The 115,343-nt window shown below is 36.8% G+C and carries 98 protein-coding genes and 1 tRNA gene (2 of these 99 running past the window's edge); 59 read left to right on the top strand and 40 right to left on the bottom strand.

Translation table 11 applies throughout. The features are described 5' to 3' along the window. Positions 1 to 1,018, top strand: the 3' portion of a protein-coding gene (locus tag ACSHWW_RS00515; RefSeq protein WP_435680445.1) for an Ig-like domain-containing protein. It extends 581 nt beyond the left edge of the window; 1,018 of the gene's 1,599 nt are visible here — the last part of the coding sequence; the start codon falls outside the window, past its left edge; the stop codon is at positions 1,016 to 1,018. Positions 1,019 to 1,098: 80 nt separating this feature from the next. On the opposite strand, the gene ACSHWW_RS00520 is transcribed toward ACSHWW_RS00515, so the two are convergent. From ACSHWW_RS00520 to ACSHWW_RS00530, 3 genes are all read right to left on the bottom strand, one after another. Beyond that, positions 1,099 to 5,229: a T9SS type A sorting domain-containing protein gene (locus ACSHWW_RS00520; RefSeq protein WP_435680446.1), complete on the bottom strand. Its 4,131-nt coding sequence runs from the start codon at positions 5,227 to 5,229 to the stop codon at positions 1,099 to 1,101. A gap of 142 nt (positions 5,230 to 5,371) precedes the next feature. Then, a complete protein-coding gene (locus tag ACSHWW_RS00525) occupies positions 5,372 to 6,154 on the bottom strand; it encodes a nitrilase family protein (RefSeq protein WP_435680447.1) in 783 nt (260 codons plus the stop codon). A gap of 53 nt (positions 6,155 to 6,207) precedes the next feature. Further along, positions 6,208 to 7,344: a methionine aminotransferase gene (locus ACSHWW_RS00530; protein ID WP_435680448.1), complete on the bottom strand. Its 1,137-nt coding sequence runs from the start codon at positions 7,342 to 7,344 to the stop codon at positions 6,208 to 6,210. A gap of 343 nt (positions 7,345 to 7,687) precedes the next feature. Between ACSHWW_RS00530 and ACSHWW_RS00535 the strand changes: the two genes are divergently transcribed. After that, positions 7,688 to 8,698 carry a fasciclin domain-containing protein gene (locus ACSHWW_RS00535; RefSeq protein ID WP_435680449.1) on the top strand — a complete coding sequence of 337 codons (1,011 nt, stop codon included), beginning with the start codon at positions 7,688 to 7,690 and terminating at the stop codon, positions 8,696 to 8,698. Between the two features lie 119 nt (positions 8,699 to 8,817). Here the strand turns inward: ACSHWW_RS00535 and ACSHWW_RS00540 are convergent, their stop codons facing one another. Genes ACSHWW_RS00540 through ACSHWW_RS00550 form a run of 3 tightly spaced genes read right to left on the bottom strand, consistent with a single transcriptional unit; the run spans position 8,818 to position 12,286 of the window. Then, on the bottom strand, positions 8,818 to 9,558 hold the full coding sequence (locus ACSHWW_RS00540) for a succinate dehydrogenase/fumarate reductase iron-sulfur subunit (RefSeq protein ID WP_435680450.1): 741 nt from the start codon (positions 9,556 to 9,558) through the stop codon (positions 8,818 to 8,820). A gap of 55 nt (positions 9,559 to 9,613) precedes the next feature. After that, complete coding sequence (locus ACSHWW_RS00545) at positions 9,614 to 11,617, bottom strand: fumarate reductase/succinate dehydrogenase flavoprotein subunit (RefSeq protein ID WP_435680451.1); 2,004 nt, start codon at positions 11,615 to 11,617, stop codon at positions 9,614 to 9,616. Positions 11,618 to 11,623: 6 nt separating this feature from the next. Beyond that, positions 11,624 to 12,286 (bottom strand): succinate dehydrogenase cytochrome b subunit, encoded by a 663-nt coding sequence (locus ACSHWW_RS00550; RefSeq protein WP_435680452.1) that lies wholly within the window; start codon positions 12,284 to 12,286, stop codon positions 11,624 to 11,626. A 268-nt stretch (positions 12,287 to 12,554) separates the two neighbouring features. Here ACSHWW_RS00550 and ACSHWW_RS00555 point away from each other — a divergent pair, with 268 nt between their 5' ends. After that, entirely contained in the window at positions 12,555 to 13,319 is a 765-nt protein-coding gene (locus ACSHWW_RS00555) for a hypothetical protein (RefSeq protein ID WP_435680453.1), read from the top strand. On the opposite strand, the gene ACSHWW_RS00560 is transcribed toward ACSHWW_RS00555, so the two are convergent. Further along, the gene (locus ACSHWW_RS00560) at positions 13,316 to 13,909 is read right to left on the bottom strand and encodes a phosphopantetheine-binding protein (RefSeq protein ID WP_435680454.1); all 594 of its coding nucleotides are present in this window, start codon (positions 13,907 to 13,909) and stop codon (positions 13,316 to 13,318) included. The two genes, ACSHWW_RS00555 and ACSHWW_RS00560, sit on opposite strands and share 4 nt — an antisense overlap. Positions 13,910 to 13,919: 10 nt before the next feature. Continuing rightward, positions 13,920 to 16,805, bottom strand: a complete 2,886-nt coding sequence (locus ACSHWW_RS00565) for a VPS10 domain-containing protein (protein WP_435680455.1) — start codon at positions 16,803 to 16,805, stop codon at positions 13,920 to 13,922. A gap of 690 nt (positions 16,806 to 17,495) precedes the next feature. On the opposite strand from ACSHWW_RS00565, the gene ACSHWW_RS00570 reads away from it, so the two are divergent. From ACSHWW_RS00570 to ACSHWW_RS00585, 4 genes are all read left to right on the top strand, one after another. Continuing rightward, positions 17,496 to 18,305 carry a DUF6503 family protein gene (locus ACSHWW_RS00570; protein WP_435680456.1) on the top strand — a complete coding sequence of 270 codons (810 nt, stop codon included), beginning with the start codon at positions 17,496 to 17,498 and terminating at the stop codon, positions 18,303 to 18,305. Between the two features lie 281 nt (positions 18,306 to 18,586). Continuing rightward, positions 18,587 to 19,879, top strand: a complete 1,293-nt coding sequence (locus ACSHWW_RS00575; protein ID WP_435680457.1) for an aminopeptidase P family protein — start codon at positions 18,587 to 18,589, stop codon at positions 19,877 to 19,879. A 334-nt stretch (positions 19,880 to 20,213) separates the two neighbouring features. After that, a complete protein-coding gene (locus tag ACSHWW_RS00580; protein ID WP_435680458.1) occupies positions 20,214 to 24,383 on the top strand; it encodes a T9SS type A sorting domain-containing protein in 4,170 nt (1,389 codons plus the stop codon). A 120-nt stretch (positions 24,384 to 24,503) separates the two neighbouring features. After that, positions 24,504 to 24,860, top strand: coding sequence for a hypothetical protein (locus ACSHWW_RS00585; protein WP_435680459.1), 357 nt, complete (start codon positions 24,504 to 24,506; stop codon positions 24,858 to 24,860). Here ACSHWW_RS00585 and ACSHWW_RS00590 read toward each other — a convergent pair whose 3' ends face one another. The 6 genes from ACSHWW_RS00590 to ACSHWW_RS00615 all read right to left on the bottom strand — a co-directional run bounded on the left by ACSHWW_RS00590 (position 24,861) and on the right by ACSHWW_RS00615 (position 29,461). Continuing rightward, positions 24,861 to 25,373, bottom strand: coding sequence for a DinB family protein (locus tag ACSHWW_RS00590; protein WP_435680460.1), 513 nt, complete (start codon positions 25,371 to 25,373; stop codon positions 24,861 to 24,863). Between the two features lie 5 nt (positions 25,374 to 25,378). Beyond that, positions 25,379 to 26,479, bottom strand: a complete 1,101-nt coding sequence (locus ACSHWW_RS00595) for a CNNM domain-containing protein (protein WP_435680461.1) — start codon at positions 26,477 to 26,479, stop codon at positions 25,379 to 25,381. Between the two features lie 32 nt (positions 26,480 to 26,511). Beyond that, entirely contained in the window at positions 26,512 to 27,486 is a 975-nt protein-coding gene (gene hemB, locus ACSHWW_RS00600) for a porphobilinogen synthase (RefSeq protein ID WP_435680462.1), read from the bottom strand. A gap of 1 nt (position 27,487) precedes the next feature. Next, positions 27,488 to 27,874 (bottom strand): hypothetical protein, encoded by a 387-nt coding sequence (locus tag ACSHWW_RS00605; protein WP_435680463.1) that lies wholly within the window; start codon positions 27,872 to 27,874, stop codon positions 27,488 to 27,490. Positions 27,875 to 28,075: 201 nt separating this feature from the next. Next, the gene (locus ACSHWW_RS00610; RefSeq protein WP_435680464.1) at positions 28,076 to 28,492 is read right to left on the bottom strand and encodes an endonuclease domain-containing protein; all 417 of its coding nucleotides are present in this window, start codon (positions 28,490 to 28,492) and stop codon (positions 28,076 to 28,078) included. Between the two features lie 216 nt (positions 28,493 to 28,708). After that, positions 28,709 to 29,461 (bottom strand): SDR family NAD(P)-dependent oxidoreductase, encoded by a 753-nt coding sequence (locus tag ACSHWW_RS00615; protein ID WP_435680465.1) that lies wholly within the window; start codon positions 29,459 to 29,461, stop codon positions 28,709 to 28,711. A gap of 253 nt (positions 29,462 to 29,714) precedes the next feature. Between ACSHWW_RS00615 and ACSHWW_RS00620 the strand changes: the two genes are divergently transcribed. The 10 genes from ACSHWW_RS00620 (at position 29,715) to ACSHWW_RS00665 (ending at position 42,576) form a co-directional block, all read left to right on the top strand. Continuing rightward, on the top strand, positions 29,715 to 30,719 hold the full coding sequence (locus tag ACSHWW_RS00620) for an AAA family ATPase (protein WP_435680466.1): 1,005 nt from the start codon (positions 29,715 to 29,717) through the stop codon (positions 30,717 to 30,719). A gap of 151 nt (positions 30,720 to 30,870) precedes the next feature. Continuing rightward, positions 30,871 to 31,734: a DUF58 domain-containing protein gene (locus ACSHWW_RS00625; protein WP_435680467.1), complete on the top strand. Its 864-nt coding sequence runs from the start codon at positions 30,871 to 30,873 to the stop codon at positions 31,732 to 31,734. Further along, a complete protein-coding gene (locus tag ACSHWW_RS00630) occupies positions 31,731 to 33,359 on the top strand; it encodes a hypothetical protein (RefSeq protein WP_435680468.1) in 1,629 nt (542 codons plus the stop codon). The genes ACSHWW_RS00625 and ACSHWW_RS00630 overlap by 4 nt, the downstream gene beginning before the upstream one ends. Then, positions 33,356 to 34,369 carry a vWA domain-containing protein gene (locus tag ACSHWW_RS00635; protein WP_435680469.1) on the top strand — a complete coding sequence of 338 codons (1,014 nt, stop codon included), beginning with the start codon at positions 33,356 to 33,358 and terminating at the stop codon, positions 34,367 to 34,369. Before ACSHWW_RS00630 ends, ACSHWW_RS00635 begins: the two co-directional genes overlap by 4 nt. A 199-nt stretch (positions 34,370 to 34,568) precedes the next feature. Further along, on the top strand, positions 34,569 to 35,600 hold the full coding sequence (locus ACSHWW_RS00640) for a VWA domain-containing protein (protein WP_435680470.1): 1,032 nt from the start codon (positions 34,569 to 34,571) through the stop codon (positions 35,598 to 35,600). Next, positions 35,593 to 36,432 (top strand): tetratricopeptide repeat protein, encoded by an 840-nt coding sequence (locus ACSHWW_RS00645; protein WP_435680471.1) that lies wholly within the window; start codon positions 35,593 to 35,595, stop codon positions 36,430 to 36,432. Before ACSHWW_RS00640 ends, ACSHWW_RS00645 begins: the two co-directional genes overlap by 8 nt. A gap of 1 nt (position 36,433) precedes the next feature. Then, positions 36,434 to 38,206, top strand: a complete 1,773-nt coding sequence (locus tag ACSHWW_RS00650; RefSeq protein WP_435680472.1) for a BatD family protein — start codon at positions 36,434 to 36,436, stop codon at positions 38,204 to 38,206. Between the two features lie 2 nt (positions 38,207 to 38,208). After that, on the top strand, positions 38,209 to 38,967 hold the full coding sequence (locus ACSHWW_RS00655; RefSeq protein ID WP_435680473.1) for a tetratricopeptide repeat protein: 759 nt from the start codon (positions 38,209 to 38,211) through the stop codon (positions 38,965 to 38,967). Positions 38,968 to 39,105: 138 nt separating this feature from the next. Continuing rightward, positions 39,106 to 40,713, top strand: coding sequence for a SulP family inorganic anion transporter (locus ACSHWW_RS00660; RefSeq protein WP_435680474.1), 1,608 nt, complete (start codon positions 39,106 to 39,108; stop codon positions 40,711 to 40,713). Positions 40,714 to 40,716: 3 nt separating this feature from the next. Further along, complete coding sequence (locus ACSHWW_RS00665; protein WP_435680475.1) at positions 40,717 to 42,576, top strand: SulP family inorganic anion transporter; 1,860 nt, start codon at positions 40,717 to 40,719, stop codon at positions 42,574 to 42,576. 3 nt (positions 42,577 to 42,579) lie between these two features. Here the strand turns inward: ACSHWW_RS00665 and ACSHWW_RS00670 are convergent, their stop codons facing one another. From ACSHWW_RS00670 to hemA, 3 genes are all read right to left on the bottom strand, one after another. Next, the gene (locus ACSHWW_RS00670; protein WP_435680476.1) at positions 42,580 to 43,140 is read right to left on the bottom strand and encodes a CvpA family protein; all 561 of its coding nucleotides are present in this window, start codon (positions 43,138 to 43,140) and stop codon (positions 42,580 to 42,582) included. Between the two features lie 63 nt (positions 43,141 to 43,203). After that, a complete protein-coding gene (gene hemC, locus ACSHWW_RS00675; protein WP_435680477.1) occupies positions 43,204 to 44,157 on the bottom strand; it encodes a hydroxymethylbilane synthase in 954 nt (317 codons plus the stop codon). A 2-nt stretch (positions 44,158 to 44,159) separates the two neighbouring features. Further along, complete coding sequence (gene hemA, locus ACSHWW_RS00680; protein WP_435680478.1) at positions 44,160 to 45,416, bottom strand: glutamyl-tRNA reductase; 1,257 nt, start codon at positions 45,414 to 45,416, stop codon at positions 44,160 to 44,162. 188 nt (positions 45,417 to 45,604) lie between these two features. Here hemA and ACSHWW_RS00685 point away from each other — a divergent pair, with 188 nt between their 5' ends. Next, positions 45,605 to 46,480 carry a helix-turn-helix transcriptional regulator gene (locus ACSHWW_RS00685; RefSeq protein ID WP_435680479.1) on the top strand — a complete coding sequence of 292 codons (876 nt, stop codon included), beginning with the start codon at positions 45,605 to 45,607 and terminating at the stop codon, positions 46,478 to 46,480. Positions 46,481 to 46,834: 354 nt separating this feature from the next. Next, complete coding sequence (locus ACSHWW_RS00690) at positions 46,835 to 47,479, top strand: hypothetical protein (protein ID WP_435680480.1); 645 nt, start codon at positions 46,835 to 46,837, stop codon at positions 47,477 to 47,479. A gap of 304 nt (positions 47,480 to 47,783) precedes the next feature. Here ACSHWW_RS00690 and ACSHWW_RS00695 read toward each other — a convergent pair whose 3' ends face one another. Continuing rightward, complete coding sequence (locus ACSHWW_RS00695; RefSeq protein WP_435680481.1) at positions 47,784 to 48,326, bottom strand: hypothetical protein; 543 nt, start codon at positions 48,324 to 48,326, stop codon at positions 47,784 to 47,786. An 84-nt stretch (positions 48,327 to 48,410) separates the two neighbouring features. Next, positions 48,411 to 49,682, bottom strand: a complete 1,272-nt coding sequence (locus tag ACSHWW_RS00700) for a cystathionine gamma-synthase family protein (protein WP_435680482.1) — start codon at positions 49,680 to 49,682, stop codon at positions 48,411 to 48,413. 181 nt (positions 49,683 to 49,863) lie between these two features. On the opposite strand from ACSHWW_RS00700, the gene ACSHWW_RS00705 reads away from it, so the two are divergent. Beyond that, positions 49,864 to 50,292: a hypothetical protein gene (locus tag ACSHWW_RS00705; protein ID WP_435680483.1), complete on the top strand. Its 429-nt coding sequence runs from the start codon at positions 49,864 to 49,866 to the stop codon at positions 50,290 to 50,292. Position 50,293: 1 nt separating this feature from the next. Here the strand turns inward: ACSHWW_RS00705 and ACSHWW_RS00710 are convergent, their stop codons facing one another. Beyond that, a complete protein-coding gene (locus tag ACSHWW_RS00710) occupies positions 50,294 to 51,217 on the bottom strand; it encodes a histone deacetylase family protein (protein ID WP_435680484.1) in 924 nt (307 codons plus the stop codon). Between the two features lie 126 nt (positions 51,218 to 51,343). On the opposite strand from ACSHWW_RS00710, the gene ACSHWW_RS00715 reads away from it, so the two are divergent. After that, on the top strand, positions 51,344 to 51,760 hold the full coding sequence (locus ACSHWW_RS00715) for a hypothetical protein (protein ID WP_435680485.1): 417 nt from the start codon (positions 51,344 to 51,346) through the stop codon (positions 51,758 to 51,760). Positions 51,761 to 51,811: 51 nt separating this feature from the next. Here ACSHWW_RS00715 and ACSHWW_RS00720 read toward each other — a convergent pair whose 3' ends face one another. Continuing rightward, entirely contained in the window at positions 51,812 to 52,402 is a 591-nt protein-coding gene (locus ACSHWW_RS00720; protein ID WP_435680486.1) for a TetR/AcrR family transcriptional regulator, read from the bottom strand. Positions 52,403 to 52,472: 70 nt separating this feature from the next. Beyond that, entirely contained in the window at positions 52,473 to 53,819 is a 1,347-nt protein-coding gene (locus ACSHWW_RS00725; RefSeq protein ID WP_435680487.1) for a cytochrome-c peroxidase, read from the bottom strand. Between the two features lie 71 nt (positions 53,820 to 53,890). On the opposite strand from ACSHWW_RS00725, the gene ACSHWW_RS00730 reads away from it, so the two are divergent. Further along, positions 53,891 to 54,634: an alpha/beta fold hydrolase gene (locus tag ACSHWW_RS00730; protein WP_435680488.1), complete on the top strand. Its 744-nt coding sequence runs from the start codon at positions 53,891 to 53,893 to the stop codon at positions 54,632 to 54,634. Positions 54,635 to 54,726: 92 nt separating this feature from the next. Beyond that, positions 54,727 to 54,966: a hypothetical protein gene (locus tag ACSHWW_RS00735; RefSeq protein ID WP_435680489.1), complete on the top strand. Its 240-nt coding sequence runs from the start codon at positions 54,727 to 54,729 to the stop codon at positions 54,964 to 54,966. Here ACSHWW_RS00735 and thiL read toward each other — a convergent pair. After that, entirely contained in the window at positions 54,963 to 56,006 is a 1,044-nt protein-coding gene (thiL, locus tag ACSHWW_RS00740; protein WP_435680490.1) for a thiamine-phosphate kinase, read from the bottom strand. The genes ACSHWW_RS00735 and thiL overlap by 4 nt on opposite strands. Positions 56,007 to 56,194: 188 nt before the next feature. On the opposite strand from thiL, the gene ACSHWW_RS00745 reads away from it, so the two are divergent. The 12 genes from ACSHWW_RS00745 to ACSHWW_RS00800 all read left to right on the top strand — a co-directional run bounded on the left by ACSHWW_RS00745 (position 56,195) and on the right by ACSHWW_RS00800 (position 65,207). Beyond that, positions 56,195 to 56,524 (top strand): HesB/IscA family protein, encoded by a 330-nt coding sequence (locus ACSHWW_RS00745; RefSeq protein WP_435680491.1) that lies wholly within the window; start codon positions 56,195 to 56,197, stop codon positions 56,522 to 56,524. Between the two features lie 38 nt (positions 56,525 to 56,562). Beyond that, the gene (locus ACSHWW_RS00750; RefSeq protein WP_435680492.1) at positions 56,563 to 56,952 is read left to right on the top strand and encodes a four helix bundle protein; all 390 of its coding nucleotides are present in this window, start codon (positions 56,563 to 56,565) and stop codon (positions 56,950 to 56,952) included. Positions 56,953 to 57,013: 61 nt separating this feature from the next. Further along, on the top strand, positions 57,014 to 58,462 hold the full coding sequence (sufB, locus tag ACSHWW_RS00755) for a Fe-S cluster assembly protein SufB (protein WP_435680493.1): 1,449 nt from the start codon (positions 57,014 to 57,016) through the stop codon (positions 58,460 to 58,462). A gap of 22 nt (positions 58,463 to 58,484) precedes the next feature. Continuing rightward, complete coding sequence (locus tag ACSHWW_RS00760) at positions 58,485 to 58,883, top strand: component of SufBCD complex (protein WP_435680494.1); 399 nt, start codon at positions 58,485 to 58,487, stop codon at positions 58,881 to 58,883. A 28-nt stretch (positions 58,884 to 58,911) separates the two neighbouring features. Beyond that, positions 58,912 to 59,664: a Fe-S cluster assembly ATPase SufC gene (gene sufC, locus ACSHWW_RS00765; protein ID WP_435680495.1), complete on the top strand. Its 753-nt coding sequence runs from the start codon at positions 58,912 to 58,914 to the stop codon at positions 59,662 to 59,664. 77 nt (positions 59,665 to 59,741) lie between these two features. Next, positions 59,742 to 61,055 carry a Fe-S cluster assembly protein SufD gene (gene sufD, locus ACSHWW_RS00770; RefSeq protein ID WP_435680496.1) on the top strand — a complete coding sequence of 438 codons (1,314 nt, stop codon included), beginning with the start codon at positions 59,742 to 59,744 and terminating at the stop codon, positions 61,053 to 61,055. A gap of 232 nt (positions 61,056 to 61,287) precedes the next feature. Continuing rightward, a complete protein-coding gene (locus ACSHWW_RS00775; protein WP_435680497.1) occupies positions 61,288 to 62,502 on the top strand; it encodes an aminotransferase class V-fold PLP-dependent enzyme in 1,215 nt (404 codons plus the stop codon). A 41-nt stretch (positions 62,503 to 62,543) separates the two neighbouring features. After that, positions 62,544 to 62,936 (top strand): META domain-containing protein, encoded by a 393-nt coding sequence (locus ACSHWW_RS00780; RefSeq protein WP_435680498.1) that lies wholly within the window; start codon positions 62,544 to 62,546, stop codon positions 62,934 to 62,936. Continuing rightward, the gene (locus tag ACSHWW_RS00785; protein ID WP_435680499.1) at positions 62,936 to 63,361 is read left to right on the top strand and encodes a SufE family protein; all 426 of its coding nucleotides are present in this window, start codon (positions 62,936 to 62,938) and stop codon (positions 63,359 to 63,361) included. The genes ACSHWW_RS00780 and ACSHWW_RS00785 overlap by 1 nt, the downstream gene beginning before the upstream one ends. 2 nt (positions 63,362 to 63,363) lie before the next feature. Continuing rightward, the gene (locus tag ACSHWW_RS00790; protein ID WP_435680500.1) at positions 63,364 to 63,684 is read left to right on the top strand and encodes an iron-sulfur cluster assembly protein; all 321 of its coding nucleotides are present in this window, start codon (positions 63,364 to 63,366) and stop codon (positions 63,682 to 63,684) included. Between the two features lie 3 nt (positions 63,685 to 63,687). Beyond that, the gene (locus ACSHWW_RS00795) at positions 63,688 to 64,197 is read left to right on the top strand and encodes a DUF2480 family protein (RefSeq protein WP_435680501.1); all 510 of its coding nucleotides are present in this window, start codon (positions 63,688 to 63,690) and stop codon (positions 64,195 to 64,197) included. Between the two features lie 89 nt (positions 64,198 to 64,286). After that, complete coding sequence (locus ACSHWW_RS00800) at positions 64,287 to 65,207, top strand: DUF3078 domain-containing protein (RefSeq protein ID WP_435680502.1); 921 nt, start codon at positions 64,287 to 64,289, stop codon at positions 65,205 to 65,207. Between the two features lie 82 nt (positions 65,208 to 65,289). Here the strand turns inward: ACSHWW_RS00800 and hflX are convergent, their stop codons facing one another. Further along, on the bottom strand, positions 65,290 to 66,528 hold the full coding sequence (gene hflX, locus ACSHWW_RS00805) for a GTPase HflX (protein ID WP_435680503.1): 1,239 nt from the start codon (positions 66,526 to 66,528) through the stop codon (positions 65,290 to 65,292). Between the two features lie 147 nt (positions 66,529 to 66,675). On the opposite strand from hflX, the gene ACSHWW_RS00810 reads away from it, so the two are divergent. From ACSHWW_RS00810 to ACSHWW_RS00825, 4 genes are all read left to right on the top strand, one after another. Further along, positions 66,676 to 67,665: an endonuclease/exonuclease/phosphatase gene (locus tag ACSHWW_RS00810; protein ID WP_435680504.1), complete on the top strand. Its 990-nt coding sequence runs from the start codon at positions 66,676 to 66,678 to the stop codon at positions 67,663 to 67,665. Positions 67,666 to 67,956: 291 nt separating this feature from the next. Continuing rightward, entirely contained in the window at positions 67,957 to 68,883 is a 927-nt protein-coding gene (locus ACSHWW_RS00815; protein ID WP_435680505.1) for a PorP/SprF family type IX secretion system membrane protein, read from the top strand. A 23-nt stretch (positions 68,884 to 68,906) separates the two neighbouring features. Then, positions 68,907 to 70,784: an OmpA family protein gene (locus ACSHWW_RS00820; protein ID WP_435680506.1), complete on the top strand. Its 1,878-nt coding sequence runs from the start codon at positions 68,907 to 68,909 to the stop codon at positions 70,782 to 70,784. Positions 70,785 to 71,035: 251 nt separating this feature from the next. Further along, positions 71,036 to 71,581 (top strand): hypothetical protein, encoded by a 546-nt coding sequence (locus tag ACSHWW_RS00825; protein ID WP_435680507.1) that lies wholly within the window; start codon positions 71,036 to 71,038, stop codon positions 71,579 to 71,581. 133 nt (positions 71,582 to 71,714) lie between these two features. Here ACSHWW_RS00825 and ACSHWW_RS00830 read toward each other — a convergent pair whose 3' ends face one another. Beyond that, a complete protein-coding gene (locus ACSHWW_RS00830) occupies positions 71,715 to 73,139 on the bottom strand; it encodes a DUF5689 domain-containing protein (RefSeq protein ID WP_435680508.1) in 1,425 nt (474 codons plus the stop codon). A gap of 32 nt (positions 73,140 to 73,171) precedes the next feature. After that, a complete protein-coding gene (locus tag ACSHWW_RS00835) occupies positions 73,172 to 76,009 on the bottom strand; it encodes a carboxypeptidase-like regulatory domain-containing protein (RefSeq protein WP_435680509.1) in 2,838 nt (945 codons plus the stop codon). 126 nt (positions 76,010 to 76,135) lie between these two features. On the opposite strand from ACSHWW_RS00835, the gene ACSHWW_RS00840 reads away from it, so the two are divergent. After that, positions 76,136 to 77,206, top strand: a complete 1,071-nt coding sequence (locus tag ACSHWW_RS00840) for an endonuclease/exonuclease/phosphatase family protein (protein ID WP_435680510.1) — start codon at positions 76,136 to 76,138, stop codon at positions 77,204 to 77,206. Positions 77,207 to 77,265: 59 nt separating this feature from the next. On the opposite strand, the gene ACSHWW_RS00845 is transcribed toward ACSHWW_RS00840, so the two are convergent. Both ACSHWW_RS00845 and ACSHWW_RS00850 read right to left on the bottom strand, forming a co-directional pair. Continuing rightward, positions 77,266 to 77,628: a YraN family protein gene (locus ACSHWW_RS00845; RefSeq protein ID WP_435680511.1), complete on the bottom strand. Its 363-nt coding sequence runs from the start codon at positions 77,626 to 77,628 to the stop codon at positions 77,266 to 77,268. A 2-nt stretch (positions 77,629 to 77,630) separates the two neighbouring features. Beyond that, complete coding sequence (locus ACSHWW_RS00850; protein ID WP_435680512.1) at positions 77,631 to 78,545, bottom strand: S66 peptidase family protein; 915 nt, start codon at positions 78,543 to 78,545, stop codon at positions 77,631 to 77,633. Between the two features lie 120 nt (positions 78,546 to 78,665). Here ACSHWW_RS00850 and ACSHWW_RS00855 point away from each other — a divergent pair, with 120 nt between their 5' ends. The 4 genes from ACSHWW_RS00855 (at position 78,666) to ACSHWW_RS00870 (ending at position 85,500) form a co-directional block, all read left to right on the top strand. Then, positions 78,666 to 80,120: a DUF1800 domain-containing protein gene (locus ACSHWW_RS00855; RefSeq protein ID WP_435680513.1), complete on the top strand. Its 1,455-nt coding sequence runs from the start codon at positions 78,666 to 78,668 to the stop codon at positions 80,118 to 80,120. Positions 80,121 to 80,128: 8 nt separating this feature from the next. Continuing rightward, on the top strand, positions 80,129 to 81,733 hold the full coding sequence (locus ACSHWW_RS00860) for a DUF1501 domain-containing protein (RefSeq protein WP_435680514.1): 1,605 nt from the start codon (positions 80,129 to 80,131) through the stop codon (positions 81,731 to 81,733). A gap of 143 nt (positions 81,734 to 81,876) precedes the next feature. Further along, a complete protein-coding gene (gene metG, locus ACSHWW_RS00865; RefSeq protein WP_435680515.1) occupies positions 81,877 to 83,940 on the top strand; it encodes a methionine--tRNA ligase in 2,064 nt (687 codons plus the stop codon). Positions 83,941 to 84,069: 129 nt separating this feature from the next. After that, positions 84,070 to 85,500: a hypothetical protein gene (locus ACSHWW_RS00870; RefSeq protein ID WP_435680516.1), complete on the top strand. Its 1,431-nt coding sequence runs from the start codon at positions 84,070 to 84,072 to the stop codon at positions 85,498 to 85,500. Here the strand turns inward: ACSHWW_RS00870 and ACSHWW_RS00875 are convergent, their stop codons facing one another. Continuing rightward, entirely contained in the window at positions 85,501 to 86,376 is an 876-nt protein-coding gene (locus ACSHWW_RS00875) for a pirin family protein (RefSeq protein WP_435680517.1), read from the bottom strand. It abuts the gene before it with no gap. Between the two features lie 143 nt (positions 86,377 to 86,519). Beyond that, positions 86,520 to 87,620: a TolB family protein gene (locus ACSHWW_RS00880; RefSeq protein ID WP_435680518.1), complete on the bottom strand. Its 1,101-nt coding sequence runs from the start codon at positions 87,618 to 87,620 to the stop codon at positions 86,520 to 86,522. A gap of 36 nt (positions 87,621 to 87,656) precedes the next feature. Here ACSHWW_RS00880 and ACSHWW_RS00885 point away from each other — a divergent pair, with 36 nt between their 5' ends. Continuing rightward, on the top strand, positions 87,657 to 88,898 hold the full coding sequence (locus tag ACSHWW_RS00885) for a M28 family peptidase (RefSeq protein ID WP_435680519.1): 1,242 nt from the start codon (positions 87,657 to 87,659) through the stop codon (positions 88,896 to 88,898). A gap of 510 nt (positions 88,899 to 89,408) precedes the next feature. After that, entirely contained in the window at positions 89,409 to 91,622 is a 2,214-nt protein-coding gene (locus ACSHWW_RS00890; RefSeq protein ID WP_435680520.1) for a TonB-dependent receptor, read from the top strand. A 105-nt stretch (positions 91,623 to 91,727) separates the two neighbouring features. Here ACSHWW_RS00890 and ACSHWW_RS00895 read toward each other — a convergent pair whose 3' ends face one another. Continuing rightward, a complete protein-coding gene (locus tag ACSHWW_RS00895; RefSeq protein WP_435680521.1) occupies positions 91,728 to 92,156 on the bottom strand; it encodes a Rieske (2Fe-2S) protein in 429 nt (142 codons plus the stop codon). Between the two features lie 223 nt (positions 92,157 to 92,379). On the opposite strand from ACSHWW_RS00895, the gene greA reads away from it, so the two are divergent. The 7 genes from greA to ACSHWW_RS00930 all read left to right on the top strand — a co-directional run bounded on the left by greA (position 92,380) and on the right by ACSHWW_RS00930 (position 99,050). After that, complete coding sequence (gene greA, locus ACSHWW_RS00900) at positions 92,380 to 92,856, top strand: transcription elongation factor GreA (protein WP_435680522.1); 477 nt, start codon at positions 92,380 to 92,382, stop codon at positions 92,854 to 92,856. 380 nt (positions 92,857 to 93,236) lie between these two features. Then, complete coding sequence (locus tag ACSHWW_RS00905) at positions 93,237 to 93,629, top strand: HIT family protein (RefSeq protein WP_435680523.1); 393 nt, start codon at positions 93,237 to 93,239, stop codon at positions 93,627 to 93,629. Between the two features lie 356 nt (positions 93,630 to 93,985). Then, on the top strand, positions 93,986 to 94,396 hold the full coding sequence (locus ACSHWW_RS00910; protein WP_435680524.1) for a BrxA/BrxB family bacilliredoxin: 411 nt from the start codon (positions 93,986 to 93,988) through the stop codon (positions 94,394 to 94,396). 146 nt (positions 94,397 to 94,542) lie between these two features. After that, complete coding sequence (locus ACSHWW_RS00915) at positions 94,543 to 95,292, top strand: lysophospholipid acyltransferase family protein (RefSeq protein ID WP_435680525.1); 750 nt, start codon at positions 94,543 to 94,545, stop codon at positions 95,290 to 95,292. A 101-nt stretch (positions 95,293 to 95,393) separates the two neighbouring features. Next, positions 95,394 to 96,398, top strand: coding sequence for an acyl-ACP desaturase (locus ACSHWW_RS00920; protein ID WP_435680526.1), 1,005 nt, complete (start codon positions 95,394 to 95,396; stop codon positions 96,396 to 96,398). Positions 96,399 to 96,715: 317 nt separating this feature from the next. Further along, on the top strand, positions 96,716 to 98,173 hold the full coding sequence (locus tag ACSHWW_RS00925) for an ATP-binding protein (protein ID WP_435680527.1): 1,458 nt from the start codon (positions 96,716 to 96,718) through the stop codon (positions 98,171 to 98,173). A 103-nt stretch (positions 98,174 to 98,276) separates the two neighbouring features. Continuing rightward, positions 98,277 to 99,050 (top strand): enoyl-CoA hydratase/isomerase family protein, encoded by a 774-nt coding sequence (locus tag ACSHWW_RS00930; protein ID WP_435680832.1) that lies wholly within the window; start codon positions 98,277 to 98,279, stop codon positions 99,048 to 99,050. A 50-nt stretch (positions 99,051 to 99,100) separates the two neighbouring features. On the opposite strand, the gene ACSHWW_RS00935 is transcribed toward ACSHWW_RS00930, so the two are convergent. The 8 genes from ACSHWW_RS00935 to ACSHWW_RS00970 form a co-directional block, all read right to left on the bottom strand. Then, complete coding sequence (locus ACSHWW_RS00935; protein ID WP_435680528.1) at positions 99,101 to 100,258, bottom strand: metal ABC transporter permease; 1,158 nt, start codon at positions 100,256 to 100,258, stop codon at positions 99,101 to 99,103. Beyond that, positions 100,255 to 101,367 (bottom strand): metal ABC transporter permease, encoded by a 1,113-nt coding sequence (locus tag ACSHWW_RS00940; RefSeq protein ID WP_435680529.1) that lies wholly within the window; start codon positions 101,365 to 101,367, stop codon positions 100,255 to 100,257. Before ACSHWW_RS00940 ends, ACSHWW_RS00935 begins: the two co-directional genes overlap by 4 nt. A gap of 126 nt (positions 101,368 to 101,493) precedes the next feature. After that, on the bottom strand, positions 101,494 to 102,231 hold the full coding sequence (locus ACSHWW_RS00945) for a metal ABC transporter ATP-binding protein (protein WP_435680530.1): 738 nt from the start codon (positions 102,229 to 102,231) through the stop codon (positions 101,494 to 101,496). Beyond that, positions 102,231 to 103,139, bottom strand: coding sequence for a metal ABC transporter solute-binding protein, Zn/Mn family (locus tag ACSHWW_RS00950; RefSeq protein ID WP_435680531.1), 909 nt, complete (start codon positions 103,137 to 103,139; stop codon positions 102,231 to 102,233). Before ACSHWW_RS00950 ends, ACSHWW_RS00945 begins: the two co-directional genes overlap by 1 nt. A 51-nt stretch (positions 103,140 to 103,190) precedes the next feature. Beyond that, positions 103,191 to 103,982 (bottom strand): transporter, encoded by a 792-nt coding sequence (locus ACSHWW_RS00955; RefSeq protein WP_435680532.1) that lies wholly within the window; start codon positions 103,980 to 103,982, stop codon positions 103,191 to 103,193. After that, positions 103,979 to 104,635 (bottom strand): metal-dependent transcriptional regulator, encoded by a 657-nt coding sequence (locus ACSHWW_RS00960; RefSeq protein ID WP_435680533.1) that lies wholly within the window; start codon positions 104,633 to 104,635, stop codon positions 103,979 to 103,981. Before ACSHWW_RS00960 ends, ACSHWW_RS00955 begins: the two co-directional genes overlap by 4 nt. Before the next feature lie 367 nt (positions 104,636 to 105,002). Continuing rightward, a complete protein-coding gene (locus ACSHWW_RS00965; RefSeq protein ID WP_435680534.1) occupies positions 105,003 to 105,716 on the bottom strand; it encodes a TerB family tellurite resistance protein in 714 nt (237 codons plus the stop codon). A 139-nt stretch (positions 105,717 to 105,855) separates the two neighbouring features. Further along, the gene (locus ACSHWW_RS00970) at positions 105,856 to 106,533 is read right to left on the bottom strand and encodes an SCO family protein (RefSeq protein ID WP_435680535.1); all 678 of its coding nucleotides are present in this window, start codon (positions 106,531 to 106,533) and stop codon (positions 105,856 to 105,858) included. Positions 106,534 to 106,620: 87 nt separating this feature from the next. Here ACSHWW_RS00970 and ACSHWW_RS00975 point away from each other — a divergent pair, with 87 nt between their 5' ends. From ACSHWW_RS00975 to ACSHWW_RS00985, 3 genes are all read left to right on the top strand, one after another. Beyond that, positions 106,621 to 108,588, top strand: a complete 1,968-nt coding sequence (locus tag ACSHWW_RS00975; RefSeq protein WP_435680536.1) for a M1 family aminopeptidase — start codon at positions 106,621 to 106,623, stop codon at positions 108,586 to 108,588. Between the two features lie 67 nt (positions 108,589 to 108,655). Beyond that, the gene (rseP, locus tag ACSHWW_RS00980; protein ID WP_435680537.1) at positions 108,656 to 109,993 is read left to right on the top strand and encodes an RIP metalloprotease RseP; all 1,338 of its coding nucleotides are present in this window, start codon (positions 108,656 to 108,658) and stop codon (positions 109,991 to 109,993) included. Between the two features lie 111 nt (positions 109,994 to 110,104). After that, positions 110,105 to 110,178 (top strand) — tRNA-Asn (locus ACSHWW_RS00985). A gap of 116 nt (positions 110,179 to 110,294) precedes the next feature. On the opposite strand, the gene ACSHWW_RS00990 is transcribed toward ACSHWW_RS00985, so the two are convergent. Continuing rightward, complete coding sequence (locus ACSHWW_RS00990; RefSeq protein ID WP_435680538.1) at positions 110,295 to 111,050, bottom strand: universal stress protein; 756 nt, start codon at positions 111,048 to 111,050, stop codon at positions 110,295 to 110,297. Positions 111,051 to 111,302: 252 nt separating this feature from the next. Here ACSHWW_RS00990 and ricT point away from each other — a divergent pair, with 252 nt between their 5' ends. The 3 genes in view from ricT to ACSHWW_RS01005 are tightly spaced (each overlapping or abutting the next) and all read left to right on the top strand, a layout consistent with a single transcriptional unit that may run on beyond the window. Continuing rightward, positions 111,303 to 112,649 carry a regulatory iron-sulfur-containing complex subunit RicT gene (gene ricT / locus ACSHWW_RS00995; protein ID WP_435680539.1) on the top strand — a complete coding sequence of 449 codons (1,347 nt, stop codon included), beginning with the start codon at positions 111,303 to 111,305 and terminating at the stop codon, positions 112,647 to 112,649. Beyond that, entirely contained in the window at positions 112,649 to 113,146 is a 498-nt protein-coding gene (locus ACSHWW_RS01000; RefSeq protein WP_435680540.1) for a gliding motility lipoprotein GldH, read from the top strand. Before ricT ends, ACSHWW_RS01000 begins: the two co-directional genes overlap by 1 nt. Then, positions 113,133 to 115,343: the 5' portion of a transglycosylase domain-containing protein gene (locus ACSHWW_RS01005; protein ID WP_435680541.1), read on the top strand. The gene runs 126 nt beyond the window's last position; only the first 2,211 of its 2,337 coding nucleotides appear in the window; it begins with the start codon at positions 113,133 to 113,135; its stop codon lies off the right edge, out of view. The genes ACSHWW_RS01000 and ACSHWW_RS01005 overlap by 14 nt, the downstream gene beginning before the upstream one ends.

Raw genomic sequence — 115,343 nt, forward strand, 5'->3', positions numbered from 1 at the left:
TACCATGCAAAATCTTGCTGCTGGCGAGTACCGCATGGTGGGAATTAAGGAGCAAAACAGTGATTTAAAATATAATCCTGTTAATGATAAAATAGGTTTTGTCTCTGAGCCTGTTACTGTTCCTAGTGATGAGGTTTATGAATTAAAGATGTTTAAAGCATCACTTGATAATGGGATCAAAAAAGTCACTCACGAAGGGAAAAGCAAGTTTTTCATAGGTTACACCGGTCATCTAGACTCACTTAACGTAACAGCTGAAGATAAGGACCTATTCACTAAAACTAGAATTACAAAATTTGAGAAGAAGGACACGCTGCAGTTTTGGTTCCAACCAGTTGTAGAAAGAGATACTGTAATTCTTACTATGAATTATAAAGATTTTACAGACCAGAAAAAAGTAGCTTTAAAAGACCGTTATGCAGACAGCCTGCAGCTTAAAAAGCAAGGCGATGTTTCTCTTGCAGAACCTCTAGTTTTAACTGCGACGACTCCTATAGATTCTTATGACCTTTCTAAAATGAAAGTTATCGATAAGGATTCTACAGCGCTTGAATTTGATGCACAATTAGATCTACTTAAAAACGAATTAACCATAGATTTCCCTCGTAGCGAAAGTCAACGTTACATTCTAGAAATGCTGCCTGGAGCGATTACAGACTTTTACGGTAAAACAATGGATACCATTGCTTTTACTGGCACCACCAGAACAGCTTCAGACTACGGGAACATGGAAATCACATTAACTGGTGGCAGCAACTGGCCTGCGATTGTTCAAATTGTTAAAGAGGATTTAACAGTTGTTGCTCAACAAACGGTTACAGAAAATGGTGTTTACTCTTTTAACTATTTAGATCCAGGAAGTTATCTCTTGCGTGCTATTTATGATACTAATAGGAACGGTAGATATGATGCTGGAAATTTCTTGAAAGGAATCCAGCCTGAGAAAGTTGCTTATCTGTCGGCTCTAATTCCGTTACAGGCAAATTGGGATGTGAAAGAATCGTTTAAGCTAGAGTAGTAATTATTATGAACTCAAAAAAAATCGGCATGTTTCTTTAAAAGAAACATGCCGATTTTTATTAAAGAATAGGAAATGGATTATTGAATGATCCATTTCATGCTTTGAGATTGACCTTCTATATTAACCTTTATAATATAAGTTCCGGTTTTTAATGCTGCTGTAGGATTTAATTCTAGACTTGATGAAGAAGTCTGCTGACTTGTCACATCGATTTTTTGTCCTATTAAATTATAGACTTCAATCACAGGTTCACCTATAATAGGCCTTGAGAATCGAATACTAACATTTGAATTACCTGATGTAGGATTAGGATATAATGCAACATCATTATTTACAAAATGATCTACAGAAAGAGTTGTGTTAAAAATGATTTTAAACCTGTTAGTATCAACGCTAGCGATATTACTTGTAGTTGTAAAGTCATGTATGAATGTTGAGTTTACAGGAACAGTAGTCATAGAATTATCAAAATTATCGAGAAGATACATGCTCAAATTTGAATTCATGTTTTCGGTCTTAATTTTAAACGAGTAAGTACTACCTGAGTTTATTCTTAGCATGTGCAGTAATAACTCATCATTATCTACTGGTTCTGGTAAAGCATTTATAGCAAGGAGTTGGTTACTTGTAGTGTTCCATGCTAGATTTTCTCCTGGCGATTGTAATTTATTAGAATCATAAGCGTCATTTTGATAGCTAAATTGATTTCCAAAAATTGCTGTAGTCCCATCTATAGAATTATTTGAACTTGATGAGTTTACATCATTTAATTCTACGGTCAGTTTAGGTAATGAGCTCGTGCTAAAAACGGTCACATAATTATCTGCTTTATCACTTTCTTTAAAAGTGATAGCACCAGCAGTTCCTAATGTGCTATTATGTACAAAAAGAGCTTGACCGGTTTGAATAAATTCACTCACGTTTGAGGACGGATTATCGTTAGTAATTCCATTGTAAGCTACGTATCTTCCACTTTCGGATGCAGTTCCCATATTAGGGTCCCAAACGTAATAGGTGTTTGTTAAACCTGTTCTAGTAACTGTATTCCAGTTTACCGGACTGATATATGGATTCCCTATAAAACTAAATCCTCCAGTTTCTGGATTAGTGGTATTGTTCATAGGTGGAGAACTGCTAGTATCAAATGTAATATCTCCAGTAACCATAGTTCCTGTCGCAGGTAAAACAACGGCAGTGTTCATATTTGCTAGTGCAGGTTGCGTAAGATCAAGGGTACGATCACCTCGTATCATAATACGATATCCTTGTCCAGCATTTAATCTAGTAGTGTTTGTACTTTCAATTGCGTCCCAACCACTTCCAGTTGTTTGTTCATTATTAAATAGAAACATAGATGGGTTCCCTGAACCACTTGTGTCAAAACCATTTGCTCCAGTTAGAGATCCTGTAATTTGTGTTCCTTGTTGCCAGTTGTCTGCAATAAAATCAGTTGTATTTACAGATGGCGTGAGCATTCTAAAAGCTCTTTTTCCTAATGGAATAAATCGCTCTACCGTAACTTTTCCTTCTCCTGTAAGTGCTCCATTGAAAGTGTCAAACTGAGCAGTTCCAGAAGCATCACTTTTAAAGACGATAGTTCCACTATTCACTAAGTTTCCATTTACTTGAAGTTTATTTGATGCATCGATGGTAAGCGTTTTACCTTCATTTATAATAATATCATTTACAAGTAGATCGCTAGACATAGTTAAATCATCATCTATAAGTACATTATCTGTAATTAGACTTGGACCAGTCGTATTGCTCCAAGCTTGATCTCTCCAAGTAATAGGTTGAGGCAAATCAGTTAGTGTTAATCTAATAATCTCATTAGATCCTTCAGTAACTTGCTGTAAAGTGTAATTACTTGTGAAGTTTTTAAAACGTATTCTTTCAAATAATTCGGTGGCACTCACTGGTGTAATATTAGAGGCAATGATGAGATCAAAAACTTCATAACCTGCAGGAGTATATTCAAAATCAATTAAGATATCTCCATCTAGAGTTATATCAAATCCTTCTGCTTCAGTTTGTGTATAATCAAAACTTGCTTTGATTTCTACTACATGTAACGAATTAGGTTGAAAAACTTTATGCTGGTTTAACAAACTCGCACCATATCTTATACGATCATATGGAGTATCATCATTGCCATCGCCATTTGAGTCTCTTTGGTAGTCTGTTTCAGTGTCTTCAAGCCAAGTTTGGTAATCCTCAGGCATTACTAACTCATATAAACCGTCATACTGATCTAATCCATTACCACGATCCAGCACCATGTCTGTTACTCCTTTACTAGCTTTCCATGCAGAGTTTAATGTAAAATAGTAAGCAGTACGGTTTTTTGAAAACTCAAGATCTGATAAGCCGTAAGTACCAGCATCAGTAAAAACAGTCTCATTGTTAGGAACACCATCTTCTATTCCAGGAATATTATCTAGAAGAGTTTGAGTGTTTTTAAGATGATCATTTTCCCACTGGTCGTCTTCTATACTAATTCCATAGTTTGCTGCTCTATTTGCTAGCTCGGTTAAAACGGAACTTGGCACACCTACGTTAGTAAGACCTGATGGAGCAAGGTTAAAGTTTCCTAGCTCTGGGTTTTTAAATAAGGTCGTGCTTAGTAGCGTTCCTGCTCCTGCTGGAACTACACCACCTATACCGCTGTAATTGTTTGAAGCGCTGTATCCTGGACTCACAGCTGCATCACCTAGTTCATAACTATCTTTGCTAGGATTTACTTCCACAGCATTATTCATGGCTGTAAAATTGAGGTATTCAGCATCTGTACCGAAAAAGCCATTTGCTGTGTCTGTGATACCATCACCATGACTATCCTTACTATATAGAGAGTTGTTTAGAACTTCCAGATTATTAGTTGGCTTGATACGTATTCCATCTATCTTGAAAAATGCAACTACATTATTTTGAATTCTAGCTTTCATTATTACATCATGATCAGGTGTTTCATCAATTAAAACTGATTTACCTTCATCAAGTGTCCAATTCATAAATCCTTTTGATGGAACCCAAGAATAAATACGTTGATGCACATTAAAAATCATGTTACCATTAATGTCCCATCTGTATTTATTAGGATCGTCTGGATCTGCAAAACTACCATCACCTTGCTGCCTCATTATACCATGACCACCACTTAAAGAGGTTTTTGCTATGTTGTAAATAACGTTACCCTTAACGGTCACATATCTTCCGTTTTCAATATTTATTGCTTTTTGATAAAAATCATGAATCACATTATTCGTGATGAAAATATCTTCTGCCTCCTCAATTTGAAATCCTATTCCACCACCAGATAATGCAAAATCAAAAGTTTGTGGTTCCCAAACATATTTAGACAAGATCTCATAATGTTCTACCGTATTAGATTGTCCATCAAGTTCAAACCCTTTGATTTCAATGTTTTTAGCGTTTTCTGCAAAATGAAAATTTCTAAAATTCTTCATTTTTAAAGTCACCTTTTCACCTGGTTCTGGAGATACAGTAATCTTATTTGTAGCCTGAGAGTTGATGTAAATACTATTATCAATAGTGTACGTCCCAGCCTTTACATAAACAGTAGAGATATTACTTATAGCAGCAATGTTAATCGCATAAGCAATAGACTCTAATGGATTATTAGAATCTCCTATTGCTCCGTCAGATCCGTTTGCTGGATCCACATAGAGTAAAGTTGCACCAGCATAAGGATTTGCTATAAAAGATATTTCTTGAATTTCTATAGTCTCACCAGCGGCATTAAAATTACTTCCACCACTTGAGCTATCATCTATTTTAAACTGAATACGTATAGAATCTACTGTGTTAGTCCAATTTGCGTCAGACATATCTACAAGATAGGTCACAAAATCAGCCGTGCCCGTGTTAATTGTAACCGGAACATACTGAGCGGTTCCAGTTAGATTACCTATTCTCATTAATGTAGGACCATTTGCACTAACCTTCATTACTATTCTTGCAAAGGTTTTTGTGCTTGCATCTACATTTGATACGTCATTTTGTATTCTAGGATTATTTCCTGATGTAGTTGTAAAAATTACACTGTTAGCTGTGTAGGTGTCATTTAGACGAAGTGTAGACCACCCATTGAGACCAGAGCCAGAATTATCAAAATTCCAAGAACCGTTTTGTGCAAAAAGAATAAACGAACTAAAAAAAATAAAAAAAGATAAATACCTAACCTTCATAGCTATAACATTAAAAAATAGAGAGCAAAGATATGGCAATAAACAACTCGTTAGTGTTAAATAAACAATCAGAATCAGAGTTAAACCTGTTAAAAGTCAGATAACATCGCTCAAACCGCGTTCTAAATCTGTTTTTAGTTAACTATGACAACTTAAAGTCATCTCTATCACCTAAGAATTGCAGTTTTTCTCTCAATAAGTTAATATGAGATTTTTTTAATTGGACTGTTTTAATGTTTTGATTTTCCCAAGGATGGTCTTCTATCATTTCCTCTCCTAGCAAATCATAAGCTTGAGAATGTCCATTATATTCCATACCGTTTCCATCTAATCCTGTACGATTTACACCGATTGTATAACACATATTCTCAATTGCTCGTGCTTTTAATAACGCGTCCCATGCATTAATGCGTGGTACAGGCCAGTTAGCCACATATAAAAGCACATCGTATTCTTGAGTATTGCGAGAAAAAACAGGAAATCTCAAGTCATAACATATTTGCAAGTTGAATTTCCAGCCCAGGTATTCTGAAATTATAGGTTTTTCACCTTTATGATAAACCTCATGTTCTTTGGCAAGTGTGAAAGTGTGTCTTTTATCATAAAAATCATAAGTACGGTCTGGCCTTACAAAAAAACCACGATTTACAAATCGCTCACCATCTCTAAACATCACACTACCGTAAATTGCAAATTTTCCTTTTTTTGCATGTTTCATGAGGTATTCTATAATTTGCTCAGAGCTTGCATGTTGCTGAGCGTTCATGGAGAAACCTGTGGTAAACATTTCTGGTAAAACTACTAAGTCAGTTACTCCATACAGTTGTTCTAGCTTGCGCGAAAACTGCTCCAAATTTGCTTTAGGAGTTTCCCACGCGAGATGCGTTTGAATGAGACTTACTTTGATGTTTTCTTGAGGCTGCATTAATAATGTTTTATTGGTTAAAAATACTTCTTAAGTATTTCAATTCAAAGGATTTATAGGCTATTTAAAATTTGAGCAGCCTTAATAATTTCATGATCTTCTTTTGCAAAACAGAACCTAAGCATCTTAGGATCAGTTCCATTCATGAAAACCGAGATCGGAATACTAGCAATTTTATGCTCGATGGTAAGTGTTCGCGCATAATCAACATCTGCTTCATTTGATAAGGCAGAGTAGTTGAGTAATTGAAAGTAAGAACCTTGTGTAGGTTTAAAACTGAATTTACTGTCCTGTATAGAATGAAGAAATAAATCTCTCTTTTTCTGATAGAAAGATCCTAGTGATAAGTATCGCTGCTCTTCTTGAATGTATTGAGCAATTGCAACTTGCGCGGGATGATTTATGCAAAACACAAGATATTGATGGATTTTATAAAATTCCTCCATCATTGCTTTGGGCGCAAGACAATATCCTATTTTCCATCCTGTAATGTGAAAAGTCTTGCCAAAACTGCCTGTAATAAAACTACGTTCTTTTAAACCTGGATATCTAGAGGCACTTAAATGTTCCTGCTGGTCAAAAACTATATGCTCATATACCTCATCACTCAATAAAAATAAATCATGGGTAACTATTAAGTCTTGTAACTGCAGCATATCCTCATGACTTAACATACTACCGCTAGGATTATGAGGTGTGTTAATCATAATCATTCTAGTCTTATTATTGATACGCACTTCAACTATGTTCCAATCAATAGTGAAATCTGGTAAATTCATAGGAATCTCTATGGCTTTACCACCGGCAAGTTCTATGGCTGGAATGTAACAGTCATAAGCTGGTGTAAAAACAATTACTTCATCTCCTCGATGGACAACTGTTTGGATTGCTGTAAATATCGCTTGAGTAGCTCCAGCCGTTATACATATTTCATTAGCAGGATTATAAAAAGTCTTGTGTAGCTTTTGAGTCATTATAGAAATGGCTTCTCGCAACATAGGTAATCCAGACATAGGTGCATACTGATTCTTATCATCAGTAATAGCTTTAATATGTAATTCCTTTAATTGAGCATCTACTGGAAAACTGGGAAAGCCTTGAGATAGATTGAGAGCTTGATACTCATGAGCAAGACTGCTCATAACAGAAAAAATGGAAGGAGTAACCTGAGGTAATTTTGATGTAATCATTCTCTAAAATAATCAATTCCTCTGTGAATACTCTGAATGGCTTTAATTTTTAAGTGTAATTGCAACCCGTGAAAGTACTAAAAAATACGTTTAAACCATAAAATACGATGTTAAACTAGCTTAATGATGATTAATTCTGTTTAAGTGCACTTTTAAACTTTAAAATGTAATGTCTTTAAATACCTATTATAATTAAGTTTAAACTTTGTTAATCAATAGGTTAACTTTTTAAAGTAATATTCCGGGAATAATTTTGCCTTATGACTTTCATCGAATACCTCTCGTTGTAATACTTTTTTATCAGTTGTATGAATAAATTTGAGTCAACCTTAAATATAATATCATGCGAAACTTTACTTCCCTTTTAAGATTTACCTTTTTAATGTCTCTTTCTATTTTAGTTTTTTCATGCAGTGGTGAAGAACTCTCAAACTCTGATTTATATCAAGAAGAAATTCCACAAAAGATTTCGGACTTTATTGATTCAAATGAGAACTACTCTATGTTTAATAACGCTATAGAAGGTTCTGATATTCAAGATTGGTTAGCAAATCAAGAAAACATTACGCTTTTTGCGCCGTCCAATGCCGCTTTTAATAATTATTTACAGGAAAATGGATATGCAACTATAAATGATATACCGCAGGACTATCTAAAAGAGCTTTTAAAAAATCATGTAATCACAAGTGAGATTGTTTTAGGAGACTTAGAGTCGGCTAGTGAACTCTTATTAGAAACAATGGCACAAACACAATTTCAATCTTCATCACATGTAATGTCTATAATTACTAATGATTCTGGACTTAAAATTAATGGAATTACCATCAACACTCCAGATCAGTTTTTTGTAAATGGAGTTGTGCATGCAGTTGATCAAGTAGTAGAACTATCTACAGCACATACTTTCATTAACGAGAGCAAACAGTTTAATTCTTTTAAGAACTTAATAGGACAATCTAATAACGCTGCCGAAATTCTAGAAGTTTTAAATAGAAAGATATCTGAAAATGACTCAAGTGAATTAACAATTTTTGCGCCAGATAATGCTGCTGTTGAATACTTCATGTCTAATTTAGTCACCACCAACTCTACAAATTCCACTGGTACTGAGGTCATAAATTTTGCAGTAAGAACTCAGGTAAGTTCTTATGATAACCTTGAGGTAGATGAACTTACTAACGGTTTAAATATCCAAACTCTAGGAGCAACAGTCTCCACAACTGTAGCTGGAAATAATGAAGTTTCTTTTAAAACGAGTCCATTTAGCGAAGTAGTAAAACTTAAGTCTTCACAGGTGAATTCAATTCAAACATCTAATGGTATTTTATTACTTACTGAAAAGGTTCTTCATTAAACAATTCTGTTTTCATGATAAAAGGCTTTCTAGTTGTAGAAAGCCTTAGTTGTTTTAAGTCACAAAAAAACCACCTCATTGAGGTGGTTTTTTAATACAACATCTTTAAAGCTTAAGTATTAAAAGTTAGCTTTTAAATATTCAGTATTCATTCGAGCTATGTTTTCAAGCTTAATTCCTTTAGGACATTCAATCATACATGCACCAGTATTGGTACAGTTACCGAATCCTTCCATATCCATTTGACGCACCATGTTTTGAACACGATCAGTCGCTTCAATTTCACCTTGTGGTAACAAAGCGTATTGAGATACTTTGGCACTTGTAAATAACATCGCACTAGCATTCTTACATGCAGCAACACAAGCTCCACAACCTATACAGGTTGCTGAATGAAATGCCTCGTCTGCTTTTGCTTTCTCGATAGGAATAGAGTTTGCATCTTGAGTATTACCAGATGTGTTAACAGACACATAAGCACCTGCTTGCTGGATTCTATCAAATGCAGAGCGATCTACAATTAAATCTTTGATTACAGGAAATGCAGCTGCTCTCCATGGCTCAATAGTAATCGTATCTCCATCATTGAACTTTCTCATGTGCAATTGACAGGTAGTGGTCAATTTTTGCGGTCCATGAGGTTGACCATTAATCATCATATTACATGATCCACAAATTCCTTCACGACAGTCATGGTCAAATTCTACAGGCTCTTCACCTTTATTGACTAATTCTTCGTTTAAGATATCCATCATTTCAAGAAAAGACATATCACCATCAACACCATCTAGTGGATAGTCAACTATTTTCCCTTTGGCTTCAGGACCTGCCTGTCTCCATATTTTTAAAGTAAGTTTCATACTACTTATATTTATTTAGTCACGCTTTCGCGAAAGCGGAACATTTAAAATTCAATTATTTATAACTACGAGTTACTAGTTTTACGTTCTCAAAGACTAGGTCTTCTTTGTGCAACTTAGCATTACGTGGATTTTCATCGTATTCCCAAGCGCTCACAAATGCAAAATTCTCATCATCACGCAGTGCTTCACCTTCTGGAGTCTGGTACTCTTCACGGAAGTGACCACCACAACTCTCGTTTCTAGTCAATGCATCCTTAGCAAACAGTTCTCCTAGCTCAAGGAAATCTGCTACGCGGCCTGCTTTTTCTAGTTCTTGATTCTTCGTATCAGCACTTCCAGGAACTCTTACGTTTTTCCAGAAATCTGCTCTTAACTCAGCTATTTCATCCATTGCAGATTGTAGATCCGTCGCGTTACGTGACATTCCACATTTGTTCCACATGATTAAACCTAGTTTTTTATGATAATAATCTACAGAATGTGTTCCTGCGCCATTCATCAATTTCTCGATGCGAGCACGAGTATCTTTTTCTGCTTGTTCAAACTCAGCTGTCTCAGTTGAAATAGGTCCAGTTCTAATCTCGTCTGCTAGATAATCACCTATAGTGTATGGTAATACAAAATAACCATCTGCAAGACCTTGCATTAAGGCACTTGCTCCTAAACGGTTTGCACCGTGATCAGAGAAGTTTGCTTCACCAGCAGCAAAACATCCTGGTACTGTAGTCTGTAAATTATAATCTACCCATAGTCCACCCATAGTGTAATGCACTGCAGGGAAAATCTTCATAGGCATTTCATAAGGATTCTCGTCTGTGATGTTTCTATACATATCAAACAAGTTACCGTATTTCTTCTCGATCACTTTCTTACCTAAAGCAATCATTTCTGCTTCACTAGCGTCTTTATGACCGCTAGTTAAGGCTTCTATTTTTCCATATCTTAAGAATGAAGCTTCAAAATCAAGGTAAACAGCGTTACCGGTTTTATTTACTCCATAACCAGCATCACAACGTTCCTTTGCAGCACGAGACGCAACGTCACGTGGCACTAAGTTACCAAAGGCTGGATATCTTCTCTCTAGATAATAATCTCTATCTTCTTCTTTAAGGTCTACACCTTTTAATTTTCCTTCACGTATTGCTTGAGCATCTTCAAGATTCTTAGGAACCCAAATACGTCCATCATTACGTAATGATTCTGACATCAAGGTCAGTTTAGACTGGTGTTCTCCAGATACTGGAATACAAGTAGGGTGAATTTGTGTGTAACATGGGTTTGCAAAGTGAGCACCGCGACGGTGTGTTCTCCAGGCTGCCATTACATTACTTCCCATTGCGTTTGTAGAAAGGAAAAATACATTTCCATAACCACCAGAAGCGATCACTACGGCATGTGCTCCATGTCTTTCAATCTCACCAGTAACTAAGTTACGAGCGATAATACCGCGAGCTTTTCCATCTACTTTTACAAGATCTAACATCTCGTGACGGTTAAATGGTGTTACTTTACCACGGTTGATCTGTCTGTTCAATGCAGAATATGCTCCAAGTAATAATTGTTGTCCTGTCTGTCCAGCAGCATAGAATGTTCTAGAAACAAGAACACCACCAAAAGAACGGTTATCTAACAATCCACCATATTCACGTGCAAAAGGAACTCCTTGTGCCACACACTGATCGATAATGTTTGAAGAAACCTCTGCAAGTCTGTGTACGTTTGCCTCACGAGATCTATAATCACCACCTTTAATAGTATCATAGAATAAACGGAAGTTTGAATCTCCATCTCCTTGATAGTTTTTGGCAGCGTTAATTCCACCTTGTGCAGCAATCGAGTGCGCACGACGTGGAGAATCATTATAACAAAAAGTCTTAACGTTATATCCTAGTTCAGCAAGAGTTGCAGCGGCAGAGCCACCAGCAAGTCCAGTTCCCACAACGATAACGTCTATGTTACGCTTATTTGCAGGGTTAACTAGGTTTATGTGATTTTTATGAGTAGTCCACTTATCAGCAAGTGGTCCATTAGGTACTTTAGAATCTAATACTGACATAATATTCTAGTGATTAAAATGATGGAACAATGCGATGAAAATAAAACCTGCAGGAATAAGGATAGACCAAGCATAAGTTGCTTTTCTCAATCCATCACCTTTATTAACAGCTTTTGCTCCCATGGACTGGAATGAACTATTGAAACCATGCCACAAGTGCATTGCAAGCAACACATTTGCAATTACATAAAGAACGACTCTCCATATATCTACAAATTTATGCTTCAATTCTTCTAAATATCTCGTTGGATCTTCAGGTTGTACATCGATATACTTTACGTTCATTTCATGTACCCAGAAATCATACATGTGCAATCCTAAAAAAGCAAGTACAACAAGTCCAGTTATAATCATATTACGAGAAACCCATTGCGAGTTTGAGTTTCCTGAGAACTTAGCATATTTAACAGGTCTTGCGTTTCTATTTTGTATTTCTAGAACGATTCCCATTACAAAGTGAACGATAAGTCCACCTATAAGAATAGGTTGTGCTATAAATTGCACTAATGGATTATAACCCATAAAGTGTGACCACTCGTTAAAGGTGTCTGGTGCAACGACTGATGTAATATTTATGACAAAATGCTGAGTCAGGAATACAACCAGAAACAGTCCCGAAAGTGCCATTATCCACTTTCTAGCAATAGAAGATTTTACTAATGCGCTCATGTATAATTTTTTAGTTTAAAGGCAAAGATAACTTTCACATTCATCAATTTCAATCGTTATAGTCAAAAGCCCGATGACTTGCGCTTATTTGGATTGAATCTTAATAATTTTCATGAAGCATATTGCCTCCTTATAGTAGTTATAGACTTCTTTTCCTTACTTGTGGTTTGTTAAGTTTGTGTTGGGATTTTATTTTTTTGTGATTACGCTTTCGCGAAAGCGTGAAATTTAATCATACTTCATAGCATGGTTTTCACGTTCTAATTCAATGAAATATCTCGTACTCTTATTATTTAGTGCTTCTTTCCAAGTTACAGGTCAACAACAAGAGCCAAGAACCATTCACGCTTTTGTAGCCTTATGTGATAATGCTAACCAAGGAATTGTGCCAGTTCCTGAAAAAATAGGCAATGGACAAGATCCGGCTAATAATCTTTATTGGGGCGCAATGTATGGTGTAAAAAGTTTCATGAAGAATAGTAAAGACTGGACTTTAGTCCATACTTCAAAAAAGGTGGATAGTTTGATTTTAGAACGCGTTTTATTCAAACATAATACTACAAACACCTATCTCCTTGCCGATGCTTATGATGGAGAACATATTAAGCAAACAACCATTGACTTTCTAGAGGCAACCGCAGGTAGAAATGGTTTCCAACTAGAAGTTGGTAGTCAACTACTTTGTTTTGGAGGAGATGCTCAACTGATTTCATACATAGGCCATGACGGACTCATGGAGTTTGATGTAAACGGAGCATTTGAACCAGTAAATGATAAAAAGCGAGATGTTGTTATTTTAGCCTGTTCGAGTCGTAGTTTTTTCACACCATATCTAAAAATCACAAAAGCAAATCCATTAGTCTGGACTTCAAACCTTATGGCACCAGAAGCTTATACTCTTAAAGCTACTATTGATGGATGGATTGAAAAAGAAACTGACGAGCAAATTAGAGAACGAGCCGCTCAAGCTTATCACAAATACCAGAAATGTGGAATCAACGGTGCGAGAAATTTAATTGTGACTGGGTTTTAATCAATTCCTAAATCATTATGAAAGGAATGATAAGGTTCTATTTCACTTAATGGAATCCCTATTTTTTCTTCAATTATGAGACAAACTATTCTTTCTATCTCATATTTACTGGAGATTTCTTGGATATCAATTAGTTCTTCTGAATTCATCGATATAATCCAATCAGTCAATTTTCTTAATGTATTTTCTGCTATAGGTTTTGTTCTGTCAAATATTTTAAACCCAAAGAATCGCACTTCACTTTTTAGTGAATTGTTTAAATCTATATCAACAAGTTCGGGAATTTTGAGTCCAATTTTACTTGCTAACTGATCCCAATCAGATTCTAAATCAGTTTTACTAAGTAAATCTGATATTTTTGAATCAGGAGTGATAACGCTTTTATAATTGCCAAAACTTTCAAATGCATTTCTAATTCTATAGAAAACTAATTGCGATAAACACTTTTCGCTAGGATTGATTATTATTTTTTCAAAAACAGAATCTACCATATCTTGAATGGTTATGATATTCTCGGATTCCTCATCAGGAACAATTATTCCAAATGTTTCTTCAAAAGTCATTACTAATTCTACGGAGTCCAAACCCATAATCTAAAATTTACTCCACCATCTCAAGCACTTGCTCAGCACTTCCCAGATTCCCAGTTATTTTCACCGTGTATTTCCCGACTGGCAAATAGGTTTTTCCGTTATCTGCGGTTTTAGCTTTTTCTTTAAAACGTTTTAAACCAGATTTTGAAATCGTTCCATCATACTCATAGAAGTTTAAACCTTTGTCTGCTGTAGTGGCAAATTCTTGAATAGTTTTTCCGTTTTCGTTAAGGATTTCTATTTTTACTTTTCCAGCAGTTGGGCTGTAAAAAGCAAGTTCTATAGAAGGTTCTGGTCCTTCACTCCACATAAATCCTTTACTACCGTAACGAGAAGAAGCTTTCGTTTTTTCTATCTCAGCTAGTTTCAATTTAGTTCCAGTAGTTCCCGACATGAATTCATCTTGACTAGAAACATTTAATAGATTAAGAGCATTTAAATCTCCTAAATATATAGAACGACCATGTGTTCCCACGAGCAAATGATTTTCTTCAGGTTGGATTTTTAAATCGTGAACGGCTACCGGTGGCATTCCGCCAGTGAGTAGATTCCATGTGTTACCACTATCTGTACTTATATAAGTAGCATTATCTGTCCCCACAAATAGAATATTCTCTTTTTTAGGATGCTCCACAATTACATTAACTGCTGCCGTAGGAATAGAAATCCCAATGTTCTTCCAATTTTCCCCATAATCTTCACTCATATATATATAAGGTGTAAAATCATCAAAACGATATCCATTTAACGTCGCGTAAACACGGCCCTTTTTATGTTGTGATGCTACTACACGACTTACCCATAGATTTGCTGGCCAGCCACCATTGAGTTGTTCCCATTCTACGCCACCATCTTTAGTTACTTGAACCAGTCCATCATCTGATCCTGTGTAAATCAACCCAAATTGAAACGGCGATTCACTTATGGTAGTTAGAGTTCCGTAGGCAACGTTTCCTTCTTTGCCACCTTGTGTTAAGTCTGGAGAAATTGCGGTCCAGTCATCACCTTGATTCATTGAACGGTGCAGTTTATTACCACCTAGATAAAGAATATCTTGGTTATGCGAACTCAACATAATAGGAGTCTGCCAGTTGAAACGATATGGAGATTCACCTAGTTCATGTTTAGGCTGGATATATTTACGGTCTCCAGTTCCTCTATTGATTCTAAAATAATTACCAAATTGATAACCCGTGTAAACCAAATCGCTGTTGCGTGAATCAATCTGGATTTGCATGCCGTCGCCACCCATAATGGTTTCCCATGGATAATAACCACGCTGGTGCCAGCTTCTATCTTCAGGCGCGTTATGAGCACCTACCCAAACTCCATTATCTTGCAATCCACCATAAACACGATATGGTTTTTGGAAATCATAATTGATAGCATAAAATTGACCTACGCTAGGTGAGTTATTCTTAATCCATGTTTCCCCATCGTCATAAGAGATGTTGAGTCCGCCGTCGTTACCATTGATTAAGTGACCACGTTTGTTAGGATTTATCCATAGTGCGTGATGGTCTGCATGTACGTTTTCTCTTGAAATACTTTCCCAGTTTTTACCACCATCAGCTGATTTAATGATAGGAACACCCATCACATAAACATGGTTAACATCGCTAGGATCCACACGCACTTGAGCAAAGTAGTAACCATAACTGTAGAAAACGTCGTCTATTTGACCTTCGTGTGTTTTGTTCCACGTTTTTCCACCGTCATTACTGCGGTATAATTCGGCACCTTTTACAGGTGTGTCAAATAGTTGCGTGTTTGCATTTTCAAGATATTTTGCTACGTCCAGCGGTGTTGCATCTCCACTGCGCACCATGTTTTTCACATTGTCTGCACGGTATTTTTCTTGAAATCCATTTTGCTTCAAGAATTTGTTGAGTTTATCGTTATCCAGCTTTAGGAAAGCCTCTTTAGACATGGATTTAAAGTCGTCTTTAGAAAGGTTGTTGTCGGAGTCCGCTTTCGCGAAAGCGTTACCACCATCATCATCTTTATCTCTACGGAACTGTGAGTCGTGAATGGCATAAACGGTGTTATCATCATAAACAGCCAACCCGATACGACCAACTCCAGAACCTACTGGGAAACCACTAGCTTGTGTTGTTATTTTATTCCAAGTTTGCCCTGCGTCCATGCTTTTATAAATCGCACTGGCATCTCCATCACCATCAAAATTCCACGCTTTGCGGTCTTTTTCCCAGCTCGCTGCATACATGATATTAAAGTTAGTAGGTGAATGAGCGAGGTCTATAAAACCAGCCATGTTAGTTGCAAAAAGTGTTTTCTCCCAAGTCGCTCCACCATCTTGAGTAGTGAAAATTCCGCGGGAATCACTTTTAGAATATAAAGGTCCTGTGACAGCTACAACCACGTGGTCGCTATTTGAAGGATTAATCAAAATACGTCCTATGTGATGAGAATCTGTAAGCATAGGTTTGCTCCATGTTTTTCCCCAATCAGTGGACTTTAAAATTCCTATTCCTGCATAACTACTTCTACTGGAGTTGTTTTCTCCAGTTCCAGCCCAGATGGTTCTAGAATTCCAGTCCGCAGCGATTTCTCCTAAATTAATAGTTCCAGCACCGTCCATAATAGGTGTAAAACTGGTTCCGTTATTAACAGAATGCCACAGTCCACCACTGGCATATGCTACGAGCATTTCGGTAGGATCAGCAGGATTTACTTCCACATCCACCACACGACCAGACATGATGGTAGGACCTATATTTTCGAATTTGATATTTTTAAACAGCGAGTTTTGCGCCATTTGTTGATGTTGTTCCAGACCTTGTTGTACTTGAGCAGCTGGAGTTGCCGCAGGATTTTGCGCAATTGCTAAAAACGTAGTGAGTAAAAATGCAATAGAAAGAACTCTTTTCATGGTGTAATTTTTATGGAGTTTAAAGATAAGTCATAGAATTTGAAATGCCTCACCTCTGTCCTCTCCAGCGGAGAGGAAGTTTAATACTAATAAAATTAATTTGAGACCTAAATCCAGAAACCTACCCTTCAGGGCTAGGGAAAGGTTTCGGCGTGCTATTTACTATCTAAAAAGTTTCACGTTTTGTCAAACATGCCAAGACGAATACTTGGAGTGTTGCCTACCAGATTTTAAGATTTGACATGACAACTATTGGTGTTGGCATCGTTTAAATCGGATTCTGGTCTGCTTCAGCAGAATATAATAACATGAATGCCTTTAAAATAATGGTTCGTTTCGTTTCCGTTCCCCAACCCTAAAGGGTGCGGAAACAATTGAAATTATTCTTTAAAAATCATTTAAGTCCTATAACTAGAAACCTACCCTTCAAGGCTAGGGAAAGGTTTCGGCGTGCTATTTACTATCTAAAAAGTTTCACGTTTTGCCAAACATGCCAAGACGGAAACTTGGCATGTTGACGACTAACTTTTCTATTAAATTTGATTATTGAATCGATGAAGTTTTCCAACCTCTAAAATCTTTTAAAAACCTAAATCCAGAAACCTACCTTTCAGGACTAGGGAAACGTTTCGGTGATTATTTTATAATCATCCTAACATTTCCGTGATACTCTTTTTTTACATTGCCGTTATGAAAAAAATACTACTAGCCTTATTTACAGTGGCAATTTTAATGTCCTGTAAAACCGAAACAAAACAAGATTTAGAAACTTCAAATGCTGAAGTCAGCAAAAAGCATAAAATTGATATGGCAGCTTATCCAGTGGCGCTACAGGAAGTGTTTACCGCTCATGGTGGATTAGGGAACTGGAATAGCATGCAAAGCTTAACTTTCACCATGCCCAAAGAAGATGGAGTTGAGGTTCACACCACAGATTTATACACTAGAAACGCACTTATAGAAACCGAAAAGTATCAAATAGGAGCTGAAAATGGGAAAGTATGGCTCGCTCAAGACAGTACTTATTATCCTAAAGATAGAGCACGTTTTTATCATAATCTCATGTTCTACTTTTATGCCATGCCATTTATACTTGCAGATGATGGAATAGTCTATACTGAGACCACGGCACTTGAAAAAGATGGAATTTCTTATCCAGGAATTAAAATAAGCTATGGTTCAAACGTAGGTGATTCTCCAGATGATGAATACATACTTTATTATCATCCAGTAACTCATCAAATGGAATGGCTAGGCTACACCGTTACTTATGGTAAAGATTCAAAATCAACAGACTTCCATTATATCAAGTATAATAAATGGCAAGATGTGAAAGGATTATTGCTGCCAGAAGAACTTACATGGTATAAAACAGAAAATAATTTACCTACTGAGGCTCGAGGAGCACCTAGAATTTTCTCAGCTGTAGATGCAGACGCCAGTGATATGGGATCTGATTTTTTCAAAATGCCAGAGAACGGAATCTATGTAGATGACTAGAATCTCGATTTTTTGTAGTAATTTAATTTTTTAAACCCAACCTTAAATTATTATGGAAACAGTACGTTACGTCATTATAGGAATTGTTCTAATCGCAGTTCTTCTATTAGTAGTCACTTTTTTAAAAAATAAAAAGAAACGTAAGAAGAGATAATCTTAATGTTATAGATTTCTTTAATCCTTTGCTATCTCTATAAGCATTGGTATCTTGCTAGCTGTGTGATTACGCTTTCTCGAAAGCGTGAGGAACACACTTACCAACACACAATTTTATTACCACTATGAAATACCATGCTATAAACTCAAAGCTTTTTATTCAGAATCGTAAAAACTTCATGAATAAAATGAAGCCGTCGAGTCTTGCCGTTTTTAATTCAAACGATGTTTTTACAACAGGAGCTGACAGTACGTTACCGTTCAAGCAACACAGAGATATATTTTATCTAAGTGGAGCAGATCAAGAAAATACCATTCTCGTATTATTTCCAGATTGTCCTGACCCAGCGCACCGTGAAGTGCTTTTTGTGACAGAGACTAATGAACATATTGCGATATGGGAAGGCGAGAAGCTGACTAAGGAACGCGCTACAGAAGTTTCGGGAATCAAAACGGTGTACTGGTTGAGCGATTTTGACAAGAAGTTTTTTGAAATGATGACGCAATGCGAGACCATTTATTTCAATACTAATGAGCATTACCGCCAAAGCGTGGAACTAGAATCTCGTGAGGACCGATTTATTAAAAAGGCCAAAGCACAATTCCCAGCGCATAATTATGCAAAATCTGCTCCTATTTTACAGCGCTTGCGTGCGGTAAAAGATCAGATTGAGATTGACTTGTTACAGCAGGCTTGTGATATTACAAATGCAGGTTTCCGTAGAGTATTGAATTTTGTGAAACCTGATGTGACAGAATATGAAATAGAAGCAGAGTTTTTACATGAGTTTATAAGAAGACGTAGCGATGGATTTGCTTACACACCTATTATAGCTAGTGGTAATAATGCAAATGTGCTACATTACATAGAGAATAATCAAGAATGTAAAGACGGAGATTTAATCCTTATAGATGCTGGTGCGCAGTATGCAAATTATGCTAGTGACATGTCTAGAACCATTCCAGTAAATGGACGGTATACCGATCGTCAAAAAGAGGTTTATAATGCGGTGCTAAGAGTCAAAAACGAAGCCACTAAAATGCTCGTTCCAGGAACACTCTGGAAAGAATACCATGTAGAAGTAGGTAAAATTATGACTAGCGAACTTATAGGCCTAGGACTCCTCGATAAAGCCGATGTGCAAAATGAAAATCCAGACTGGCCAGCTTATAAAAAGTACTTCATGCATGGAACTTCGCACCACATGGGACTGGACACGCACGATTATGGAATTTTATGGGAACCTATGCAGGCTGGAAATGTATTTACCGTTGAACCAGGAATCTATTTACCAGATGAAGGATTCGGAATTAGACTGGAAGATGATGTGGTGATTAATGGAAACGGTGCACCATTTAACTTAATGAGAGACATTCCTATAGAAATTGAAGAGATTGAGGAGTTGATGAATAAATAGAATATCAAATAATCTTTATAAATTCCAATTTCAAGAACAACATAGTTATTCTTGAAATTGGAATTTTTGTTTTTAGTCTTTTCTACATCATTTTTTAAATAGTTGAGAAGTGTTTATGTACTCATTTAATGATATTCTCTTAACTACTCATAGTCTAATAATAGCTATTTATTTTATCATATAGTCAGATGAATTGCTAGTTTCTACAGCGTTATAACGATTATAAAGTATGTTAATCGTCATTAACATTCAAGAAATAATCCCTTAACGTCCTATTTGAGGCAAAAGTTGATAAAAGAATTATATTTGATACAGCCCGAAAAATTCAAAACTTATGTTATTAAAAAAATTACTTTTTGCTATCGCTATTTTGTCAATAAGCGTAGCAGTCGCACAACCTAGTTGGAGCTTTAACTCAACAGATCAATTGGATGGTTGGTCCACAAACAAATTCACAGCAGCTTATACAGCAAATAGTGCTGTTTTAACCACACAATCTGGTAACAATCCTAGAATCCAGATCAGCAACGCAGGTATTAATACAACTACATACAAGTTTGCAAAAATCACATTAAAAGTAGGCGCTGGTGGTCCTACACTGTTAAGAGTAGGACATCCACTCGCGAGCTCTTCATGGGCGTCCACAGTTATTACTAATGATGATTCTAGTTTTAAAACTTATTATGTGGATATGTCCAATGCCTCATGGTCATCCACTGTAAACGAAGTAAAAGTTCAATTTAAAACTGATAATGGATCTGTAAATGGATCTACTTATGACAATGCTGGTAAAACTGTAGAGATTCAGTCAGTGTCTTTTCAAGCCACTGACGGGTCTGGTGGAACCGGCGGTGGTGGTACATTTACCGGAGCGGTTTATCTAGATTTAAATAATGGAACTGATAATAATTCAAGTGGTAGTAGCAGTTCACCATTTAAAACTATTCCTTATGCACTGGATAAAGCACTGGCTCGCTCTAAAAGATATGTTTATGTAAAAACTGGTGAATACAGCCTCAATCAGTTCATAGATATTTCAACAAACTCAACTGAATTAATTACCATGACACCTGAGCCAGGTGGAAAAGTAAAATTCAACCTTATTGAATCTAGAAATTTTCATTTTGACAATGATGCTAGAAATATAGAAATTAAAGGTTTTGAAATTGATGGTAAATCAAACGTAACAAACCATTATGATATTCTTGCAAATTATGTGTGGCAACCAGACACGTTTAGTAATAACCTCTCTGGTGGTGGAATCGCAATTAAAATTTCTGAGGCGCAAGACATTAGAATTACAAATAATGTAATCCATGATTTTTATCAAAAAGCGGTAAATATCGAAGATGGAAGGTACATTCAAATTAAAGGAAACGTTATCTATAACATCGGTAAGACATCACTAAGTGGTGGACACGGTATTATGAGACAACAGCGTTACGGTCACTTTGCAAATGCTGATGATCCTAATAAATATAGATGGGAAATTGAAGGTAACTTTCTATTAAATATTCATCAGCGTATTTATTCTTGGGTTCCTAGAAAAGGATATATGAACTGGACACTTGATGAAGGTAAATCTATTTTAATTGATGAGATAGAAGAGCACGATACAGGAATGAAAGCGATTATTAAGAATAACGTAGTAGCTTATCATAAAATTGACGGAATCAGATTGAAATACACAAACAATCTTGAGGTTTCAAATAATACTGTTTATAGTCAGGATCCACATGCAGATGGTATAACTGATACTCAAAAAGGTTTTGTGGAGAACAACACGCCTGGAACACCATTTTTAAATTTCAATTGTTTCAATAATGCAGTGCAAGTAGATCCTTCAAGAGAAGCTTTTGAACTTGTAGATGCTCAAGGAAGTACGGGAAGCACTTTTAGTAATAATCAAGTAGGTTCTGGTATCATAAGACCTAGTAGTGTTGCTAGTAATGTGGGCGCACCTATGTTTAAAGATCCTGATGATGGTGATTTTGCTTTAGTAAATCCTTCACCCAACTTAGGAGCTCCACAAAGCATTATTGCAGAATTAAAAGCTAGAGCTGCAATTTATGATGTGGTTATTGAAAATGATAATTGGGTGCACGACCACAATAAAAACACACAAACTTTATTAGATAACGTTCCTGGAGTAGAAGATGGAATTTCTAATAACGAGCCTGTTTTTAAAGACGCAGGAGTTTACGCAAGATCAGATCAAGAATGGAGTAATAATCGTATGGCTTATTACTTTAACGCCCAAAACTCTTGGGAAGCTGCAAATGGCGTAGTGGATAGTGGTAATGATAATGTTTTAGATCAGCGTACAGAATTAGATGCTTATGATGGAATGTATGAAATCATAGTTCCAGAGGATTATGCAACCTGGTATGAGCGCATTAGAACAACTCATCTTAGAGATACTAATAATGATGGAGCTGGCGATACAGAGTATGGACGCATACGTTATGGCGCAAGTGTAGTTGCTCAAAATAAGATTCTTAAAAACAACTCGCTTCACGTGGTTGAAATTGCTTCAAGTGTAGATTACACACAAATGATTGCAAAAAATAATAGCATTACGGTAAACGGAGATATTTTAATTGATTTCAATTATACGCCAGCAGGTTATGAAGTTTTTGACCTTATAGTAGCAAATAATATTACGAGTGCAAATGCTTCTGGAGTATTTGATAATATTAAGTTTGAAGGTTACACAGGTAGCAGTACTTTACAAATAGTTCCTGGTTCGCCAGACGTGATCCGTTTAACGCTTACTCAGCAACCAGCACCTATTGCATGGAGAAATCAAGCTTGGTCTAATACAACAGGACCTACTGCGACTGATAATGCATTGATAGATGATGATTTTACCGTACCAAGTAATTTAGTAGTAAAGGATTTAATCATTAACAGTGGTAAAAACTTGGTTATTCCAGGAGACAAAAGACTTAAGGTAAATGGTAATTTAGCAAACAGCGGTAGCATCACATTTAAGAGTGATGCAACAGGAACAGGTCGATTTAGCACCTTTAATGGTGAGTATGTAGGTGAAGGTGATATTATTGTGGAGCGTTTTATTCCGCAAGGGAAAAGAGCTTTTAGATTGCTCGCATCTCCAGTAAATACAACAGACTTTATAAGTGACAACTGGCAACAAGATACTCATATAACTGGATCTACTGAAGGTTTATATGGTTTTGATGCGTCCGGTAGTGGTAATCCATCCATGTTCAGGTTTAATAATCAATTAGCCACTGGAAACTCTTGGGAAAGTGTGACTAGTACAAATACAAATAGATTAAAAGTAGGTGAAGGATACCGCACGATGATCAGAGGAGATAGAAATGTAGATCTTACAGCTCCAGCACTGGCGACTATGAACGCTGCAACCACACTTACTGCAACGGGTAAATGGATTACTGGGAATGTAACTTTTGATGCAAATTCAGATGTAGGGATAAATAATACTACTAACTATAATGGTTTTAGTATGATAGGTAATCCTTATATAAGTCCAGTAAACTGGAATGACCTCACTAAAACTGGTATCACAAATACGTATTATGTATGGGATCCTAACATGGGTAGTGCTAGCGATCGAGGACGTTATGTAGCTTATAATGGATTGAGTGATACAAATGATAACGCTTCTTCTCAAGTTGATGAGCACATCCAGACAGGTCAAGCTATTTTTGTACAGAATTCTACTAATGGAACTGCGGGATCTATAACTTTTAAAGAGGCAGATAAATCAAATCAGTTTAATAACGTTTTTAGCCCAGCGGTAAATTCCCAAGCTAAAATCAGCGTTTCTATTTTTGACCCTATAGAATTAGCAAATGGTAATTCACCTATAGATGGAACGGTAGCGGTTTTCTCTAGTTTATACTCAGCACAAACAGATGGATATGATTCTATTAAATTAGAGTCTCCAGGAGAGAACCTAGCATGGTTAGCAAACAATGATAAACTTGCTGTAAATGCGACTTCCATTCCAGTGCCTAATGATGAATTGTCTTTGCACACCTTACGTTTAAATGCAAATACTAATTATTCATTTAAGGTAACAGGAGAGAATTTCTCTGCACCTATCACGGCTCACGTAGTAGATAATTTCTTAGGAACGATGACTCTTATGGCATTAGATTCTGACACCATTATAGATTTCTCTACAACGACCGATGCTGCTTCAATGGCAAATGATAGATTTAAAATCGTATTTAGTGGAACACTTTCCATTGCAAACGTGAATATGGAGGCGTTGATATTATATCCTAATCCAGCCACGAGTGGTAACGGATTTGAGATTCAAGTTCCTGATGCTATTACAGATGCGGTTTCCGTAAAAGTTTATAATATGCTAGGACAAGAGATAGGCATAGAATTTACTAAAATCGCTCAAGGCGTTAAAGTAACTCCACACACTGCACTTTCTTCTGGTAACTACATTGTTCACATTACTGCAGGAACAAACGTAAAATCTATGAAGTGGATGGTGCGTTAATCAGTAAAGAATAACATTTAATAATTCGTAAAAAGCGGGATAGGATTTGGTTCTTATTCCGCTTTCGCGAAAGCGAGAAAAAACAAAGCTTATTCTCTACACACATCGTATTTTTACAACATGAGCAGAGATGAACAATTAAAGGAGCGATGGGCGCAAACAACGGCGTTTTTTCAAGAGCGATTCAGTGATGGAGAAGCAATGGACTTAGACGCTATACTCTTTATAATAGGAGTTCAAGAGTTAGGACAGTTACATCGCAAGTTTAAAAAAGATGAAAAGTACCAACTCATGCATATCGCTATATGTCGTGTATTGGAACCTTATGGTTATTATGAGTTCTCACATTTTGATGAAGATAAATGGCCTCATTATGAGGTGAAAGAAAATTTACCACCACTCAAAGCAGGTGAGCAATCTCTATTAATGAAAGAGGCTATCGTTCAGTATATGATGGAAGCTGAGGTAATCGATTAATTACCAACCACTGTATTGAGGTAAATCCACTTTACACATATTAAAATAAACAACCAGCTGACCTCGATGATGCGTCACGTGATCTTGTAACAAATTAAGCATTTGTAATCTAGATTTAGGACCAGCAAAAAACTCTACTTTTTCCTTAAATCTATCTTCATCCATTGCTTTCACGGCAATTGTAACATCATCAAACCTAGAAGCTAAGGCATTTAATAAATCCTCTTTATTTAACTCTGATAAGTCTTCTGGCTCGCCTAAAGTGGCAAGATCAAAGTAAGTTGAGGCTAGCCACTTCATGTTACCTTCTATATGAATCAATTGAGTTTTAAAACTCATTTGGCGCTTAGTAGGTTTGAAATCATATTTATCCTCTGGCATAGCTTCTGCCATAGCAATTAAATATTCTTTTGAATTATTCCACTTTTCAAGAAAAGCACTTTTTACATCATATTGTTGCGCGGTGCTTAGTCCTGCGGTAAGAATGGAGAGTATTAAAATAATCTTCTTCATTATTTCTATAAGTTATTACCTTGATCTAGATTCTCTATACCTAAAGATTTAGACCTTTTTTCCCAATTCTTGCGAGCCAGTTGCTGCATATCTTCTACGTTATCACTTTCATCCATGATTTCAAGACCGAGCATGGTTTCAATGACATCTTCCATAGTAGCAATACCTTGAACACTTCCATAATCATCTACTACTAGCGACATGTGTTCTTTAGTAGCAATCATTTTTTCAAATAATTGTGGAATAGGCGTATTTGCAGGAACCATTGAGATTTCTCGCCTTAAATCTTCTAGCGTTTCTGCTGGTTTATCATGAATAATATCCTCAAGAATGTGATCTTTAAGGACATAACCTTTAATATCATCTCGATTAGAACCGTAAACTGGTATACGTGAAAAACGCAGCTCTGGATTTGCTTTGAAAAACTCCTTGATTTTCATAGTCTGTGGAGCCATAAACATTACAGAACGAGGAGTCATAATATCCTTAACTTCAATTTTATTAAAGTTCATTAAACTCTTGATGTATTGTCCTTCGGCAGGTTCAAAAACTCCTTCTTTCTCTGCGGTATCTGTAATAGCAATAAAATCTTCACGAGTCATGGTGTTCATGTGGGCACTTTTCCCAATCGCCTTAGTGGTTAATTGAAGCAGCCATAAAATTCCAGTCCATTTCAAAGGGAAAATCATAATATTAAGGGCACGAGTAGTAAAACCAGCAAGTCCTTTCCAGTAAGTTGCTCCTATCGTTTTAGGAATAATCTCAGAAACTACTAAAATTAGAATAGTCATGATTCCCGATATAATTCCCACAAATGGTATCCCAAAATAACTGCTGTTATAATCACTAGCACTCACCATATTTTCTGCCTGTACACCTACTAGAATTGCTCCTACGGTATGAGCAAGTGTATTTAAAGTTAGAATGGCGATGAGTGGTTTATCTACATCTTTTTTAAGCTCTTTTAAAGCTGGAATGTATGATGCGCCTTCTTGTCCTTTTACTTTCATAAAAGTGCCAGTAATACTTAGTAATACTGCTTCTAGAATAGAACACAGAAATGAAAAGAAAATGGAAACTGTTGCGTAAATAAGGAGTAATCCCATGAATATTTTTTTGTAAAGTTAGTCAACAATATTTAACCTAATAATTTCACCACATCTTTTGCAAAATAGCTCGCGATTAAATCGGCACCAGCTCTTTTAATGGCAGTGACTTGTTCCATCATCACGGCATCGTGGTTCAACCAGCCTTTCTCTGCGGCCGCTTTAAGCATGGCATATTCTCCACTTACTTGATAAACACTTATAGGAACTTCTACCTCGTTTTTTAAATCACGTACAATGTCTAAGTAACACAATCCTGGTTTTACCATCACAATATCTGCTCCTTCATCGATGTCCATTAATGTTTCTCTTATGGCTTCACTGCGGTTTGCAGGATCCATTTGATAGGTTTTCTTATCGCCGAAACCTGGTGCACTATCCAGCGCATCTCTAAACGGTCCATAAAAAGCACTCGCATACTTAGCACTATAACTCATGATTCCAGTATTCTTAAAACCTTCTTCTTCCAGCGCCTCACGTATATAAAGAATACGTCCGTCCATCATATCGCTAGGTGCGACCATGTCTGCTCCAGCATGTGCGTGTGAGACGCTCATTTGAGCAAGAACTTCGGCGGTTTCATCATTTAGAATTTCTCCATTTTCAACAATTCCATCGTGACCATAACTAGAATATGGATCTAGAGCAACATCAGTCATTACATACATGTCTGGTACAACATCTTTTACGGTTTTAATCGCACGCTGCATGAGTCCGTTTGCGTTGATAGCTTCAGTTCCTTTATTATCTTTTAAGTGGTCAGGAACTTTTACAAAAAGTAATACACTTTTTAATCCCATAGACCAAAGTGTTTTTACTTCTTCCTTCAATAGATCGAGACTGAATCTATAGTAGTCTGGCATAGAAGGAATTTCTTCCTTAATTCCATTTCCTTCCACTATAAAAAGCGGTACTATAAAATCACTCGGCGAGATAATGGTCTCTTGAACTAGTGTTCTAATAGAACTAGTTGTTCTTAATCTTCTATTACGTCTTAATGGATACATATTATAGTGGTAATTCGTTTATTAGAAATCGTAATTTTGATGCGTACTGCGGCACTTTTAAAGTAACCATTTTTGTGTCTGTGTATAAAGTAATACTCGGAGTTTCTGCTCGGGTAGCATCATGCAATGGAAATTGTTCTGCAATAAAAGCATTGATTTTCAATACATCATTATATGATAATTCAACACGTTGCGTTCCTTGATCAGATTTATAAGTCATATAATCTTCCCTAAAACTCATACTCGATTCTTTATCATCACCCATGCGATAGCTGATGCTAAAATCCTTCGTCGCAAAAATGGAGTTGATATTCTCTGTCGTCACGTCAGCAGTTTGCTGGCAAGAAATAGCTATAAATAGCGAGATAAGTAAAATTAGTTTTTTCATTATCGTTTTGTTTCTTCAATTTTTATGGAGTAAAAATTACTTATCGTTTTGTTTCCGTTCCCCAACCCTAAAGGGTGCGGAAACAAATAGCTTTACTTTTTATAATATCAAGTCTTTTATCATTAACCCTAAAGGTTAGAACCTTTAAACATTGTCTAGTGGACTCTAACTTATATGAATTATTACTAGAAACCTCACCCTTTAGGGTTGGGGAAAAGGTTTCGACTTTTGTTTTTCTTCAATAACAGTTTTTATTTTTTCAGTCACAACATCATAATTGTCTAATATTTCATCATTTGTAAATCTAATAACTTCTACATTGTACTTAGAAATATCTAGAGTTCTAGCTCTATCTTTTTTTTGTTGAAGTCGTTTGAAATGATAGCCACCATCTACTTCTATTGCTAATTTTAATTTATGACAGTAAAAATCTAAAACATAAAGGTTAAAAGGATGTTGCCTTCTAAATTTAAAACCTAATGGTTTTCCTTTTAAATATCCCCATAATTTATCTTCTGACTCTGTAGTATTTGCTCTTAAATGAATTGCAAATTTCCTCACCTCAGCCGTTGCCCCAGCAAACATACCTTCAATCTCGAGATAATCTAATTTTTTCAATTTTGTATTTATTACTTCTATCTAGAAATCTCTATTTTATAGAGTAGAAAATTACTTTTCGTTTTGTTTCCGTTCCCCAACCCTAAAGGGTGCGGAAACAAATAGCTTTAATTTTTACAATGTCAAATCTTATAAATAGTCATTATAATAAAATGACTTTTCATTTTTCTACCCAGAAACCTCACCCTTTAGGGTTGGGGAAAGGTTTCTGTTCAATTAATCTTTCTTCAACAACACACTACTCGCCTGCGCAGTGCACATTACTGTTAAATCTGCGATGTTTACGTGTGCTGGTCTTGTGACTGCAAAAAGAATCACATCGGCAACATCTTGAGCTTGTAGAGCCAGATAACCTTGATAAACTTTTTCAGCTCTTTCAGTATCGCCTTTGAATCGCACTTCACTGAAATTGGTTTCAACCAGTCCTGGATTCACAGCGCCTACACGTATTCCATACGGATTTAAATCCAGTCGCATGCCCGTCGTGATGGCATCTACCGCATGTTTAGAACCGCAATACACATTACCGTTAGGATACACTTCTTTTCCAGCTGTAGAACCTATGTTGATAATTTGACCACGTTTTCTATCTCGCATTTGCGGTATCACGGCATTACTTACATAAAGCAATCCTTTCACGTTAATATCCATCATCGCGTCCCAATCTTCAAGATTCCCTTTATCGATAGAGTCTAATCCGTGAGCATTACCGGCATTATTAATAAGAATATCAATCTCGTCAAACGGCGCTTCTTTCAAACTCGCGATTTGAGAAGCTACGATTTCTTTGTCACGCACGTCAAACTCGAGAGTTTCCACAGGAACTTCTGTACCTAATGTTTCTTTAAGTTCGGCGAGTTTCTCGGTATTTCTACCACATAAAACGAGTGCAAAACCTTCATCGGCAAGTGTGATTGCCGTAGCAAGACCTATACCGCTGGTAGCACCAGTAATTAAAGCTGTTTTCATGAAAAGTACTTTCTACAAAAATAAGCAATAGTTGTGTTTAGGGCAGCTTTCGCGAAAGCGTAATTCTAAAACACTGTAACCATCAATAAGATTATCTGTCTTACTTTTCCTTGAGAACTTATAATTGAAGAGTTTTATTAAGGTATGTTTAATTTTTTACAATTTTTTATGCATTTTTAACGCACGATTAACAAGAAACATGATAAGAAAACTACATTTTGCGAGTTAGATTGAATGTAATAGTACATCACTTATGGATCAACAGAATACCGCTATAGATATAGCAAGTATAAATGAAAAAATAACCCAGGAAAGTCAGTTTGTGGACTTACTGGTAAATGAGATGAATAAAGTAATTGTAGGCCAGCAATATATGGTGGAGCGATTACTTATAGGTTTATTAGGTCGTGGACATATTCTTCTAGAAGGAGTTCCAGGACTTGCAAAAACTCTTGCCATTACCACGCTTTCCAAAGCCGTGAGTGGTTCCTTTTCAAGAATCCAGTTCACACCAGATTTATTACCGGCCGACGTTGTGGGAACACTCATCTACAACATGAAAGACGGTGAGTTCAATATTAAAAAAGGACCTGTGTTTGCAAACTTTGTCCTTGCAGACGAGATCAACCGTGCGCCAGCAAAAGTGCAGAGTGCACTTCTAGAAGCTATGCAAGAAAAACAGGTAACAATAGGTGACACAACTTTTCCATTACAACGACCATTTTTAGTAATGGCAACTCAAAACCCAGTAGATCAAGAAGGAACTTATCCTTTACCTGAGGCTCAAATGGATCGTTTTATGTTAAAAACAGTTATCGATTATCCTACCATTGCCGACGAGCAATTTATCATGCGAGCAAATCTTAAGAAAGATTTTCCGGAACCTAATGCTGTAGTAAGCATAGAACAAATCTTGCGTGCGCAGGAAGCAGTAGAGATGGTTTACATGGACGAGAAGATTGAGAAATATATTCTTGACATTGTTTTTGCAACCCGTTATCCTGAAAATTATGGACTGCATGATTTAAAACCTTTGATCAGTTTTGGAGCATCACCTCGTGGATCTATCAACCTTGCCAAAGCTGCAAAATGCTACGCTTTCATAAAGCGTCGTGGTTACGTAGTTCCAGAAGATGTGCGCGCCATAGTACTTGATGTATTGCGTCACCGTATAGGAATCACCTATGAGGCAGAGGCTGAAAACTTCACTACTGAGGATATCGTAAATAAGATTGTGAACACTATTGAGGTACCATAAACGCTAAGCCTTAAGTCCTAAGTTTATGGTCTTAGTTTACAGTTAAATGTCAGTTCGAGCGCATCCTGCCTGCCGGTATAGGCAGGTCGAGAATAGATTAGAACTTCTAGAATTAATTTTTATTCATCAATAATCATTACCCATTTTAATAGTGGATACTAAAGAACTCCTTAAAAAAGTACGTAAAATCGAGATCAAAACACGTCGTTTGAGTGACGCAGTCTTTGGTGGCGAGTACCATAGTGCTTTTAAAGGTCGTGGGATGACATTCAGCGAGGTGCGTAAGTACCAGTATGGTGATGATGTAAGGAATATAGACTGGAACGTTACGGCAAAATATCATGAGCCGTTCATTAAGGTTTTTGAAGAAGAAAGAGAACTTACCTTAATGCTCGTGGCAGACGTGAGCGGTTCCACACTTTTTGGAACTCAAGAACAAGTTAAAAAAGAAATTATTACAGAGCTGTGTGCAACACTAGCATTCAGTGCTTTGCAAAATAATGATAAAGTAGGATTACTACTGTTTTCTGACCAAGTGGAGTTGTTTTTACCACCTAAAAAAGGAAAATCATATATTCTCAGAATCATTAGAGAACTACTGGAATTTGAGCCACAGCACAAAACCACAAACGTAGGTGGCGCTCTAGAATTTATGGCAGGCGTGTTGAAAAAGAAAGCCATCGTTTTTGTGCTATCTGATTTCATGGCGACTGACTATGATAAGACCTTAAAAATCATAGGTCGCAAACATGACGTTACTGGTGTGCGCGTTTATGACCATCGTGAAGCAGTGATGCCTAACATAGGATTGGTCCAGTTTAAAGATCAAGAATCTGGAAAAAGTACCATGGTAAATACCAGTTCTAAATCCACGCGCAATAAATATGCTGCCTATCATCTAGAATGTGCAGACTATTTTAAAAACGCATTTACTAAGTCAGACAGTGGAGCGATAGACCTAGAAACTAAAGAGAGTTACACAAAGAAATTATTAGGATACTTTAAAGCACGATGAAGCATTTGATTCACATAATCTTTTTCGGCTGTTTATTCATAGCCCAAGCGCAGCAACCGGTGCAAACCGTTGTGGACCGCAATGAAATTCTCATGGGTGAGGAAGTTAAACTAGGAATCACAGTTGAAGCTGCAACAAGCGATCTAGTCATCTTTCCAGAGCAAGCAAAATTTGGTGCGATGGAAGTCATTGAGTCCTATCCAGTAGATACGATTCGTGAAAATGATCGTTTAAAACTTTTCAAGGAATATGGCATCACGCAATGGGATTCTGGTGATTATTATGTACCACGATTACAAATTTTAAAGAACGATTTACAACTTCAATCAGACTCAATTCTAGTAAAGGTTCGTGAGGTTCAAGTGGATACGGCTAAGCAAAAAATGTTTGATATCAAACCAGCTATCGATATTCCAGACACGCGACCTACAGACTGGAGCTGGTTATGGTGGTTATTGCTGTTAATTCCAGTTGGGATTTTAGTGTATCTGCTTTCGCGAAAGCGTGAAAAGAAAACCTATGAGGAAACATTACAGCCTTATGAATGGACTAGATATCGTTTAGGGAAACTCGATGAAAAACAATTGATCGAGAACAAACGAGCTAAGGAATATTATACGGAGTTGACTTATATCATTAGAAAATACATAGATTCTAAGGTATATGGCCATGCGCTTGAAAGTACCACGGGACAGCTTCTAGGTGAACTCAAAACCGTAATGGCGGAGCGTGGTATGAACATAACTGCGACTACTGAAACACGCCTTAAAGAAATCCTAGAAAGAGCAGATTTAGTAAAATTTGCTGGAGTAGCACCTGATGCTATTACTGCAAAGGAAGATAGACTGCACACTACAGACATTATTTATAATATCCATCAAGTACTGCCGCCACCTACTGAGGAAGAATTAATGATGGACGCAAAATATAGAAGAAAACAAGAGTTAAAAGCTAGAGGAAAGAAAATAGCGATAGGTGCTGGAATAGGAGTAATTGCAATTGCTGCGGCTATAGGAACTTGGGTGTATTTTGAAGGAAAGGATAATGTAAAAGACATAGTTCTGGGTAATGAACTGCGTGAATATTATGAACAAGACTGGTTGCGATCTGGTTACGGGATTCCTGAAGTTGTCATTTCTACTCCAGACGTTCTAGTGCGTGGTGATGAGGATAAATTACCGCCAGAACTGGATAGTTACATAGGAGCTTTTGACAATTTTAGATTAGGAGAAAGTGGTGATAAACTAAGCATAAACGTGGCGACATTCTTATTTAAAGAAGGTGCTCAAGTAAATGAGTTAACAGCTCAAAATCTTATAGGACCGGTTACTAGCGGTCTTGAAAAAGATGGTGCGACTAATATTATCATGCTTGATAAAGAACTAGAACACAAAGGAATGAAAGGAATTGAGTTTTCTGGAAACTTTGAATATGAAGGAAATAAATACGATTACGATTACTGGATTTTTAATGAGAATAGTGGAATGCAACAAGTCTTTGTGACTTACTTGCAAGATGATGAAGAAGATAAATCTAGAGAATACGGCCGACTGATAAAAGAACGTATTCTAGAATCTGTAGAGATAGCAAAAATTGAGAAACCTAAAAAACAATCGGGCAAATGATAGATTGGTTCAACGGTATCGAGTTCTTGCACCCCAAAATGTTTTGGCTACTACTAGCATTACCACTAGCGATTGCCTGGTATTTCTGGACGCATAAACGACAGCAGGCGCAGGTGCAGATTTCTAGTTTAAAAGGTTTTAAAGCTGAAACTTCATGGCTTGCAAAACTGAGACCTTTGCTGTTCTTGCTGCGATTAGCTGTTCTTGCTTTAGTCATCACAGCACTTGCCAGACCTCAAACTACTGATGTCACTACCAAAACTAAAAAGACCGAAGGAATAGATATAGTCCTTACAGTGGACGTAAGTGCCAGCATGCTTGCCGAAGATTTAAAACCTAATAGACTTGAAGCGACTAAAAAAGTAGCAGCAGATTTTATCATGGGTCGTCCTAATGATCGTATAGGAGTTGTGGTTTATGCTGGAGAAAGTTATACTAAAACACCTATCACTACAGACGAGACTATTTCTTTAAGAGCGATTAAAGAAATCGAGTTTGACGGGATTCTTGAAAACGGAACAGCCATAGGAATGGGACTTGCAACAGCGGTCAACCGTTTAAAAGATAGCGAAGCATTGAGTAAAGTCATCATCTTAATGACTGATGGAGTTAACAACAGCGGTAGATTAGATCCTAAAATTGCGAGTGAGCTTGCTCTAGAATATGGTATTAAAGTTTACACTATAGGAATAGGAACTAATGGGAACGCTCCATCGCCAGTGGCTCAAATAGGTAAAAATAGATTCCGCATGGCGATGATGCCAGTAGAAATCGATGAAGAATTAATGAAGCAAATCGCTGCAGACACTGGCGGGAAATACTTCAGAGCGACAAATAACAAAAAGCTAGAAGAAATCTACGCAGAGATCGACAAGCTAGAAAAAACCGAAATAGAAGAATTTAAATTTATAAATACTGAGGAAAAGTATAGAATCCTTGTGCTGTTTGCACTTGGCTTTTTAGGACTAGAAATGTTGTTGCGATACACAATTTTTAGAACGGTAGCTTAGGAACTTGAACAAAATATTAATACTGAATAAACCAATTCGTATCGAGACAACAAAATTTCTTCCCTTGAGGGAAGGTTAGGATGGGTGTGGCGTAATAAAGGTTAAAATAAAAATAAAAGGAAACAGTAATTCCAATCATAAAAAGCATTTTCAAACAACAAACAACAAACAACAAACAACAAACAACAAACAACAGTTAATGTACCTATTAGAAGAGAAAATATACTTTTGGTTACTCTGCATCATTCCGGTGCTGGTATTGCTATTTGTGCTGTTGTCCTACTGGAGATATAGAGCACAACGCAAGTATGCTGATAAGCATATGCTTTCTCATTTAATTCCAGACCGCTCATGGTTCAAACCTATATTGAAATTAGTAGTTGTGAGTCTTGGTATTTTATTTTTAGTTCTCGGTCTAGTCAACCTCAAAGCAGGAACTAAAATTCAAACCATAAAAAGAGAAGGCGTAGATATCGTGTTTGCAGTGGATATTTCAAAATCCATGCTTGCCGAAGATATCGCACCGAGCCGTTTAGAAAAATCTCAGCAGTTAGTTACCCAAATCATCAACAACTTAGCGAGTGATCGCATCGGGTTGATCGCTTATGCAGGATCTGCAGTGCCACAATTACCCATAACGACTGACTATAGTAGTGCAAAAATGTTCTTACAATCCATGAACACAGATCTGGTTTCTAGTCAAGGAACTGCCATTGCCGAGGCTATCCAGCTGGCCGAAAGCTATTACAGTGAAGATAGTGAAGCCTCAAAAGTGCTCGTGATTATTTCAGACGGTGAGGATCATGAAGGAGAAGCACTCGATTATGCTGAGGCTGCTGCAGAGAAAGGAATACGTATCATAACCATAGGTGTAGGAACCGCAAATGGTGGAACGATTCCTATTAAAAGAAACGGAATAGTACGCGAGTTCAAAAAAGATAATCAAGGTAAAACGGTCATCACTAAACTTAATGCCGAAACGCTAGAAGAAATCGCCAGCACTGGAAACGGTATTTATATAGATGGTACGATTACTGCAAACGTGATAGAGCAATTAAAAGAAGAACTGGCAGGAATAGATAAAGTAGAATTTGAATCGCAACAATACGCTGATTTTGAATCACAATTCCAGTGGTTTTTAGCATTAGGATTGTTCTTTTTATTTTTGGACCTATTCTTTCTAGAGAAGAAAACGGCGTGGTTAAAAAAATTAAACTTATTTAATGAATAGTAGTCCTAAACATATTATTTGTGTGATAGCAATGAGTTTGATGGGTCTCGCTTTCGCGAAAGCGCAACAAAATCAGCCTAATAATTCAGCTTATGATAATGCTGTGCAACAAGCACAAGAATTTACTAAGGATGGCGATTTTAATCAAGCCGAAGCGCAATACCGCAAAGCCAGCGCACTCAAGCCTGATGGCGCTGAGGCGAGCTATAATCTAGGGAATTTGTATTATACAAATGATAAGAAATACAACTCTGTAGAAAATTATAAAAAAGCCGCTGAGGTAGCAACGACTAAAGCCGAAAAGCATAAAATATACCATAATCTAGGGAATTCTTTTCTTGAGAATAAGCAATATAAAGAAGCGGTAGAGGCTTATAAAAATGCCTTGCGCAATGACCCAACAGATGATGAGACGCGTTATAATCTAGCACTTGCTAAGCAAGAACAAGAGCAAAATGGCGGTGGCGGCGGTGGCGGCGACAGCGATGAAAATGACGATCAGAACGAGAACGAAGACAACAAAGAAGGCGATAAGGACGAGAAAAGCGATGGTGACAATAAAGGTGACCAAGACGAGAAAAAAGGAGACGATCAAGAAGGTGATAAAGGCGATGATAAAGAAAGTGACAAAGGTGAAAACAGCGAAGGTGAAAATGGAGATGGAAAGCCTAAGGAGCAAAACCAACAGCCACAACGTACTGAAGGAAAGTTAACGCCACAACAGGCAAGGCAATTGCTAGAAGCGATGTCTAACGAAGAACAGAAAATTCAAGAAAAAGTAAACGCAAAAAAGGCAAAAGGTAAAAGCGTTAAAACAGAGAAGGACTGGTAATATGAGACAATTAATTATTTTTTCTTTTTTAATTCTAGTGAGCTGGAGCAGTCTAGCTCAGGTAGAATTTACGGCGTCTGCAAGTCGTAATCAGATTGCAGTGAATGAACGCGTGCGCGTAGAGTTTAAAATGAATGTAGCCGGCGATAATTTCACGCCACCTAATTTTGAAGGTTTTCAAGTAGTCAGTGGACCTATTCAATCCTTCTCTCAGCAATGGGTAAATGGAAAAAGTAGTATGAGTAAATCGTACAGCTACATTTTAAAACCTAATAAAACAGGTAAAGTTTCCATAAAGCAAGCTGTTATGGAATATGAAGGAGCTGAGTATAAAACAGTACCGTTTGACATTACAATATCTAGTGCTGTAGATGAACCTAAAGATGCAAACAGTGAAGAGATTACAGCCAGCACAGATATTCACCTAGTCGCTGAGGTTTCAAAATCAAACCCATATTTAAATGAACCTATTAAAGTGGTTTATAAATTATATGTGGCAAATAATACTGGAGTAAGTGGCTGGAATGAAATAGACAGTCCTAAATATCCAGATTTTTGGTCGCTTAATGTTGATAATCGCAATGCTCAGGCAAAGAACGGTACTTATTTAGGACAGCCTTATCGTTACTTACAATTGCGTGAAGTAGTTCTATATCCACAGAAAACGGGTGAGCTTGTTATAGAGCCATTAACCTTAGATCTTAATGTTGAAGTTCCTACTAATAAAAGAGACTTTTTCGGTAGAACCATATTTAAAACCGTTTCAAAAACGGTCAGCGCAGGAAGCAGAAAAATTAATGTAAAACCTATACCTACTGTAGGTCGCCCGGCGAGTTACACAGGTGCTGTAGGTGATTTTAAATTTAGAGTTGAACTAGATAAAGCGCAACTAGAGGCTGGAGAAAGTTTAAATGCTGTCGTAAAAGTAGGCGGAACAGGTAACTTAAAGTTAATGGAATTACCTAAACTTAAAGCACCACAAAGCCTAGAAGTATATGAGCCAGCTCGTGGAAATGATGTAAAAACGAGTATTGCGGGAATGAAAGGAACTATAAGTGACACTTATGTGATTGTTCCACAATATGGTGGTAAATATGTGTTGCCACCTGTAGAATTCTCTTATTTTGATCCTAAGAAGGAACAATTCATTACATTAAATAGTGGCGAGAACTTGATCGAGGTAAATGGTCCTGCACCAGCTGCTGGAACAAATACCACTGCTGCAAATACAAATGCAGGAACAGGTAAAAACCACATAGGTAAAGATGCTCAGTTTGCATTTATTAAAACCACGACAGATTTTGTAAGCAAGGAAAAGACTTATTTCTTTGATTCTGCCGGTTACTGGTCGGTTATAGGTGGCTCTTTATTATTAATTCCTATCGTCTTATTAGTAAGACGCAAGCAAGAAGCAATCGCTAGTGACGTAATAGGAAATCGTTTGAAAACGGCAAATAAGTTAAGTAAAAAGTACTTGAGTGCTGCGAGAAAGAATTTAGGAAATCATGAGCAGTTTTACATATCGCTAGAGAAATCGTTACATAATTACCTTAAAGCAAAACTCAACATTCAAACTGCCGAAATGTCTAAAGATAGAGTGAGCGAGTTGCTGCTAGAACGTGGCGCAAATCAAGAGACTAATAAGGAGTTTATTGAATTATTAGCTAGTTGTGAATTTGCAAGATATACACCATCATCTGACAGTGGAATGCAACAGGACTTTGATAAAGCAAGTAAAGTGATTAATGAAATTGATAAACAATTAAAACGCTAATTATGAAGTGGATTATCAGCTTAATATTTGTATTAATTGTTTTGCAAGTTCAAGGTCAGGAAGATGTTGCTAGTACCGCTTTCGCGAAAGCGAATCAAGCATACACTGCAGAGAATTATGAGCTAGCCATAAAAAGCTACCAGCAAGTCCTTAAAACTAATGTGCACAGCTCTGAAGCTTATTTCAATTTAGGAAACGCTCATTACAAACTGAATCAGGTAGGTCCAGCGATTTATAATTATGAAAAAGCCTTGCAGCTTGATCCTAATAATGAAGACGTATTGAATAACTTACAATTTGCACAGCAAATGAAGATAGATGCCGTTGAGGCACTTCCCGAGAATGAGTTGGATTCAAGAGTTAGTAGTATCGCCGGCTCATTGAGTGTGGATGAATGGGCTTATGTGAGCATACTTTTTGTGATTGTTACTATATTATTATTTATACTATTTCATTATTCTCAAACGACTGGAAAAAAACGCTTGTTCTTTATACTCATGATTTTGATAGGGTTAATGGCTGTAGGAAGTATTGCCATAGGGTTTTATGCAAAAAACACTCTTAATAAAGAGCAATATGCCATCGTTTATGCTACAGAATTTACAGCTCGCACTGAACCTAAAACAAGTAGCGACTCCGCATTTGTAATTCATGAAGGAACTAAAGTTGAAGTTCTTGAAGAGTTTAATGAATGGGCGCGCATTTCTCTTGAAAATGGTAGTAAAGCATGGGTAGCACTGGATTCTATTAAGAAATTATAGTCAGCATCTTAACAACTCCATATAGTTAATTGATAATATTCTCACAATTAGTTTAAAAATTCTTTAATTATTCTTTAATTTTATTCGATCTAATAGTAATACTATTAAGTCTTAATTTCTCTGAATAAAATTATCAATATGTTTAAGTATTTAAATAAAGATTTACCTGCAAGTATTGTAGTCTTTTTTGTGGCACTTCCTTTATGTTTAGGAATTGCTCTAGCTAGTGGTGCGCCACCATTTGCTGGAATGATTGCTGGTATTATAGGTGGTATCGTGGTAGGATCATTAAGTGGTTCTCAAATAGGAGTAAGTGGTCCAGCTGCTGGACTTGCCGCAATCGTAATGACAGCTATTACTACTTTAGGTTATGAAGACTTTTTAGTCGCTGTGGTATTAGGTGGATTGATTCAAGTGCTTTTTGGTGTGGCTAGACTAGGAATTATAGGATATTTTTTCCCATCTTCTGTAATTAAAGGAATGCTTACCGGTATTGGAATTATTATTATTTTGAAACAAATACCACATTTCTTTGGTATGGATGAAGATCCACAAGGAGATTTTGCCTTTTTACAATTAGATGGTGAAAACACGCTGACAGAGCTGCTCAAATCAATAAATGCTTTAATAAGTGGTAATTTCAGTATAGGAGCTACAATTATTGCTGTAGCTGCAATGGCTATTTTATTGCTTTGGTCTAATGTACTTTCTAATAAAGGTAAAATATTTACTCTTATTCAAGGTCCACTAGTTGCGGTAGTTATAGGGATAATATATTTTGTGGTAACTAAGGATTCTTCTATAGGTATTACTAAAGAACACCTGGTTGACGTTCCTGTACCAGATGATTTTGATAGTTTCTTAGGTCAGTTTAGTTTTCCAAATTTCTCTGCTTTAAATAATACGGCTGTTTGGATTACCGGTTTTACAATAGCTCTTGTTGCATCACTAGAAACTCTATTATGTGTAGAAGCAACTGATAAATTAGATCCTCAAAAAAATGTAACACCTACTAATCGAGAATTATTTGCACAAGGTACTGGAAATATGATTTCAGGAATGATAGGTGGTTTACCTATTACTCAAGTGATTGTACGTAGTTCTGCAAATATTCAATCAGGTGGAAGAACTAAACTATCTGCTATTGTCCATGGGTTTTTACTGCTTATCGCTGTTATTTTAATACCTACATTACTTAATAAAATTCCATTATCGGTTCTAGCTGCCATTCTATTTATAGTTGGTTTTAAACTAGCTAAGCCTTCTACTTTTAAACAAATGTTCAGCTTAGGTTGGAAACAATGGGTTCCTTTCTTAGTAACTATTATAGGAATTGTATTTAAAGATTTACTATGGGGAATAGGAATAGGGCTAGTAGTTGGAATTATTATCACGCTTATTAAAAGTTACCAAAATTCTCACTTCTTGCATAAAGAAGGAGAAGATGTAGATGATGGAAAAATTAAAATGACTCTTGCTGAGGAAGTTTCATTCTTTAATAAAGCTACTATCCTTAAAGAACTAGACCGCTTGCCTGAGAATTCTTTCTTAGAACTCGATGTAAGAAAAACGAGATCTTTAGATCACGATATTATTGAGATTTTAGAAGACTTTGCAGTTAAAGCTAAAGAAAGAAATATTAATATAAAACTAGTCTCTGAACGTGGGATCGTTGAGAATCCAGAGAGTTATATAGATTTCTTTACATTAAGACCTAAAGTGAAGAAATTTAGGGTAAAATCATAAAATATGAAGAACCTATTCTCTAATCTTAAAGGAGATTTATTTGGTGGATTAACAGCTGGTATTGTCGCATTACCATTAGCACTAGCTTTTGGTGTGCAATCTGGTTTAGGAGCTATTGCTGGATTGTATGGCGCCATTTTTATAGGGTTTTTTGCATCCTTATTTGGTGGAACAAACACTCAAATATCTGGACCTACTGCGCCTATGACGGCAGTAAGTTTAGTAATTATTGCAGGAATTGTTCAATTAAATGATGGCGTTATAGCAGACGCTCTTCCTGCCATTCTTGCTGTGTTTGTTATTGCTGGACTGGCGCAAATTCTATTAGGTGCACTCAAGCTTGGGAAGTATATTAAATATATTCCTTATCCTGTGGTATCGGGTTTTATGACTGGAATAGGTATCATCATTTTATTAACTCAAATTTTACCAGCGATAGGCTATTATCCTGCTGAAGATGATGAATATGTAAACACCTTTAAATACCAGGCTAACGAAGTAATTCTGAACAATATTCTAGAAGAAGAGGCTGACAAGGAACTTCTAGTTTTAAAGGATTTTGAAGAAACGATTTCTAGAGCCGCAAAGATCACACCCGAGCAAGTAAGAACAGAATCTCAAACACTTGCAAAAAGCTCAAGTAGTGGAGTTATAGGTGCCATTAAAATGTTGCCGCAAGCCATAGGAAAGATCAACTGGCCAGAATTCTGGTTAGCACTCATTACCATAGCCATCATTTTTGGATTTAAAAGAATCACAACGGCTATTCCATCTACCTTAATTGCTTTGATAGGAGTTACTCTCGCTAGTTATTTGTTAAAACTAGAAGTGCGCACCATCGGAGAAATTCCATCTGAGTTTCCGCCATTTAATTATGAAATCATCACCGGATTCAATTTAGAACAAGTTGGGCCATATATATTATCTGCTGTTATGTTAGCTTTTTTAGGGTCCATAGATTCTTTGTTAACCAGTGTCGTTGCAGATAATATGACAAAAACGCAACACAATCCTAACAAAGAACTTATAGGTCAAGGAATAGGTAATAGTATTGCAGCATTTTTTGGCGGTATTCCAGGAGCTGGAGCTACCATAAGAACTGTAGTTAATATAAATAGTGGTGGTAAAACTAAACTATCAGGTATGATTGCGGCTGTTCTACTACTTGTGATACTATTAGCCTTAGGCTCATTAGCATCTGAAATTCCGAGTGCGGTTCTTGCAGGTATATTGATTACAGTTGGTATAGGTGTAATGGATTATAAAGGTCTGAAAGTGATACGTTCTATTCCTAAAAGTGATGTGTTTATCATGCTGGTGGTTTTAATACTTACTGTATCATGGGACTTAGTGTATGCTGTAGGAATAGGTCTAGTGATCGCTAGTCTTGTATTCATGAAAAAAATGGGTGATGTTAATTCCATGAAATCAGGAATTAAAACTCTTACAGATTTAAATCTGAAGGATCACGTTGACTATTCAAGAATTCCAGTAGAATTGAGAGAAGAGATATTTATTAAAGAATTGAATGGACCTATCTTTTTTGGGTACACTAAAGAGTTTCAAGCGATGTCACGAGATGTGCCTGATTATGCAACGCATGCCATGATACGTATGGAAAAAGTGCCATTCATAGATCAATCTGGATTGTTTGCATTTGAAGACGTTTTACAAGCACTTGTAAAACGCGGAGTAACGCCATTATTAGTAGGAGTACAAGAACAACCAGAATATAGATTTAGCGCCATAGACATTATCCCAGACTTAGTAGGTGAAGAACATCTATTTGAAAACTATGAGGAGTGCTTACAATGGATTAAAGAAAATGTAGAGGACACCATTCCTAGCGCCTTGGAAGTTTAATGATTACCAGGAAGTGCTAGTAGAATCCACTTGCGTTTCATTTTCATCTCGATCACCACGTATTCTGCGATCTACACGATCGGCCTCAGCGAGGATTTTAGGTAATAAGAATGGAGCTAGTGGCTCAATGTGTTCATAGACTATACTTTCATCTGTGGTTTTATCTCCTAAGAGATTAAACTCGCCACTGGCTGTTTTAATAAACATTAAGATGACACTTGCTAGAAAGCCCATTTTGATCAGTCCAAATGCGCCACCAGCAAGCTTGTTTAAGAAGCCTAGCTTAGCAGTTTTCATCAACTTAGTAACTAATTTACCTACGTAACTTATTACAAAAATGATGACCACAAATGTCAATATAAAGCTTACTATGGTGATATAAGTCTCTTCCCATTCAAACTGCTTGCGTAACCAGTCACCAGCATAATTTGAGAAGTAAATAGCTCCGTAAATTGCTGCTATTAAAGCGAGTAAAGAAGTGAGTTCTACAAAAAAGCCATTGAGATAACCTTTCCAAAGACCAACCAACAACACTATACAAATAACAATATCTAACCAATTCATAAGCTCAAATATAATGAGATGCGATACAACTCAACAATTTTGAATTAAAAAAGGATTGAGATTTTAAGATTCCAGCTCAGATTTTATACGTGCCATTAAGGCTTTTCCTCCTTTTGAGAAGATTTTTTCAGATTGCGCTTTCGCGAAAGCGAGACCATTATCATCATTTGTTTCCTGTAACGATATTTGATCTTGAACATCAATACGTTCTTTACCATCGATACTAAGCAGACAACCTGTAAAATGAATATGATCATTATGAATTTGAGCAATCGCACCTATAGGAGCAGTACAGCCACCTTCTAGCTCACGTAAAAAACGACGCTCTATATCTACACACAATTGGGTTTGCGCATTATTAAGTTGATGCACTGCATCAAGTACTGCTGTGTTATTTCCCATCGCTGCAACCATCATAGCGCCTTGTGCTGGTGCTGGAACAAAACTATCGAGATCAGAATATTCAAAGCCGTAATTACCTTTTAACTGGGCTAGTAATCCTATGCGGTCTAGGCCAGCTTTGGCAAAAATTGCTGCGTTCCAATCTTTATTAGTGTGCAATTTTGAAAGTCTCGTGTTTACATTTCCTCTCAAATCCACCACTTTATGTTGAGAATACATATTGAGCCACTGTGCTTTGCGACGCAAGCTACCAGTGGCGATTGTCATCGCCTCGTCAGGATTAAAATTTGATTTATAGACTAGAATATCTTTTTGTGAAGCACGCTCTAGAACAGCGGCTTGCACCATACCTTTAGGCAATTGAGTAGGCACGTCTTTAAGACTGTGCACTGCAATGTCTATATCACCTTTAACGAGTGCAACGTCTAGTGTTTTTGTGAATATACCAGTGATTCCCATTTCATAAAGTGGCTCATCGAGATTGAGATCGCCTTGAGATTTCACGGGAGATAATTCGGTATCAAAACCTAGTGCTTCTAGCTGTGATTGTACTGTGGTAGCCTGCCACATCGCTAGTTGAGAATCGCGTGTTCCTATTCTTATTTTAAGACTCATAATTAATTGCTTAATTCTTCCAGTTTAAAAACCTTGTTGAGAAGATTTATGGCCTCTTCAGTGCTTTCATCTTCATTGCGCAAGTGGTTTGCAAAATGCCCTGCAATTTTTTGAATAATGCGATCTGCTAGAACGTCTGCTTGCTCGTGATTAAAATCGTCAAACTTAGTACGGCTATTTTTAATCTCAGCATCTTTAAGTGTTGAAAGTTTAGTCTTTAAAGCATGCATAGTAGGAGCAAACTGTCTCGACTCTATCCATAGTTTAAAATCGGCATGGATGGTTGCGATAATTTCTCTTGCTTGAGGAATAAAATTCTCTCTATTTGAAAGTGTCTTATGCGTTATTTTAGATAGCTCATCTAGATGAATTAAAGTAACGTTATCGAGTTCTTTAACGTTGTCATCTACGTTTTTAGGAATAGATAAATCTAGAATTAATAGCGGTTTACTAGTATGAATAACTTGCTTAGAAATAGTAGGTTTTTGCGCTCCAGTAGCGACTATGATAATATCTGAATTTGCAATTTCTTCTTCAAGTTCTGCAAAGTCTTTTACAACAAGATCAAATTTTCCAGCAATTACTTCTGCCTTTTGCTTGGTGCGGTTGATAAGCGTAATCTGTTTATTTACCGTGTGTTTAACTAGGTTTTCACAGGTATTGCGACCTATTTTACCTGTTCCAAAAAGTAATATATTTTTTGAAGGACCGCTCGCTGGGTAATTTTCTAGAATATATTGAGCACTGGCAAAACTTACTGATGTGGCTCCACTGCTCAATTCAGTTTCGGTTTTAATGCGTTTACTAGCTTGAATCACACAGTTAAGCAATCGCTCCATGTACGTATTGATCAGGTTCAGTTTTTTAGAACGTTTAAAAGCCATTTTCAACTGACCTATGATTTCAAAATCTCCTAAAATTTGACTGTCCAGTCCAGTGCCTACGGTGTAAAGATGTTGACAGGCATCATCGTTCTTTTGGATGTATGCGATTTTTTGGAACTCCTCTACAGTTCCCTGAGAATGCTCACACAGCAGCCGTATTAATTGATATGGATGCTCTGCAAAACCATATAACTCTGTACGATTACAGGTAGAAATGACCGCTAGTGATGGAATTCCTTCTTCTTTGGCTTCTTGCAACAACGCATCGATCGCCTCTTCATTTAATGAAAATAGACCACGCATCTCTGCATCGGCTTTGCGATAACTGAGACCTATACTGTAAAATGAAAAATGCTTGGGCTGAACTGCCGCCATGTTAATTCACTAATGAGTAACAAAATTATGGGAGATTAAGCATTTATAATAACGCCACAGGTTCCTTTTTAAACGCAATGAGTTACTTTTGTAACGGAACTTATTACTTTGTACTGATAATGGGTTATAGCATCGCTTTCGCGAAAGCGTAACACATCTATTTAGAGTAATTATAAATAAGATTGATTATGGAAAACATCGCTAGAGGTGCCGCTGAGGTTACCTTAATTGAGGAAGGATTTCAAGTAGTACGCTTGAAGAATGAAACAGATGATACAGCTCATTTTCATCACGATGTGGATAACAGTTATATCCAGTTTCATTTTTGTTTAAAAGGTGAAGTAGAACTGGCTTTTAATGAAGGAAGTTATAAGCTAAGTCTTTCAGAACAAAATAGTTACTTGCTGTATAATCCATCTAGAGATTTACCTATAAACCTAAATTTAAAAGGTCATACATGGTTTATTTGTGTGTTAGTTTCTATTAAAAAGTTCCATTCTCTTTTCTCACCAGACGCGCAACATGTGAGTTTTTTAAGTGCCGAGAATAAGGACAAAAAATACTACGTAGATGGCAGTATTTCTCCTTCTATGGCTGTAGCATTACACCAGCTCATGAATTATAACCTGAACGATGCGATTAAGAGATTGTACTTTAAAGGGAAATCTTATGAATTAATGTCGCTCTACTTCAACAGCCCAGAAGATGCCGATGTGGAAGCATGTCCATTTCTCGTGGATGAAGAAAACATGCGCAAGATTAAAAAGGCCAAAGAAATCATCATAGACCGCATGACGAATCCGCCATCGTTGAGTGAGTTGTCTATGGAAATAGGATTATCGCTCAAAAAACTCAAAGAAGGTTTTAAAGAAGTTTATGGCGATACAGTTTATGGCTTTTTACTCGAGCACAAAATGGATTATGCACGCCAGCTTCTCGATAGCGGCCAGCATAACGTCAACGAAGTAGGTTTAAAAGTAGGATACAGCACGGCAAGTCATTTTATAAGCGCTTTTAAAAAGAAGTATGGAACAACGCCTAAGAAGTATTTGACTGGGAACTAGTTTATGAGCTGTGAGTGTTTGAGTAAAAGTAGGCAGTTGGCAGGTTCGTTTTTTGCGCTTCGCTTTTAAACGGTCGTAGGCAGTTGGTTTAGTTGGTGAGTTTTTGAGCTTTGAGTCTTTGAGTTTTTGAGTAAGTAGGCAGTAAGCAGGTTCGTTTTTTGCGCTGCGCTTTAAAACGTGAGTAGGCAGTTGGTTTAGTTTTTAAGCTGTGAGTTTTTAGTATTCACTAAAATAATAATTGAACCTGTCATTACGAGGAGAGCAACGACGAAGTAATCTGCTGATTATGAAATGCTTTTGATTGTTATATAATAACTACCAAATTACAATCGTTTAAATAGAAACCAACTTTTTATGAGAGCTTTTCAATTTACTGTTATCTGTTTTGTTTTATTGCTAAGTTGTAAATCTGAATTAAAAACAGAAGTTTCTATTGTTGATGAATGCGAGTTTTGGGTTAATTTAAATGATGAGTTTGAAGAAGGACAACATGGATATAGTAATTATTTGAAAAGTAAATTGCCTGAAATAATAAAAGATTATAAAAATCATAAAACGGAAAACAATCGATCAATTAATCGGTACGATGAAAATTTGGCAACTTATATAAGTTTTAGTCACAGAAGACAACGAGATACTAAAAGCCCAAAAGATTCGCTAGTTCAACAATTTTATCATTTAAGCAAACGACACTTGGGTGAGCAACAAATAGTTTTAAATGAGGATAAGTTTTACGAAGTAATAACTTCAGACATAGTAGAAGAAAAGTGGATGGCATTTTTTGAGATTGATTCTATTGTTCGTAAAAAGGCACTGCCCTACATAAAAGAGCATGGTCTTCCTGTAAAAGAAGATTCATTATGTAAAGAAGCATATAAAAGTGTACTATACCGCTTTGCTCAAGATAAAGAGCTGCAAAGTATTTTACAGGAAATGAAGGATAATAATCAAATTACTAAGGATGATTTATCCTTAGCAAATGCTAATTTATTGAATTGATTATAGAAACTTACCCTTTAGGGTTAGGGAAAAGTTTCGGTTTAATGTAGCAGAACCCTTTTTGTGGCTCACTCAGCGTTGCTGAGCTTGTCGTCCACCTGTTTTCCCTTCACAAAGGGAAATGCTTTTAAGGTATAGAATTAAAAGTTTGAGCTGTCATTCTGAATTTACCTACCTGCCAGCAGGTTTCAGAATCTGCTGGTGATGGCAATGGATAAAAATTTCATCATTCCATTTTCCTTAATCGATATTAAGTATTCAAAAAGACATCCTACTGCAGACTATAAACTGAAAGATTTAAAAACTACCTCTTCTTCAACAGCTCTAAAATCTCTTTATAAGTCTTATCATTTTCAGGATGCTCTTTTAAGTAATTATATACGTTGTCAATCACAGCTTGAGAAGCTCCTAAGTCTTCAAAAATGGCCAGATCTTGCGCCCAGTTTTTGATATTTCCTGTCGTTTCACCTAATTGCTGACTAGCTAGAGTCACTTCACGGATTTCCTTATAGACATCAGCTTTTTTGAACTTTACAATTTCAGTGTAAATATCATTAAAAGTCATTTGCTCGACTTGTTTTTCCTTAGAAATACGAGCCAGCATAGTATTAAACACATCCATATTACCGAAAAAGTTCACATCAAACTCATCCAGTCCACAAGGTCTAAGTTTTGCAATCTCTTTAAAAAGTACGTTCTCATGTGCAAAAGAACCATCCAGCATAAACTCTAGTTTTTTGGCTAGTTGCAATTCGCAGGTTTGTTGAGGTGTGTTTTCTGATGGACTATTTTGTGCTTGAGCTACAATAGCAAAGCATATCACAATAGCAAAAAGATACTTTTTCAATGTAATTTTCATTTGATGGTATAACGTGTTGTAGTAATTCTTAGTACACTAGGCAAAGAAAATGCCAAAAGCACTCGTTTACAACTAAACCGCTACATTTTCTGAAATTACCACTGCCTCCAGTGCTTGCTTCACATCGGCAATGAGGTCATCACTGTTCTCCACACCTATGGATAAACGGACAAGAGCATGTGTGACACCTATCGCCTCTGCGTGTTCTTCATCTACTCCAGCATGAGTCATTGAGCGTGGATGCTCTGCCAGGCTTTCAGTTCCACCTAGACTTACCGCAAGACGAATTAACCTCAAAGAATTCAAAAATTTAAAAGCTTCTTTCTCGCCACCTTTTATTTCAAAACTGATCATAGCGCCAGGTCCATCATATTGCTTTTTATAAATGGTATAATCTGGAGAATCGGGCTTAATTAATCCTAGGTAATTCAGTTTTGCTATTTTCTCTTGATCTTTTAAGAAGTTTGCTACTTCTATCGCATTGCGTTGCTGTTGTTCCATGCGTATTTTTAAAGTTTCTAGACTGCGCATTAACATCCATCCAGTATGTGGAGAAGCCATATTTCCTAAGAAGGTACGCAACACTTTTACACGTTGCATAATCTCAGCATTTCCTAGAACGGCACCAGCGATTAAATCACTGTGTCCACCTATATATTTAGTCGCGCTGTACATAACAATATCTGCGCCTAACTGTAAAGGATGCTGCCATAACGGTCCCATATAAGTGTTATCTACACCTACCAGCACTGGTTTTTCCTCAGTTGAAAAATGGTCTGCAATCTCGCGACACATTGTGATATCTATGAGTGAATTAGTTGGATTTGCAGGAGTTTCTATGTGCATTAATGCTACCTTATTTTCATAACCAGCATCATATACTAGCTTAATGATTTCCTCTTTACTCATTCCTGATGTAAAACCTAGTGTATGGATTCCATATTTAGGCAAGAAATGATTGATAAAATGATCTGTTCCACCATATGTTGGTGAGCTGTATAACAACACCTGACCAGGCTCTAAGAATTCCATAAGAACTGTAGAAATCGCACTCATTCCACTTTCAAAAACCGCACAATCATCTGCTTGATCCCATAAACGCAATCTGTTTTCAAGAATCTCAAGATCTGGATTATTGATACGACTATAAATCAATCCCATTTCTTCACCGGGAAGTTTTTCCCGCTTTCCATAAGCTAGCTCAAAGTATGCCTTTCCTTCTTCGGCAGTTTTGAAGACAAATGTGGATGTTAAAAATATAGGACACTTAATAGCACCTTCAGACAGTTCAGGTTTGTAACCATAAGACATCATCAGGCTTTCTGGCTTCATAGAATCTTTCATAACTAGACAGTTTAAAACTGTGACAATTTACTTTTTTTTGAGGATTCAATCGATTTCGTAGCTTATTATTTTTGATACTATAATTACGAGCCACTAGAGTTGAAGATTATGTAATTAAAGACTTACACATTAATTCTTAAAATTTTATTAAATTTAAGCCTAACCAATAAACCAATTAATTATGCCTTACAGTTCAAAACCGCAAGCCTGGTTCTGGGTACTTGCTATTATTTTTCTTTTATGGAATCTTATGGGAATAGGTGCCTGGTCCACAGAAATGGCTGCTTCTGATTTGATTTTAGATCAAATGAATGATCAACAACAAGAGTTATACCTTTCAAGACCCAGTTGGTACATGTATATTTATGGAATAGCTGTTTTCGCTGGATTATTAGCGTGTATCATGCTTTTGTTTAAAAGAAAACTTGCTGTTTTACTGTCTTTAATTTCTCTATTTGCAGTTATCATAACAACTTGTTTTAATGTCTATAATGGTGCTTGGGAAATTATCAGCACAGCAGATAAATTTTTCTTTTTAAGTGTGCCTATTTTATCAATTTGCCTTTGGCTATTTGCTCGTAGTGCTAGCTCCAAAGCATGGTTGCGATAATCTAGAAAAACACATCGCGTGCCACTCTAAAAGTATTGGAGTGCGCTTCAATTATTACTTTAATATCAGGAGAATAACCGCCGCCCATACTACACTGTATTGGGATGCGGTTATTTTTTTGTGTTCTCGCTTTCGCGAAAGCGGATAAAGCAAACTGATCGCGCTCCTTACAACCGTTCAAGCTCATACCTAGTCTACCTAGTTTGTCTGTTGCAACTACATCTACACCACATAAATAGAATATAAAATCAGGTTTTTGTTGAGCGATCAAGTCCGGCAACGTGTTTTTAAGTTCGTTGAGATACTGATCATCATCACAGCCATCTGGCAAAGCAATATCGAGGTCTGATAGTTCTTTTTTAAAAGGATAATTTCCAGCGCCGTGCATGGAAAAGGTGAAAACACTATCGTCGTTTTGAAATATTTCGGCCGTGCCATTGCCTTGATGAACGTCTAAATCGACAATGAGAATTTTTTCTGAAAGTCCATGATGTTGCAAATATCTCGCAGCGATAGCTTGGTCATTTAGTAGACAAAAAGCCTCGCCTTGATCTGTGTAGGCATGGTGCGTTCCTCCAGCAATATTCATAGCAACACCATGATTGATAGCTTTTTCACAACCTTCTATGGTTCCTTGAGCAATGCGCAATTCACGCTCGACGAGTTGTGCACTCAAAGGAAATCCTAATTTGCGAGCCGCTTTACGGTCCAGATTTAAAGTTTTGAGATTGTTCAAGTATTCTTGAGTATGAACGCGCAATACATCTACATCTTCACATAGTTTGCTGGGTTCAAAAAAATCTGTTTTAATAGCGGTTCCTTCAAGTAATAACTGCTGTGGTAACAATTCATACTTTACCATAGGAAATCGATGACCATCTGGCAGCGGATGTTTATATATGGAATGAAAAGCTATGGGAAACATAAATGAGCAGTTGCAATGCAAATATAAGTAGGCGAAAACGGTTGCAAATTACAATCAGGTTTTATGATGATTATCATTTAGGGCTCAAATCCTAATGTTATCTTTGTAGTATTAAATTCAATAATTATGAAAACACTATATACTTTAATGGCGATTTTACTTTTGGTCTCTTGTAATGAGGAATTAAAAGAACAGCAAGTTGCTTTTGAAAGCATGAAACAACAAGCTATGGAAGCACATGATGTCATCATGCCTAAAATGGGCGATCTCATGGACTTGAGCAATCAATTATCTCAAAAAATGGACTCAACAAATACAGATGTAATCATGTCAAAAAAAGGCGAACTTCAAAAAGCGCATGATGATATGATGGTGTGGATGAGAGACTATTCTGAAAAGTTCCCTTATGATTTCAAACTTCCTGAGGATCCAGAGGCTGTTCAACAAAAGCTCAATATGCTGCAAGAAGAACATGATGAGATTGAAGAACTCAAAGTACGTACTCTAAGAGTCATTGATGAAGCTGAGGCTTTGCTGAAGTAAATTCAAAATGTCAATTACGAAAAAGCCGCTAAATCAAATTAGCGGCTTTTTTTATTTCATTATCCCATCGATCACTTTCCTTAGGTAAGAAACACATTTTTTCAACGCCTCATTATTACGTTCTAATTTGCTCATCATGATGGCGCCTTCTAGCGTGGCTATAATAACATGTGTGAGTTCGTCTGTATCAGTTTTTGCTTTTAGTTCACCTTTTTTTAGAGCACGGTCAAAAATTCTTTGAATCGTCGTTTTGAAAGTGACTAACATACCAAAAGATTGCTGTCGTAATCCAGCATCAAGATCATCACTTTCACAAGCACTATTCATTAATGGACAACCACCAGCATAAGGTGGATTCTCTAAATAATTTTCAAAAAAATTGAAAACGACTTCTATTTTGGATTGAAAACCTTCTGTCGCTTTAATGTCTGCGTTGATAATGTCAAACATTTGCTTACTCAAACTGCGCAATGCTTGTTGCTCCAGATCTTCTTTATTTTTAAAGTGTTTATAAATAGCACCTTTAGTAAAACCAGTAGCTGTAGTGATATCACTGAGTGACGTTGCTTTATAACCTCTAGCGTTAAATAGGTCAGCACTGTGCTTGATTATAATCTCTTTAGTCAATTGTGGATTTCTCATAACGTAAAGATACCACTTGGTATTTCACATTTGTAAGTCTCACAACTTCAGATTTCCACAGAGTTATGAACTACTCACAACCTAGATCAAGTTTGGATTGTGCATCGGCATTTGGGAAGCAATTGCCTGATAAGACTGATTCTGGTACATATCGAGATAAGTAAGAATCATAAAGACTATTTTCTATAAAGAAAACTAGATCTTGAATCTCAACTTCAGTAAGTACAACATCTCCTTTTTCGGTTGCGATTTGTGATAAAGGAACGCTTGTGTCTTGTAATTGATGTGATAACTTGTAACGAATTACTTCTTCTATACTATTAAATGTTCCACCATGACCGTAGAAGGATGCATCTCTTAAATTATAAAGAGTAGGCGTTTTAAATTTATAATCGTCGGCAGGATTATTTGTGAATCCACCACGACCTTTTTTTACAGCATCAAATCCAGCATCATCGAGAACCACCGCATTATTACTATCGTCAAAATGTCCAAAACCATAAGCGTGAAATTCCTGATCTTTTAATGCTGGTCCTGTGTGGCAGTTCATACACTGCGCTTTTCCTGCAAACAATATTGCGCCACGTTTTTCTCGTTCACTTAACGCAGCATAATCTCCTTTTAAATAATCTTGCCACGGCGCACGATTCGATAACAAGGTTCTATTATATGCAGCTAGCGCGAGTGCGGTTGTCTTTTTAGAATATCTTTCAAATGCTTGTGTATTACTAAATGCTCTATCAAATAATTCTCTATAACCGTAAGTATCTACAAAGTTCTCATCTATTTGAAGTCTATGAGTATCCTGGCCTACCATTCCTTGAATTTCAAGACCTTGGAAACCTAAATTATTTTCAGGAATTGATGCCCATTGCGCTTGTGTACCAGCATTAGTTCCTGTGCCACCTAGCATTCCATTCCATAGCGCAACATCTTGATAAGCTACGTTTAATAAAGTAGGAACACGTATAGGTTGTAAATCTATAGAGTCTAATGGAACACCTATGTCAAAAAATCTACTTTCACCAGCAGCTCCAAAACCACTACCACACTCACCTATTCCTTGTCTGCGGCCTGAGTAGAAACTAGAAGCTACTGGATGACAAGATGCGCACGCATAAGTTCCTGCCATCACATCCATTTTAGGATTTCCACCAGACGCTGTTTCATGTAGTAATAATTTTCCTAACGCTACTTTTTCTCTAGTTATAGGATTTAATGGGTCTTGTGGGATGGAATTATAATCATCACTTTCTGGCAGGATGAAATAATTGATTCCTTGACCTTCAGATTTTTCTAGTAATAATCCTTCCAGTCTTATATCTAGTTCAGATTTTGCGACTTGATAATCATCGATATCATTTTGACACGAGATCAACATAATGCTTAATAGAAAGAGTAAGGAGAGTTGTTTCATGAAATGAATTTGCAAAAGTAAAATTAACAAAATTTTACGATATAGAGCAGCCTAGATATTATCTTGCACATATGTGGAAAATGACCTATTCTTTTCAATCTACAGGTAAACCCGTTGCATTGCTATTGCATGGATTTTTAGGCAGTAAAAGCCAGTGGAATTCTGTGGTTTCAGGATTAGAAAGCAACTATGATATGCTCATGGTGGAGCTTCCTGGACATGGAAAATCACCATCTGTAAGCGATTATTCTATAGAGGAATTATCTTTTGAGATATCGCAGTATCTCAAGCAATATTTTATTGAAAAAGTTCATTTTGTAGGTCATAGTATGGGTGGTTATGTTGGAGCCGCTTTTGCGAAAGCGTATCCACAACATCTCCATTCTTTAACCATGGTCAATAGTATAGCAAATTCAGACCTGCCAGCACGCAAACAAATGCGTAATCGAGCTATAGAATTAATCGATAGATTTCAAAATGCTTATGTTTCCATGGCTATTAACAATCTGTTTACTAGAGAAGAACACGAGTTATATAAAGAAATCATTGAAGAGATGAAAGCGATGGGTAAAAGTATGACGCTAGAAAGTGTGCTCGCTGCATTGAGAGCTATGAGAGACCGACCGTCACAACTTCTAGATAAGGATCTAAACATTCAATATATTTATGGAAACCGTGATGCAGTAATTGATAAATCACTCATTGAAAAGGAGTTGAGTGCTTTTAATTTTAACGGTGTAGAACTCGCTGGTGGCCATATGCTGCTACTCACGCATCCTAGTGAACTAATACAAAACATGCATTTCATCGAATAATTAGTGTTATTTATCGATAAATTAAAAAACTTAATCTACATTAGCCAGTGTTAAACAGGTATAAATCAGATTTGTACCAAATTACAGGCTCTATGTCCAAGAATTTTTCCCCTATCAAAGCTGCTGCAATTTGCAGTTTTACGGGTCACAATTTAAAAGTGACCCATCAAGTTAATGAACGCGTTCAAGAAATGTGTTGTACTAAGTGTGGTAAACAAATGACCACAAATATTTATGGAAATTTAGTGCCGTTAAGTGATCAGTATTCTCGCATTAATCGCGCGCTGAATCAATTAGCTATTAAAAAGAATCGTAGAGAATTAAGTCTTTAGTCTTTAAAACTATTCCATCCCATTGCTTTAATTGCAACTTGTTCACCAGATCGAGTGATTAAATGAATTCCTTCATTTTGAGGTACTGCGTGACCTATAATACTCAAGCTAGGATTTGCTTTAATCTTAGGAAAATCTTCTTGTTTTACCGTAAATAATATTTCATAATCCTCGCCACCACTCAATGCGATTGTGGTACTGTCTAAATTAAATTCCTCACAAGCCGTAATCACGGTAGGATCTAACGGTATTTTTTCTTCATAGACTTTCATCCCTATTTCAGAATGCTTACATAAATGAATAATTTCAGAACTTAAACCGTCTGATAAGTCAATCATGCTGGTAGGTTTTACTTCAAGGTCTGAAAGTAGTTTTGCAAGATCTTTGCGTGCCTCAGGCTTTAATTGTCTTTCTAGCAGATAGCTGTATGCTTCAATATCCGGCTGGCTGTTTGGGTTTGCTTTATAAACTGCTTTTTCACGTTCTAGAATTTGTAATCCCATATAAGCAGCGCCTACATCTCCAGTCACGACCAGTAAATCTCCATCTCCAGCACCTGATCTATAGATGATATCGTCTGCTTTTTGTTCTCCTATGGCAGTTACTGAAATGACTAAACCAGTTTGAGAAGCCGTAGTGTCTCCACCTATTAAATCGACATTATAAATTTTACAAGCAAGTTTAATTCCGTCGTATAACTCTTCAACTGCTTCTACTGGAAAACGATTAGACATCGCGATAGAAACTGTGATTTGAGTTGCGACAGCATTCATCGCATAAATGTCAGATAGATTTACCATTACCGCTTTGTAACCTAAATGCTTTAAAGGCACATAACTCAGGTCGAAGTGAATTCCTTCCACGAGCATATCTGTAGTTACCACAGTGGATTCTGTGTGTTTTATCACGGCAGCATCATCACCTATTCCTTTATTAGTAGAGTCTTGAGTGATTTCTACATTTTTAGTAAGGTAATCTATAAGGCCAAACTCGCCTAAATTTTCAATCGATGTGCGTTGCGGATTTTTATCTTCTATCATGTTGCAAAATTACAATGAAATCTTATTCTAATCTATTGTAAATGCTAGGTTTATACTCAATTTCTATAAAGAATTGTTAAACTATAGAGATTCACCATACAATCATGCGTTTTATAAATTGATAACCGCGAGGTTCAAAAATCGCTGTTGTATATTTGTAGTCATTTTAAATAAGGAATTTTAAGCATATGATAAACGTATCAGACACTGCCAAAACGAAGCTCGCTGTTTTAATGAGCGAAGACGGTTTTGCCATAGATCAAGATTATGTGCGCGTAGGTGTGAAAAGTGGCGGTTGTAGTGGATTATCTTACGACCTGACTTTTGATAAAGCAACTACAGACACAGATAAAGTTTTTGAAGCAAACGATGTGCGCATTGTGGTGGATAAAAAGAGTTTTTTATACTTAGTAGGAACGACGCTAGAATTTAGCGGTGGATTGAACGGTAAAGGATTTGTATTTAACAACCCTAATGCACAAAGAACTTGTGGATGTGGAGAAAGTTTTTCTCTGTAAAACAGTTCAAAGTTTAACGTTCAAGGTTTAAAGTTGAAATGGGAAAAATAGAAAGGTTTGAGGATTTAGAGATCTGGCAGTTAGCTAGAGAAATAACTAATGATATCCAAAACATTTCTAGGAATAGTGAACTGAGGAAAGATTTTAAACTTTACTCACAGATTGATGGTTCAAGTGGATCTGCTATGGATAACATAGCTGAAGGATTTGAAAGAGGTGGAAATAAAGAATTCCATCAATTTCTTTCAATTTCTAAAGCCTCCATAGGAGAAACGAGATCTCAAATGTATAGAGTTGTTGATCGCAATTATTGTGATCGAGCAACATTTGAAATGATATTAAATAAATGCCTTACTCTAAGTCGTAGAACAAAGTCTTTTATGAAATATCTAAAAGAGAGTGATTTAAAAGGAAATAAATTTAAATAGGACTAGTAAGTTTTTTTGTTCAACCTTGAACTTTAAACTTTCATCCTTAAACTAATTTAGAATGTCAAAGTACACAGAAGAAGAATTAGAAAAAGAACTCAAGAATAAAGAGTACGAGTACGGCTTCTATACCGATATTAAATCTGACAAAATCCCTATCGGGTTAAGTGAAGATGTGATACGCATTATTTCTGCAAAGAAAAATGAACCACAATGGATGCTGGACTGGAGACTGGAAGCATACCGTATTTTCATAGAAATGGAAGAGCCAGATTGGGCAAACGTGACTTATGAAAAGCCAGACTTACAATCGATTTCCTATTACAGCGCGCCTAATTCTAAGCCTAAATATGATAGTCTCGATGAGGTAGATCCAGAATTGTTGGAGACTTTTAAAAAGCTAGGTATTTCTATAGACGAGCAAAAGAAACTTGCTGGTGTGGCAATGGATATCGTTATTGATTCAGTATCAGTAGCAACTACATTTAAGAAAACACTAGGTGAGAAAGGAATTATTTTTTGTCCTATATCTGAGGCGATTCAAGAGCACCCAGAATTAGTAAAAAAATACTTGGGAACGATTATCCCACAAAGCGATAATTATTATGCTGCTTTAAATAGTGCGGTATTCTCTGATGGATCTTTCTGTTACATTCCTAAAGGCGTAAAATGTCCCATGGAACTTTCTACGTACTTCCGTATTAATGAAGGTGGAACAGGACAGTTTGAAAGAACACTCGTTATTGCAGACGAAGGTAGTTACGTATCCTACTTAGAAGGTTGTACCGCACCTAGTCGTGACGAGAATCAATTGCACGCAGCATGTGTAGAGTTAATCGCACTTGATGATGCAGAGATCAAATATTCTACTGTGCAAAACTGGTATCCTGGAAATGCCGAAGGTAAAGGTGGTGTTTTTAACTTTGTGACCAAGCGTGGATTATGTGAGAAAAACGCAAAAATCTCTTGGACTCAAGTAGAAACAGGTAGTGCTGTAACATGGAAATACCCTAGTTGTATTCTTAAAGGAGATAACTCAGTAGGAGAATTTTATTCTATTGCAGTAACTAATAATTATCAGCAAGCAGACACGGGAACTAAAATGATCCATTTAGGGAAGAACACTAAATCGACTATTATTTCCAAAGGAATAAGCGCTGGAAAATCGCAGAACTCTTACAGAGGACTTGTAAAGATTACGCCACGTGCTACAAATGCTCGTAACTTTTCTCAATGTGATAGTTTGTTAATGGGTAATGAATGTGGTGCACACACTTTCCCATATATAGAGAACAGCAACAGTACTTCAAAGGTGGAACATGAGGCAACAACTAGTAAAATAGGTGAAGACCAGATTTTCTATTGTAACCAGCGTGGAATCGATACAGAGAAAGCGATTGCATTAATTGTAAATGGATTCTCAAAAGAGGTGTTGAACAAGCTACCTATGGAATTTGCCGTAGAAGCTCAAAAATTACTTGAAATCAGCCTAGAAGGATCAGTAGGATAAACCCATTCAAATTTATTTAGTTATGAAACGTATTCTCGTTTTATGTTTTATTGCGATAGCGACTATCGCTTGTAAAAATCAAGAAAACCCAGCAGATGTTGCTGAAGGAACAGCGACCGTAGCAGAAGATAAAAACACCTTTAAAGGCGAATTTATTTACCTAGCAGATGCTGCTGTTCTTACTACAAAAAACGAAATCTATGCCGTGCGCATCGATGATAAAATGAAAGAACTGAATGATCTCGCCGTGCCACTTAAGCAAACTGAGTTTGATATGGTAAACGTGATTATTAAAGGAGAAGTCGTTCCTAATCCTTTAAAACAGGAAACTGGAGAAGGATGGAATGAAATGGTTATCATTAAAGAAATACTAGAAGTAACTCCAGCGAGCAGTGCTGCGGTGGTTGCGCCTATAAATTAATACAGACACAAGAAGTTAAATAACAGCTATGTTAAAGATAAAAGACCTGCAAGCCTCTATTGAGGATAAGGAAATTTTAAAAGGAATTAATCTAGAAGTAAAAGCTGGAGAGGTTCACGCGATTATGGGACCTAACGGTTCTGGAAAATCTACGCTTGCAAACGTTATTGCAGGACGTGAGGAATATGAAATGACTGGTGGATCTATTGAGTTAGAAAACGAGGATATTTCAGAAATGGATCCAGAAGAAAGAGCTCACAAAGGTGTGTTTTTATCATTCCAGTACCCTATTGAAATCCCTGGAGTATCAGTAACTAACTTCATGAAAACTGCCATTAATGAGACGCGCAAAGCTCAAGGTAAGGAAGCAATGAAGGCTGGTGATATGTTAAAGATGATCCGTGAGAAGAGTGAGATGCTTGAGATAGATCGCAAGTTCTTATCACGTTCTTTAAATGAAGGATTCTCTGGTGGAGAAAAGAAACGTAACGAGATTTTTCAAATGGCCATGCTTGAGCCTAAACTCGCTATACTTGATGAAACAGATTCTGGTCTTGATATCGACGCATTACGTATCGTTGCAAATGGTGTAAACAAATTACGTAGCAAGGATAATGCTACGATTGTGATCACTCACTACCAGCGTTTGTTAGACTATATCGTTCCTGATTTTGTTCACGTACTGTATCAAGGACGTATCGTTAAATCTGGTGGTAAAGAACTTGCTCTAGAATTAGAGAAGCGCGGTTATGACTGGATTAAGGAAGAAGTAGAGGCATAGTTTTCTACTTGAAGTTCTAGTATTAATTAGAGCACTTTTTTTATTACGCTTTCGCGAAAGCGTGAAAACAACAACACATGAGTTTTAAAGACAAAATATTATCTTCTTTTATCGCCCTTGAAAACGAGGTTGATACTGAAACATATGCTCACGGCGTGCGTAACGAAGCACTAGCCGCATTTGAGAAAATGGGCATTCCACAGCGCAAAGAAGAAGCATATAAATACACATCGCTGAAGTCTGTTTTTAACAAAGACTATAGTTTGTTTCCTAAGAAGGAATCTTCTATCGCTTATGCAGATATAAAACAATATCTGATTCATCAAATAGATGCTTACCGAGTGATTTTCATAGATGGAATTTATAGTTCGCATCTATCTCAAACCACACATGATAAATTTGACGTTTGTTTAATGTCTAGTGCACTCAATAACCCAAAGTATAGTCCCGTTATTGAAACTTATTATAACAAATTAGCTCCGCAAGATGGATTAACTTCATTGAACACGGCATTTGCTAGAGAAGGCGCATATATTCACATAGGGAAGAATACTGCGGTAGAAAAGCCTATTGAGATAGTTTATTTCTCAACAGGAAATGAGAGTACGTTAATGACGCAACCACGTAACCTTGTGGTAGTAGGCGAGAATTCACAAGTACAAATTATAGAACGCCACCAGAGTTTAAGCGATAATGAAGTTCTCACAAATAGTGTGACTGAGATTTATGCAAATAAACGTGCTATGGTGGATTACTATAAAATCCAGAACGACCATTTAAGCGCAACGCTTATCGATCACACCAGCGTAGAGCAACAGTCTGATAGTGAAGTGAGATTACATACGTTCTCTTTTGGAGGAGCGTTGACAAGAAATAACTTGAATTTTTACCAGCGTGGTCAGCACTGTAATTCTATTCTTAATGGTGTAACCATTATAGAAGGAAAACAACATGTAGATCACTCTACACTAGTTCATCACACTGCCGAGAATTGTGAAAGTTACCAGCAATACAAACAAATCTTTGATGATAAAGCTGTAGGTGTTTTTAACGGTAAAGTTCTCGTAGATAAAGTAGCACAAAAGATTAACGCCTTCCAGCAAAACAATAACATTCTAGTAAGTGATAAAGCAACGATTAATGCCAAGCCACAACTAGAGATTTTTGCAGACGATGTAAGATGTTCACACGGTTGTACCATAGGTCAACTGGATGAAGATGCCTTATTCTATATGCAAGCTCGTGGGATTCCTAAGAAAGAAGCACGTGCTTTATTAATGTTTGCTTTTGCAAACAGCGTTCTAGAAAGCGTAAAAATCCCAGAAATAAAATCTCGTATTACTAAGTTAATTGCTAAAAAGCTGAATGTAGAGATTGGGTTTGATTTGTAGAGAGTAATTAGAGTCGCATTTCGAGAACCTCAATGCTCGATTTAGACTGATAATTGAGGACTGAGGTTCTCGAAGTCCGCTTAATTTATTATTTAAAAAATACCTTGTCTTTTGATGAGGCATTTTTTGTCGAAAACATATGTTTTTGGTTTATTAGATTGTTGATGATATAGGAATTTTAATAATTCCTTAAAAAACACCTCTTTAAAAGTCCACATCGTACCTTTGTATTATGTTAGATATTCAAAAAATAAGAGCTGATTTTCCTATCCTTAAACGTGAGGTAAATGGTAAGCCGTTAGTTTATTTTGATAACGCTGCGACTTCTCAAAAACCGCAACAGGTGATTGATAAAATCGTAGAGTATTACTCGATGTATAATGCAAACATCCATCGTGGTGTGCACGCGTTGAGTCAAGAAGCCACAGACCTTTTTGAAGCCTCGAGAGAAAAAGTGAGAGTTTTTTTTAATATCGAGCAGGCTAAGCAAGTGATTTTTACTTCTGGGAACACACATTCTATTAATGCTGTAGCTAGTGGAGCACACGTTTTTGTAAAGCAAGGTGATGAGGTTATTGTTAGTGCGGTAGAACATCATTCTAATATCGTTCCCTGGCAAATGCTCTGTGAACGAGTAGGCGCAACCTTAAAGGTGATTCCAGTTCTAGACAGTGGTCAGCTGGATATGCAAGCTTATCAAGAATTGCTGAATGATAAAACAGCTTTTGTAGTTGTAAATCACGTGTCAAATGCTCTAGGAGTCACTAATCCAGTAGAAGAAATTATAAAATGTGCTCACAAATATGGTGCGATGACTTTAATTGATGGCGCACAATCCTGTGGTCACATGAAACTAGACATGCAAGCGCTAGGAGCAGATTTCTATACCATGTCGGGTCACAAAATGTGTGGTCCAACGGGAATAGGGATTCTTTATGGTAGAGAAGAAGCATTAAATGCATTACCACCATATCAAGGTGGTGGCGAGATGATCGATCAGGTAACTTTTGAGCATACCACGTATGCAGGATTACCACATAAATTTGAAGCAGGAACACCTAATATCGCTGGTGGAATAGCACTAGGAGCTGCCGTGGATTACCTCAATGAGCTAGGAATGGAAAATATCGCTGCTTATGAACATGAGTTACTACTTTATGGAACAGAGCAATTAAAAACCATAGATGGTATCAAAATCCTAGGTGATGTGGCTGACAAAGCTGCAGTGATTAGTTTCAATGTAACGACATTACATCCTTATGATATAGGAACGATTGTCGATAAATTAGGTATAGCTGTAAGAACAGGTCACCATTGCGCACAACCAGTCATGGAACGTTATGGTATTCCAGGAACGGTAAGAGCAAGTTTTGCGTTTTATAATACTAAAGAAGAAATAGATATTATGGTACAGGCTTTGCAACGTGCTGTACGTATGCTTTCATAGTACTATCTTTGAGAGCTAGCTATTAACTTAAAAAATACAATATGAGATTATTTACCATATTATTCAGTTTGACACTTTTTACATTAACCAGCTGTGATGAGCAAGATGTTGCCGGAGATTATGATGTTGTTATGGTCGGAGAAAACGATTATTCAGAACATGATATTACGCTTACTATTGTAATGGGTGAAGAAAATTCGATTTCGGGTAAGTCTGCTTGTAATAGATATAATGGCACTTTTGAGAACTTAGGAAAAGGAAAAGTGAAAATAGGTCCATTAATGGGAACTAAAATGTATTGTAAAGATGTAGCTCAAGTAGAGAACGATTACATGAAACATTTAGGAATGGTCACTGAGGTGAAAATGACTAGTGATGGATTACAACTCATGGGAAGTAAAGGCAAAATTTTAATTACAGCAGTAAAACAATAATGGCGAGTATCCAGGACATACAAAATCAAATCGTAGAAGAGTTTGCCATGTTTGACGACTGGATGGATCGCTATGAGTACATGATCGATTTAGGAAAAAGCGTTCCTGTTATAGACGAGCAGTACAAGACCGATGATAACATCATTAAAGGTTGCCAGTCTAAAGTTTGGGTACACGCAGACCTTGAAGATAATAAGGTAAACTTTAGTGCAGACAGTGATGCGATTATTACAAAAGGTATTATCGCAATCTTAATACGAGCCTGGTCAGGACAAGAACCTGCAGACATCATCGCTGCCGATACTGATTTTATAGATGAAATAGGACTTAAGGAGCACCTTTCACCTACCAGAGCAAATGGATTAGTTTCCATGATCAAACAACTTAAAATGTATGCAGTAGCATATCAATCTCAATTGAACTAATTATGGAAGAGATTAACGGACAAGAACTAGGAGAGAAAGTAGTAAAAGTGTTGAAGACCATTTATGACCCAGAAATTCCTGTGGACATCTATGAACTAGGATTGATCTATGACGTGATGGTAAGCAGTGATGCAGAGGTTAAAATTCTCATGACCTTAACTTCACCTAACTGCCCAGTTGCCGAGACACTTCCTGTGGAAATCGAGGAAAAAGTAAGAAGTCTCAAAGAAGTGAAAGACGCTGAGGTAGAAATCACTTTTGATCCACCATGGAACAAAGATTTGATGAGTGAAGAAGCTAAGCTTGAACTAGGAATGCTCTAGATCATGGAAGGCGAGATCATTAATAGAGTCGCAAACTCTAAGCTCAAAACTTTTGACTTAGAAGATTACTATCCGGCTGGAAGTCGTAGTGAGATTGATATTTCTCAGTGGTTACTGGAAGGAATAGTGTTGGTTGAGGCACGCTTTCGCGAAAGCTTAAAAAACACAGACTTCACTATTTATAAGAATCATTACGTTGCCGTACATTGCTCTACTGACGCTATTATACCGCAATGGGCATGGATGTTATTGCAGACTGAGTTGAGCGGTATTGCTCAAAAAGTAGTTTTAGGAACACTTGTAGATCTAGAAACTGCTTTATATGTTCCTATTATAAAAGAACTGGATCTTTCTAGTTTTGAAAACTTACCAGTTATTGTAAAAGGTTGTTCTAATAAGCCAGTTCCCGTAGCTGCTTATATGATGATTACGGAGCGACTGCATGGAATTGCACGTTCTGTAATGTATGGTGAGGCGTGTAGCGCTGTTCCCGTTTACAAGAAAAGTAGGTAGTACGTCGGTAATTTTCTTTTCAATTTCTGTTTTTATTTAATTTTTTAAATAAATGGTAAATTTGCCGTGTAACATTTCAACTTACTATTATGAAAAAAATTATTTTACTTCTTGCTTGTGCATTGTTTACGGTAAGCACTTATGCACAAACTGAAGAAGAACTTAAGGCGTTAAAAGCGACCAAAATGGATTCTATTGCTAAAATCCAAAAAAGAGCAAATGCTATTCAAGCAAAAATCGACGCACTTCCAGGATGGAGAAAAGGTGCTTTTGGAATTTTAGGAGCAAACATTTCAAGTTTTGATAAGTGGTATTCTCAAGGAGCTCCTAACGTGAATTCTGGTAACATAGGATTTACTGCAAATGCGTTTGCAAACTTAAAAAGAGAAAAATACTTTTGGAGAAACAATGCAAACTTGAACTTACAATGGGTAAAGTTTGATAATAAAGATATCGAAACAGATGATGATAGTTTCCAAGAAGCTACTGACGTTTTTAATATTCAGTCTTTATATGGTTACAAGCTTAGTGAAAAACTAGCGGTATCTACATTAGGTGAATACAGAACTACTATACTTAATAACTTCAATGATCCAGGTTACCTAGATTTAGGAGTTGGGGCAACATGGACACCTATCGACAACCTAGTAGTTGTGATTCACCCGTTGAACTACAACTTTGTTTTTAGTAGTGGAGATAGTGTATTTGAATCTTCTCTAGGTGCAAAAATAGTTGCTGATTATACTAGACAAATAGGAGCCATCAACTTCAAGAGTAATTTCTCTACATTCCAAAGTTATGAAAGCTCAAATCTTTCAAACTTTACGTGGATCAACTCTTTTGGTTACACACTATGGAAAAACATAGGTGTAGGATTTGAATTTGGTTTAAGAGGAAATCACCAAGAAGCGGTAAACTTTGCAAGTGCTTTAGATCCAGCAGCAAGTTTTGACACTGTAGATAATGAATTACAATCTTACTGGTTACTAGGATTGAACTATAAGTTTTAATCTGAGCTCAAACATTTAAGTCATAAAAAAGCCCTTAATCATTAAGTTGATTAAGGGCTTTTCTATTTTAATAAGGTGATTTTTATTCCTCTTCCTCTTCCTCTTCGTCTTCTACTAGATCTTCCCAATCTGGGAATAAGAACGCATTATAAGGAAATCGCTGTACATGAATTTCTCTTACTTGGTCATAGACTTTCTTTTTCATCAAGTCTATATTTTCCTTCTCAATAGCAGATATGAAGACTACGTTCTCTCCCATTTTTGCCATCCAGGTGCGTTTCCACTCTTCAAGAGTGTAATGTGCGCTGGTACGTTCCTCAGTTAAGTCTTCTGGATCATAGTCTTCGGCAGTATATTGATCAATCTTGTTGAAGATCATGATCGTAGGTTTATCAACCGCATCAATTTCACTAAGTATTTTATTTACTGAAGCAATGTGATCTTCAAAATTTGGGTGTGCAATATCTACCACATGAAGTAATAAGTCAGACTCACGTACTTCATCAAGTGTAGATTTGAAGGATTCTACGAGTTGCGTAGGTAATTTGCGTATAAATCCTACCGTATCTGTAAGTAAGAAAGGTAAATTTTTAACCACTACTTTACGCACCGTAGTATCTAGTGTTGCAAAGAGTTTATTCTCTGCAAACACATCACTTTTTGCCACAACATTCATTAAAGTACTTTTCCCTACGTTAGTATAGCCTACTAGAGCAACACGCACCATTTTTCCACGATTGCCACGTTGGGTGGACATTTGTTTATCTATAGTAAGGAGTTTCTTTTTAAGTAAAGTAATGCGATCACGTACGATACGTCTATCGGTCTCAATCTCTGTTTCACCAGGACCACGCATTCCTATTCCACCTTTTTGTCTTTCCAGGTGTGTCCATAATCCTACTAATCGAGGTAATAAATATTCATACTGCGCTAGTTCTACTTGAGTGCGCGCATAACTGGTTTGAGCACGTTGAGCAAAAATGTCAAGAATAAGGTAAGTTCTATCTATAATTTTGGCTTCAAGAATGCGCTCGATATTCTTTTGTTGAGAAGGACTGAGTTCATCATCAAAGATGACCGTATCTATATTATGTGCGTCTACATAAGCTTTAATCTCTTCCATTTTTCCTGAACCTAAAAAGGTTTTAGGACTAGGCTTTGCCATTTTTTGGAAAAATCGCTTTTGTATGGTAGCGCCTGCTGTATAAGCTAGAAATTCTAGCTCGTCCAGGTATTCAATCAGTTTTTCTTCAGACTGTTGTTGAGTCACCACTCCTATAAGGATGGCTTTTTCATATTCGTGTGATTCTCTTTCTAGCATTTATAGTTTTAAAATGAGTCTTACAAATATAATGGATTGCTAGTGAGTCACTCTACAATTAGGAAAAGCTTAAAGGAATTATCATCGTTGTGATGGGTAATCTAAATATGAAGTGTTAGTTTTGAAATCCCTACAAAAACTAAAGTATTGACTATTTCACAACAGGCATTTGAACAATATACCATAGCGTTTTATAATCTTGAAAACCTTTTTGACGTTCATAATGAAAAGTATGTGCTTGATGAAGATTTTACTCCACAAGGTCGCCTAGCATGGACACCACAACGCTACCAGAAAAAATTACAGAAATTAAGTGATGCCATTTCTAAAGTGGGAACTTTACAAACTGGAAAATTACCAGCCATAATAGGAGTAGCTGAGGTTGAAAATAAAAAAGTCCTTGAAGATCTTATTCAACAACCTAAACTAGTAAAAGGGAATTATGGAATCATTCATTATAACAGCCCAGATGAAAGAGGAATAGATGTCGCCATGCTCTATCGCAAGGATTTATTTACACTGGAACATGCTGAGCCTATTGCCGTAGATGTAACCATGCCTAATGATGAACCAGATCGTACAAGAGATATATTATATGTAAAAGGAACTCTTGCTGGAATGCCTCTACATATATATGTAAACCACTGGCCATCGAGACGCGACGGCGCAGACTCTACAAACGAGAAAAGAGTTACCGTAGCAAAGCAACTCATGGAACATGTTAATAATGTGGATCCTATCTTAAATAGAAAAAATCAGGAAAAACCTTTATTAGAAAGCACAAACGTGATTATCATGGGTGATTTTAATGATGATCCAGAAAACGATAGCATCAGTAATGAGATTCTACCTTATGGATTTCAAAACGTCACAGCACCGCTCAAGAAATTTCATAGAGGTAGCTTGAATCATAAATTTAAATGGAACCTCTTTGATCAAATCATGATAAGTGATAGTCTCAATAATGATGTTCCAGACGCGCTGTACTTTCATCAAGCCGATATTTTTGATGACATCATGCTCAGGCAATGGAAAGGAAAATACAGAGGTCAACCAGCACGCACATTTGTGGGAAGAACATATAAAGGTGGTTATTCTGATCATTTTCCAGTATTTATGATACTACGTAGGAACTAGAAAGGTCACTCATCTGTAAAAGATTGCCCTTTATCTATTATGAATTTCTTAAACAATAAGAGCTATCTATTTTTTCTATATTCGGTCATCTAAATGACACTTGACATAATTGTTACAGCCATTTTGTAAGCTTTATAGTTTGATTATCAGTTAATAAGTTTATAATTACGCTTTCGCGAAAGCGTATTACAATAAAATCAAGTAACTATGTAAGTCACAATTGATTCCATAGTAGTATATTTAGAACCTTAAAAACTAACTAGTGCAACCCAAAAACTTAACTCTATAATGATGAGAAAATTACTTGCCATGGGGATTTTCCTAGTCTTGTCTGGAACCAGCGTGCTACACGCTCAGCAAGATCCTCAGTACACTCAGTACATGTACAATCAAAATGTCATTAACCCAGCTTATGCTGGAACAAGAGATGGCTTAACTCTTACAACTCTTTACCGTCAACAATGGACTGGTGTAACTGGTGCGCCAGAGACACTAACCTTTTCTGGTAGTACTCCTATAGGAGATCGAGTAGGTGTAGGTCTTTCTGTAATTTCTGATCAAATAGGACCAGTAAAAGAGAAGAATTTCTATGGAGATTTCTCTTATAAATTACAAGTAGGAAAGCAAACTACACTTTCTCTAGGTATTAAAGCAGGTATGACATTTCACGATGTGAACCTTGCTACTATCGCAACTACTGTTCCTGGTGATGATGCGTTTGCAAATCAAATTAATGAAAGTTACTTTAATGTAGGTACTGGAGCGTTTTTATACGGTTCAAACTGGTACGTAGGAGCATCTGTTCCTAACTTGCTTAGTGCAGTTCACCTAGATGAGTCTCAAAATGATACTGGTGCAAAACTAGGGTCTGAAACTCAACATTACTTCTTAACTGGTGGATATGTATTTGACATTAATGAAAACATCAAATTGAAGCCTCACGCACTTGTTAAAGGAGCGTTTGATTCTCCTATGAGTTTTGACTTAAACACAAACGTGTTATTCAACAACAAATTTGAAGTAGGTGTTTCTTACAGATTTCAAGATTCATTTAGTGGTCTAGTAGGAATGCAGTTAACAGATAATGTAAAAGTAGGTTATGCTTATGACCGAGTGGTGTCAGACATTCAAGTAGCGGCAAATTCTTCTCATGAGATCTTTTTAACTTATGACTTGAATTTCCCTCGTAAAGTGATGCAATCACCTCGTTTCTTCTAATCAACTAGCAAAGAAAGAATATCATGAAAAAAATATATTTACTCCTTTTAATTATCATCGCTGGTTCATTTCAAGTAAATGCACAAACCGATGCAACTAAAAAAGCTGACAAGCTCTATGAACAATTACGTTATGTAGATGCTGCCAAAGCTTATGAAAAACTCATCAAAAAAGGTGAGCGTTCTCAACACGTTTATACTAACCTAGCAAACTCTTATTTCTTCAACAGTGAATTTAAAACTGCTGAGCAATATTATAAGAGAGCAACTAAGAAAAATGCCGACGCAGAGACTCTATACAGATATGCTCAAACATTAAAAGCAAATCAGAAGTATGACCTGTCTAACACGATAATGAATCAATTTGCTTCTACAGCTCCTAATGATGATCGTGCCAAAGCATTTAAAATGAATCCTAATTATCTTTCTGATATTACAGGAATGAATCCTGCTTTCACAACTGAGACTCTAGGTCTTAATGGTGAAGCGAGTGACTTTGCTGCTCAGAAAATAGGTGACAAAATTTACTTCTCAAGTGCTCGTAATAACAAGCGTGGTAACTATGGATGGAATAAAGAGCCATACCTAGATATCTATGAAGCAGTAGTAGATAAAAATGGAATGCCAGGTGAAGGAAAATTGCTTGATGGAGATGTAAATACTAAGTATCATGAAGGTACTCTAGATATTACACCAGATGGTAAATACATGTTCTTTACTCGTGTGGATTATATTAATGGTGATTATGATAAAGCTAGTGATGGTGAAAGTAAATTAAATATCTACCGCGCTGTTAAAGCTGGCGGTGAGTGGAGAGATGTTAGAACAACTTCTCTTGAGAGCCAGGAATATGGTGTAGGTCACCCAAGCATCACTGCAGATGGAAAAGCAATTTTCTTTGCTAGTGAAGCTCCAGGTGGACAAGGTGGAACTGATATTTATAAAGCGACTCTTAAAAATGGTAAAATATCTAATCCAGTAAATTTAGGTCCTACAGTAAATACTGCAGGAGATGATTCATTTCCTTACATCGCATCAGACGGGACACTTTACTTTTCAAGTAATGGTCATTTAGGTCTAGGTGGAATAGATGTTTTCAAATATAAAGATGGAAAAGTATCTAACATGGGTGCTCCAGTAAATTCATCTATGGATGATTTTGCATTCACTTACTCTGAGGAAACTGGTAAAGGATTTGTTTCTTCAAACCGTAAAGGTGGAAAAGGAAGTGATGATATTTATGCAGTGAACCGCATAGACATTTGTGAAGTAATGGTAACCGTTACTGCTGTAGATGCTCAATCGGGTAATCCTATCCCAGGTGCTATCATTTCTTTACAAGATGCAGAAGGGAACAGCTTACCTAGCCAGACTACAGATGGTGAAGGAAAAGCAATGTTCACTACAGAATGTAATAAAGAATTCATGGCTCGTGGAGCTAAGGATGAGTATGAAAGCGGTCAAGCTGAGTTAACAGTTGCTGAGGAAGCTACTGCAATGGTAACAGTAGAAATGGAGCCTATTATTCCTGATCCACCGGTAGTAGATGAAAAAATCATCTTGAACAAGATTTACTTTGACTTAGATAAGTCTAACATACGTCCAGACGCAGCTCTTGAGTTAGATCGTTTAGTATCTTACATGAAAAAGAATCCTACTCTAGAGGTTATGGCTGAGACTTATGCCGATGTTAGAGGACCAGATGCTTATAACTTGGCACTTACGCAACGTCGTGCAGAGTCTATTGTAGCTTATGTAGTATCTCAAGGAGTGGACGCAAGTCGTTTAACTGCTGTAGGTCGTGGAGAAGCAAATCCAGTAGTAGATTGTTCTGGAAGACGCTGTACAGAAGAAGAATATCAAATGTCTCGTAGATCAGAATTTACGATTACAAAAAGATAATTACCAAGCATTACTAACTAACCAATGCTTAAAATCCCATCTCTTTATTGAGGTGGGATTTTTTATTTGAACTTGTCATGCTGAACTACGATTCAGCATCTCTTAATGATGGAGACATTAAGATCATAACTATTGCGAAATGGATAACATTGCATGATTACAATTCATTTCTATTTTTAGTCAATAAATTTGAATGTTAATTAGAATCCAAGATTTTAAATTAGAAAACTTATAGTTAAGATGAGAATTATATGAAATTAGAAATTGTATTTGAAGGTTTTAAAGTATCAATTTTGGAGGATAATAAAAACTTGTTCAATCTCAAGATTAAAGATAAATCTTTCCTATGGAGTTCTAGAATATGTGCTTATGAAGATAAACATCTGTATGGAGAGATTTCGTCAAGCTCTTTTAGTTTTAAATCAAAATTGAAAATAGGTTTACAGGATTATCAAATAAGATATGAAGCAAGTGGATTTGCAGGCTCTTATTTGTTGTCAGGGAATAGTGGTCACTATGAAATAATTCCACATAAAGGAAACAAAGTTTCAATCTTTAAAAATAATATACAAATCGGCTATTATGAAAAGGATTTAATTAATGTTTTAAAAGATCAAAAGATAGTACTCTTCTGTGATAAGTACGTTAAGTTTAAATTGATCATTATGATAATATTGAGTGTGGAATTCTCTGGTAGTAGTGATAGATCTACTGTTAATATCGATTTTGGGAATATAGGTGGAGAGTTAAGACCTTTCGATGAGTCTTGGTACCCAAAGGATGATTATGATCGCTAAACTCTTAATTTAAAGTATTTAAATTTGATAACAAAAAAGCCCATTGCAAACAGCAATGGGCTTTTTTATTGAGTTTTCGCTTTACCTGTACTGAGCACAGTCGAAGTAAGCGAAAATATAAGTTTACTAGTTACTAGTTACTAGTCATAGAGATGTTATCTAGCTCATAAGTACCATCAGTTCCAGCATTTCCTGAACCATCATAACGGAAAGCGATGTGGCCAGTTCCAGTTACACAGTCAAGAGATACAAAGTCAGAGAATACCCAGTTACCGAAGAATTCACCATCATCTACGATAGTAGCATCTGCAAGTGGTTTCCATGATGCTGTTGCAATTCCTGCAGTTGTTCCATCCCAATCGTCTGAGTACAATGCTTGCATGTTTGAACCGTCAGAGAAACTGTTTGAAGTTTCAAAAGAAAGTACTTCTCCTGATTGTGCATCAAAATCAAATTCTGGTGTAATTAACCAAGATATAGTTGATACATCATTTGAATTAAATGAACCTACACGTACACTTTTACCTAATGAAGCATTTGTTCCTCCAGAAGTATATACTTCCCAAGTCTCAGTTCCTGCTTCAATAAAGTTAGTCCATCCTGCTGGCATAGCTGCTGCACCTGTAGATTGAGTTTCAAAGTTCTCACTTAATAAAGTGTTAGGTCCAGCTGCTGCTGCATTACCACAAGAAATAGGAGATAAATCACAACGATCTGGATCGTTAAGTTCAAAATCTTCTGGAGTATTTACGTAAAGAACATACTCGTCATCAAAGAAATCTCTAGTTAATACAGCGTTGATAGAACCTTTTCCATCTGGAATGTTTAATGCTTTAAAGTCAGAGAATGTGCTTGTCCATAAGTTTGCAGTTGCTCCAAAAGCATCATTACAACTCTTAATACGACGCTCACCATCAAACTGGTCAAATGACTCAGCTGCAAATGATAATTCGATTTGCTCTTCCACAAACTGAACATTGCTCACACGCACCCATATTAATTCAAGAGCATCAGAGAAATCTGCAAACTCAACGTCCACAGGAACGATATCTGCAACTACGTTATCTCTCACGATTGTTTCTTGCTCACTTGAAGCAGCGATACGCTCAATGTCACTACCTGAACCTGCAATACCTAAAGTGGTAACTCCATTTGAAGTTCCTACAGTAAGACCTGTTAGTTTCACAAATACTTTTCTACCAAATTCATATCTAGTAAATAAAGGATTAACATCTATAGAGATGGCAAGACCAGCTGTTGGGTTTTCTGGTAAATCTTGAATGATTAATTCCTTAAACCAGTTTCCTCCTTGATCATCAGAGATTACATATCCTGTAATGTACTCATCTACACCACTAGTTGATTGTTCAAAAGTTAAGGTGTCATCACCGCTTTGTGCTAATCTTGAAGCAACAGTGCTTAAACTAACTACGTTACCATCTACAGTAACTGGAGTTGTATCATTAAAAGTAGGTGCTGTAAAATCATCATCTCCTACACAAGAAAATGTGACCGCTGCGATAAACGCTAGTGCTATTATTTTATGAAAAGTTCTCATATTGTTCATTTTATATTTCATCATTAATATTATTAAAATCTTAGGTAAACGTTTAAGTAGTAAGTACGGCTATTTCCATAGAAATAACGCGGTGCAAATACTTCAGTAGGATTGTTACTATCATCTAGAACGTCTTGATAATTTGCTAGACGACCTTGCTCAAAACCACCAGTTCTGTATTCTTTACCGAGTACATTATTAATGGTCGCAAAAAATCCTACATACTTATCACCTATTCTCCATGATTTCCCACCTACGATATTTACTAATTCGTATGGATTAAATTGTTTTTGTCTTAATAAATCTCTTGCGATATCCTCGTCATAGTTAGCAATAGGTAAACCGTCTAGGTCAGTGACAAAGTTTTCAGTTCTTCTTAATGCGCTAACATCTACGTAAGAATTTGCAAAAAAGTTTGCTGTAGCACCTACGAACCAGTATTCTGGATCACGGTATTCAAAACCTACTTGATATGCACGTTCTGGTCCACCAGCTACGTGGTAATCTTTCAATTTAGTCGTTCCATCACCAAAGGTTAGGTCCACGTTAGGAAAGTCATCACTATTCAAATAAAGATTAGGATTGTTGCTATAAGTATTTGTTCCAAAAGCGGCAGCAGCTTTTAAAGAAATAGTAGGAGTTGCTTGAACTTCTATACCTACTTCTCCACCTACATTGCGACGATCTATATTAGTCATCACTTCTTGAACAAATGCGTTTCCATCTTGAGTAGGAGCACCAGATAAACCTTCTACAAAGTAGAAACCTACATCAGTTCCATTTTTAAACTGTGTGAAATATCCAGTAAGTCTAGCTTTAATAAAAGGAGTTCTAAATATATAAGAAAGGTCTGTTGAATAAACTGTAGAAGATTCTAGACCAGTTGTAGTGTTGTTGTTTTGTCTTGCGTTAGGAAATGCGCTTCTTATAGTAGGAGCGTCTGTCAAATAAGCTCCGTTAACGTCGATAAAACTTTTACCACTTAATTTATAAGTCGCTCCACCTTTAATTCCAAAGTTTGTAAAGTCTAATTTTTCTCCTTTACCAAAAGAATTATTTGCAAAATTTCCATTACGGAATTTACCATCTCGTTGATAAGAAGTTTGTGTCACATTACCAGCAACATAGAAATCTACTTTCTTAGTTTTGAACTGAGCCTGTGCAAACGCATCTACTTCATCCACAAGAATATCGTAGTTGTACTTGTAACGATCTCCTTCACCAGCAATGCGGTTAGGATTATTTAAATCAGATTGTGCTGCCTCATCTTGAGTGATGTTTGCTGTTTCTTGTGCAAAGAAATCTACATCTAGATAACCACCACCACCTAATAGGTCAGCTATGCGAGCATAGTTTTCACTTTTTAAGTTACGGTAACTTACACCACCAGTAAATAAAATGTTATCTGTAATGTCTGCAGTAAGAATTGAGCTAGCCATTAATAGATCATCATCGATACGGTCTTCTTGAATCGCATAAACACTTGTTCCACCTAATTGTGTGAACGAAGCATTTGCTCTGTATAGAGAATTCCAGTCCAGTTGACCATCGTTGATAAACTCTTGTTGAGCAAGATATGCTTGAGATAAATCATAAGGAGTATCACCATTACGTAAAAAGTAACTAGGTAAATTCTGGTAGTAATCAGGATTTGGGTTACGAGCTCCACCTATGTAAGAATCCTGTCCATCAAGTGTTACTAAACGAGTACCACCATTATCGATACGTGTGTTACCTGTAAAACCAAATTGGTATCCTACGTTAGTGCTCAATCTCATTTTATCACTGATTTCCCAGTTGTGATTCAACATTAAAATAGGCTCATCAATTTCTCTGATGCGGCTGTTGCGTTTCTCACCTTCAAAATAACCCCAGTTTGCATTATAAGTATTACCTCTTAAACTGTGAATCTCTTCAGTAAGTGGAGATTGACGACCACGACGGTTAGGCGTGTACATTCCAGTAAAGTTTAAGAAATGCTTTTCATTAATCTTTTTCTCTACAGACAGTCCTATAGAATTTGCATCATAAACAGTTCCATCTATAAAACCTTCTTCACCAGCACGTCTAGATGCAGTAACAGAATAAGCCCAGCCGTTGTTTTTTAAACCACTACTATAAGTAGCCATAAAACGACCTGTATAACTACGATTTGCAGACGCATATGAGATACGAGTTCCTTCACGTTGTTGTGAAGCTCGCATGTCTATACTTTGAACACCACCTAATCCTCCAAAAGAATTATCGGCAGCAGCAAGTCCCATTGTAAAATTCTGGTTGCGCTGTAAATCATTAATTCCACCCCAGTTACTCCATTGTGGTCTTCCTGAAAAGATTTTATTCATAGTCAGTCCATTAATAAGGACACGACCATCTTCACTATTTAAACCACGAGGTCTGAAGAATGTTGCACTAAAATCATAAGCAGCAGCTCTCAAGAAAATATCTCTAGAAGATTGTAATAATCCAGACACATTGTTTGCCGCATTTTGATCATCAGACAGGTCATTTTCTGTTAAAGAAATCATCCCAGCCGTTTGATCTTGATTGCTGTAATCAGCTCTTAAGTATAACGGGTCTATGTTTACCGGCACAGCAATATCAACTACGATAGGCATATTACGGTTAAAATGATCTGCAGCGCTAACTTGTAGTTTTTGCTCGCCTTGAGGAATTCCACTGTTGAAATTGAAGAAACCATCAGCATCAGTAGTTGCTGTAAACTTAGTTCCCAGGATTTCAATCAGCGCTCCTTTAATAGGTTCTTCAGTAGATTCATCAATCACTCGACCTTTGACCACTTGGGCACTGGCAATCGAGCCACAGACTAGTAAAACTAACAAAACCAACTTGCTAATTTGTTTGTTCATAAGAGTTGTTTATTAATATATCGTTATTAATCGGCTGCAAAAATACGTTTTTCTTATGTTAAGAGTATCTTTGGCGCGGCGTTTGTATAAATGTTTACATAATGTTAATCTAAGATATTTTATTATATGTATAAGTACCTAGTTACCAGTGCGATTGTTTTCTTCGCTTTCGCGAAAGCGTCTCACGCACAACAAGATAAGGATAATGCAAAACAGTACAAGATTCAAACTGTAGCATTTTACAACCTTGAAAACCTCTTTGACATTGAGGATGATCCTACTATTAATGATGAAGCCAGCCCCATGATGGAAATGGCCGAAGGATTAAGAGCCGAAGTTTATGAAAAGAAACTGACGAATATGGCTCGTGTAATCAGAAAAATAGGTGCCGACAAAGCAGGAACCGCTCCAGCAATTCTAGGAGTTTGTGAAATCGAGAATCGCAAGGTTCTAGAAGATCTTGCAAGTCACCCTTTACTGAGAGATTATGATTATGGAATAGAACATTATGATTCACCAGATCGTCGTGGAATAGATGTAGGTCTTTTATATAAAAAGAGCGAGTTTACCGTGAGTAATTCACAATCTCGCCGTTTAGTAATTACAGATAATACCGATGGAGATCGCATTTACACGAGAGATCAACTTGTAGTAAGTGGTGAGTTGAATGGAGATCCTATAAGCTTTATAGTAAATCACTGGCCATCGCGTCGTGGTGGTGAGCAACGCAGCAGACCTAATCGTGTAGCAGCAGCAGCATTAAATAAAAAAATTATTGACTCATTACATGTTTCAAATGCTATGTCTAAAATCATGGTGATGGGAGATTTAAATGATGACCCTACAAATGTGAGTGTTCTTGAAACACTAAACGCACAACAAGAACAGGAAGATGTAAAACCTCAAATGATCTACAATCCTTATATCCAGATGTTAAAAGATGGATATAACACGCTAGCTTATCGAGATGCAGGAAATATTTTTGACCAGATCATGGTAACATATCCATTGCTTAAACAAGCAAATCAGGACGGTTACTTCTATTTTCATGCTGGAATTTATAATCCTACTTTTATGACTAATAAGAAAGGACGTTATAAAGGATATCCACTACGTAGTTATGATAACGGGAATTTCACAAACGGATTCAGTGATCACTTTCCAGTTTATGTGTACCTAATTAAAGAAGAAAAATAGAAACTTTTAGTTTTTAAAAGTATAAATAAAAAGCAGCCTATCGAGGCTGCTTTTTTTATTTAAAAATGGAAGAATGCATTTTGTAAATGTTCTATCTGTGTTCCAGCTTTATTTTTTATAATGGCGACGATGTCAAATCGTGCCTCAGCATCATCATTACCGTGATGTTGAATATAATGATCTGCGGTGGTGACTAATCTTTTAATTTGGGCTGGTTTTAAAAAATCTTGTGGATCGCCAAAGTCTGGAGTGGAACGAGTCTTTACTTCTACAATTACGATAGTATTGCCTTTTTGAGCGATGATATCGATTTCACCTTTGAGATAGGTATAATTAGTAGTGAGAATTTCATAACCATGTTTCAATAAATAAGCAACGGCTATTTTTTCTCCTTCTTTACCTAGTTCGTTATGATCTGCCATGATTAATAAGTAAAGGTAATGTGGTCTTTAAGAATAGAAACCTGCATTTCTTCTCCTAGTTTTAAACTGCGGTTGTCTTTTACATGACCAGCAGGGAAATTAAAAATAATAGGATAATCATAATCTGCAGTAAGATCAGTGATGATTTCTTGAGCATTTTTCCCAAATGGAATTTCATGATCTCTCATATCGCTCATGCCGCCCACGATGATTCCTTTAAGGTTCTTAAGGAGTCCAGCTCTTTTAAGTCCATACATCATACGCTCTATATGATATAGATATTCATCGATGTCTTCAATAAATAAAAAGCAGCCGTCGGTCTTGGGAAAGCTTTCATAACCTAGTAAACTGTATAAAATCGATAAATTTCCTCCTATTATAGGAGCTTGTAATTCTTGAGGTTTTAATTGATGCTCGTTTTGAATTTCAATAGTTTGCGATGCGCCTAATAAGGCTGTTTTAAAACTATCGATACTGCTTTGAGGTTTATTTTTAAGCTCTAGTGGCATAAAGGTATGCAAGGTTGAAATTCCCAAACCTTGCAAATGACTATGCAACACCGTAACATCTGAATAGCCTATGATGAGTTTTTTGAAGTCCGCTTTCGCGCGATGTGCTGAGCTTGTCGAAGTAAAAGCAGAAAAATCAATTCCATCGATAAGCTGTACCGTTCCGTAACCACCACGTGCAATCCATATTGCGTCTATATCATCGTCATTTAAAGCGTTTTGAAAGTCAGCAGTTCGTAAAGCAACATCACCGCCCATTTGATGATATTTTGCATCTATGGTTTTACCATAACTGACACGCAAACCCCATGATTCCAGCAATTCTTGAGCAGGTTTTAAGTCTTTTTTAAATGCACATCTCGCTGTGCATAAGATTCTTATATGAGCATTTTTAGCTAAAAAATTCATGTTCTAGACATCTAATAAAACAATTTGTGCGTATAAAGATTAAACTAAACAATATACTTAAAGTCTTAATTATAAGTTAACTAATATATATCTTTAACATCAAGCTTTATCAACTTGCTTATGGAAATTTTTGCCTCTTGTAATACTGCCACCTTAGCTCCTTATGTTCCTACGGCTTCTAAACCGTGGAATATACAACGAGTCAGGCATGTTTTAAAAAGATTGGGTTACGGTCTCGATGTAGCTCAAGAACAAATTATTTTAGGACAATCGCCTACCGCATTTGTAGATACTTGGATTACAGATTCTGTAAATTACATGAATACTCCAGCTCCTATTTGGGCAAACTGGGATCGATCTGATTATACTGATTATGCAAATGAGCGCTTTCCACAAATAAAATCGTGGTGGATTCAAACTTATGAGGATTCACTAAATTTAAAGATGAGATCTAAAATGACGCTGTTCTGGCACAATCATTTTGTGACTCGGGTAGAAGATTACAGTGCGCCATCATGGTTGTATCAATATTATAATCTATTACAAACACATGCTTTAGGGAACTTTAAAACACTTACTAAGGAAATAGGTAAGAGTGAAGCGATGCTAGTTTATTTGAATGGTGTTTTAAATAATAAATGGAGTCCTAATGAGAATTACGCTCGGGAACTCTTTGAGCTTTTTACTTTAGGAGCAAATAATAACTATACACAAACAGATATAGTTGAAGCTGCAAGAGCATTAACTGGATATAATAATTGGACAGATGTAGGAGCGCCTATTAATTTCCAAAGCTCTTCATTTGATAATACAAATAAAGTAATCTTCGGTAGTGCGCCTACTAATTTTAATCATGATACGCTAATAGATCACTTGTTTAATGTAAGAGCAAATGAGATCTCTGATTTTATAGTAAAGAAAATTTACAGAGCATTTGTAAGTCCTGAATTGCCAGCGCAATCTATCATTGATCAACTGGCAACTACTTTTAGAAACAGCAACTGGGAAATAGTTCCTGTATTGAGACAGCTTTTTAAAAGTGAGCACTTTTTTGAGGATGACGCTATAGGTTCTATTATAAAAGATCCTATGGATTGCTTGTTGAGCTATTTCAAAGAGTCAAACTTTCCATTTACCACGCAACAATTAGAAGTTGTTTTCTACTATTCTGGTAATCTAGGAATGGAGTACTTTAATCCAGTGGATGTAGCTGGCTGGCAAGGCGATCGCGATTGGATCAACAGTAGTACTATTACAGGAAGATGGCAAGGACTAGAATATATCATGTGGACTACCTGGAACTTAAATGAAGAACTTTTCAGGAATCTAGCGATTTCTATTGCTAGTTCAACTAACGATCCTGCCATCATAGCTCAAGAAATTGTAGATCGTTTTGTGCCTAAAGCCTTGCACACCGCAGCAGATTATGCACTCGCCACACAAGTCTTTAAAGGTGACGTACCACAAAACTATTATGATACTATGCAATGGAACTTAAATTGGGGTTCTGTTCCATATCAGGTGGTTCTTTTAATGCAGCACATTTTTAGAATGCCAGAATTCCAACTTAAATAACTAGCGCAATGTGTGATACTCATAAAAAACATCAAGATCCTAACTCACAGGCGCATCATGAAGAGCATGAGGCCTGGAGTCGTAGAACCTTTTTACAAGCACTAGGAATTGCTGGTGCAGGAACATTTGCACTAGGTGGAGCTCAAATCTCGAGCGCCATGGCAAGTCCTATAACCGCAGCACTTGCAGCTAGTACAAATGATCGAGTACTAGTCTTAATTAGATTAAAAGGTGGAAACGATGGACTCAACACTATCGTACCGTTAAATGATTATGGAACCTATGCCGCTCAACGACCTAACATTGCTCTAGCGCAATCCAGTCTTTATAACCTTTCTACAGATTATGGACTGCCATCATTCATGAGCAGTTTACAATCTCGCTGGGGAAATGGTGAGATGAAAGTCGTTCATGGAGTAGGATATGCTGGCCAGGATTTATCGCATTTCCGTTCTAGTGATATCTGGGCAAGTACAGATGCTGTAAACCAAGAAGAAACCGGCTGGATGGGAAGATTCTTTGAAAATGAATACCCTAACTTTTTACTAAGTCCGCCAGCGATTCCACCGGCGATACAAATAGGTAGTTTAGGAAACCTAGCTTTTGAAGGAATGCAAACTAACTACGCATTTTCTGTGGCAGATCCTCAACAATTGTACAATCTCGCTCAAAACGGCTGGCAACACGATGCTTTAAATGTACCACCATGTACTTATGGAGATCAACTCAGTTTTTTAAGAACGACCACTAATAACACATTTACTTATGCTGGTGTGATTAACACTGCATATCAAGCCAGTACTACTCAAGCAACTTATGGAAATCATACCATTGCAGAGCAACTTGCTATCGTAGCACGATTGATTAAAGGTCAGCTGGGAACTAAAGTTTATATGGTCACGCTAGATGGTTTTGATACCCATGCAAATCAAGCTGGTACTCACGCAGACCGTATGCAAAAATTAGCAGAATCTATTGATGCTTTTTATACAGATCTTGCTGCATATGGAAATCAAGATGAAGTGTTGTGCATGACCATTTCAGAATTTGGTCGTCGCGTAGAAGAAAATGGATCTAACGGAACAGATCATGGCGCCGCGGCACCTATGATGTTATTTGGCGGTGGATTGAATGGTAACGGATTTATAGGAACACATCCTAGTCTAACTAATCTGGACGCTGCTGGAAACATGATTCATAGCACTGATTTTAGAGACGTTTATTCTACGGTGATGAAAGAATGGCTCTGTATCGATCCTACCACGGTAGATCAGGCCATGCTCAATGGGAATTATAATACGATCAATCTAGGATTCAATTGTACCACACTTTCTACTCCTGGATTTGATACGCAAGATTTCAAGCATTTTGTTGTGAATAGTCAGGATAGCGATGTGCTTTATTTACAAATGGATCAAGGTCGCAAACTCGATATAAGAATTTTTAACTTTCTAGGTCAGGAAATCGGCCAGCTGGCTCATGAATATTACATGGCTGGAGTACATGAGATTCATATTAAAGAGACTTTGAAAACCCGATTGCCTTCTGGGAATTACATTTATAGAATAAGTACTGGCGGTAATGAATACTCGAGTCAGTTTTTGATGAGGTAGGATTGTTTGCATTTCGCTTTCGCGAAAGCGAGATCAAAAAACACATTGCAATACTCAAGCCTACAGAACTCAATGTAACACTTCACAAAACACGTGCGTAGCTGTACCATTAATCGTAAATTTGCAACTCTCAAAACAAGTTCATGAGCAGTCAACAACGATTTACGATTACGGCAGCGTTGCCATATACTAACGGTCCAGTCCATATAGGTCACCTTGCAGGAGTTTACGTTCCTGCCGATATTTTTGCGCGTTACCAGCGCATGCGCGGTAGTGATGTCGCTTTTATTTGTGGTAGTGATGAGCATGGTGTGCCCATTACGATTAAGGCAAAAAAAGAAGGAATCACACCTCAAGAACTCGTAAATCGCTATCATAAAATTATAGGAGATTCTTTTAAGGAATTTGGAATCACATTTGACCATTACGGTCGTACCAGTTCTGAGGAACATCACAAAACGGCGAGCGCTTTTTTCACAAAATTATATAACGACGGTAAGTTTATAGAGCAAGTTACTGAGCAATTATATGATCCAGAGGAAGACCAGTTCCTGGCAGACCGATTTGTAGTAGGAACTTGTCCTAAATGTGGTAATACTGAGTCTTATGGAGACCAGTGTGAGAAGTGTGGAACTTCACACAATGGAACTGATTTAATAGATCCTAAAAGTGCCATCACAGGAAACACACCAGAGTTAAAAGCGACTAAACACTGGTTCTTACCGCTCGATGAGTACAGCGACTGGTTGAATGAGTGGATTGTAGAAGGTCACGCCAAAGATTGGAAAAACAATGTGCTAGGTCAAGTGAAAAGCTGGATTACAGATGGTTTACATCCACGTGCGGTAACTCGAGACCTCGATTGGGGAATTCCAGTTCCCGTAGAAGGAGCAGATGGTAAGGTGCTTTACGTTTGGTTTGACGCACCTATAGGATATATAAGTGCTACTAAAGAATGGGCAGCTCGTGAAGGGAAAAATTGGGAAAATTACTGGAAAAAGGACGACACAAAACTAGTGCACTTTATAGGTAAGGATAACATCGTTTTTCACTGTATCATTTTCCCGGCGATGTTAAAAGCGCACGGCGATTATGTACTACCCGATAATGTTCCAGCAAACGAATTCTTGAATCTAGAAGATGATAAAATCTCTACTTCCAGAAACTGGGCCGTATGGTTGCATGAATATCTAGAAGATTTCCCTGGACAGCAAGATGTATTGCGTTACGTACTCGCTGCAAATGCTCCAGAGACTAAGGATAACAATTTCACCTGGAAAGATTTCCAAGCGCGTAATAATAATGAGCTGGTGGCAAACCTAGGGAACTTTGTCAATCGAGTGATTGTACTTACTAATAAGTATTACGATGGAGTTGTTCCACAAATAGTGAATCTTACACAGCGTGATCAAGATGTTTTAGATCAAATCAAGTCATATCCTAAGATCATAGGAGATAGTCTAGACCGTTATCGTTTTAGAGAAGCGCTGCAAGAATTAATGAATTTATCCAGTTTAGGAAATAAATACATTGCAGAGGAAGGACTTGAACCATGGAAACTGATTAAAACAAATCCAGAGCAAGTTCAAAACATCATGTATGTATGTTTACAGCTTACAGCAGCACTTGCCATATTAAGTGAGGCTTTCTTACCGCATACAAGTATTAAATTAAAGAAAATGCTTGGTCGAGCGGAGTCGAGACCTACATGGGAAACGGTAGCTGGTTCAGAACCACTATTACCTTCCAACCACAAAATCAACAAAGCAGAACTCTTATTCTCTAGAATAGAAGATGAGCAAGTCACTGTACAATTAGATAAATTACAAGCTACTAAAGCTGCAAACGCAGTTGAAAATCTAACACTTATGCCACAAAAAGAAGAAACTAATTACGACGACTTCATGAAAATGGACTTGCGAGTAGGAGAAATTCTTACTGCCGAGAAAATGCCCAAAACAGATAAGTTAATGGTCATGACGGTAGATACTGGAATAGATAAAAGAACGATTGTTTCTGGAATCGCACAACATTTCAGTGCTGAAGAATTAGTAGGTCGTAAGGTGACAGTACTGGCAAATCTAGCTCCTAGAAAATTACGTGGTGTAGAATCTCAAGGAATGATTTTACTGGCTGAAGATCCTGAAGGAAAATTAGTCTTTGTAAATCCAGATGATGCGGTTGTGAATGGGGCGACTATAGCTTAGAAGATTTGAAATATGACATGCCAACTATTCTTGTTGGCATTTCTAAATCTAAACAAGACATTTATTACGCATTACTTACTGCTTATTAAACTTATCATTTTGTAGTATTTTTATACCAATATTGATGCTATGAAATTATTTACGCTGCTATTAAGTGTTTTTTTATGTATTCCAGGACCTAAGGATTCTATTAAACTGGATAAAAAATTTAAGATTGAGGGAACTTTTTCTGGTAATATGACTGGAGAAGATAGTTTTCATCTCATAATTGCAAAAAACACAGAAGATAAAAACTTCAATATTCTTCCTTATACCTTTGCAAAAGGTGCTGTAAATGAATTAAAGCCTATAGTTTTTGAAGATAAATTGGGCGTTTTATCATTTCATAGCAATGATGAATCTTTCACGATCATTACTAAAACTAAAAAAAATAAAGAGGAAGTTTTTAATGTCATTGATATTAATACCTCAACTGGAGCACACACTATATCAGAAAATATTATAGCTGAAGATTTCAAAACGATTCTGAGAAAAGAGGATAAAAATATTCTCGTTTTTGCAAACGATGAGGAACTGAAAATTGTTAAGGTTGAAAACTCTCAATCTGTTACAGAAAGTAAAATTGCTGTAAATGACTCCAATAAAGATTTTCTTAAAGAACTATCTAAAAATGGCCTAGATGCTGTGAATACTGATGAATTCATTAAGAATGGATCTATAAAAGAGTTTAGAGCTTACAGTGAAAATGACCAAATAATCATCACAAGAGAAAATGACAAAGAAGGGACGACCCAAGTTTTAAAAGCTCCTTTAAATGGTAATGGTGAAATAACTGAAGATTTAAGTACTTATCAAAACAAAAATTTCTCTGATAAAATAAAAAAGAGCACCTCGTTTTATGCAAATGATAAGCTCTACCAACTTAAACTAGCTAAAGATCAAGCTGCGATTGATATTTTTAATTTAGATGATGATTCGAGCTCTTCAATTGATCTGTTGAGCAGTGAACTGAAAGATGTTGCTTCCAATAAAACTGCTAATGACAACTTTGTAAATAAAGCTTCAAAAAGCAGAAATGAACCTACCATCACTGCAAATACTACTTCTACTGGAGCTGTTAAAGTAAGAATGGATTATGTAGATAAAAGAACGTATAACTATAATAATAACTGGTGGTGGTTTCACAACTGGATGTGGCAACAACAAATGATGCACATGCAAATGCACCAGCAAATGTTACAGCAACAAAGACAGTCTATGAACAGTCTTCCTAGATTTGGGCCTAATCCACCAGAAGAAGTGCCGTTTATTAAGGTCGTTTCAAATCTTGATAGCAGTAGCTCCTTTGAAATAGGAATTTCTCTTGACGGTAGTTTAATAAATCCTAAAGAGTTGAAAACTATTCATAGAGATATTGATAAGAAAAGTTATATCGATAAGCTAGAAGAGAATAAAAAACTTAAATACGCATCTACCGTATTTACAGACAGTAAATTCAGATACATCGCATATAATAAAAAAACAAGAAGCTTAAAAATCATCGAGAAAGAGCTGAAGTAACTACTCTGGCATCACCACATAACTATTATCATTGTCCATCATAGGAAATGATTTGTCTTTCCAAGCTTGTTTTGCAACTTCGATTTTTTCTTGAGAATGACTTACAAAGTTCCAGTAGATAAATCGTTCTTCTGGAAAAGGCTCACCGCCGAAGAGTAACACATGACTACCAGTATGAATAGTGATGTTACAAACGTCTTCGGTTTTACTTACGAGCATATTTCCTTTTTCAATCACATCGCCACAAGCGCTCACACTTCCTGAAACTATGGTAACGCCTATTTCACCGCTCAGGTTTCCTGCAACATTAAGTTGATAATCTTTAGTAGTTTTGATGTCCACCATAAAAAGTTCAGAATGCACAGGAACTGGTGATTCATGACCATATCCTTTTCCGGCTACGAGAGTAAAGTCGGCTCCTTTTTCTTTCCAAGCAGGTAATTGAGAAGCCTCGATGTGATGAAATTCTGGAGCAATATCTTCTAATTCTTTAGGCAACGCTACCCAAATTTGATAACCATGCATTTTAAATACCGATCGTTCTCTACGCAATTGCTGTGGTGTGCGCTCTGTATGCGAGCAACCTTTTCCAGCGACCATCCAGTTCACAGATCCAGGTTCTATAACTTGGTGTGTTCCTATGGAATCTTCATGAGTTATTTGTCCTTCCAGTAAATAAGTTAAGGTAGACAACCCTATATGTGGATGCTGGTCCACATCCATATATTTCTCAGGACCTAAAGTCGTCGGTCCCATGTGATCAATAAAAATAAAAGGCCCAACCATACGCTTCTTGCGGAATGGTATCAAACGACCTACGAGAAAATCACCGATATCTCGGCTGCGTTCTTCAATAATTAAATCTGTGTTAGACATCTTTTAAAAATAAAATAAAAAAGTAATGCTAAATACGTCAATCACTGGGAAAAGTAATCCTATCACATTTCTTAATAACTTCAAATTGTGATAGATGAGGAGAACTCAGACTGCCTACTGCCTACTAAATCCTGCTTACTTAACTAATCCTTCCACTCAGCGATAAACAAGTTGGTATCACGTCCACCACCATTATTACGGTTAGAAGAAAAAGCTAGGAATTTCCCGTTATTTGAGAATACTGGAAAAGCGTCAAAAGTTTCTCCATGTGTGATTCGTTCTAGACCAGTACCGTCAGTATTAATCATGTAAAGGTTGAATGGAAAACCACGCTCTGCTTCAAAGTTTGAAGAGAACAACACACGCTTTCCATCTGGTAAAAAGAATGGCGACCAGTTGGCATTTCCTAGTTGGGTTAACTGGCGTAAATCAGATCCGTCTGCATTACAAATGTAAAGTTCCATCTCTGTAGGTTGTACCAGACCTACTTTTAATAAATCCTTGTATTCTTTAATTTCAGCTTCGGTCTTAGGACGTGAAGAACGGAAAATCAATTGCGTCCCATCTGGTGAGAAAAACGCGCCGCCGTCATACCCTAATTCGTGAGTGATTTGCTTCACATTACTACCATCTATATCCATAGTGTATAATTCAAGATCACCACTGCGGTCGCTGGTAAAAACGATTTTATCACCTTGTGGAGAAACAGTAGGCTCTGCATCATAACCTTTTTCGTTAGTGAGTTGTGCAGTGATATTTCCATCAAGATCTGCAACAAAAATGTCATAGCTATCATAAATAGGCCATACATATTTCCCGTTTTCTTTAAGTGGCGTATCTGGACAATCGTCCATAGCTAAATGTGTGCTGGCGTAGATAATATGTTCATTATCTGGTAAGAAATAAGCACAAGTCGTTCTTCCTTTTCCTGTAGAGACCATTTTAGGCACGCTTTCGCGGAAGCTGTCTCCGTAATTCATTGTAAACATTTGATCACATCCTACATCCCAAGCAGCGTTATTGCTCTGGAAGATAAGTTGCTTGTCATCAAAACTCCAGTAAGCCTCAGCATTATCACCACCGAAGGTTACTTGATAGATATCCTTAAAGTGATTTTCGCCTTCCATTATTAATGGATTTGAATTCACAGATTCTGTTTCGGTTGCAGAGGTATCTTCAGTATTTACAGTCTCTTTACAGCTTATTACGGCCATTAATGCGATTAGAAATAGGAACGTTCTCATGTATGATTTAATTTTGTGCAAAATTACACGCTAGATATGAGAATCACGACACTTTTTATAGCCATTTGTTTATTAGTCTCTTGTAAGACAGATATCAAGAAGTTTGAGCCCATAAAAGGCAACATGAAGGCCGATGTTGTTTATCTCGCGTCAGACAGTTTACAAGGTCGTGAAACGGGAACTTCTTATGAATTACTCGCTGCAGATTATATCGCAAAACGCATGAAAGAATCTGGTCTAGAACCTAAAGGTAATGCAGGAACTTATTTCCAGACCTTTTCTTTTAAACCATCGAGTGATCCTCATCAAGAAGCTGCTTTTACAGATGAGAAAGGCGACGGATTCTTAACAGGAACTAACGTCTTAGGTTATGTAGATAATGGCGCTGCACAAACAGTCGTGATAGGTGCTCACTACGATCATTTAGGAATGGGCGGTGAAGGTTCTCTACATCGAGAAGGAGAAGCAATCCATAATGGAGCAGATGATAACGCTAGTGGAGTTGCCGTGATGTTAGACCTAGCATACGAATTAAAAACAAGCGATAAGAAAGGTAATAACTATCTCTTTATGGCATTCTCTGGTGAAGAAATGGGATTATTAGGTTCTAATTATTTTACTAAGAATTCTACGATTGCTTTAGATTCCATTACCTACATGATCAATATGGATATGGTGGGACGATTGAATGAAGAAAATACACTTGCCGTTTATGGAACAGGAACTTCTCCACGATGGAACCAAATTATCAACGCGGTAAATAAAGATTTTACACTTGCTTTAAGTGAAAGTGGTGTAGGACCGAGTGATCACACATCGTTCTACTTAAATGATATTCCAGTATTACATTTCTTCACTGGTCAGCATGAAGATTATCACAAACCAGGCGACGATGCTGAGAAGTTGAACTATGAAGGAATGCAAAAAATCTCTGATTATATTCTAAGAATCACAGCCGAGTTTGACAACGCAGGAAAACTAGCCTTCAGAAAGACTAAAAATGAAAGCGAAGAAGTACCACGTTTTAATGTAGGACTAGGCGTAGTTCCAGATTATTTATTTACCGGTAAAGGAATGCGCATCGATGGTATAAGCGAAGAAAAACCAGCACAAAAAGCTGGATTGATGAAAGGCGATATCGTTGTGAAATTAGGAGATAGCACGATTGTAGATATGATGAGTTACATGAGAACTCTTGCCACTTTTGATAATGGTGATACGACTAAAGTCGTTGTAGATCGTAGTGGTGAGAAAGTGGAGAAGGAGATTACTTTTTAAGAATTCAAGTATTTGAGTCTCTGAGTTAATTAGTCTTTGAGCTCGTAACCTTTAAACCGAAAACCCTTATTTTCTTGCTAATATTTTATGCATGAGAAAGCCTTATTTTATAAGCTAAATCTATAAGTATAACAAATTCTCAAAATATCGTCTTCCCTTGAGGGAAGATAAGAGTTGGGTGTTTTTTGTGATTTTGCCTTTAATTTAAAACAGCATTTTCTATATAAATTAATTTTTATTTCCAAGTTCAGTTTCGAGTTCAAATTCAAAATCAGTTGTATCTTTGCACCATCTCAAGGGGTGCTTTTTTAATATCATTGAAAAGGCTGAGATTATACCCGAGGAACCTGGGCAGGTAATGCTGCCAAGGGAATAGATTTAAGTTGGTTAGAATACGCTTTCGCGAAAGCGTAATTTTAATAGACTTAATCAAGAGAATCCTCTCAAACATTTTATTTTTAATCGAACCGAATAAATGCCCCTTTTATTTGAACTTTACATGAAGTTCTTATGAAACATTTACGTGGTACATTGAGACACTCGAAGTGTCGCATTTTAATTGCAGCTGCACTGGCAACAACCAGTCTTGCAATAGCCCAAAACACACAAGAAACAGACACTACCAAAGCTGAAAAACTAGATGCAGTTCTAGTAAAGGCCGTGCGAGTAGATGCAAAATCACCAATTACTCACAGCAATTTATCTAAAGAGGAAATTGCTAAACGTAATCTAGGACAGGATATTCCCATGCTATTGAATTTTATGCCGTCTGTAGTAACAACTACTGATGCTGGTGCAGGAATAGGTTATACAGGTCTGAGAATACGTGGTGTGAGTTCGCAATCTACAAACGTGACCATCAACGGTATTCCATATTCTGACGCTGAGTCGTTAGGAACTTTTTGGGTGAATCTAGGAGATTTTGCATCATCAGTTGAAAATTTACAAGTACAACGTGGTGTGGGAACGAGTACAAATGGTAGTGGAGCTTTTGGCGCCAGTATCAACGTTTTGACTGACGCTGTTTCTAGAGAAGCAAGTGGTGAGATTTCAAACTCTTTCGGTAGTTTTAATAGTAGAAAGCATACTGTAAAATTCTCGACGGGCTTAATGAATGATCACTTTGAGATTGCCGGAAGGTTATCAAATATAGCATCAGACGGTTATGTGGATCGTGCATCAAGTGATTTAAAATCCTATTTTCTTCAAGGTTCTTATGTAGATAAAAACACGCTTTTAAAAGCAGTCACCTTTGGTGGAAATAATGTGACGTATCAATCGTGGTTTGGAATCGATGGGACCACACTTAGAGATAATCGAAGGTTTAATCCAGCTGGACAATATGAGGATGAAAATGGTAATACTCAATTTTATGATAATGAAGTAGACGATTACCGTCAAGATCATTACCAGTTGCACTGGAACCAGAAGTGTAATGGAAATTGGTCCACAAATGTAGGATTAAACTATACCTACGGCCGTGGTTTCTTTGAGCAATTTAGAGAAGATGATGATTTTGCAACTTATGGTTTTGATGAACTCGTAGTAGATGGACAGACCGTAAATACAACTGACTTGATCCGTCGTCGCTGGTTGGATAACGATTATTATGTTTTTAACGCTAGCGCAAATTATAAGAATAACGAAATAGACTTAATCTTTGGAACTTCAATAAGTCATTATGATGGTGATCATTATGGTGAGGTGATTTGGGCCCGATTTGCAAGTCAAACTGATATAAGAGACCGCTATTATGACGGTAATGGTAAGAAGAATGACGCATCTGTTTTTGCAAAGGCTACTTATAAATTAAATAATCGTTTTCAGTTATATGGTGATCTTCAAGTGCGTAATGTTAATTATGAAACCTCGGGAATCAACTCTGATTTGTCTGAGTTTTTAGTAGATAAGAACTTTACTTTTTTCAATCCTAAAGCTGGTGTAACCTATGAGTATAACGATAATAATGATTTGTATTTATCTTATGCCAGAGCAAACCGCGAGCCTAACAGAAACGATTTTGAAAGCAATCCAGATATCAAGCCAGAGCAACTTAATGATTTTGAACTAGGATGGCGTCATAAAAAAGGCAACTTTACTTTTAACGCAAATACGTATTTAATGCTCTACAACGAGCAGCTCGTGTTGAGCGGTGAATTGAATGATGTAGGAGCACCATTGAGAACTAATAGTGGTAAAAGTTACCGTCTAGGACTAGAACTAGATGCTGTGATTCCTGTAACTAGCCAACTAACATTACAGCCTAATCTTGCCTTGAGTAGCAATAGAAATAAAGAAACATTCCGTTCTTTTGATGGATCATTACAAAACTTAGGTAGTACTGATATTGCTTTCTCACCTAACGTAGTCGCTGCAAACGCGATCGTTTACCAGCCTATAAAGAATCTTCAAATTTCATTATTGAGTAAATTTGTAGGCGAGCAATTTATGAGTAATACTGAGGCTCAAGAATCTAAGCTCAATGATTATTTTACAAATGATATCAACTTCATTTATACCATAAAACCTAAATCCACTTTTGAAAGCATCACTTTCACAGCGTTAGTGAATAATATATTGGACAAGAAATATGTCTCAAACGGTTATTATTTCACGTATGATGATGATTTCTCAAATCCAGGAACAATTTCTACGGTAGAAGGAGCAGGATTTTATCCACAGGCTGGGATTAATTTCTTGACAGGAGTGACTCTTAAATTTTAGTAGGCAGTACTAGTCGCAGTTTTCAGTATCAGTGATCAGTATTATTATATGAGAAGTTTTTTTTCTACGCAAAAACTGCGACTGCAAACTGCGACTAAAAAAAGACTAATTAAATACCCTAATAATATTTCCGCTACGTTCCACGCGGTAGGCTTTAAGGCCGTAAAGTCCGCCGCCTTGAGTAGGTTGACCGTTAAAAATGCTGTATTCATTATTATCATCAGGACATGGACATGAGGCTGTGATTCCTGAGATGGTCATTTTAGAACAAGAACTAGGAGAATGGTTAGGATCGCTTAATTCGTAAGCAAAATATTGAGAATTTCCAGGATGATAAATCACAAAACCTCTTAAACCACCACTATTTACAATCACATAATTTCCAGGAAAATTAAGACTGCTGTATTGTGGTAAGTTGGTATTCAGTTCAGACTGAAAAGCCAGATCCACGAGAAAAGGATTGCGACGCGCGTTATCATCACTCGTACAAGAGAAAATAATAAACAGAATACTTAGAATAAACGCTTTGCGCATGAGATCATTTCTTTAAACACTTCAAATGTATAACGATGATATCGATATTTAGTATATTTGTTTTTGAAATCCCGCACTTATGGTGGGATTTTGCTATTTATATTCTAGAAGGCTAGTAAATGTTGAGGTGCTTTTAGGAATTATGCTTTGACTGCTGGTAGTCAGCTTTCGCGAATGTTGACTAAAAAACAGCCCTAGAAAGCCTTTAAAAATTGAAGAAATTATGAGTAACGTATCGTATTATACTGAGGAAGGATTTAAGAAATTAAGAGATGAACTCAAGCAGCTTAAAGATGTAGAGCGTCCTGCAGCATCACAAGCAATTGCTGAGGCGCGTGATAAAGGAGACTTGAGTGAAAATGCAGAATATGATGCAGCAAAAGAAGCACAAGGAATGCTAGAAATGCGCATTTCAAAACTTGAAGCTGTAGTGTCAAATGCTCGTATTATAGATGAGAGCGACCTCGATATGTCCAAAGTCTTAATACACAGCAATGTGAAGATTAAGAACCTGAATAATAAAATGGTGATGAACTATAAGCTCGTTGCTCAAAGTGAATCAGACATTACAAAAGGATTGATCTCTGTAGACTCTCCTATAGGTAAAGCCTTGCTAGGTAAAGAAGTAGGTGATATTGCTGAGGCTGTTGTTCCTGTAGGAACAATCAAGCTAGAAATCATGGAAATCTCAAGAGGATAGTTAAAAGAAACGCACATTTTACTTTAGGCAGATAATTCATCTAATAACTGAGTTCTCTTCGTAGGTGACCTAAGAGAGTTTTACGTTAAAAATGAAATAAACGAAGGGTTAAGCAAAAATCGTTTAGAAACGAAGAGATATTAAATATTCAAAATCACACTTTTCGGTATTGGTATTATTAATAGTAGCTAAACTTCTTTTTGCGCCGTAGTGAATGAAATTTTTAGTAAAATGCTCTTAAGTCTTGATTTTCCTGCCTGCCGGCAGGCAGGTTTGTTCCCCAGCCGCACAGTCTCGCTCAAAGTAGACTTTGCCGTCATCAAGGAAAAAATGAAAAAGGATAATTTAAAACTACAATTTCAACTTAAACTATTTAATACATGAGCATATTCACAAAGATCATCAACGGCGAGATTCCATGCTATAAAGTAGCAGAAAATGAAGATTTCATAGCATTTCTAGATATCAATCCTAATGCACCAGGACACACACTATGTGTGCCTAAAAAGGAAGTCAATAAAATCTTTGACTTGGATAGCGAGACCTATTTTGACTTAATGGATTTCTCTAGAGAAGTAGCACTAGCATTAAAAGAAGAAGTAACCTGTTTAAGAATAGGAATGAGTGTTATAGGGCTAGAAGTTCCTCAAGTACACGTTCATTTAATACCACTACGTGATATGGAAGACATGCGTTTTGTAAATAAAGTATCACTGACTGAAGAAGAAATGCAAGACATCGCTACAAGAGTGAAAGCTCGATTTGATGCTTAGACGAAACCTTGTCCCCAACTTTAAAGGGCGAGGATTCTATAAAGAGAGGAAATCGTAGCTAGTGTTTCCGCACCCTTTAGGGTTGGGGAACGGAAACAGAACGAAATGTTCCTTACTTCTCTAAAGTTCTAATGGTGATAGTTGAATATTCAAATCGTTTTTATCGCATTGCGAGGACTGAGGCTCTCGAAGTCCAAATTAAAAGATTCAAGTCGTTTAGATCGCATTTCGAGAGCCTCAATGCTCGAACTAATTGTTATTAATACTTTTAATAATTAATCCCACCATAAGATTTAATGATGTCATTCATACCTAGATATGAATCTTAGGTTTTACCTTTGTAAAAAATTAAAAATATGTACCCAGCAGAATTAGTTCAACCTATGCGAGATGATTTAGGAAACGCAGGTTTTGAACACTTATATACCGCAGACGCTGTAAAAAGCGCCATCAACAAGGAAGGAACAACCCTAGTAGTAGTAAATTCAGTATGTGGATGTGCTGCCGCAAACGCGCGTCCTGGAGCAAAAATGTCTCTTGAAAACGCAAAAAAGCCAGATCATATCGTGACTGTTTTTGCAGGAGTTGATAAAGAAGCAGTAGATGCTGCAAGAGCAGCTATGATTCCTTTTCCACCTAGTTCACCGAGTATGGCATTATTCAAAAACGGTGAGTTAGTGCACATGCTAGAACGTCACCACATTGAAGGTCGACCAGCAATGATGATCGCAGAGAATCTTAAAGAAGCTTATAACGAGAACTGTTAATAGCTCTTAGTTTAAGAATTATTAAAATGGTTGTGTAGAAATACACAACCATTTTTGTTTTAGAAGCCTAATTCTTTTACTATGCATGCATATCAATTGATTCAAACATCGATGAATATGCCCATTTTGAATTCTATATTTGTAGCATGCAAAAAATCATATCGTATCCATTAACGGTGATACATTTTTTATTGTTTTTCCTCTTCCTAGTGATATTTCATCCTATCCAGTTGATATGTCATAAAATTTGGGGTTATGATGCTCATAGAAAGAGTGTTGCGATATTGAATTGGTTCTTAATGCAATCGCATTTACCGTTATTTAATACTTTCAGTTTAAATTTTAAAGAAGAGTTGCCAGTAGGACCGTCATACATTTTTGTGAGCAATCACCAGAGTATGTTTGATATACCGCCGTTGATTTATTATTTACGTAATTATCACGCAAAATTCATTGCAAAAAAGGAACTCGCTAAGGGAATCCCTAGTATATCGCTCAACTTGCGTATAGGAGAGAATTGTTCTATCGATCGTAAAGATCCACGACAGTCCATTGCTGCGCTTATGAAATTTGCAAAAAACGTACATGAGAAAAAACGCAGTGTCGTGATTTTTGCCGAAGGTTCTAGAAGTCGTACAGGTGAGCCTAAACCGTTTAAGTCCAAAGGTTTACTCACGCTATTTAAATACATACCAGACGCTATAGTTGTACCAGTCACCGTTAATAATTCATGGAAAGTGGATCGCTATGGAAAGTTCCCTTATGGAATAGGAAATAAAATTACGGTTACCGTTCATGAACCTATTCCTATTGCCGGTCGTGATGGTGAGGAAATAATAGCGCAAACTGAATCTATTGTGCATGGCGCGGTAACGAGCACAGCAGTTAATTCTTAAAGGAAGAAAAGGCTGTAATTAATTGATTATTATCGTAATTACGCTTTCGCGAAAGCGAACTAACACATAAAACACGTACTTTTAAAGATATTTAGAAAGTTATGGAGAACAAGCCCCTTAAAAATATACGCATCGAGGTGATGCAATCGCTAGAAAGTAGAGTACAGTCCTTTATGGACGAGTACTTGATTCCAGCGGATAAAATCTGGCAGCCCACAGATTTTTTACCTAATTCTCAGGAAGATACTTTCTTTGATGAGGTAACAGAATTAAGAGAGCTTGCTAAGGAATTACCATATGATTTTTGGGTAGCTCTAGTAGGTGATACCATTACTGAAGAGGCATTACCTACCTATGAGTCCTGGTTGATGGACGTAGAAGGAATCAATCAAGTAGAAGGTAAAGGTAACATCTGGTCTAAATGGGTGCGCCAGTGGACTGGAGAAGAAAACCGTCATGGAGATGTGCTCAACAAGTATTTATACCTTTCTGGTCGTGTGAACATGCGTGAGATAGAAATCACTACTCAACATTTAATTGCAGACGGTTTTGACATAGGAACAGACCGTGATCCTTATAAAAACTTTATTTATACCAGTTTTCAAGAACTGGCTACTTATATATCACATAATCGTGTGGCAAAGCTTGCTCGTGGATATGGAAACGCCTCACTTTCTAAAATGTGTCGTATGATATCTGGTGATGAAATGCGTCACCATAAAGCATATAGCATGTTTGTAGAGGAGATTTTTAAAGTAGATCCTAGTAATATGATGGTTGCTTTTAAAGACATGATGGTTAACAAAATAGTGATGCCAGCCATGTTTTTACGAGAAGCAGGACAATCTATGGGAAGTGCCTTTGAAGATTTTTCAAACAGTGCGCAACGCATAGGAGTTTACACAGCTCAGGACTATATAGACATCATGCAAAAGCTTATCGATATGTGGGATATTTCAAATATGAAAGGTCTTAATGAAGAGGCAGAAAAAGCGAGAGATTACCTAATGAAACTACCAGCACGTATGGAACGCATCTCTCAACGTATTAAAATACCACAAGAAATTACTCGTTTTACATGGGTAAATCCGGCGATGACTAAATAGTTGTTTGTCTGGTCGAGCGCAGTCGAGACCTGACTCAATAAAATTTTAAATTTTGAAAAATCCTTAGACTTTTAGTTTAGGGATTTTTAGTTTTATTTATTTTGGTAAAGTGAAATGTAAAAATATATTAATTGGAGTCTGAATTTTAAACTGCAATCATATCTAGGTTGTTAAATTAACTTACTAGCCATAAAATATAGAAGGATTAGCCTCAAACCTTAAACTTTGAACTATTTTCGGCTTGATTCTTGTTCCTAAAAATGGATATAAAAAACGTAGCTTCGGGATATGTTTTTAAGGTATTACATTTACATTTTATGAAAATATTTCAAAATAGCCTGCGCAATCGCATTTTTATATCAATGATACTATTGACATTGATCTCTAGTCTATTGATTGCTGGAATGTCTATTTATCAATCTAGAGAACAGGCAAAAGACTACCACACAAAACGCCTGCAGCGTAAAGAACAATCCATTAAAGAGAATATTGCTTACGTATTAAGTAAGACCAGCTGGGAAGTGAAAACTGAGAATTTGCAAAACATCTTCATAGATGAAATTTACGGAATCAGTGATATACACGGTATGCCAGTAAATATGTACGACCTAGAAGGTAAATTGATTAAAACTTCTAAACCTAAACTCAAGTCCGACACGCTAGATCTTCAAATTAATCACATTATTTTAGATGGGCTTAATAAATCAGATACCAAACGGTATGTAGTGTCATTTGAAGAAGATGGAAGGAAATACTTGTCTAGTTATTCTTACTTAACAGACAGTCAGTTCAAGACCATTGCTATTCTCAATCTACCTTATCTAGAGAATGATGACTTCATGAACTATGAGTTGCGAGAATTTCTCACAAGACTAGCAGGGATTTACGTGTTGATGTTCCTGTCTTCCATAGTATTAGCTTATTTTTTGTCTAAGTATATTACTAAATCCATAAGCCGAATAAGCGATAGATTTAAGGAAATTAATATCGCCGAGCGTAATGATAAAATAGTGATAGATGAGTCAGACGCTGGTGAGTTGAACGCTCTAGTTATGTCTTATAATAATATGGTGGATCAACTAGAGGAAAGTGCTGTAAAACTAGCAACTAGTGAGCGAGAACAAGCCTGGCGTGAAATGGCAAAACAAGTAGCGCACGAGATTAAAAATCCATTAACACCTATGCGATTAACCGTTCAGAGTTTTGAACGACGTTTTGATCCTGCAGATCCAGATTCTACGGCAAAGCTGAAGGAATACAGTAATTCTTTAATTGAGCAAATTGACGTGTTAAGTAATATAGCGAGTGCATTTTCTACTTATGCTACCATGCCAGCTCAAAAAAATGAAGAGACTGATGTGCCTATGGTCACACAACTTGCCCTTGATATTTTTAATGAATCTTATATCACTTATCAAGAAGATGCAGCGTCATTATTTGTCATTTTTGATCGTACACAACTTATAAGAGTGGTCACAAATTTGATTAAAAATGCAATTCAAGCTCTTGATGAAAGTCGTGAACCTCAAATTAACGTCTCTATTTCTCACGATGAGAAGTATTTATACCTCAAGGTCGCAGATAATGGATCAGGGATTCATGAAGATTACCAGACTAAAATTTTTGAACCTAAATTCACCACTAAGAATAGTGGTATGGGATTAGGTCTTGCGATGGTAAAGCAAATTGTTGAGAATTTCAACGGTACCATTACCATGACTACGCAGTATGGAGAAGGAACTGAGTTTGTGGTGCAGCTGCCGTTGTCTCGTTAAGTACGCTTTCGCGAAAGCGTATAAATCACATCTTATCAATTTTTAAAGCTCGAGGTTCTTACATCATGGAGCTTATGTTTATTTTTACAACAGACAAAAACAAATCACCATGAACAACATTCTAGTTGCTACCCAAAATAAGATCACCACTATAACTATTAATAGGCCTAATAAACTCAATGCACTTAATAAAGAAACCATTGAAGAGTTAAGTCAAGCGATTGATAACGCTGAGGATGATGCAGACACGAGAGTAATTATAATTACAGGAAGCGGCGAAAAAGCATTTGTCGCTGGAGCAGATATTGCAGAATTTGCCCATTTCTCACCAGAACAAGGGAAAGAACTTGCGGCTCACGGTCAGGAAATACTTTTTAATAAAGTAGAAAACTGTTCCAAGCCTGTAATTGCTGCGGTAAATGGATTTGCACTTGGTGGTGGATTAGAACTTGCCATGTCGGCTCATTTTAGAGTGGCGAGCGGTAATGCGATGCTTGGATTGCCAGAGGTTTCTCTAGGAGTCATTCCAGGATATGGTGGAACACAACGATTACCGCAATTAGTAGGTAAAGGACGTGCTATGGAAATGATCATGACTGCAGGAATGATTAATGCTGGAACGGCACATGAATATGGTCTTGTAAATCATGTCGTAACTCTAGAAGAATTAATTCCTACTTGTGAAAAAATCGCTGGTAAAATATGTCGCAATAGTCCAGTGGCAATAGGCGCTGCTATAGATGCCGTAAATGCTGGTTATGTGGATGGTATAGATGGCTATCAAGTTGAGATTGATTGTTTCGGTGCCTCATTTGGAACAGACGATTTTAAAGAAGGAACTACTGCGTTTTTAGAGAAAAGAAAAGCTTCTTTTTAGAATCATAGACATAAAAATTTTCAGGGGCGGAATTAATTCCGCCCCTATTTTTATCCTCTAAACAAAAAGAAATCATCTTTCATGTCTTCAATCTTTTCATCTTTGTTTGTGATGATGTAATCGAGTGCTTTTTCTGTGAATTGAAGTCCTTTTGCGGTGAGTGATACGATTTCATTATTTATAGTAATCATGTTGTTTTTTTCGGCAAGTTTTAAAACTGAATTTGCTTTTACTTTGCGCCAGTTGATATGTTCTTGCAGGTGCGCTACTCGGCGCTCGTCTTCACTATCGTGATTATTGAGGTGTAATAAGAATGTTAATAGAGAAACTTCTATACGCTGTCTGCTCTGTCTAAATAGTACTGCAATAAGCCCTTTGCTAGGTGCAAAAAGGTAAATTATCAAAAATAGTATTCCTAAAACAGTTGTAATAGATCCTGAAATAGATGCATCTAACCAGCGCGCAAACCAGTATCCACCTACCGCACTTCCTATTCCAAACAGAACAGAAAGTACTAACATTTTGCGCAAGTCAGTTGTGAGCAAATAAGCTGCTGCTGCTGGAGTAATCATCATAGCAACCACAAGAATAGCACCTACAGCATCAAACGCCGCAACCGTAGTTATAGACGCCACACTCATCAAACCATAGTGTAAAATAACCGGAGAAAAACCCAACGCACTCGACAAGCCAACATCAAATGTGCTGATTTTTAATTCTTTATAGAAAGCAAAAAGTAATAATAAGGTGATAACAAGAATTACAGATATCGTCCATAATCCTTTAGGGCCATAATCTACTCCATCGATAAATAGCCTGTCCATAGGAGCATAAGCGAGATCGCCTAACAGCACTGCATCTACATCTAAGTGAATATCATTTGCTCCTTGAGCAATTAAGATCACACCTATACTAAATAGCGCAGGAAAGACGAGACCTATGGCAGTATCTTCTTTTACGAGTCCCGTTTTTTGAATAAGTTCCACGAGAACTACCGTAATAATTCCACTAAACGCGGCAAAAATAATCAACCATGGTGAAGCAAGATCATGCGTGATAAAAAACCCAATGACTATTCCAGGAAGAATGGAGTGACTTATTGCGTCACTAATCAGTGCCATTTTGCGTAATACCAGAAACACTCCTGGAATCGCACAAGCAGCGGCTGTAACGGCAGCAATAAGTTGTATGTCTAGCGTAGGGTTCATGACTCAGGTAGATTATTGTTATACAAATTTGCGGCGGTTTCAAAACCATCGGCAGTCATGGACCAATTTTGTCCTTGAATGGTAATCCAGTCCTTTTCTTCTAGCTTAGAAAGTGTTTTTTTAGTGAATCCTTGAAAACTGTTGAGTATTCTTATGGCATGTGGTCTTGAAATATCTTCATGTTTACGCACGATGTCGTACATGAAATATAAAGTCTTTTTAAGTTCTAAGTCACGCCTGTTTTTAATCAATCTGATTTGTTTAAATATAACACCACGCTCAGGTGAAAATAGAAATGATACAATTACAAAAGCTGTGGCTACTAAAACAATAACTGGTCCAGTAGATAAATTATTCTGACTAGCGCTTATTGCTGTTCCAAAAACTCCAGAAAAAGCCCCAAATATTGCTGCGAGAAACACCATCACACTCAAGCTATTAGTCCATTGTCTGGCTGCTGCAGCTGGCGCGAGCAACATAGCGCTCATGAGTACCACACCTACGGTTTGTAAACCTATTACGATGGCGAGCACTATAAAAAAACTTATTAATCCATCAATAAATTTTGTGTTGAATCCCAAAGTCATTGCATAGTTTTTATCAAATAACAACAGCTTAAACTCTTTCCAAAACAGCAACATTACCAGCAAACTGATTCCCGTAACAATCACCATTAATATCACATCACTTTCTACTAGAGTTGCCGCTTGACCAAATAAGTATTTATCGAGACCAGCCTGATTAGCATTGGGTTGTTTTTGAATATAAGTCAACAGCAACATCCCAAAACCAAAAAACAAACTCAAAATCAAACCGAGCGCTGTATCTGTTTTTAAATGAGTTTTGGTCGTGATTCCACGGATCCAGAAAACACCTATCAGTCCGCTGACGAGTGCTCCTAGGAGCAATACATTTGAATCTTTTGCACCAGTAATTAAAAAAGCAATCGCTATTCCTGGTAACGCTGCATGTGAGATTGCATCACCTAGCAAACTCTGTTTACGCAATACCGCAAAACTTCCTAGCATACCACAAATCGCACCTAGAACTGCCGTTCCCAGTGTGATGGTACGTAAAGTGTAATCTGTGAAGTATTGTGAGATATCCATAAAAGGTCAAAATGAAAAATAAAATCAAAAACAATTTTTGATTGGATAGTGGTTTTTAAATACGCTTTCGCGAAAGCGTGGTTACGTAAAGTTCAATTTTCAAATTCAAGTGTGAGTTTAAATTCATCACTGTTGCACAGCTACCTTATAATTAATACCATAAGTCTTAGTCAGATTATCATCATTAAAAATGTCTTTAACTGGACCTGTGGCGATATGCTTCACGTTTAAAAACGTCACCCAATCAAAATATTCAGGAACCGTCTGTAAATCATGATGAACCACGATTACCGTTTTACCAGCTTTGCGCAGTTCTTTTAATATGTTGATAATCGCAATTTCAGTCGTAGCATCTACACCTTGAAAAGGTTCATCCATAAAGTAAATAGCTGCATTTTGAACCAGTGCGCGAGCTAGAAAAATACGTTGCTGCTGACCACCAGAAAGCTGGGAAATTTGGCGACTTTTAAAAGCGAGCATTCCTACTTTTTCTAGTGCTTCAAGGGATTGCTTTTTTTGTTTTGCTCCAGGTCTTTTAATCCAGCCTAGAGATCCATACGTTCCCATCATCACCACATCGAGTGCTGTAGTCGGGAAATCCCAGTCTACGCTTCCTTTTTGTGGAACGTAGGCTACTTTATCGCGTTGTTTAGCATAAGGTTTACCATAGATAGCAACTGATCCAGCGATGGGATCAATTATGCCTAATATGGATTTTATCAATGTAGATTTTCCCGCGCCATTAGGACCTACTATGGCCATAAGAACACCTTCAGGAATTGATAAATCGATGTCCCACAACACAGGCTTATAATTATAAGCGACCGTTAAATCATCTACTGCTACGGCTATTTTAGGTTCCATTATTTAAGTGCGTTAACTATCGTGTTGACATTATGCCTGTACATTCCTATATAAGTTCCTTCTTCAGTGCCGCCACTTCCTAAAGCATCACTAAAAAGTTCTCCACCTATTTGAACTTCGTGATTTTGAGCTTTTACTGCAGCTTCAAGAGCTTCAACCGTGCGACGTGGTACACTACTTTCTACAAAAACGGCTTTAATTTTGTTCTCAATGATAAATTGTGTGATGCGTTGTACGTCTTTTACTCCAGCTTCGGTTGCGGTAGAAAGGCCTTGTAATCCTACAACTTCAAAATCAAAGGAACGACCGAAATAGTTAAAAGCATCATGTGCCGTAACGAGAATGCGTTTCTCTTGAGGAAGTTCTTCTATTTTAGAAGCTAATTCTCTTTTTAAATCGGCTAATTTTTTCAGATAAATGTCACGGTTTTTTTCAAAAGCCGCTTTATTTTCTGGATTAATCTCGATGAGTTTTACAGTAACAAACTCAGTCATTTGGGTCCAGTAATCGATGTCAAACCAAATGTGTGGATCATAATTACTGGCAAAATAATCACTACCTATAAGTGTAGATTTATCCAGCGCATCACTTATGGCGATGGTCGTTTTTCCTATTCCGTTCATTTTCTCAAAAACGTCTACTAGTTTTCCTTCTAAGTGCAGTCCGTTATAGAAAATCACATCGGCATTAGTGAGTTTTCTCATGTCGCCTTCACTCGGTTTATACAAATGTGGATCTACACCACTTCCCATCATACCGTTGACTTCTATGAGGTCACCACCTATATTTTCTACCATGTCTGTGATCATTGTGGTCGTGGTAACTACTTTTAATTTACCGTTATCTTCTTTGGTTTCTCCACAGCTCACGAGCAGTAGAGATAGTAATATGTAGAAGCTATATTTCATGATGTTGTTTTGTGTTTACATTTTCGCGAAAGCGAGATAAATAAAAACCTATTACTTCTTTAAAACCCTATAACTTAAACCTACGCTAAGTAATAAATCTTGCTCTGTCGCAGAGCCTTGAAAACCTGTTCCTACGGTAGCGTCCAGTTGTAAGTTGTTGTTAACTAGATAAGTAATTCCAGCATCCCAAAGGTGTGCCGCTTTACTATCTTCTGGGAAACTACCGTAAAGCTCTCCGTATACACCAAATTTCTCTGTGATAGAATAGCCGTAAGCTAACGTGTAGGTATATTCAAGGGAACGATCGTCACCTATGCGTGCTCCTAGATTGTAGGCAAGTCCAGCCTTATCAGACAGTGTGTGATCAAACGCAAAGAAGAATTCCATTCCGGTATTTTCTGGTTTGAATTCACTCACTGCGGTAAAAGGAAGTCGCAGGTGTCCTAAAAGACCTATTTGCGGAATCCATCCGTTCTCATCTGTGATTTCAATTTTTGCACCTACCAGCAATGGATTCAAACCCGTCGCATCAAAGAGTTCTTGATTGCGGCGTTGTGCATTTGAATTTAAATAATCCCAACCTAAACGGATTTCAAAATTGCTAGATAATCCATATCTTAATAACGTAGTGTTGTAAACGGTTTCAGTAATATCGATTCCGTTTTCACTATTATCAATATAAAGTGCTCCAGTCTCTATTTGAAAATTTCCTTTACCTACGGTATATGGAGATTCAGTAGCGTCTGGTCGATCTGTGATTAATGGTTCTGAATTGCGATCTGTCGTTTGTGCTGTTACGATAGTAGTGATAGCGAGAACAGCGATGAGTAATTTTATTTTCATCCTATGGTTTTTAAGTAAAGATTATCTGCAATAGATTTAGAAATATGGATTTCTTTGAGTTCAGTTTTAATAAGGCAAGAACCGTCAAAAGATTCTTTTTCTAGCAATTCTATTTGAGTTCCTAATTCTATATGATGTTTATCGAGGTATTGTAGAAATCGGGTTGAGGTATCGAGTACTCCTGTTAGAATTCCTTTTTGACCTTTGTCAAGTTGAGAAAGGGCTGTTTTTTTAGTTTTTTCATAATTTCCTTGAGCGTCGGGAATGGGATCGCCGTGAGGATCGTTTTTAGGAAAACCTAGAAGTGCATCTAGTTCGTCGATGAGTTTGCGAGATTGAATGTGCTCGAGTTGCTCTGCTACCTCATGAACTTCATCCCATGTAAAATTTAGTTTTTCAACAAGAAACACTTCCCAGAGTCTGTGCTTTCTGATGATTTGAGTTGCACAATTAATCCCGTTTTGTGTTAATCGGGTTCCTTTATAAGGTATGTACTCAGCCAGATTTTTATCAGCTAATTTTTTAAGCATGTCTGTTACTGAAGATGCTTTAGTATTCATGCGACCAGCGATGTCATTTGTGGACACAAGATGTTTACCATCTTGAAGATGATAAATGGCCTTAATATAATTTTCTTCTGATACCGAATGCATTACGGCAAAGGTAAAGGATTAATTTGTTAAGAGTAAATTAAAATTTAGGCATGTCTAAATTTTATTACTTTCAAAAATTTTCTAAGTATTTTTAGCTAAATACCCAACCTAGCCTTCCACTTCGACTGAGCTCAGTGCATCGTCTCAAGGGAAGGAACTTTTACAGTTTTTGAAACATATATAATTAGGAGGTTAAGACTGCCTACTGCCTACTAAAAACCTGCTTACTGGAAAGCCTCACCTCAATCGGCTCCAGCGGAGAGGAAGTTTTTACATTAACTAAAAATGGATTTATTTTTGAATGTTAAACGAGTTTCAATTGCCTACTGGGACTGCGACTGTAAACTAAAAAATACTACCTACTGAATTAAGCCATTCCACGTTCCTTGCGGATTGTTTCATAAGCTTCTTGAACTTTGCGGAATTTGTCTTCGGCGCCTTTGCGGTAGGCCTCATCCATATCCATGAGTTTGTCTGGATGGTATTTTTTGGCCATGGTACGGTAGGCTTTTTTAACCTCACTATCTTGAACGGTTTTATCAATTTCAAGAATCTTATAAGCATTATCACGTTCTTGAACAAACATGGCTTTTATGGAAATGAAATCTCGTTGCGTGAGTCTTAAATACCCTGCAATTTGTTCTAGAATTCTTAATTCTGCCGCGCCCACATTACCATCTGCATTTGCGATACCAAATAGGAAGTGTAAAATCTGTATGCGTGATTCTATTCTAGTACGTGCATTTAAATATTGACAAATTCGGGCGGCGTTTACCTCACGTTTTTTAACGACCTCATTAAAAACTTTGAAAATTTGACTTGCACGCTGTTCTCCATAACTCTGGATAAAATAATTACGTACGTATCGCAACTCGCTGTCTGTTACTTTTCCATCGGCTTTAATGACTATAGAGGTAAGAGATAGTAAATGCAGTTCAAAATCCTGCGGACTCACCGTTTGTCGCTGACCTCGATACGGTCCTTGCTGTCCTTGAAAACCACCTGAAGAACCGTTAGAAACAAATGCGTTGTACAACCAGCGCAAGACAAAAAATATAGCAAGATAACCTAGAAAAGACATGTATTAATTTATGGGATAAAAGTAAGAATTTGCAATGAACTACGAGTTCCATTAGGCGAGAAAGCAAACTAAATCACCTCTTTCAAATTCACTTATGGTGAGTCAATCTATGTGCCACAATTCTTTGCTGACACACTGTCTAATTCTTGTAAGTCTCTTTGAGAATATAAATATCCTCAATAAGCGCCTCGATTTCTTCCTTTTTTGTACCGTCATAAGTACGACTGCGCAGGCGACCTTCTTTATCTACTAGTACAAAATTCTCTGTGTGTACCATGTCATATTTACCACCATAAGGAGCATCTTTTACAGCGAGATAGGACTTGCGTGCGAGATTATAAATCTGCTCTTTATCACCAGTCACAAGATTCCATTTATGATCGAGCACACCTTTGCGCACCGCATATTCTTTTAAAATCGCTGGTGTATCGTACTCTGGAGTAACGCTATGAGATAACAGCATGACTTCATCATCATTTTCAAACTCCTCTTGTAATAACTTCATATTCTCAGCCATAGGAACACAAATGGTAGGACAGACCGTGAAGAAAAAATCTGCTACGTATATTTTACCAGTATAATCTTCTTGAGTGATGGTATCGCCGTTTTGATTAATTAATTCAAAAGGCGCTACCTTGTGGTACTTTTTCACAAATAACTTACTATCATCCACCAGTGTAGGGTCAAACTGATCTGGTTGTAGAATGATAAGAGTTTTTTTAGGAGTTAATAAATGTTGCATCGCTAGAAATATAATGGTACATAATACCAGCATAAAAAGAGCACGCCATTTATTTTTATTCAAGAAATTAAGCATTTGTGATACTTTTTTACAAAATTACGACCTAATAGTGAGTCGTTCTCATCTTTGTCGCATACTTTAAGAATCTCTTATAGGATATTTATGAAATTGAAATTAAAATTATGGAGTTGGGTGGTATTGGTTCTCGCTTTCGCGAAAGCGAACTACACACAAGCACAACTGTTTCAACAAGATATCGATTTTCAGGAAAGTGTGGATTACTGTGTAGCAAAGTCTCAAATAACCACAAATAGTGCTGCGGCCGTAAACGCCGCTACTGGAAATTATGATGTGAAATATGTGCGATTGGAGCTCGATACAGATCCTAGTTTACCACTCATAAGCGGAACAGTTACTACACATTTTGAAGCAGTAAGTGATTTGAACCAGTTGATAATTGAACTAGCTTCAAATATGCAAGTGAGTACCATCACACAGCGTGGTCAGGCACTTACTTATGTGCATAATTCACAAGATGAAATCCAAATAAGTTTGCCGCAAACCCAAATGGCAGGTGTGCTAGATTCATTATCTATAACGTATAGTGGAAATCCTATTGCGAGTGGTTTTGGGAGTTTTGCTCAAACTACACATGCTGGCGCACCAGTGATATGGACACTTTCTGAGCCTTATGGTGCGAAAGCTTGGTGGCCATGTAAGCAAGATTTAAACGATAAAATCGATAACATAGATGTTTATATCAATGCTCCTGCTGGAAATACAGCTGTTTCAAATGGATTGTTACAATCTGAAACGACTACTTCAACAGGCAAAATATTTCATTGGAAACACACTTATCCTATTCCTGCATATTTAATCGCCATTGCGGTTACTAACTACACAAAATATACTGATGTGGTTCCTGGACCACAACCATTAAATATAGATAACTACGTATATCCCGAGGATCTTGCGTTTGCTCAATCGCAAACAGCAATTACGGTTCCTATCATGCAGTTTTTTGAAACTACATTTGGTTCTTATCCTTATAGAACTGAGAAATATGGTCATGCGCAGTTTGGCTGGAATGGCGGCATGGAGCATACCACTATTTCGTTTATGGGGACTTTTAATCAAGGATTAATTGCACACGAGCTGGCTCACCAGTGGTTTGGGAATAAAGTGACTTGTGGTAGCTGGCAGGATATTTGGCTTAATGAGAGCTTTGCGACTTATGCAACGGGAATGACCGTTGAGCATTTAAACGGTGATGGAGCATTTAAAAATTGGAGAACTGCCGCAACTAATAATGCTACATCGCAACCTGGTCAGAGTGTATATGTTCCAGCGGCAGACACGTTAAGTGTAGGTAGAGTTTTTAGTGGAAGAATGTCTTATAATAAAGGTGCGATGGTGCTACATACCTTGCGCCGTAAAATAGGTGATCTTACTTTTAAACAGAGCTTACAGAACTACTTAAATGATCCCAACCTTGCTTTTAATTATGCCAAAACCGTTGATTTAAAAGCCATAATAGAACTAGAGTCTGGGCAAAATCTTACCGAGTTTTTCAATGATTGGGTTTATGGAGAAGGTTATCCGTCGCATCAAGCAGACTGGAATATGTTAAATTCTTCAACGATTCGTATTACGATGTCCCAGAGTCAATCGCATCCATCGGTTTCGTTTTTTGAAGGTGTAGTTCCCGTGAAGGTTTATGGCGTTAATGCTGGTGAAGAACAAGAATTGTTACTAGATATTCAAAGTGATGGTCAGGTGTTTGATGTTTCAGTTCCTTTCAATGTGGTACAAATTGAAATTGATCCAGATGTTCATACTATTTCCAGAAATAATAATGCTACGTTGAGTATAAATGATCTCGCTTCCGCGAAAGCGAAATTCAACATATATCCTAATCCAGTAAATGATCTATTGCATGTAGAATCGAGTGATGTCCCAGTGAAGTCTTGGGAACTCTATGATCTTGCTGGTAGATTGTTGAAATCAAATCATAAGAGTTTACAGCTACAGGAGTCATTTCAAATCGACATGCCACACGCCAGCGGATTATATATTCTCAAAATAAATACAGATTATGGTGCTTTTACACAACGAGTTGTAAAGCAGTAAATGTGCTTATAGATTGTGTAAAATGGGCGCAAAGGTCTATTTTTGCGCTCTTTAATTTAGAATAACAATGCATCCATACTTAATAGTTACCATAAATTTTTTACTTAGTCTTTCTTTACTGATCGTTTTGCACGAGTTGGGACATTTTATTCCAGCACGTTTATTTAAAACGCGAGTGGAGAAGTTCTTCTTGTTTTTTGATATTAAATATTCATTATTCAAGAAAAAAATAGGTGAAACAGAATATGGAATAGGATGGTTACCATTAGGTGGTTATGTGAAAATCGCTGGAATGATTGACGAGAGCATGGATAAAGAGCAAATGGCTCAAGAACCTAAGCCATGGGAATTCCGTTCTAAGCCAGCATGGCAACGTTTAATTATCATGTTAGGTGGTGTTTTTGTTAATGTATTAGTAGGTTTCTTTATTTACATCATGATTTTTTATTCTTACGGTGGAGAACAAGCCACTGGAACAGATTATAAGTATGGTTTTGGGATGCCTCCAGTGTTACAAGAGATAGGTTTTGAAAATGGTGATCAAGTATTATTAGTGGATGGAGATACTCTACAGATTGCAGACAATTTAGTAAATCGATTCGTTTTTAGAGATGTAAAAACAGTAACCGTTTTAAGAAACGGGAATCCTGTTGATATATCTATTCCAGAAGATATAGGCAGTCGCGTTTTTGAAGCAGATATTATGGGTCCTCTTGAGGCTCGATTTCCATTTGAAGTAGGAGAAGTGGAAAAAGGTACTCTGGCAGACTCGATAGGACTGCAACCAGGAATGAAAATTATAGAAATGGCTGGTCAACCTATTACCTATAATACGGACTATACCAATATCATTAGATATGTTGTCAATGATTCAACACCATTTGATATTAAGTTTCAAAATGATATGGGAATGGTTCAAACTAAAACTATTGATTTTAAGAATAATAATAAACGTGTTATAGGTTTTAGAAAAAAACCTACGGTAGATTATGCTACTGCGACTCAACTGGATTACACATTTGGTGAAAGTGTCAACAAGGGAATTGCACATGGCTACTGGACCATGCAAGATTATGTAAAGCAATTCAAATATGTGTTTACTAAAAAAGGAGCAAGCCAGTTAGGTGGTTTTGGAACAATTGCAAAATTATACCCTAACTCTTGGGATTGGAGAAAATTCTGGGAGCGTACCGCTTGGATTTCGTTTGTACTAGCAATTATGAATATATTGCCTATTCCAGCTCTGGATGGTGGTCACGTGATGTTTTTACTTTATGAAATGGTTACTGGCCGCAAACCAGGAGATAAGTTTCTAGAGCGCGCACAATTGATAGGAATCTTCATTCTACTTGCTTTAATGTTGTATGCAAATGGTAATGATCTTTATAAAGCGATTTTCAATTAAAAATTTGCAAGATTTTTTTATAATTTATTGAAAATTTTTGGCGGCAAATAAAAAAACATACTATATTTGCCCTCGCTTAAGCAAATAGCTTGAGTGTTGTGTATATCACATTCCTCCTTAGCTCAGTTGGTTAGAGCATCTGACTGTTAATCAGAGGGTCCTTGGTTCGAGCCCAAGAGGAGGAGCCTAATCCCAATCAGAAATGGTTGGGATTTTTTTATGTTTGAAAATCAATGAGTTAGATGAATAAAAAAAGCCTTCATATTTATGAAGGCTTTAAAGTTTCAATAGTGTTATTGCGCTATTCTCTTTCCTTTAAAATCAATAACGGCTTAGTAGAATGAAATTCTTCTTTAAGGATTTCGTTGCTTTGCCATATTTTTTCAAACATATTTTGCTTTTTTCTACGCAATAAGCAAATCATATCTGGATTAATTTCTTTGTAATGCTCTAGAATTCCTTGAAAAACGGTTGCGTTATCAGATTTTGTTAAAGAAGCACTGCGATCAAGTAAGCCTTTAGATATTTGGTTTGCTTCTGCAGGAGCATCTGGTGTGTTCACATGAAGTAAGTGTAACTCTGAATGGAAGATGTTTAAGAAATCTTCAAGCATTAAGAAATTATCATTGGTCTTATAATTGGCATTTTTAAAAGCCATAAGAACTTTATCTAGTTTTCTAAATAAGAAGTTAGCAGGTACGATAAGCAATGGAATATCACTTTGTTTTACGATTTTACCGGTTACTTTTCCTAAATAAAGCTTCTCGCTTATATCGACACTTTTAGGAGAAAGAATAATTAAATCGATATGTAAAGACTTAGTTAACTGATCGATTCCTTCAAAGATATCACCGCTTAGTACTTTTGAAACTACCTGAACACTGTTCATAACTGGAACTGAATCTAAGACGTCTCTTAAAACTTCTTCGGCAGTACCATCAGAATTAATACAGGTTACATAAACTCTCGCTTGCGTAATCGATGCAAAATTAACGGCATAAGTTAAATTATTAATTCCTTTTTCTCTAGTTGCAATAGGTACTAAAATATTCTTCATGTTGGCTGTTTTTAAGTCCATTTTCAATCTCAATCTGGACTAATTTCAGTCGGCAAAATTAGTTGAAAATGATGTTTTTAAAGTGATTTTATGGTTTAATTATCTCTTAATCATGTAGAACCATAATTAGTGTGATTTTACTTCTATGAAACTAGGTCATTTCCCTATACTTATTTCGCTATATTTACGTTTGAAATTAATGATTCAACTCAGCGAGTTAATGGCTTGAGTTTCAATATATACGTAGGATAGATGAGCTGTAATAGTTGTGGAACCGGTGGAGGCACTCCAGGCGGTTGTAAAAATAATGGTACTTGTGGTACTAGTGGATGTAATAAATTAACGGTTTTTGACTGGTTAGCAAACATGGATTTGCCAGACGGGCAAGCACCATTTAACTATGTGGAAGTAAGGTTTAAAAACAGCCGTAAAGAATACTACGTTAACTCTGAAAATCTTCAATTAAAAATAGGCGACATCGTTGCCACGCAAACAGAAACTGGTCACGACATAGGAATCGTTACGCTTACAGGTGAACTGGTACGTGTACAATTAAAGAAAAAGAAAATACGTTACGAGGTAGAAGATTTTCCTAAGGTATATCGCATCGCTTCTCAAAACGACGTAGATAAATGGAAAGCCGCTCGCGAGAAAGAAGATCCTATGAAGATCCGTGCTCGTCAAATAGCGATACGTTTAGAATTACAAATGAAAATCTCTGATATTGAATTTCAAGGAGATGGCTCTAAAGCTACGTTCTATTACACAGCTGAGGAACGCGTTGATTTCCGTCAATTGATAAGGGAATACGCTACAGAATTTAAAACACGCATAGAAATGCGTCAAATAGGTTTACGTCAAGAAGCAGCTCGTTTAGGCGGTATAGGATCTTGTGGACGTGAGTTGTGTTGTTCAACCTGGTTAACAGACTTCCGTTCTGTGACGACTAGTGCTGCGAGATACCAGAATCTATCTTTGAATCCGCAGAAACTGGCTGGTCAGTGTGGAAAACTCAAGTGTTGCTTGAATTATGAGCTTGATTCATATATGGACGCGCTTAAAGATTTCCCGAAGCAAAACCAAAAATTATATACCGATAAAGGAACTGCAGTCTGTCAAAAAATAGACATCTTTAAAGGAATCATGTGGTACTGTTATGAAGGTGAATGGATGAACTGGCACACATTAACTACGGTTCAAGTACATGAAATCGTAGCAAAAAATAAAGCCAAAGAAAAAGTAGCAAGTCTAGAAGAATATGCTTCTATTCACGTGATAGAGGAAGAAGTGAATTTTGAAAATGTAGTAGGTCAGGATAGTTTAACACGATTTGATAACACCGCAACTAAGAATAAAAAGCGCAAAAAACGTCGTAATAGTCGTGGTCCTAAACCTCAAGATAATAAAGGGAATACACCTCAGGAAAATACTCATAAACCTAGACCTAAGAGGAAACCTGCGAGCAAAAACAAACCTAAAGGTCCTAACCCTAACAATCCTCAAGCAAAGCAAAAACCTGCTGGAGATGCAGCGGCAACAAATAAGCCGCGTAAGAAACGACCTAATAATCGCAATAGACCACCTAAGAAAAGCGAGTAATGAGAATCACCTTACTTTTACTTTTAAGTTGTTTAACCTTAGTGTCTTGCGACCAGAATCTTGTCGACTCGCAATCGGTAGCGTTTAATGATGCGCAATGGGATTTACTGGAAGCACCTGTGTTTGAGATTCAACCGGTGGACACAATAAACTCTTATGACATGTTTCTTAATTTGAGAAACAATCACGATTATGCGTATCGCAATTTGTTTTTAATTGCTGAGATGAAATTTCCACATGGAAAAATCGTTACAGATACACTAGAATATGAAATGGCCACGCCACAAGGAGCATTCCTAGGCACTGGTTATAGTGATGTTTATGAGAATAAATTATGGTATAAGGAAGGAGTACGCTTTCGCGAAAGCGGAACTTACCAACTCACCTTACGTCATGCAATGAGAAAAAATGGTTCTGTAGACGGTATTGCTCAGTTAGAAGGAATACTCGATATAGGTTATAGTATAGAAAAACAAGTGCAACATGGCAGCAACTAAAGCACAAATTGCTCAAAAGAAGCAAGAAACTAAAAAGAACGTAAACCTGTTCTGGAAACTTATTTTCGTAGGAATAGGAATGCTCATTCTTCTATTTTTATTAACGGCTTGGGGCGTTTTTGGTTCTTTACCAGATCACACCATTCTAGAAAATCCACAGTCGGAACTTGCAACAGAAATTGTAACCGCAGATGGGAAAACCCTAGGAACTTTCTATACCGATAATCGCAAGCCTGTAAAATATGAAGATTTACCGCAAAACTTAATAGACGCACTCGTTTCTACTGAAGATGAACGTTTCTGGGATCACAGTGGAATAGATGGTTATGGAACGGCAAGAGCAGTAGCGTTTTTAGGTTCAAAAGGTGGAGCAAGTACCATTACGCAACAGCTGGCAAAACTATATTTTACTGAACAAAGAAGTAGTAACCCTATTGAGAGAGTAATCCAAAAGTTAAGAGAATGGATTATAGCTACGCGTTTAGAGAAGCAATACACTAAGGAAGAGATCATTACACAGTATTTAAACCAGTTTGATTTCTTGAAACAAGCGATAGGAATACGTTCTGCAGCAAATATCTACTTTGGTAAGGAACCAGATTCTTTAACAGTAGAAGAAAGTGCTGTATTTGTCGCTATGTTGAAAAACCCAAGACAGTTTAATCCTCATCGAGAAGTTTCTAAAGAAAAATCATTAGGCCGTCGCAATCAGGTTTTTGTTCAAATGGTGCGCAATGGTAAAATGACTGAAGCTATGAAAGATAGCTTGAGAGAACAACCTATCAAACTAAATTTCTCACCTGAAGGGCACAATGATGGTATGGGAACGTACTTCCGTGAATACTTGAGAGAATGGTTAAAAGATTGGGCAGCAAATAATACTAATCCCGAAACTGGAAAAAACTATAACCTCTATAATGATGGGTTAAAAATTAATGTAACCATCGATAGCCGCATGCAAGAATATGCAGAGAAAGCTACGGTTGCTCACATGGCAAATCTTCAAAAAGAGTTTGATTCTCAAAATGAGAAATTGAAAACAGCACCTTTTAGAGATATTACAGATAAGCAAATAGAGACTTCTATCAACCGCGCTATAAAAGTGTCTGAGCGCTGGCAAGGAATGAAGAGAGAAGGAAAATCTGAAGATGCTATACTAGCGAGTTTTGATAAAGAGACAGAGATGACCGTTTTTGACTGGCAAGCTCCAGGACGTGAACGTGATACCATTATGACTCCTCGAGATTCTATCTATTATTATAAGAAATTCTTGCAGGCTGGAATGATGTCCATGGAGCCTCAAACCGGTCATGTAAAAGCTTGGGTAGGTGGAATTAATCACAAGCACTTCAAATTTGACCACGTTAAAAAAGGAGTAAGACAAGCAGGTTCTACATTCAAGCCTTTTTTATATGCGACAGCAATTGATTTATTAAAATATTCACCGTGTAAAGAAATGCCAGATGGAGAATATACGATTCCTGCAGGAAAACATGGAAATACTAAAGACTGGACACCATCAGATGCGAGTGGAGAATATGGAAACATTATGTCTCTAAAGAAGGCGCTTTCTAAATCTAAAAACACCATATCTGCAAGATTAATGGATGAGGTAGGACCACAACCAGTGATTGATCTAGCAGGAAGATTAGGATTGAACACTAAAGATATGGCGCCAGTACCATCACTTGCACTAGGAACAGCAGATGTAAGTCTATTTGAAATGGTAGGAGCATATGGCGTATTTGCAAATGAAGGTATTTACAATGCACCAGTTCTTGTAACCAGCATTCAAGATAAAAATGGAACGGTATTATTTCAATACGTTCCAGAAACTCGAGATGTCATGAATCCTGAAACGGCTTACGTAACCTTAAAATTAATGGAAGGTGTTACTACTGAAGGAAGTGGTAGTAGATTAAGAGGTAAATGGCGCGCAAGTCAGTATTTATATAAAAATGTAATTACCGGTTATCCTTACGAATTTAAAAATCCAATCGCAGGTAAAACAGGAACTACGCAAAACAATTCAGACGGTTGGTTTATGGGAATCGTACCTAACTTAGTTTCTGGAGTTTGGGTAGGTGGAGAAGATCGTTCTGTACATTTCCCTACTACTAAATATGGACAAGGAGCCTCTATGGCGCTACCTATATGGGGTTCTTACATGAAAGCTGTTTATGCAGACGAAAACCTT

Source organism: Nonlabens sp. (genome assembly GCF_051251825.1).
In the GTDB taxonomy this organism is placed as follows: Bacteria; Bacteroidota; Bacteroidia; order Flavobacteriales; family Flavobacteriaceae; genus Nonlabens.

Bases quoted from the DNA above. Each gene is read 5' to 3' on its own strand.
- ACSHWW_RS00735 (WP_435680489.1), top strand. From the start codon at position 54,727: ATGTCCAAGAATTTTTCCCCTATCAAAGCTGCTGCAATTTGCAGTTTT.
- hemA (WP_435680478.1), bottom strand. From the start codon at position 45,416: ATGGCGGCAGTTCAGCCCAAGCATTTTTCATTTTACAGTATAGGTCTC.
- ACSHWW_RS00730 (WP_435680488.1), top strand. From the start codon at position 53,891: ATGTGGAAAATGACCTATTCTTTTCAATCTACAGGTAAACCCGTTGCA.
- ACSHWW_RS00525 (WP_435680447.1), bottom strand. From the start codon at position 6,154: ATGCAGCCTCAAGAAAACATCAAAGTAAGTCTCATTCAAACGCATCTC.
- ACSHWW_RS00670 (WP_435680476.1), bottom strand. From the start codon at position 43,140: ATGAATTGGTTAGATATTGTTATTTGTATAGTGTTGTTGGTTGGTCTT.
- ACSHWW_RS00825 (WP_435680507.1), top strand. From the start codon at position 71,036: ATGAAATTAGAAATTGTATTTGAAGGTTTTAAAGTATCAATTTTGGAG.
- ACSHWW_RS00950 (WP_435680531.1), bottom strand. From the start codon at position 103,139: ATGAAATATAGCTTCTACATATTACTATCTCTACTGCTCGTGAGCTGT.
- ACSHWW_RS00890 (WP_435680520.1), top strand. From the start codon at position 89,409: ATGAAACATTTACGTGGTACATTGAGACACTCGAAGTGTCGCATTTTA.
- hflX (WP_435680503.1), bottom strand. From the start codon at position 66,528: ATGCTAGAAAGAGAATCACACGAATATGAAAAAGCCATCCTTATAGGA.
- ACSHWW_RS00550 (WP_435680452.1), bottom strand. From the start codon at position 12,286: ATGAGCGCATTAGTAAAATCTTCTATTGCTAGAAAGTGGATAATGGCA.
- ACSHWW_RS00555 (WP_435680453.1), top strand. From the start codon at position 12,555: ATGAAATATCTCGTACTCTTATTATTTAGTGCTTCTTTCCAAGTTACA.
- thiL (WP_435680490.1), bottom strand. From the start codon at position 56,006: ATGATAGAAGATAAAAATCCGCAACGCACATCGATTGAAAATTTAGGC.
- ACSHWW_RS00635 (WP_435680469.1), top strand. From the start codon at position 33,356: ATGATAGATTGGTTCAACGGTATCGAGTTCTTGCACCCCAAAATGTTT.
- ACSHWW_RS00535 (WP_435680449.1), top strand. From the start codon at position 7,688: ATGCGAAACTTTACTTCCCTTTTAAGATTTACCTTTTTAATGTCTCTT.
- ACSHWW_RS00975 (WP_435680536.1), top strand. From the start codon at position 106,621: ATGAAATTGAAATTAAAATTATGGAGTTGGGTGGTATTGGTTCTCGCT.
- ACSHWW_RS00750 (WP_435680492.1), top strand. From the start codon at position 56,563: ATGGGAAAAATAGAAAGGTTTGAGGATTTAGAGATCTGGCAGTTAGCT.
- hemB (WP_435680462.1), bottom strand. From the start codon at position 27,486: ATGTATCCATTAAGACGTAATAGAAGATTAAGAACAACTAGTTCTATT.
- ACSHWW_RS00790 (WP_435680500.1), top strand. From the start codon at position 63,364: ATGGAAGAGATTAACGGACAAGAACTAGGAGAGAAAGTAGTAAAAGTG.
- ACSHWW_RS00990 (WP_435680538.1), bottom strand. From the start codon at position 111,050: ATGAAGAATATTTTAGTACCTATTGCAACTAGAGAAAAAGGAATTAAT.
- ACSHWW_RS00590 (WP_435680460.1), bottom strand. From the start codon at position 25,373: ATGAAGAAGATTATTTTAATACTCTCCATTCTTACCGCAGGACTAAGC.
- ACSHWW_RS00690 (WP_435680480.1), top strand. From the start codon at position 46,835: ATGAGAGCTTTTCAATTTACTGTTATCTGTTTTGTTTTATTGCTAAGT.
- ACSHWW_RS00725 (WP_435680487.1), bottom strand. From the start codon at position 53,819: ATGAAACAACTCTCCTTACTCTTTCTATTAAGCATTATGTTGATCTCG.
- ACSHWW_RS00840 (WP_435680510.1), top strand. From the start codon at position 76,136: ATGTATAAGTACCTAGTTACCAGTGCGATTGTTTTCTTCGCTTTCGCG.
- ACSHWW_RS00910 (WP_435680524.1), top strand. From the start codon at position 93,986: ATGTACCCAGCAGAATTAGTTCAACCTATGCGAGATGATTTAGGAAAC.
- ACSHWW_RS00915 (WP_435680525.1), top strand. From the start codon at position 94,543: ATGCAAAAAATCATATCGTATCCATTAACGGTGATACATTTTTTATTG.
- ricT (WP_435680539.1), top strand. From the start codon at position 111,303: ATGAGCTGTAATAGTTGTGGAACCGGTGGAGGCACTCCAGGCGGTTGT.
- rseP (WP_435680537.1), top strand. From the start codon at position 108,656: ATGCATCCATACTTAATAGTTACCATAAATTTTTTACTTAGTCTTTCT.
- ACSHWW_RS00945 (WP_435680530.1), bottom strand. From the start codon at position 102,231: ATGGAACCTAAAATAGCCGTAGCAGTAGATGATTTAACGGTCGCTTAT.
- ACSHWW_RS00570 (WP_435680456.1), top strand. From the start codon at position 17,496: ATGAAAAAAATACTACTAGCCTTATTTACAGTGGCAATTTTAATGTCC.
- ACSHWW_RS00880 (WP_435680518.1), bottom strand. From the start codon at position 87,620: ATGAGAACGTTCCTATTTCTAATCGCATTAATGGCCGTAATAAGCTGT.
- ACSHWW_RS00545 (WP_435680451.1), bottom strand. From the start codon at position 11,617: ATGTCAGTATTAGATTCTAAAGTACCTAATGGACCACTTGCTGATAAG.
- ACSHWW_RS00585 (WP_435680459.1), top strand. From the start codon at position 24,504: ATGAGCAGAGATGAACAATTAAAGGAGCGATGGGCGCAAACAACGGCG.
- ACSHWW_RS00875 (WP_435680517.1), bottom strand. From the start codon at position 86,376: ATGTCTAACACAGATTTAATTATTGAAGAACGCAGCCGAGATATCGGT.
- ACSHWW_RS00920 (WP_435680526.1), top strand. From the start codon at position 95,394: ATGGAGAACAAGCCCCTTAAAAATATACGCATCGAGGTGATGCAATCG.
- ACSHWW_RS00845 (WP_435680511.1), bottom strand. From the start codon at position 77,628: ATGGCAGATCATAACGAACTAGGTAAAGAAGGAGAAAAAATAGCCGTT.
- ACSHWW_RS00565 (WP_435680455.1), bottom strand. From the start codon at position 16,805: ATGAAAAGAGTTCTTTCTATTGCATTTTTACTCACTACGTTTTTAGCA.
- ACSHWW_RS01000 (WP_435680540.1), top strand. From the start codon at position 112,649: ATGAGAATCACCTTACTTTTACTTTTAAGTTGTTTAACCTTAGTGTCT.
- ACSHWW_RS00630 (WP_435680468.1), top strand. From the start codon at position 31,731: ATGAAGCATTTGATTCACATAATCTTTTTCGGCTGTTTATTCATAGCC.
- ACSHWW_RS00895 (WP_435680521.1), bottom strand. From the start codon at position 92,156: ATGCGCAAAGCGTTTATTCTAAGTATTCTGTTTATTATTTTCTCTTGT.
- greA (WP_435680522.1), top strand. From the start codon at position 92,380: ATGAGTAACGTATCGTATTATACTGAGGAAGGATTTAAGAAATTAAGA.
- metG (WP_435680515.1), top strand. From the start codon at position 81,877: ATGAGCAGTCAACAACGATTTACGATTACGGCAGCGTTGCCATATACT.
- ACSHWW_RS00665 (WP_435680475.1), top strand. From the start codon at position 40,717: ATGAAGAACCTATTCTCTAATCTTAAAGGAGATTTATTTGGTGGATTA.
- ACSHWW_RS00595 (WP_435680461.1), bottom strand. From the start codon at position 26,479: ATGGGATTACTCCTTATTTACGCAACAGTTTCCATTTTCTTTTCATTT.
- ACSHWW_RS00795 (WP_435680501.1), top strand. From the start codon at position 63,688: ATGGAAGGCGAGATCATTAATAGAGTCGCAAACTCTAAGCTCAAAACT.
- ACSHWW_RS00685 (WP_435680479.1), top strand. From the start codon at position 45,605: ATGGAAAACATCGCTAGAGGTGCCGCTGAGGTTACCTTAATTGAGGAA.
- ACSHWW_RS00620 (WP_435680466.1), top strand. From the start codon at position 29,715: ATGGATCAACAGAATACCGCTATAGATATAGCAAGTATAAATGAAAAA.
- ACSHWW_RS00780 (WP_435680498.1), top strand. From the start codon at position 62,544: ATGAGATTATTTACCATATTATTCAGTTTGACACTTTTTACATTAACC.
- ACSHWW_RS00775 (WP_435680497.1), top strand. From the start codon at position 61,288: ATGTTAGATATTCAAAAAATAAGAGCTGATTTTCCTATCCTTAAACGT.
- ACSHWW_RS00855 (WP_435680513.1), top strand. From the start codon at position 78,666: ATGGAAATTTTTGCCTCTTGTAATACTGCCACCTTAGCTCCTTATGTT.
- hemC (WP_435680477.1), bottom strand. From the start codon at position 44,157: ATGAGTCTTAAAATAAGAATAGGAACACGCGATTCTCAACTAGCGATG.
- ACSHWW_RS00835 (WP_435680509.1), bottom strand. From the start codon at position 76,009: ATGAACAAACAAATTAGCAAGTTGGTTTTGTTAGTTTTACTAGTCTGT.
- ACSHWW_RS00655 (WP_435680473.1), top strand. From the start codon at position 38,209: ATGAAGTGGATTATCAGCTTAATATTTGTATTAATTGTTTTGCAAGTT.
- ACSHWW_RS00605 (WP_435680463.1), bottom strand. From the start codon at position 27,874: ATGAAAAAACTAATTTTACTTATCTCGCTATTTATAGCTATTTCTTGC.
- sufD (WP_435680496.1), top strand. From the start codon at position 59,742: ATGAGTTTTAAAGACAAAATATTATCTTCTTTTATCGCCCTTGAAAAC.
- ACSHWW_RS00830 (WP_435680508.1), bottom strand. From the start codon at position 73,139: ATGAGAACTTTTCATAAAATAATAGCACTAGCGTTTATCGCAGCGGTC.
- ACSHWW_RS00575 (WP_435680457.1), top strand. From the start codon at position 18,587: ATGAAATACCATGCTATAAACTCAAAGCTTTTTATTCAGAATCGTAAA.
- sufC (WP_435680495.1), top strand. From the start codon at position 58,912: ATGTTAAAGATAAAAGACCTGCAAGCCTCTATTGAGGATAAGGAAATT.
- ACSHWW_RS00580 (WP_435680458.1), top strand. From the start codon at position 20,214: ATGTTATTAAAAAAATTACTTTTTGCTATCGCTATTTTGTCAATAAGC.
- ACSHWW_RS00560 (WP_435680454.1), bottom strand. From the start codon at position 13,909: ATGGGTTTGGACTCCGTAGAATTAGTAATGACTTTTGAAGAAACATTT.
- ACSHWW_RS00520 (WP_435680446.1), bottom strand. From the start codon at position 5,229: ATGAAGGTTAGGTATTTATCTTTTTTTATTTTTTTTAGTTCGTTTATT.
- ACSHWW_RS00970 (WP_435680535.1), bottom strand. From the start codon at position 106,533: ATGCTTAATTTCTTGAATAAAAATAAATGGCGTGCTCTTTTTATGCTG.
- ACSHWW_RS00615 (WP_435680465.1), bottom strand. From the start codon at position 29,461: ATGAAAACAGCTTTAATTACTGGTGCTACCAGCGGTATAGGTCTTGCT.
- ACSHWW_RS00850 (WP_435680512.1), bottom strand. From the start codon at position 78,545: ATGAATTTTTTAGCTAAAAATGCTCATATAAGAATCTTATGCACAGCG.
- ACSHWW_RS00720 (WP_435680486.1), bottom strand. From the start codon at position 52,402: ATGAGAAATCCACAATTGACTAAAGAGATTATAATCAAGCACAGTGCT.
- ACSHWW_RS00785 (WP_435680499.1), top strand. From the start codon at position 62,936: ATGGCGAGTATCCAGGACATACAAAATCAAATCGTAGAAGAGTTTGCC.
- ACSHWW_RS00645 (WP_435680471.1), top strand. From the start codon at position 35,593: ATGAATAGTAGTCCTAAACATATTATTTGTGTGATAGCAATGAGTTTG.
- ACSHWW_RS00940 (WP_435680529.1), bottom strand. From the start codon at position 101,367: ATGGATATCTCACAATACTTCACAGATTACACTTTACGTACCATCACA.
- ACSHWW_RS00955 (WP_435680532.1), bottom strand. From the start codon at position 103,982: ATGAAAATAAAATTACTCATCGCTGTTCTCGCTATCACTACTATCGTA.
- ACSHWW_RS00710 (WP_435680484.1), bottom strand. From the start codon at position 51,217: ATGTTTCCCATAGCTTTTCATTCCATATATAAACATCCGCTGCCAGAT.
- ACSHWW_RS00760 (WP_435680494.1), top strand. From the start codon at position 58,485: ATGAAACGTATTCTCGTTTTATGTTTTATTGCGATAGCGACTATCGCT.
- ACSHWW_RS00705 (WP_435680483.1), top strand. From the start codon at position 49,864: ATGCCTTACAGTTCAAAACCGCAAGCCTGGTTCTGGGTACTTGCTATT.
- ACSHWW_RS00960 (WP_435680533.1), bottom strand. From the start codon at position 104,635: ATGCATTCGGTATCAGAAGAAAATTATATTAAGGCCATTTATCATCTT.
- ACSHWW_RS00700 (WP_435680482.1), bottom strand. From the start codon at position 49,682: ATGAAAGATTCTATGAAGCCAGAAAGCCTGATGATGTCTTATGGTTAC.
- ACSHWW_RS00860 (WP_435680514.1), top strand. From the start codon at position 80,129: ATGTGTGATACTCATAAAAAACATCAAGATCCTAACTCACAGGCGCAT.
- ACSHWW_RS00715 (WP_435680485.1), top strand. From the start codon at position 51,344: ATGAAAACACTATATACTTTAATGGCGATTTTACTTTTGGTCTCTTGT.
- ACSHWW_RS00540 (WP_435680450.1), bottom strand. From the start codon at position 9,558: ATGAAACTTACTTTAAAAATATGGAGACAGGCAGGTCCTGAAGCCAAA.
- ACSHWW_RS00650 (WP_435680472.1), top strand. From the start codon at position 36,434: ATGAGACAATTAATTATTTTTTCTTTTTTAATTCTAGTGAGCTGGAGC.
- ACSHWW_RS00925 (WP_435680527.1), top strand. From the start codon at position 96,716: ATGAAAATATTTCAAAATAGCCTGCGCAATCGCATTTTTATATCAATG.
- ACSHWW_RS00935 (WP_435680528.1), bottom strand. From the start codon at position 100,258: ATGAACCCTACGCTAGACATACAACTTATTGCTGCCGTTACAGCCGCT.
- ACSHWW_RS00870 (WP_435680516.1), top strand. From the start codon at position 84,070: ATGAAATTATTTACGCTGCTATTAAGTGTTTTTTTATGTATTCCAGGA.
- ACSHWW_RS00640 (WP_435680470.1), top strand. From the start codon at position 34,569: ATGTACCTATTAGAAGAGAAAATATACTTTTGGTTACTCTGCATCATT.
- ACSHWW_RS00815 (WP_435680505.1), top strand. From the start codon at position 67,957: ATGAGAAAATTACTTGCCATGGGGATTTTCCTAGTCTTGTCTGGAACC.
- ACSHWW_RS00745 (WP_435680491.1), top strand. From the start codon at position 56,195: ATGATAAACGTATCAGACACTGCCAAAACGAAGCTCGCTGTTTTAATG.
- ACSHWW_RS00965 (WP_435680534.1), bottom strand. From the start codon at position 105,716: ATGTCTTTTCTAGGTTATCTTGCTATATTTTTTGTCTTGCGCTGGTTG.
- ACSHWW_RS00905 (WP_435680523.1), top strand. From the start codon at position 93,237: ATGAGCATATTCACAAAGATCATCAACGGCGAGATTCCATGCTATAAA.
- sufB (WP_435680493.1), top strand. From the start codon at position 57,014: ATGTCAAAGTACACAGAAGAAGAATTAGAAAAAGAACTCAAGAATAAA.
- ACSHWW_RS00800 (WP_435680502.1), top strand. From the start codon at position 64,287: ATGAAAAAAATTATTTTACTTCTTGCTTGTGCATTGTTTACGGTAAGC.
- ACSHWW_RS00820 (WP_435680506.1), top strand. From the start codon at position 68,907: ATGAAAAAAATATATTTACTCCTTTTAATTATCATCGCTGGTTCATTT.
- ACSHWW_RS00885 (WP_435680519.1), top strand. From the start codon at position 87,657: ATGAGAATCACGACACTTTTTATAGCCATTTGTTTATTAGTCTCTTGT.
- ACSHWW_RS00530 (WP_435680448.1), bottom strand. From the start codon at position 7,344: ATGATTACATCAAAATTACCTCAGGTTACTCCTTCCATTTTTTCTGTT.
- ACSHWW_RS00660 (WP_435680474.1), top strand. From the start codon at position 39,106: ATGTTTAAGTATTTAAATAAAGATTTACCTGCAAGTATTGTAGTCTTT.